The following is a 115,343-nucleotide window of genomic DNA, read 5'->3' as shown; positions in this document are numbered from 1 at the left end:
GTCGGGGCCGTCCATCGGCTGCAACAGGAAATGCGCGAAATCCAGCTTCTCATAGTCGGCCAGAACCTGCGCCTGCTGCGGAATCACGACCTTCAGTTCACTGCCTTTGAATACCTTCAGCTCGGAGCCCATCTTGGGGCTGACGCAAATCCAGTCAACGCCCGGCGGCACCGGAATCGTGCCGTTGGTTTCGATGGCGATCTCGAAGCCGACCGCATGCATGCTGGCGATCAGCGCTTCGTCGAGTTGCAGCAGCGGTTCGCCGCCGGTGAACACCACATACTTGCTGGCGGCATAAGTCTCTGGCCAGAGATTGTTGATGGCCTGCGCCAGCGCGTCGCTGGTCTTGAACTTGCCGCCGCCCTCGCCGTCGGTGCCGACGAAATCGGTATCGCAAAACTGGCAAATCGCCTTGCTGCGGTCTTCTTCGCGGCCGGTCCACAGGTTGCAGCCGCTGAAACGGCAAAACACCGCCGGACGACCGGCGTGCGTGCCCTCGCCTTGCAAGGTATAGAAAATTTCTTTGATGCTGTAAGTCACGATGATAGGAAGCTGGCGGCGTGTGCGCCGCGGGTTTCGGAGCTGTGCGAGCAGGCTTGCGCCGTGCGTTGTCCGTAAGCCGGCATTATAGCGTGTCTGCCCGTGACGACCGCGTGCAGCGGTGAAAGTGGCGAATCTCGCCAGGCGGCCGAGCTCAGCCGCCAAGCGGCCATACGCGCAATACTTCATGCCGCGACAGTCCGATGTGGCTTTTGACGAGCGCGAATTCGGCAATCCGAAAGCCGATGGGATCAATGGCAATGCGTTCCACACGGTGACGCGGATCGTAGCCAAGGGTCATGTGCGGTTCATAGGAACGCTGCGGCGTAAAACCATGCTCGGCCATCGCACAACCCAGCACCGTGCGCAGCTCGCGCACGCCATCGAGCCCCTTGCCGCCAAGCAGCACGAACGGCCCGCTGGGCGCAGAGAAAGTCATGGCGGCGTCGAAACGCGCATCAATGGCCGCAAACCGAACCGCATCGGCCGCACGGCATGCCGCCTCCACCACACGCTCGTCGCTGTCGTGCCCAACCAGTTCCAGCGTGATGTGGAGCCGCTCCGGTCCGACACGTTTGCCGGTGACGCCATGCAATGCCAGCAGTTTTTCAGCGAATGCATCCAGACGCACGGCATCCGCGACCGCAGGACGTAACGCGAAGAACCAGGTGTGCTGCGGCGGTGCTACCGATGGGCGTGGGCGGGACTGGCGCGGTCGCGCGGCCGGTGCGGGTACCTCTCCAAACAGATCCTGTTCAGCCATGGCCCCGCTACCTTAGCTTGCTGCAGCCGCGGCGTTGGCGCGCGCCTTGTGCAGCTTCTTGTAGCTGTCGATCAGGCGCTGGTGCCTGTCAAGGCCTTCCAGCTTCATGCTCGTCGGCGTCAAGCCGAAGAAGCGCACACTGCCGTCCACCGAGCCCATGACCGCGTCCATGCGGACGTCGCCGAACATGCGGCGGAAGTTGACCACGTAATCGTCCAGTTCCAGGTCGTCATCAAGCTGCACTTCCAGCACCACCTTCAAGGCCTGGTAAAACAAGCCGCGCTCAACCGTGTTGTCGTTGTATTGCAGGAAGGCGCCGACCAGATCCTGCGCCTCCTCGAATTGCTGCAGGGCAAGCTGGATCAGCAGCTTCAGTTCGAGCACCGTCAGTTGCCCCCAGACTGTGTTCTCGTCGAATTCGATGCCGATCAGCGTGGCGATATCGGAGTATTCATCGAGCTCGCTGTTTTCCAGACGCTCAAGCAGCGCTTCCAGCGCGGCATCATCCAGGCGATGCAGGTTCAGCACATCGGCGCGGAACAACAGCGCCTTGTTGGTGTTGTCCCAGATCAGATCTTCCACCGGATAGACTTCTGAATATCCTGGCACCAGAATCCGGCAGGCCATGGCGCCCAGTTGGTCGTACACGGCCACGTATGCTTCCTTGCCCATCTCTTTCAGAATGCCGAACAAGGTCGCGGCTTCTTCGGCATTTGAATTTTCACCCTGGCCGGAAAAATCCCACTCGACAAATTCGTAGTTCGCTTTCGAACTGAAAAAGCGCCACGACACGATGCCGCTGGAATCGATGAAGTGCTCAACGAAGTTGTTCGGCTCGGTCACCGCGTTGCTCTCGAAGGTCGGCGCAGGCAAATCGTTCAGGCCTTCAAAGCTGCGACCTTGCAACAACTCCGTGAGACTGCGTTCCAGCGCGACTTCAAAGCTCGGGTGTGCACCGAACGAGGCAAAGACGCCGCCCGTGCGCGGGTTCATCAGGGTGACGCACATCACCGGGTAAATCCCGCCCAGCGATGCATCCTTCACCAGCACCGGAAAGCCCTGCTCTTCCAGGCCTTTGATGCCGGCCAGGATGCCGGGATATTTCGCCACCACTTCCTGCGGCACGTCCGGCAAGGTGATTTCGCCTTCCAGGATTTCGCGCTTGACCGCACGCTCGAAAATTTCGGACAGACATTGCACCTGTGCTTCGGCCAGCGTGTTGCCGGCGCTCATGCCATTGCTGACGAACAGGTTTTCAATCAGGTTGGACGGAAAATACACCGTCTCGCCGTCCGACTGCCGCACGTACGGCAGCGAACAGATGCCCCGCTTTACGTTGCCGGAGTTGGTATCGACCAGATGCGAAGCACGCAGCTCGCCGTCGGGATTGTAGATTTCCAGGCAGTACGCATCCAGGATTTCTTTCGGCAGCGCATCCTTGCGGCCGGGCTGGAACCAGCGCTCGTTCGGGTAATGGACAAACGCCGCTTCGGCGATGTCTTCGCCCCAGAATGCACCGGCGTAGAAATGATTGTTGTTGAGCCGCTCGATGTATTCACCCAGCGCCGAAGCCAACGCGCTCTCCTTGGTCGCGCCCTTGCCGTTGGTGAAGCACATCGGCGAATGCGCATCGCGGATATGCAGCGACCACACGTTGGGAATGATATTGCGCCACGAAGCGATTTCAATCTTGATGCCCAGGCCGGCCAGAATGCCGGACATGTTGGCGATGGTCTGCTCCAGCGGCAAATCCTTGCCCAGGATAAAGGTGCTGGCGTCCGAATCCGGCTTCAGGGTCAGCAAGGACTGTGCATCGGCATCCAGGCTCTCAACCTCTTCGATGATGAATTCGGGGCCGGCCTGCACCACTTTTTTCACCGTACAGCGCTCGATGGAGCGCAGGATGCCGCGACGATCGGTTTCCTCGATATCCGCCGGCAACTCGACCTGGATTTTGAAAATCTGCTGATAGCGGTTTTCCGGATCGACGATATTGTTCTGCGACAGACGGATATTTTCGGTGGAGATGTTGCGCGTGTTGCAATACAACTTCACGAAATAAGCTGCACACAAGGCCGACGATGCCAGGAAATAATCGAAGGGTCCGGGCGCCGAGCCATCGCCCTTGTAGCGGATAGGCTGGTCGGCGATGACCGTGAAATCATCGAATTTGGCTTCGAGACGCAGCTTGTCGAGGAAGTTGACTTTAATTTCCATGGGGGAATTCCAAAAATGATGCCTAAAAGATGTGGCCGCTATTATCCGTCATCCTGGATCGGACCGGTGCCAGGAGCGCATCCGAAAGCGAACGCGATGGAAGAATAAGTCCGCGCGGGTCTCTCGGAGTACTCCCATGCGTCGTCGCTCACCCGGTCCGGCCCAAGTCGCGAGTTGCAATGTTTTAGGCAATCACCTTCCCTTTTCAGAGCCGCATCAGTCCACCGTCAACCACCAGCGTCTGCCCCGTCACGAAACGCGCGTCCTCACTGGTGAGGAAGGCGACCGGTCCGGCGATGTCGGCCGGCGTGCCGAGACGCTTGATCGCCTGCATCATGTAGACCTGCGCCTTCTGCTCGTTCGGCATGCCGCTCGCGCCTTCCGTGTCGGTGATGCCAGGATGGACGGCGTTGACGATGATGTTGTCGGCCGCAAGCTCATTGGCGAGAGCGCGGACGAGACCGACCACGCCCATCTTCGACGTGATGTAATGGGAGAAGCCCATTCCGGGCGGTGTCACCATGCCGACGGCGTCGGAACCCACGGCGACGATCGCCCCGCCACCGGCCTTGCGCATCAGCGGCACGATCGCCCGGGCACCGATCACATGCGCATCGAGGTTCACAGCCATGACGCGGCGCCATTCGTCCTGCGTCATCTGGTCGAGTCCGGTGATCGGGTAAATACCGGCCGCATGCACGAGGATGTCGGCACGACCGAATTTCTGCTCCACCTCGGCGGCGACCCGCGCCCAGTCGGCCTCACTCGTCACGTCAGCGGCGATGGCAATCGCGCCGTCGCCGATCCGGGCAGCTTCCTCCACCGCATCCTGGCGATTGACGAGGACGACTTTCGCCCCACGCCGGGCCAAAAGTTTGGCGATGCCGTGCCCGATTCCCTGCTTGCCGCCAGTGATGATGGCGACCTTGTTTTCATGTGTCTTCATGGATTTGCTCCTTGGTTGAATTAATTATGGTTTGCGAGCGCACGCAGCCGTGGCTCGCCCACCTGTGACAGAAAATCGAATTGGGTAGGCTGCCAGCCCAGATCGGATCGTGTCCGCGGATCGCGCGAGCGGCTGCATGCCGACAGCAGTAGCGCCCCGAATGGGCCGAATACCCCGGAGGCCTCGTCCATCGTCAGGCTGCGCGTTTTGACGCCTAAGTCGCGCGCCACGGCCTCGGCAATCCAACGGTATGGGATTTCCCCGGCAGCGGCGTGGTACAGCGCGCCAGCCCGCCCGCGTTCGACGCCGAGAGAAAATAGCTGCGCCAGATCGGCGCTGTGCACGTTGGAATAGGCGGCAAGTCCGGAGCCGATGTAGCAGGCGGCGCCGGTGACCGCAACGGAGCGGTACACGCTCGCTAAAGGTCCTTTGTCGCCCGGTCCCCAAATCACCGGGGGCCGGATCACCATGCTTCGCAAGCCATGCTCGGCAGCAGCGCCGCGGACGATGGCCTCTGCCTCCACCCGGGGAAGTGCCAGTGGCTCCGGCACAAAGGGGTCGTCTTCGGCAAAGCTGTCCGGACTCCACGCGCCGCCCGTGCGCTGCATGAAAACGCCGCTGCCCGAAAGGAAGATGAACGTCTTGCCGCTTCCCGCAAGTGCTTCGCACAGCGTCCGGATAATGGTCGGCTCGCGCTCGAAGGCAACTTGGGCGGCGTAGATTGTCACATCCGCTGAACGTGCCGCAGCGAGCACGGGTGCGACGTTGGCGTCAAGATCGCCGCGAATTACCGAGGTACCAGCGGTCCTCAGGACAGCTTCGGCGGCATCAGTTCGGGCGAGTCCCGACACTCGTTGCCCATCCGCCAGGAAGTGCTTTGCCAACATGCTTCCGACAAATCCCGACGCGCCAATGATGAAGATATTTTGTGACATGAATGGCTCCTTTGTTGCTCCTTTGTTTGTAGCGTAGGGCCTATCCATGTCTCTGAAAAGCCTATATTATTAGATACCATCCATACAAGGAGTAGATACTTTGCTGAACGGTATTTCCCTGGATTACCTGCGGACTTTCGTCGCTGCCGCAGACCACGGCAGCTTTTCGGCTGCTGGCCGCGCAATCGGGCGGGCGCAGTCGGTGGTCAGCCAAACCATCGCCAGCCTGGAGGGGCAGCTCGGCGTAGCATTGTTTGAGAGGGTCGGCCGCTACCCGAAATTGACGCCTCAAGGGACGAACCTGCTGGCCGATGCGCGCCGCGTCGTGATGGGTGCTGATGCGTTGACAGCCAAGGCACGCAGCTTCTCCGCCGGTCTGGAGTCCGAACTGTCCATCGTCGTCGATGTCATGTTTCCGCACCCGTGCCTTACCGACGCCCTCGGCAGCTTCAAGGAACGGTTCCGTTCCACTCCGCTCAGGCTCCATGTCGAGGCTCTGGGCCGCGTTGCGGAGCTTGTACTCAATGGTCAGTGCAGCCTCGGCATCACCGGGACGCTGCCGTTCCTGCCACCGGGGCTTGCAGCTGAACGACTATTCAGCGAGGAGATGGTGACGGTGGTGGCTCCGGGATCGCCCTTGGCCGGCAGACAAGGCCCCATTGCATTTCGGGAGCTGTTGGACGAAACACAACTGGTGCTGACCGATCGCTCCTCCCTGACCAGCGGGGTGGACTACGGCGTGCAAGGCAAGAACATCTGGCGGCTTGCTGATCTTGGTGCAAAGCATGCTTTCTTGCGTGCAGGCCTCGGATGGGGTCACATGCCACGGTGGCTGATCAATGAAGATGTAAAGGAAGGTCGTCTTGTACGCATCGAGTTGGAAGGGCCGTCGGCAGGCTTGTTGCCTTTCCAGGCTACCTATCTGAGTGATCGGCTGCCCGGTCCCGCTGGCAGGTGGTTATTAGAGCGATTCCAATCGACTTAGCGTTGCAAGGGCTTTTATTGACTCACTGACCGGGTTGGCTCTTTGTTTCCCGACTTCCCAGGAAACGCCACCGCTGCGCGCTGTCGCAGCGAGCTGCTGACCCAACTGCCGTTCGCTTTTTATTGTCCGTTATCGCCAGCTCAAAAAGAAAAAAGCCCCGTAAATACGGGGCTTTCTGAGGTATTAGCGCCTGTCATTGCGCCTGCTTGCCTGATGTAAAATCATTCCCACTCGATCGTCGCAGGCGGCTTGCCCGAGATGTCGTAGACCACGCGGTTGATGCCGCGCACTTCGTTGATGATGCGGTTGGAGACGTGACCCAGCAGCTCGTGCGGCAGATGCGCCCAGTGTGCGGTCATGAAGTCCTGCGTCTGCACGGCGCGCAGCGCCACCACGTATTCGTAGGTGCGGCCGTCGCCCATCACGCCTACCGATTTGACCGGCAGGAACACGGCGAATGCCTGGCTGGTCTTTTCGTACCAGCTTTGACCGTCGGCATCCTTGGTATTGCGCAGTTCCTCGATGAAGATCGCATCGGCGCGGCGCAGCAGGTCGGCGAATTCCTTTTTCACTTCGCCGAGGATGCGCACGCCCAAGCCCGGGCCGGGGAACGGATGGCGGTAGACCATTTCGTGCGGCAGGCCGAGCGCCACGCCCAGTTCGCGCACTTCATCCTTGAACAGTTCGCGCAGCGGCTCGAGCAGCTTCAGGTTCAGCGTCTCCGGCAGGCCGCCGACGTTGTGGTGACTCTTGATGGTATGCGCGCCCTTCTTGCCCTTGCCGGCGCTTTCGATGACGTCCGGATAGATCGTGCCTTGCGCCAGCCATTTGGCGTTCTTCAGCTTGCCCGATTCGGCCTGGAAGACTTCGACGAATTCGCGGCCGATGATCTTGCGCTTGGCTTCCGGATCGGTCACGCCGGCCAGGTGGCCCATGAACTGATCGGTCGCATCGACGTGGATGACCTTGACGCCGAGATTCTTGCCGAACATTTCCATGACCATCTTGCCTTCGTCCAGACGCAGCAGGCCGTGGTCGACGAACACACAGGTCAGCTGGTCGCCGATGGCGCGATGGATCAGCGCTGCGGCAACGCTGCTGTCGACGCCGCCGGACAGGCCGAGGATGACTTCATCGGTGCCGACCTGCTGGCGGATCGATGCGACCGCTTCGGCGATGTAGTCGGGCATGTTCCAGTCCGACTTGCAGCCGCAGATGTCGATTACGAAGCGGCTCAGGAGGGCCTTGCCTTGCAGCGTGTGCGTGACTTCCGGATGGAATTGCACCGCATAGAAGCGACGTTCTTCGTCAGCCATGCCTGCCACCGGACAGTTGCCGGTCGAGGCCATCAGCTTGAAGCCGTGCGGCATTTCGTTGACCTTGTCGCCGTGGCTCATCCATACCTTCAGCATGCCGTGGCCTTCGGCCGTGGTGAAGTCGGCGATGTCCTTCAGCAGTGCGGTGTGGCCATGGGCGCGCACTTCGGCGTAACCGAATTCGCGCAGCGTACCGTTTTCCACCTTGCCGCCAAGCTGCTCGGCCATGGTTTGCATGCCGTAGCAAATGCCCAGCACCGGCACGCCCAGTTCAAACACTGCGAACGGCGCGCGCGGCGTATCGCCTTCGGTCACGCTGTTCGGGCCGCCTGACAGGATCACGCCGGAGGCACCGTAGTTGCGGACGAATTCGTCACTCACGTCGTGGGGGAAAACTTCGGAAAACACGCCGGCTTCGCGCACGCGACGAGCGATCAGCTGAGTGACCTGGGAACCGAAATCGATGATCAGAATTTTTGAGTGCATGGCTGTGATGGTAGGCAAGTTTGAAATTATTTCAGCGGCAAAAATAAGTCAAAAGGCCGCAGCTCGAAAAGGAGCGCGGCCTTTTTTCACTATCGTCACCTTGCTCAGAACCTGTTTGCGCTCTGTAGCGAGAGGCCATCAGCCGGTGGCGGACGGAGCGGACGAACCGGAATGTACTTAAGTACATGAGGATTCGGAGCACCGCCCGACGCCGGATCATGGCCTCGCAGTAAGAGCGCGAACAGGTTCTTAGTCGGCGCGGTAGTTAGGAGCTTCCTTGGTGATCTGCACATCGTGGACATGCGACTCGCGCATACCCGCCGAAGTAATCTCGACGAACTCGGCTTTTTCGCGGAATTCGTCGATGGTGGCGCAACCGCAATACCCCATCGAAGAACGCACGCCGCCGACCAGTTGATACAGGATCGCCAGCACGCTGCCCTTGTAGGCGACGCGGCCTTCGATGCCTTCCGGCACCAGTTTTTCCGCGTTGTTTTCGCCGTCCTGGAAATAACGGTCAGCCGAACCGTCGGTCATGGCGCCGACGCTGCCCATGCCGCGATAGGATTTGTAGCTGCGGCCCTGGAACAGGATCACTTCGCCCGGCGCTTCTTCGGTGCCGGCGAACATGCTGCCCATCATGACGGTGGAAGCACCCGCCGCCAATGCCTTGGAAACGTCGCCCGAGAAGCGGATGCCGCCGTCGGCAATGACCGGTACGCCGGTGCCTTCGAGTGCTTTGGCGACGTTGGCGATGGCCGAGATCTGCGGCACGCCGACGCCTGCAACGATGCGGGTGGTGCAGATCGAGCCTGGGCCGATGCCGACCTTGACCGCATCCGCGCCATGTTCGACCAGCGCCTTGGCGGCTGCGCCGGTGGCAATGTTGCCGCCGATCACGTCAACATGCGGGTAACGGGTCTTGACCCATTTGACGCGGTTCAGCACGCCGGCCGAGTGGCCGTGGGCGGTATCGACCACCAGCACGTCAACGCCCGCAGCAACCAGCAATTCGATGCGTTCGTCATTGTCGGGACCGACGCCTACGGCGGCGCCGACGCGCAGCTTGCCCTGGTCGTCCTTGCTGGCGAACGGGTGAGCCGTGGATTTCTGGATGTCCTTGACGGTGATCAGGCCGCGCAATTCGAAGTTGTCGTTGATGACCATCACACGCTCGAGGCGGTGCTTGTTCATCAGGCGCTTGGCTTCTTCCAGGCCGGCGCCGTCCTTGACGTAGACCAGCTTGTCGCGCGGCGTCATCTTGGCGCGCACTTCGGCGTCCAGATCTTCTTCAAAGCGCAGGTCGCGGTTGGTGATCACACCGACCAGGGCGCTGCCCTCGACGACCGGGAAGCCGCTGATGCCGTGCAATTCGGACAAGGCGATGACTTCGCGGATCTTCATCGTCGGCGGGATCGTGATCGGATCGCGCACTACGCCGGATTCAAAACGCTTGACCTTGGAAACTTCGCGCGCCTGCTCCTTCGGCGTGAGGTTCTTGTGGACAATACCGATGCCGCCCTCTTGTGCGATGGCAATTGCCAGGCGCGCTTCAGTCACGGTGTCCATGGCCGCGGAGATAAGCGGAATGTTCAGGCGAATGTTGCGTGTCAGACGCGTGGCAAGGGAAGTATCTTTAGGGAGGATGTCCGAATAAGCCGGGACGAGGAGCACGTCATCGAATGTGAGTGCTTTTTGGAGAAGACGCATAGCATTTCCTATAGGCGCAAAAGCGAATTATACAGAAAAAACCCGAAAACTCTTGCACTCGTCGCGCCGACCTTGATTTTTGCGTGAAATGTGCAGCTTATTGGCTGCACATCCTGTCTCCCCCGCTGCCGGCAGCGTGGCGCCGCAGCGCCTCAGCCCTTCTTGGCCACCCGGCGGCGGCGCGAATCCATGGGGTCGGCGATCAGTGGACGGTAGATCTCGATCCGGTCCCGGTCGCGCAGCACGGTCTCGAGCGTTTTGAGTTTGCCGTAGATGCCGACGCGGCAGACCGTCAGGTCGATTGCTGTACACTCGCGCATTACCCCGCTTTGCATGATGGCCTGCTGCACGGTGGCGCCGGCGTCGACGCGCACCGGCTTGCGGATCTGGAAGTCCGGCGCGGCGTAGCAGATCTCGACTTGCAATTGCACCGTTTCAGCCATATATCTGTTCTGCACGCTTGCAGAAAGAGTCGACGAAACTGTTGGCGATCATGCTGAACACCGGCCCGATCACCGACTCCAGGATGCGGCTCGAGAATTCGTACTGCATGTCGAATTCGATCTTGCAGGCATCTTCGCGCAAGGCCTTGAAGTTCCAGCGCGCTTCGAAATGCTTGAACGGACCTTCCACCAGATGCATGGTCATGCTGGCCGGCGGCGTGTTGGTGTTTTCGGTGGTGAAGGATTGCTTGAGGCCGTGATAGTTGATCTTCAGCTTGGCCTTGAGCTTGTCGCCCTGACGTTCTTCAACGTCGACGCCGCCGCACCACGGCAGGAATTCGGGATAGTCTTCGACGCGGTCGACCAGCTTGAACATCTGCTCGGCGCTGTAATTGATCAGGACTGTTTTATGTACGACTGCCATGAAAGGTGGTCCGTTTGATAAAATCGCAAAGTTGAAATTTTAACCGAGACCACGGATTTTCCGACCAGATGAGTATTGTTGATAATAAAAAAGCATTTTTCGATTACTTCGTCGAGGAGCGCTTCGAAGCCGGGATCGTCCTGGAAGGCTGGGAAGTCAAGGCCATCCGCGCCGGCAAGGCGCAGATCAAGGAAGCCTACGTGACGATCCGCAACGGCGAGATCTTTTTGTTCGGCGCGCACATCAGCGCCCTGACCAGCACATCCACGCACGTCCATCCGGAAACCACGCGCACCCGCAAGCTGCTGCTCAATGCGTCCGAAATCGACAAACTGATCGGCAAAGTGGAACGCTCGGGTTACACACTGATGCCGCTGAACCTGCATTTCAGCAAAGGCCGCATCAAATGCGAAATCGGCCTGGCCAAGGGCAAGAAGCAGCACGACAAGCGCGAGACCGAGAAGCAACGCGACAGCCAGCGTGAAATCCAGGCTGCGATGAAAACCCACCGCCGTTAAACAACATCAACGCCGCGCCATCAGCGCGGCGTTTCCTTATCCGCCTGCCGCCAGCCGCAGACACTCCGCCACCTCTTCCACCACGCCCGACCAGTCGCCGCGATGTTGCTGGCGGAACACTTTCACCGTCGGATACCAGCGCGAGCTGCCGGTCTGCCAGCCCCAGCGCCATTCACTTTCATAGCGCAGCAGCAACCAGGCCGGCTTGCCCAGCGCGCCGGCCAGATGGATCACCGCCGTATCCGCACTGATCACCAGATCCAGGTTGTCAATCAGCGCCGCTGTCTCGGCCATGTCCGTCATGGCCGCCTCCAGCCGGTGCATGCGCCCCCACTGCGCCAGTTCGGCGAGATCGCCGGCGGGAATCTGCTGCTGCAGGCTGACCAGTTCCACCTCGATCTCCGCCAGCGGGCGCAGATGACTCAGTGGAATATCGCGTGTGTGATTGCGTTCGCCATACTGTCGTCCGGCCCAGGCCAGGCCGACGCGCAGTCGCGGCGATGCCGGCCCGAGCACGGCCGACCACTGCTGTTTTAGTTCGATGTCGGCATGCAGATACGGCACCGCCGCCGGAATCGTCGCCAGCGTCCAGCTCAGCGCCAGCGGCAAGCTCATCAACGGGCAATGGAAATCGTGCGGCGTCAGCGCCTTGTCGTTGCTGACCAGCGTGACATTGGGCAAGGCCGTCAGTGAAGCCAGCAGCCGTCGCAAGCTCTCCGGTACGCAGACCGTCACCTGCGCGGCCAAGTCGGCTACCAGAGGAATGTAGCGCGCGAACTGGATCGTGTCGCCCAGCCCCTGCTCGGCCCACAACAGGATGCTGCGCCCTGCCAGCGACGGCTCGCCCAGCCAGGCCGGCTCATGCGGGAACAGGCCCTGGTCGCGCAGCTGCGACGTCCGCCAGCGCGCTTCGTGATGCTGCCAGCCGCCGGCGAAGTCGCCTTGCAGCAGGAGGCAATGACTCTGCGCCATCTCCGCCTCGGGGAAATTCGGTTGCAAGGTGAGCGCCTGCTCGTAGCACCACAGCGCCTGGTTGATGCAGTTCATCTTTTGCAGCACGTTGCCGCGATTGAAAATCGCCGCCGCGTTGACCGCCGATTGCGCCAGGATACGGTCGTAGCACAGCACCGCTTCTTCATGGCGGTTCAGATGCAGCAGCACGTTGCCGCGTTGATTCAACGCCTGCTGATGCGTCGGCGCATATTCCAGCGCCCGGTCCAGGCTCGCCAGCGCTTCGTCGAAACGCCCGAGCCGCTCCAGCAATGCCGCCTGCCCGCACAGCAGACCCGCGTCTTGCGGCCGCTCCTCCAGCATGATCTGGCAATGATCCAGCGCCAGGATCACGGCGCGATGGCGCGACTGCGCGGCTTCTTCCAGAGCGGGAAAGCGCTGCAGGCAATCGTCGTAGGCAACGATCGCCTCTGCATAGCGCTCCTGCGCCATCAACAGATAGGCGCGACGCATCAGCGCCGGTACGAAAGCGGGGTCGAGCACGATGGCCTGTCCGATGACGTCGAGCGCTTCATCCGGCCGGCCCTCAAGGTCGGCCGCAATGCTCTGCGTCAACAACGTCATCAGTTGCTGCAGGTGACCCGGGTCGTGCAAAAGTTTTTCATGCAACATGGTTCAAGTCAGTCTCATCTATGTCGTGCACATTATTTCCTCACGCGCCGCGGCCTCTCTTTTACCGTCATTTGCATCGGCAACCAAAACCGCGAAGGTGTTGGCGGCATGTATCAACAAGGCCGCAGTATCGGCCATAGCCTGATACAAAGGCCACCTCTTTGTGTAAAACCGGGTAAATTCCGGCGGCGCGGGTTTTGCTGCGGGGCGGCGGTAAACGACCATGCGTTTCAAAAGGGCAATCTTCCCCGCCGCTCCGATATTTACGCCCGGCAAAAGCGCGGTAAAAGATTGTAAAGATGCAGCCACCAATCGTTACCGCAGTACCGTGCGGCGGTCTTTTGCGCATATGATTGCGCAATCCGAAGCACCGCAAATCAGAGAAAGTGAAACAAGCGACGATGTCCAAAGTATTGCTGATAGACGACGACATTGAACTCGTTGACATGCTCAAGGAATACCTCGAGCAGGAGAAGTTTGAAGTACGCGTCGCCTACGACGGCGAAAGCGGCGTGGTCGAGGCCCTCTCCGGCCAGTACGCCATCGTCGTCCTCGACGTCATGATGCCGCGCCTGAACGGACTGGAAACCCTGCGCCGCATCCGCGCCAAGAGCAATCTTCCGGTGCTCATGCTGACCGCCAAGGGCGACGACACCGACCGCATCATCGGCCTCGAGCTGGGCGCCGACGATTACGTTCCCAAGCCGTGCACGCCGCGCGAACTGACCGCCCGCGTGCGCGCCATCCTGCGCCGCACCGTGATCGACAATCCCGACCACAGCCCCTACTCGCCGCTGGCCGTGGGCGCGCTGTCGATGTGGCCCGAGCAACGCCGCGCCACCTGGTCCGGCCGCCCGCTGGAATTGACCAGCAGCGAATTCAACCTGCTTGAAGTGCTGGCCCGCAACGCCGGCAAACCGGTCAGCAAGCAGCATCTTTCGGAGCAAGGCCTGGGCCGTCCGCTGGCGCGCTTCGACCGCAATATCGATGTTCACCTGAGCAGCATCCGCCAGAAAATCGCTACGCTCGGCAGCGACAAATCCTGCATCCAGACTGTTTACCGCCTGGGGTATCAGTTCATCAAGGAATAGCGGTGGGTCGGCTGTTCTGGAAGTTCTTCTTCTTCATCATGGTGGCGCAACTGACGGCGACGATCGGTGTCGGCATCATGTTCTCGCTGGAGAATCGCGAACGAGACCGCCGCACCAGCGATCTCGACCAGAGCCCTCCGGCCGCTTTCATGATCCGCTCCGCCGCCGCCACGCTGCAATACGGCGGCACGGAAGCCTTGCGTAAACTAGTGCTCAATTCCGAACGCCATCACGTCTACGCCGTGGATGAACAACAGCATGAACTGCTCGGCCGCGAAGTCCATCCGCGCCTGATCGAAGAAGCACGCACCCTGCTCGGCGCCGAAAAGCAGGAGACGCGTCGCCGCGTGGTCGAAGAAGTCAAAGCCGCCGACGGCCATACCTATCTGCTGTTCCTGCCCTCTCCCGTCAATCCGGAATTCGGCGGACCGCCGCCGCACGAAGAGCGCGGACCGCGCCGCATGCCACCGCCGCCGTTCTTTTTCCCGATGATGCCGATGCTGGTGGCAACCGTCGCCAGCCTGTTTTTCGCGATGCTGCTGGCCTGGTATTTTTCGCAACCGATCCGTCTGCTCAAGTCGGCCTTCGCGCGCGCCTCGTCCGGCAATCTGAACGATCGCCTGGCGCCGCAGATGGGCAAGCGCAACGACGAACTGACCGACCTCGGCCGCGACTTCGACGGCATGACCGACAAGCTGCGCGCCTTGATGGATAGCCAGCGCCGCCTGCTGCACGACGTCTCGCATGAACTGCGCTCGCCGATCGCACGCCTGCAGGCCTCGATCGGACTGGCGCGCCTGCAACCGGAAAAAACCGCCGCCACGCTGGAACGCATCGAGCGCGAAGGCGTCCGCATGGACAAGCTGGTGGGGGAACTGCTGACCTTGTCGCGGCTGGAAACAGGTGTCACCGGCGCCATGGAAGATCACATCCGCATGGAAGACCTGTTGACCGAAATCATCGACGACGCCCGCTTCGAAGCGGAAGCGGTTGATCGCCATATCGAAGGCATGGTCCGCTGCGACGTCGTGATCAAGGGCGGCGCCGAGCTGCTCTACCGCGCCATCGAAAACGTCGTGCGCAACGCCATCAAGCAAACCGCCGTTGACACCACGATCGCCATCAATACCCAGGTCGACAAGGACCGGCAGTCGCTGCTGGTGTCGGTCATCGACCACGGCCCGGGCGTGCCGGAAGAAGAGTTGCAACTGATCTTCGAGCCCTTCTTCCGCAGCAGCCGCACCCGGGAAAACAGCAACGGCTACGGCCTCGGCCTGACCATCGCGCGCCGCATCGTCGAAGCACACGGCGGCCGCATCCGTGCCTTCAACCGCGTCGACGGCGGACTGTGCGTGGATATCCTCCTGCCGTATGACGCCATCGAGAGCTCATCCGAAATACCGCCAACACTATCCGGCGACGATGCATAAAAAAGCGCCTGATGGATTTCCTCAGGCGCTTTTTTCTTGACTGCATCCATCCGCTTGCTACATCGCCTTGGTCAGGCCGATGGTCCGTTCGATCAACACCAGCGCCAGCACCGCCAGCACGATGAAGATCGCTGACACCGCATTGACCACCGGATCGAAGGTCTGATCGATGTAGGTGAAGATGCGCACCGGCATCGTGACGGTTCCCGGTGCGGTCAGGAACAGGCTGACCGACACTTCGCCGAACGAGGTCACTGCCGCAAACACCGCGCCGGCGACGATGCCCGGCTTGATCAGCGGCAAGGTCACGTGACGGAAGGTGTAGGCCGGCGTCGCGCCAAGATTCATCGACGCCGTCTCCAGCCGGCGGTCCATGCTGGCCAGGCTCACGCTCACGGTGCGCACGGCGTACGGCAGCGCCACCAGGATGTGGCCGATCGCCAGTCCCGTCAGCGAACCCGACAAGCCCATCCCGGTCAGCACGTACAGCAAGGCGATACCGAGCACCACTTGCGGAATGATCAGCGGCGACAGCACGAACGCCTGCAGCACGTCGCGCCCGCGAAACTGCAGCCGCGCCAACGCATACGCCGCCGTGGTGCCAAGCAAGGTCGTCAGCGGCGTCACCACCAGCAACAGCCAGGCGCTCACCTGCAAGGCCTTGAGCCACGCACGGTTGTCGAAGAAGGCCTGGAACCAGCGCAGCGACACCGACTCAGGCGGAAATTGCGGATACGCCCCGGGACTGAAGGCCGACAGGAAAATTACCAGCACCGGCAGGATCAGGAACAGGTACACCAGCCCGCCTGCCGCCCTGCCGAGCCAACGCCATCCGATGGAAGAAACCGGCGCCGTGAAATCGCGATCAGTGGCCATAGACGCGCCGCTCCCAACGTTTTTGAACGTAGCTCATCAGCCCGGCAATCGCCGCTGTCACCACCAACAGCGTAAGCGACAGCGCCGCCGCCAGCGGCAGGTTGGCGATCTGCAAGGCCTGCTGGTAAATCCCGATCGGCAGCAACGGCTGCAGGCGTCCGCCAATCAACAACGGCGTCACGTAGCTGCCTGCCGCCAGTGCGAACACGATGATGGCGCCGCTCATCATGCCCGGAATCGTCAACGGCAACACTACATGCAGGAAGGTATGACGCGCGCCCGCCCCGAGGCTTTGCGAAGCGCGCGGCAAGGCGGCGGGAATCTCGCCCAGCGACGTCGCCAGCGGCAACACCGCGAACGGCAGCATGACCTGCACGTAGGCGACGATGACCGCCTTCATGTTCCACAGCAACGCCAGCGGCGCATCGATCAGACCAAGACGGCGCAGGACGTCGTTGATCAGGCCGTTTTGCGCCAGCAGCACGATCCACGCGAACGTACGGATCACCACGCTGGTCAGCAAAGGTGAAATCAGGATCACGTACAGCACGGTGCGCCAGGCGCGGCTGCGCGTACTCACCAGCAGCCAGGCGGCCGGATACGCCAGCAGCACGCACAGCACCGCCGTCAGCGCCGCCACCCATAGCGTGGTGCCCAGCGCACGGATATATCCGGCCGAAGTGAAGGCTTCGATGTAGTGGGAAAAGCTGTATGTCGGCAATACCATGAGCATGCCGTCGACGTCATGCAAACTGAGCACGATCAGCAGGATGCCCGGCACCACCAGGAACGCCGCCAGGAACAGCATGCCCGGCGCCAGCAGCAGCCAGGAGAAAAGAGAGTTGCCTGAAGTGGAGACGCGGCTCAAGGTCAGGCTCACGGGGAAGCGCATAGGTAATCTCATATTCGCGCACCGTTGCTTTCGGCAGGCAGCACCGCCAGATCGTCGGCATTCCAGGCAAGCTGTACAGGCGCGCCGACTCGCGGCACCTCGGCGAAGTTGGCCTCGGGCGCTTCCACCACCAGCTCGCCGCCGCCCGGCAACGTGACGGTCACGTGAAGTTCGGCACCGGTATAGCTGGCGTCGCGCACCACGCCGGCGACGCTGTTGGCCGGGTTGGCCGGGTTGGTCTGTTGCGCATCGGTCGACGATGCCGACAAACGAATCCGCTCCGGTCGCAACAGGAACAAGGCATCGCCGCCAGCCGCATGCGAACTTGCAAGTTGCAGCGGCACGCCTTTGCGGGAAAAATGTGCGGCTGCTTCAAAAATACCTGATCCATTGGCGCGCGCCTGAATCAGATTGGCATGCCCGACAAATTCGCCGACGAAGCGATTGACCGGACGGCGGTACAACTCCAGCGGCGTACCGACCTGTTGCAAGCGGCCCGCGCCGAGGATGCCGATGCGGTCCGATAGACCCAGCGCCTCTTCCTGATCGTGCGTCACCATGACCGTGGTCACGCCGACGTTGCCGAGCAGGCGGCGCAATTCGGTCTGCATTTCCTTGCGCAGCTTGGCATCGAGATTCGATAGCGGCTCGTCCAACAAGAGCACCTGCGGCCGGATCGCCAGCGCGCGCGCAATCGCCACGCGTTGTTGCTGGCCGCCCGACAACTGGTGCGGCATGCGCTGCGCCAGTTCCGACAAGCGCACCAGCTCCAGCATCTCGGCGACGCGGGCGCGGACGTCTTCGCCCTTGGCCTTGCGCACGCGCAGGCCGTAGGCGACGTTGTCGAACACGTTCAGGTGCGGGAACAAGGCGTAGCTCTGGAACACCATGCCGATGTCGCGCCGGTGCGGCGGCAAGCTGGTGACGTCGCGCCCGCCCACCACCACCGTACCCGCGCTCGGCGCCAGGAAACCGGCGATGATGTTGAGCAGGGTCGTCTTGCCGCAGCCGCTCGGCCCCAGCAGGGAAAAGAATTCTCCCTGCGCGATCGACAGATCGACGCCAGCGAGCGCCTGCAGATCACCGAAGCGATGCGCTACGCCGTGGATGTCGATCGCACTCATTTACCGTTGCCCAGCGCTTGCGACCAGCGGTTGGTCCAGTCCGTGACTTTCGGCGTGGCGGTTGCGTAGTCGATCCAGATCAGTTTCTTGTACGCCTCTTCGCCGACCTGCACCTTGGTCTTGAGCTCGTCGTTGTACTGCACGTCCTGGTTGGTCATGCCGTACAGCGAGCCGTCGGAAAACGCCTTCTGGACCTTGTCGCTGGAGAGGAAATCCAGCAGCTTGTAAGCATTGGCCAGGTTCGGCGCGCCCTTGGCGATCACCCAGTTGGCGGCGCCCACGACCGGACCATCAGTCGGATACGCAAAGCCGACCTTCAGGCCGCTCTTCTGCAAGGCGAACACGCGGCCGTCCCAGTACGGCACCACCCACGCGTCGCCGCGCTCGAGCAAAGTCTGGATGGCGCCCGGGCTGTCCGGGAAGGCGACCGCGTTGCCCTTGAGTTCAGCCAGCTTGGCGAACGTGCGTTCGACATCGGCGTCGTTCTTGAGCTCGCCGCCCAGCGCATGGGTCAGGCCGGCGAAGAATTGCAGCCCGGCCGCATAGCTCGGCGAGGAGATCGCGACGTGGCCCTTGTACTCAGGATTCCACAGGTCGAGCCAGCTCTTGGGCGGCGTCTTCACGAGGTCGGTGCGATACGCCAATCCGAGCTGGCCGAGGCTGAAGGCGGCGGCATAGGTCTTGCCGTCCTTGGTGAATTTTTCCTGCACGGTCGGATACAGCTTGGCCAGGTTCGGGATGTTCTTCGCTTCCAGCGGCTCCAGCAATCCTGCCGCGGCGGCGCGCTGCACCGAGTCGGGCTGGAACACGACGATGTCGTAGGCCGGATTGTTGCCGTTGGCGGCGCGCAGTTTGGCCAGCCACTCGGCGTCGGCGCCCGGCACGATTTCCACGTTCAGCTTGTTGTCCTTGGCGTATTGCTCAAGGCCGGCGGCGCGGATGTTCTTTTCCCAGTCGCCGCCGTAGACGCCGATGACGACTTTGTCGGTCGCGGCAGGCGCGGCTGCAGCGGCCGGCGCCTCGGGTTTCTTGTCGCCGCAGGCGGCCAGGATGGCTGCTGCGGCCAGCGCCACGGCAAGAGTCGGGAGGATGCGGATGGCGTGGATGCTACGTATCGATTTCATTTTTTCTCCAGTATGTTTTTCATCGGAATGCGATCAGGTTGCAGCAGGTATGGTGTTGGCAAATCGCGTGGCGGCAGCGGCAATGGACTGGTCGCTCGCCGCCGTCTGCGGAAATCCTTCGGGCAACTCCGCCAGTGCCGCGGCGAAGGCCTGCCGCCGGTGCCGTGCGCGCGCAGCGGCAGGCATGGCGAACAAGGCGGCGCTCAGGCGATCCAGCAAGGCTTCGGGGAAGACGCGATCCCAGGCTTCGCGCTCGGGACCGAAGCGGCTGACGGCATGACTAACGGCATGACTGCCGGCACGCAACGCTGAAGTCGCCGCTGCATCCACACTCAGAGTTGCATTTGCCAATGTCAACGCCACGCCATAATCATCGCGCGCCGCATCGATTGACAGCAGGCCGCGCAATACATCGGTCAGTACTGCTGCAGGCTCGCGTTGGAATGGATCGCCCCAACCGCCGCCGCCCGGTGTCTGGATCGAGATTTCATCGCCTGCCGCCACTGGCAGCAGATCTATTTTTCCGAGCTCATGCGCCGCTTCGCCGGCGCGCTGCAATATCAGCCTGGCAGGCGCACCCGGGCCGCCGCCGTGTGCGCCCCAGGGACGGAAACGCAAACGTTCCATCCCGCGCGCAAGCACGAAGCTGTCGTCCTGCAAAATGCGGAAACGGATTTCCTGGCCATTGCCGCCGCGCCATTGACCGGCGCCGGCGGAGTCGCGGCGCAGGCCGTAGCGGACGATCTCCACGCCGGTCTCGGCTTCCACCGTCTCGACCGGATTGTTGGAGAGATTGGAAATGCTGCTGTCGCGACCATCCGCGCCGTCGTAGCCGCGCCGGCCGCCGGTGCCGCCCACCATCGGTTCGACCACCTGCACGTTCTGGCCGAAACCGTGACGCGCCGGCTCGGCCACCACCACCGGAATGATGGTGCCGCCGCTGGCGGCCGGCATGTAGTCGGGCAAGGCCTGGCCGAGCACGCCGTTGAGCGCGTCGTTGACGCGCACGGCGGCGGCATGGCGCACACCCACCGCCGCGCCCGGCAGCGGATTGACCACGCTGCCCTTGGGCGCGATGACCGACACCGGCGCCAGCAGGCCTGCATTGATCGGCACGCCCTTGTCGAGCGTCGCCACCAGCGCCAGGATGCGCAGCGTCAGCCAGGCATGCGGCAAGCCGTGGCTGGGAATATTGATGGCCGCAGCCACCTGCGGATCGCTGCCGGTGAAGTCGAGCAGGATGGCGCCGTCGCCGACCGTGACCGCCAGCGCGATGCGCACCGGCAAGCCGGAGCCGGCTTCGTCGTCAAGGTAATCGGTGAAACGGTAAGTGCCGGCAGGCACCTTCCTCAGTACCGCACGCGCACGCAATGCCGCATATTCGACCAGATCCAGCTGGGCATCCAGCAAGGCCTGTGCGCCGTGCTGCTGCACGGTCTGCGCAACGCGTTCGCGGCCGGTGGCGAGTGCGCCCAGCATGGCCTTGAGGTCGCCCATGTTGGCGTCGGGGGTGCGGCTGTTGGCGCGGAACAGCAAGGCCACGTCTTCGTTCAGCTGCCCTGCCCGCATGATCTTCACAGGTGGAATCTGCAAACCTTCCTGGAAGATTTCATGATTGGTCGGCGAGATGCTGCTCGGCACTTTGCCGCCGACGTCGGACGCATGCAAAAAGCCCCAGCCGTAGGCGACGATCTTGCCGTCATGGAAATATGGCTCGATCACCTGCAAGTCCGGCAAGTGCGTCGCCAGGCCGCCCGAACGATACGGGTCGTTGGTCAGGATCACGTCGCCCGGGGCCAGTTCGCCGACGGCGGCGATGGCGACCGAACAGTCGAGACCGACAAAACCGGAGACCCCGAGCGCGCGCGGATAGGCGAAGAATTTTCCGTCCAGACCGGCCAGCGCGCAGCAGAAATCGGCGGTTTCCTTGACGTACAAGGTGCGGCCGGTGCGCTGCAGCGTGAGACACATTTCTTCGGCGATCGAAGTCAGTTTGTTGCCGAGGATTTCAAGGCTGATCGGATCGAGTTTCATGATTGACCTTCCTGGTTTACTGTATCGAGATGCAGATTGCCGAGCGCATCGGTGCGCCCTCGCCATCCCGGCAACACCAGGATGGTGGTGTCTTCCTGTTCGATCACCGCCGGTCCGTCGAGCACATCGCCCGCGCCCAATGCATCGCGCTTGTAGATTTGCGCCTCATGCCAGCCGCCGCGCAGGAATACCTGGCGCCGGCTGTGCGCAACCGCCGTCCCGGTGCCGGCAAAGCGCGGCGCGCCGGCGGCCGTTACCAGGTGGCCGACGATGGCCAGGCGAATGGTTGAGATGTCGACCGGCGCCTGTTCGTCACGGAACCCGTACAGGCGTTCATGCTCGCGATGGAAAGCTTCGATCAGGTAATCCGCCTGCAGCGGCGACGGCAAGGGATGCGGCAAGGCGACATTGAGTTCATACGCCTGCCCGGCGTAGCGCATGTCGAGTGCGGGACGCAGCGACGGCTGGCCGGTGCCGCCCACGCCCTGCTGCTGCAACCATTCGCGTGCGCTGGTTTCGAGTTCGTTCCAGATGGCGTCGACGTCGTTGGCCGCGCGGTCGTCAAGCGTGACGCGCAGGCTGCGCACGAAATCGCGGCGCAGGTCGGCGGTCGCCGCACCCAGCGCGCAGAATGTGCCCGGCTTGAGCGGAATCACGACATGCGCCAGGCCTGCTTCTTCGGCCAGCCAGTTGGCGTGCGTGGGACCGGCGCCGCCGAACGGCACCAGTGCGAATTCAGCCGGATCGAGACCGCGCTGCGCCAGGCTCTTGCGCAGTTCGGAAGCCATCTGTGCCGTGGCAATCGCCAACGCACCGGACGCGGCGCGTACTGCCGCATCGGGGGCGGTGTCGCCCAGCGCCGCGGCGACGGCGTCAAGCGCCGCGTGCGCGCGCTCGGGATACAGCTTCATGGCGCCGCCGACGAAGGCGTCCGCATCGAGCACGCCGGTGGCGAGATAGCAATCGGTGACGGTGGCGCTGCTGCCGCCGCGTCCATAAGCTGCCGGACCGGGATCGGCGCCGGCGCTTTCCGGGCCGACTTTCAGCACGCCGTGTTCGTCGACGCGGATCTTGGAGCCGCCGCCGGCGCCGATGGCGGATACGCCGACCACCGGCAATACCAGCGGCAGGCCGCCGATTTCCGTGCGGGTGACCATCTCCGCCTGGCCGTGCTGCGAGACCGCAATGTCGCTGCTGGTGCCGCCCATGTCGAAGGTGACGATGCGCGGCGTCGCCGACTCGACCGCCAATCGCGCGGCTGCGACCACGCCTGAGGCGGGGCCGGACAAGACGGTGTCGATCGGACGCCCGAGCGCGGCGTTGAGCGACAGCGAGCCGCCGTTGGACGCCGTCACCAGGATCGGTGCAGTAACGCCCAGTTCGGCCGCCAGTTGCGCCAGACGCTCGAAGTAACGGCGCATCAGCGGTTGTATGTAAGCATTCAGCGACGCCACGACGGTGCGTTCGTATTCGCGGATCTCGGGCCAGGTCTGCGCCGCCGACAAGACCGCTATCTGCATTGCGGGCGTCGTCGCTGGCCGCGCTGGCAGCGCCGGCAACGCCTGCTGCAAGGCGGCGGCCAGTTCGGCCTCGCGCTCCGGTTGCAGGTAACCATTGATCAGCATGACCACCACGGCGTCGACGTCGAGTGTCGCAATCTGCTGCGCCGTCGATGCAATCTGCCCGGCGTCGGGCCAGCGCGTGACGTTGCCGTCGCGATTGAAACGCGCCCCGATTTCCAGCACGCGTTCGCGCGGCAGGAACGGTTCTTCGCGGGTCGCATGGAAATCGAACGAAGACGGCATGCGCGCACGGCCGATCTCCAGCACGTCGCGGAAACCTTCCGTGACGACCAGGCCGACGCGGGCGCCGCGACGCTGGATGATGGCGTTGAGGCCGATGGTGGTGCCGTGCAGCAGCACGCCGATGTCGGACGGCGCCAATCCGTTTTGCGCAATCAGCGCGGCCAGACCGTTACGGACCGCGAGGGCCGGATCGGCTGGAGTGCTGGGTTCTTTGTGGTAGGCAAGTTGCCTGCGTTGGGTGTCGTACAGGACGAAGTCGGTGAAGGTGCCTCCGACGTCGATACCTATGCGCGCGCCGGTCGAAGAGACGGAATTCACTACGGATGCTCCAGGAAAACTGCCTGCTGCGTTTGCATGATGACAAGACAATGAGCCGATGCACTCACCGATGACCGACCGCAAGATTTGCAGGCAAAGACGTCGATTGTAGGATCTCGTACTACTCAGCGAAAATAACTATTCCGAGTTAGCTTATGCGACATGCGACTTTGCAGTTTCGTTCCTCGATCTGCTAGCGTCAATGCCTGAGTCGTCGTTTTAATCTTCGCTCCACGCGTTTTTATTATCAGGAAAGCATCGAATGCGCATCGCCATCGGCGGTTTCCAACACGAAACCAATACGTTCTCCCGCACGCCGACGACATGGACCGATTTTGCCACCGCCGACACCTGGCCCGGTCTGCTGGAGGGCGATGCATTGTTGCCCGAAATGAGCGCGGCGCCAGGTTCGGCACCGTCCAATATCCCCATGGCAGGCTTCATTGCGGCCGCCCGGCAAACGCCGCACACTTTGGTTCCAACTGTGTGGTGCGCAGCCGGGCCATCCGGTCGCGTCACGCGTGACGCCTTCGAACGCATCGCGGCCATGCTGGTCGACGGCATCGCACACGCCCGCCCGGATGCGGTCTACCTGGACTTGCATGGCGCCATGGCGGCCGAACATATCGACGATGCCGACGGAGAAATCCTGCAGCGCGTGCGCGCGATGATCGGTGAAGATGTTCCGATAGTCGCCAGCCTCGACCTGCATGCCAACGTCTCGCAAAAGATGATCGGCCACGCCGACGTGCTGGTCGCCTATCGCACTTACCCGCATGTGGACATGGCCGCTACCGGCGCGCGTGCCTTCAACTGGATCGAACGCCGACTGGCCGGAGCGCCGCGAGCGCATGTCGCCTGGCTGCGTGCGCCCTATCTGATTCCGATGTGCTGGCAATGCACCGACGATGCGCCCGCACGCGACTTGTATGCGTTGCTCGACCATGTCACTGCGGCAGGGGCGGACAGCGCCTCGTTCACGATGGGCTTTCCTGCGGCCGATGTCGAAAAATGCGGCCCTGCCGTCTGGGCCTACGGCGCATCGGCACAGTCGGCACGGGACGCAGCGCAAAGCTTGCTAGACGCCGTCAATGCAGCCGAATCACAATTCAACGGCGAGATATTCTCTGCGCAGGATGCGGTGACGCGCGCCATCACGATTGCCCGTCACAACGACGGCCCGGTGGTCATCGCCGACGCGCAGGACAATCCCGGCGCCGGCGGCAGCGCCGACACCACTTCGCTGCTCAAGGCCCTGATCGCCGCGCGCGCGAACAATGCCGTGCTCGGCTTGCTGGTCGATCCGCAAGCGGCACAACTCGTCCATGCGGCCGGTACGGGCGCGCGCCTGAATCTGTCGCTGGGAGGAAAATCGGGAATAGCGGGAGACTCGCCGCTGGAGGCGGAATTCCTGGTGGAGCGCTTGCACGGCGGCGACGTCGCCGCCACCGGCAGCGTCTTCAGCGGCTACCGGCTGACACTCGGTCCGAGCGCTCTGCTGGCGGTCGGCGGCGTGCGCGTGGTGGTCGTATCGAAACCGGTGCAACTGCTCGACCTGGAGCTGCTGCGATTCATCGGCATTGAGCCGTCAGAACAAGCGATCATCGCGGTCAAAAGTACAGTCCACTTCCGCGCCGACTTCGCACCCATTGCGAGCGACATTCTGATCTGCGCCGCGCCGGGGGCTTTCCCCCTCGATCCACGCCAACTGGCATGGACCAGACTGCCGGACTGGATGCGCAAGATGCCGGCAGCGCGGTAAATCACCTTCCGGAGAAGAACCTGTGCGCCGGCCGCGGCAAGCCGAGATTTTCACCCAGCGTCTTGCGCGCGTGTCCGTGACGGAAAATTCCACGCCGCGGCAGTTCCGGCACCACTTTGTCGACGAATGCATCGAGCCCGCCCGCACCGCATATGGATATGCAAAATGATTCGTTCGCTGCGCATCGGCGGCTGGTTAGAGTCATTTTTCCCTCTCACGTTATTCTTGACCTGCAGGAAGATCCGATGACACAAGCACCGCAATGGAAATTCGAAACCCTCTCCGTGCATGCCGGCTACACGCCTGACCCGACCACCAAGGCGGTGGCGGTGCCGATCTACCAGACGGTGGCGTTTGCCTTCGACGACACGCAGCATGGCGCCGACCTGTTCGACCTGAAGGTGCAAGGCAATATTTATTCACGCATCATGAATCCGACGCAGGACGTGCTGGAAAAACGCGTCGCGGCGCTGGAAGGCGGCATTGCTGCGCTGGCGGTGGCGTCGGGCCAGGCGGCGGTCACCTATGCCATCCAGACCATCGCCGAAGCCGGCGACAATATCGTCTCGGCCTCCACGCTGTACGGCGGCACCTACAACCTGTTCGCGCATACGCTGCCGCAGTTCGGCATCGAGACGCGCTTCGCCGATCCGCGCACGCCAGCCTCCTTCGAGCAGCACATCGATGCGCGCACCAAGGCGGTGTTCATCGAATCCATCGGCAATCCTCTCGGCAACATCACCGACATTGCCGCCATCGCCGAGATCGCCCATCGCCACGGCATCCCGCTGATCGTCGACAATACCGTCGCCACGCCCTATCTGCTCAGGCCGATCGAACATGGCGCCGACATCGTGGTGCACTCCTTGACGAAGTATCTGGGCGGCCACGGCACCAGCCTGGGCGGTGCGATTGTCGACTCCGGCAAGTTCCCGTGGGCAAAGCACAAGGAGCGCTTCAAGCGCCTCAACGAGCCCGACGTCAGCTACCACGGCGTGGTCTATACCGAAGCGCTGGGTGAAGCGGCTTACATCGGCCGCGCCCGCGTGGTCCCCTTGCGCAATACCGGAGCCGCGCTGTCGCCGTTCAACAGTTTCCAGATCCTGCAGGGCATTGAAACGTTGGCCTTGCGGCTCGACCGCATCACCTCCAACGCACTGACGGTGGCGCAGCACCTGAAAAAACATCCGAAGGTGAACTGGGTCAACTATGCCGGGCTTGAACATCATCCCGACCACGCCCTGGCGCAAAAATACTTCAAGGGCAAGCCGTCGGGCATCCTGACTTTTGGCGTCAAGGGCGGCCTCGCCGGCGGCGCAAAGTTCCAGGATGCGCTGCAACTGTTCACACGCCTGGTCAATATCGGCGACGCCAAATCGCTGGCCACGCATCCGGCCTCGACCACGCATCGCCAGCTCTCGCCGGCCGAACTGGTCAAAGCCGGCGTCACCGAAGACACCGTGCGCCTGTCGATTGGCATTGAGCATATCGACGATCTGATTGCAGATCTGGATCAGGCGCTTGCTGCGGTTTGATTGCATGATTGCTTTGCGATAGCCGTTAAAAAAGCCTGAAGATTTCTCTTCAGGCTTTTTTGATTCGACGTCGCCGTATCGGCTGAAGCCTTCGCTTATTTCCCCTGCGCCTTCACGACTTGCAGCGCGCTGGCAATCAGCGTGCTCATGTCGCTCAGGTTGGCTGGCACGATGATGGAATTGTTGGTCTTGGCCAGTTGCGAAAACGCCGCGACATATTGTTCCGCGACTTTCAGGTTGACCGCTTCTTCCCCGCCCGGCGACTGGATCGCCGCAGCCGTCTTGCGCAGCGCTTCGGCGCTGGCGTTGGCAATGGCGATGATGGCTGCGGCCTGGCCTTCGGCGCGGTTGATCGACGCCTGCTTTTCGCCTTCCGACTTGGCGATCGAGGCTTCGCGTTCGCCGGTGGCGATGTTGATCTGCTCCTGCTTGCGGCCTTCGGAAGCGGCGATCAGCGCGCGCTTTTCACGTTCGGCGGTGATCTGCGCCTGCATGGCATGAAGGATCTCCTTGGGCGGCGTCAGGTCCTTGATTTCGTAACGCAGCACCTTCACGCCCCAGTTCGCGGCCGACTCGTCAATGGCGCTGACGATGGCGGTGTTGATGTGATCACGCTCTTCGAAAGTCTTGTCGAGTTCCATCTTGCCGATCACGGAACGCAAGGTGGTTTGCGCCAACTGCGTGATCGCCGCGATGTAGTTCGACGAACCATAGGATGCACGCATCGGATCGGTGATCTGAAAGTACAGGATGCCGTCGACCTGCAGCTGCGTGTTGTCGCGCGTGATGCAGACTTGCGGCGGTACGTCGAGAGGAATTTCCTTGAGGACGTGCTTGTAGGCGACACGATCGATGAAAGGCACCACGATGTTCAGGCCCGGCCCGAGCGTCGCGTGGTATTTACCGAGGCGCTCGACCACCCAGGCATGCTGTTGAGGCACGACTTTGACGGTCTTGATGACAAAGATGATGGCAATGAAAAAAATGACCAGCGTCACGCTTCCGAACATGAATATTCTCCTAGTGTTGAGAGGCTTGGTGAGAGACGATCAGGCGGCTGCCCCGTACTTCCCGGATGATGAATTGTCCTGCTTGCACAGGGCTGCCCGCTGCGAGTTCGACGTCCCATTCCGCGCCGCGATAGCGGATGCGCGCAGTGTGGGTGCCGTCGAGGTCGTTCCAGTGATCGACGCTCACGCTTTGGCCGATGTCGAGGTTCACGTTGGGATCGTGCCCGGCGTCATTTTCATGCCTGCGACCGAAGCGGCTGCGCCGCAATGCGCCGATGGCGGCAAAGCCGATCGCCGCCGCCAGCAGCAACTGCCACTCCAATTTTCCACCCAACAGCGCGGCGACGCCGCCGGCGCCGAGACCGATCGCAATCATCAGCAAATAGAACGTGCCGGTAAAGAGTTCCACGCCGATTGCCACGCCGGCCGCTACGAACCATATCGCCCAGTCCATCATGTCCTTGTTCCTTTTCTGAATGCTGCAAAAACTGCTGCAGACCTGCTTATCGGCAAGACTGTAACAGCCTATTCGCAAAAAGCAAAAACGCGGGCCCGAAGCCCGCGTTTTTGTTGAAGCAAATAAGCCGAAATAACGAAGCTTGCTTATTTTCCAGCGTGGCTGGCGGCCAGTTTTTGCCAGGTGTCGATCACCGAATCAGGATTCAGCGAGATCGATTCGATACCTTGCTTCATCAGCCATTCCGCGAAATCCGGATGGTCCGAAGGACCCTGGCCGCAGATGCCGACGTATTTGCCCTTGGCGAGGCAAGTCGAGATGACCTTGGTCAGCAAGGCTTGCAAGGCCGGATCGCGCTCGTCGAAATCAGCTGCCAGCAACTCCATGCCGGAGTCGCGGTCCAGGCCCAATGTCAGCTGCGTCAGATCGTTGGAGCCGATCGAGAAGCCGTCGAAGTGTTCGAGGAACTCTTCCGCCAGAATCGCGTTGGAAGGCACTTCGCACATCATGATGACGCGCAGGCCGTTTTCGCCGCGCTTGAGGCCGTTCTTGCCGAGCAGGCCGATGACCTTCTCCGCCTGGCCCAGGGTACGGACGAACGGCACCATGATCTCGACGTTGGTCAGGCCCATGTCGTTGCGCACGCGCTTCATGGCCTGGCATTCCATTTCGAATGCTTCAGCAAAATCGGCCGACAGGTAACGTGCAGCGCCGCGGAAGCCCAGCATCGGATTTTCTTCGTCCGGCTCATAGCGCGAACCGCCGATCAGCTTCTTGTACTCATTCGACTTGAAGTCGGACAGGCGCACGATGACCGGCTTGGGCCAGAATGCCGCCGCGATGGTGGCGATGCCTTCGGCCAGCTTGTCGACATAGAAGGCCTTCGGCGACGCATGGCCGCGGGCGACCGACTCGACGGCCTTCTTCAGGTCGGCGTCGATGTTCGGGTATTCCAGGATCGCGCGTGGATGCACGCCGATATTGTTGTTGATGATGAATTCCAGACGCGCCAGACCGACGCCGCCGTTCGGGATCGACTGGAAGTCGAACGCCAGTTGGGGGTTGCCGACGTTCATCATGATCTTCAACGGAATCGACGGCAATTCGCCGCGTGCGACTTCGGTGATTTCGGTTTCCAGCAGGCCGTCGTAGATCTTGCCTTCATCGCCTTCGGCGCAGGAAACGGTGACCAGCGTGCCGTCCTTGAGCACGTCGGTGGCGTCGCCGCAACCGACCACTGCCGGCACGCCCAGTTCACGCGCGATGATCGCTGCGTGACAGGTGCGGCCGCCGCGATTGGTGACGATCGCTGCAGCGCGCTTCATGACCGGTTCCCAGTTCGGATCGGTCATGTCGGCCACCAGCACGTCGCCTGGCTGGACGCGTTCCATTTCGGCGGCATCGCGAATCACGCGCACCGGACCGGCGCCGATCTTCTGGCCGATGGCGCGCCCGGTTGCCAGCACTGTGCTGGAACCCTTGAGTTTGAAACGCTGCTGCGCGTCGGTCGCCTTTTGCTGCGACTTCACGGTTTCCGGACGCGCTTGCAGGATGTACAGCTTGCCGTCGCGGCCATCCTTGCCCCATTCGATGTCCATCGGACGCTCGTAGTGCTTCTCGATGATGGTGGCGTATTTGGCCAGTTCGACGATTTCGGCGTCGTTGAGCGAATAGCGATTGCGCATTTCGACCGGCACGTCGACGGTCTTGACCGAGCGGCCGGCTTTGGCTTCACCGGTGAATTCCATCTTGATCAGCTTGGAGCCGATGTTGCGGCGGATGATTGGCAGCTTGCCTTGTTCCAGCATCGGCTTGTGGACGTAGAACTCGTCCGGATTGACCGCGCCCTGCACCACTGTTTCGCCCAGGCCGTAGCTGGAAGTGATGAAGACCACGTCCTTGAAGCCCGATTCGGTGTCGATGGTGAACATGACGCCGGCGGCGCCGACGTCGGAACGGACCATGCGCTGCACGCCGGCAGACAATGCGACTTCGGCGTGGGTGAAGCCCTTGTGGACGCGGTACGAGATCGCACGGTCGTTGTACAGCGACGCGAACACATGCTTCATCGCTTCGAGCACGTTGTCGATGCCGACCACATTGAGGAAGGTTTCCTGCTGGCCGGCAAAGGAGGCGTCAGGCAAATCCTCGGCAGTCGCGGACGAACGCACGGCGAACGACATCTCCGCAGTGGAGTCAGCAACCAGTTTGTCGTAGAAGGATTTGATCTGCTGTTCCAGCGCAGGCTGGAAAGGCGTGTCGATAATCCATTGACGAATCTCCGCACCGGCTTGCGCCAATGCACGCACATCTTCGATGTCCAGCGTAACGAGACGATCCGCAATGCGTTGGGCCAGCGTTGCGCCGCCATTTGCACTGTGTTCCAGAAAGTCGCGGAAAGCCTGTGCGGTCGTGGCAAAGCCACCTGGCACGCGGACTCCGGCACCGGCCAGCTGGCTGATCATTTCACCCAGCGACGCGTTCTTGCCGCCGACGGACTCGACATCCGTCATGCGAAGATTTTCAAAGGAGACTACGTATGCGGCCCCCTGGGCAGAACCCATGTTTACTGCGTTGGACATAACAACCTCTAGTTTGATGATGGGAAATCTTCGCGGCGCCGGCGATCGTCATTTGTTCTTTGTTATTTTGGGACGAAGGCGACATAATTGGTGCAAGTGCTGAAGCAAGTGCCGGACCAACTGCAGGTACTGCGGCACGGCTCATGAGGTGCATGACGTGATGCAAACGGCGCGCGGCAGTTCCGAAGGTGTTTGCAAAGGCAAACATCCAGATGGTTTCGGTCAACTTGCGCAGCACGTTCAGGGTCATTTTGAGCTAGCTTCTCAATCTGTTGCATGGCATTTTACAGGGTAGCCGGCTTTTTTTTCATCCCCCCTCTTATTTTTTATTGTTTTCTCTTTAACAACACTATGCTCGATCTTGCCCCGTCTTCCCACCCGGTCCCCTTGCCGCCCGCCAACCGCACGGTGTTCTTCGTTTCCGACGGCACCGGCATTACGGCGGAAACGCTGGGCCACTCCGTCCTCAGCCAGTTCGAGCTGCGCTTCAAGCAAGTGCGGCTGCCGTTCGTCGATACGCTGGACAAGGCCTACGACGCCACGCGCCGCATCAATGAAGTGGCCGAAGTCGACGGCAAGGCGCCGATCGTGTTTTCAACGCTGGTGAAAGCCGATCTGTCGGCGGTCATCCGCCAGTCGCGGGCGATGCACATGGACTTGTTCCAGACGTTCGTCGAACCGCTGGAGCAGGAACTCGGCGTCAAGTCGACCCACACCATCGGCCGCAGCCACAACACGGCCGATTCGGAAGAGTACAAGAACCGCATCGAGGCGATCAATTTCTCGCTGGCGCATGACGACGGCCAGTCCAACAAGAATCTGGCCAGCGCCGACGTCATCCTGGTCGGCGTGTCGCGTTCAGGCAAGACCCCGACCAGCCTGTATCTGGCGATGCAATACGGCATCAAGGCGGCCAACTACCCGCTGATTCCGGAAGACTTTGAACGCGACAAGCTGCCGAGCGGGCTGGTGAATTTCAAGAAGAAGATCTTCGGCCTGACCATCGCCGCCGAACGCTTGTCCGAAGTGCGCAATGAGCGCCGCCCCGGCAGCAAATACGCCGCCATCGAAAACTGCCGTTATGAAATCAATGAAGCAGAAAAGATGATGCGCCGCGAAGGCATCCGCTGGATGTCGTCGACAGCCAAGTCGATCGAAGAAATCGCCGCCACCATCCTGCAGGAAATCAAGCCGGAGACGCGCTGATCTTCACATCAGCATGCCATATGCAAACTAGCCGGGCTGTCTGGTGAAACGCGTGTGTACCAGATAATCCTTGTGCGGGCCGTCTATGCGCGTGCGCAATTCGAACTGTTCATCGTCAATCAACTGATAGCTGCCGTCGTAGCGGTCGAGAATGCAGAGATGCGTCTCGACCGGCAGCAAAGCCTGTTTCACCGCGTCATAGCGATAGCTCTGGTAAGCCTGTCCGGCCTGCATGCCGTCGGCAAACACCACGTGCACAACATCGCTTGCAACCTCGTAGTCGAAGCGCCGCGAAAAGGCGACCACGCGCTGATCGGCGGCCAGCCGCAATTGTCCCGATTCCTTGTAATGCAACAGAGACGTGCCGGCTCCCGGCAAGAACTCGGCCGCGCCTTCGGCTTCGCCGATCAGAACGTCGTCGGCGCCGAACATTGCTCGCAGGAAATTCCAGCGTCCGCTGAAATAGGCATAGAGATCCGGCGACGGGAAGTTCATCGCCAACTCAGGAAGCGTTGCCCTGCTTTTGCCGGACCTGCTCAAAGAAACATACCGCTGCGGCGGCAGCGACGTTGAGCGACTCCATCTCGCCGAGATGCGGAATCACGACCTTATCGCTGGCTGCGTCGAGCAAGTCGTCGGCGACACCCTGCCCTTCATGGCCGAACAGCCAGGCGACAGCCTGCGTGAGGTCGGTTTGATAGATGTTCTTTTGCGCGTAGGAACTGGTCGCCAATACGGGAATTGCACTGCCCTTGCACAGGCTCAGCAGATCGGCATTCTCGAATATCTCCAGTTGGAAATGCGCTCCCATACCGGCGCGCAAGACTTTGGGAGACCACGCTGCGGCGGTGCCTGCCGAGCAGAACACCTGGCCGATACCTGCCGCCGCGGCGCTGCGCAGGATGGAGCCCAGATTGCCGGGATCCTGCAGGCCGTCGAGCAACACGGCAGACGTTGTCAGCGCCGTGGGCGCGGACGGCTGCGGCGTGGCAATCACCAGCAATAATCCAACACCGTTTTCGACCTGGCTGGCCGCCTGGTACAGCGCATCGGTCAGGCAAATGCACTGACTGCCTGCGGCTTCGCACTGCGCCAGCAGCGGCGCCACCTCAGCGTGATGCAGCGCGCTCTCGGCGACGATGCAGAACGCGGGCTTGCCTGCTCCCTGCAAATAAGCTTGCGCCAGGTGCACGCCGTCGAGCAGGCTGCGACCGGCCTTGCGTCGCGCCTGTGCGCTGGTGGCGAGCTGCTTGAGTTCCTTGTACAGCGGGTTGTCGCGCGAGGAAATCGTTTTCATCGTGACGCCCTTCAGCCGGCGTTCAACAAGGCGCGCACCGGCGCGTACGACTTGCGATGCACCGGCGAGACGCCGTGCAGCTGCAAGCGCTCCAGATGCAATGCAGTTGGATAGCCCTTGTGTTGATCGAAGGCGTAATTCGGATACTGTGCGTGCAGCACCAGCAAGGCGGCGTCGCGTGCGGTCTTCGCAAGGATGGATGCCGCCGAGATCGCCGGCACCTTGTCGTCACCCTTGATGATGGCTTCCGAACGTATCGCCATCACCGGACAGCGATTGCCGTCGATCAGCGCCAGCGTGGGGATGGTCTTGAGCGCCTCGACCGCGCGGCGCATGGCCAGCATGCTGGCGTGGAGGATATTGAGCTGGTCGATTTCATTTTCCGAGCATTCTGCAATTGCCCAGGCGATGGCGCGATCCTTGATTTCAAGCGCAAGCGCATCGCGGCTGGCCTCGGACAACTTCTTGGAGTCACGCAGACCGACTATCGGCCGCGCCGGATCGAGAATGACTGCGGCGGCGAATACCGGTCCCGCCAACGGTCCACGCCCTGCTTCGTCAACGCCGCAAATGATCTCGCCGACATAGTTGTCGAACGCAAACAGGGACAGATTCAGATCTTGTTTCTTCGCCATGACTTTCAGCTTCCTGGTGCAAATCGCGCACGCTGCCGATCCAGCAAGGCGCATACCGCCTGAGCGCTGGCGTTGGCGGTATCGCGCAGCAAGGTGTGGTGCATGTCGGTAAAACGCTGGCGCAGGTTGCGGCAATGCACAGGATCGTCAAGCTGCTTCCACAACGCATCGGCCAGCGCCTGTGGCGTGGCGGCATCCTGCAGCAATTCCGGCACGACGAATTCTCGCGCCAGGATATTCGGCAAGCCAACCCAGGGTTGGTAGTTCATGTGGCGCATGATCGCATAGGAAGCGCGCATCATCTTGTAGGCGATGACCATCGGTTTCTTGTATAAGGCCACTTCCAGCGATGCCGTACCGGAAGCGACCAGTACTGCGTCGGCTGCTTCCATGGCCGCATGCGATTGGCCGCTGACGACGTGGATGCCAAGATCAACAGCGCCGGTCTCGGTAATCAATTGTTCGAAATACGCGCGCTGCTTGTCACCCGCCATCGGCGCCACGAACTGCAATTGCGGCTCGCGCTGGCGCAACAATCTGGCCGCGCCAAGGAAACTGACGGTGTTGTACTTGAGTTCGGACATGCGGCTGCCCGGCAGGATCGCCACGATGCGACGGCCTTGCTGCAAGCCGAGCGCGGCACGCGCACCGGCCTGATCGGGTTCCATCGGGATGATTTCCGCCAACGGATGGCCGACGTAGGTCACCGGCACGCCGGCCTTGCGGTAAATCTCTTCCTCGAACGGGAAGATCACCAGCATGTGCGACACCGCGCGCGCGATTTTCTTGATGCGTCCCCCGCGCCAGGCCCAGATCTGCGGACCGATGAAATGCATGGTGGGGATGCCTGCATCGCGCAGTTGCTGCTCGAGGCCGAGGTTGAAACCGGGATAGTCGATGCCGATGAATACGGACGGCCGTTCGGCCAGCAACTGGTCGCGCAGCGTATTTTGTATGCCCTTGAGTTCGCGATAACGCGGCACCACTTCGAACAGGCCGCGCACGGTCAATTTGTCCATCGGCCAGTCGCTCACGAAGCCATGCTCCGCCATATGCGGTCCGCCGATGCCATGCAGGCGTGCATCCGGTAGGCGCGGACGCAAGCCGGACAGCAAACGGCTCGCCAACAGGTCGCCCGAACTTTCGCCGGCGACCATGGCGATGGAGATGTTATCGGATGATGCCACGAGAGGACGAGGCAATGAATTCGCGCATCAGGCGGATGTGAGCGGCGGACTCGGGGGAATTTTCTTCTTGCTGCTGCAACGCTTGCCTGGCCTCTTCCAGCGGCAGGCCGGAACGATAGACCGCTTTGTACGCGCGCTTGATCGCAGCGATCTGTTCGGGCGTGAAACCTCGGCGTTTCAGGCCTTCGCTGTTGATGCCGGCCGGCACGGCACGGTTACCGGCAGCCGTCACGAATGGTGGAACGTCCTGGCTCACGGCAGCGGTAAACGCCGTCATGGCGTGTGCGCCGATCTTGCAGAACTGGTGCACCGACGTAAAACCGCCGAGGAACACCCAGTCGCCCAGATGGACGTGTCCGGCCAGGGTGGCATTGTTGGCCAGGATGATGTCGTTGCCCAACTGGCAATCATGCGCAATGTGCACGTACGCCATGATCCAGTTGTCATCGCCAAGGCGGGTGACACCGGCATCCTGGGTGGTGCCCAGGTTGAAGGTGACGAATTCACGGATGGTGTTGCGGTCGCCGATCTCAAGGCGGGTCGGTTCGCCGGCGTATTTCTTGTCCTGCGGCGCAGCGCCGAGGGAGCCGAACTGGAAGATCTGATTGTCGCGGCCAATGGTCGTATGGCCTTCGATCACCACGTGCGGGCCGACTTTGGTGCCGGCGCCGATGCGCACATTGGCGCCGATGACCGAGTAGGCGCCAACCTCAACCGACGAGTCGAGCTGCGCGCCCGACTCGATGACAGCGGTAGGATGAATACGCGACATGAATCAGCCTGCCTGGCTGGCGTCGTTGGCGTTACGCATGGTGCACATCAGGTCGCCTTCGACCGCTACCTGGCCGTCGACGGTCGCAACCGCTTTGTATTTCCAGATGCCGCGGGCGCGACGGGTGATTTCCACGTGCATCTTCAACTGGTCGCCCGGCTCCACCGGACGCTTGAAACGCGCATTGTCGATACCGACGAAATACACCACGGTGCTGGCGTCCGGCTTGCGGCCTTCGGTCAGGAACGACAGCAGCGCGGCAGTCTGCGCCAGCGCTTCGATCATCAGCACGCCCGGCATCACCGGCTTGTGCGGGAAGTGGCCGTTGAAGAACTCTTCATTCACGGTCACGTTCTTGATGGCGGTAATGTCCTTGCCGCTTTCCCATTCGAGGACGCGGTCCACCAGCAACATCGGATAACGGTGCGGGAGATATTCTTTGATTTGATTGATGTCGAGGCTAGTCATTTTTTTGCTCAGTATTTTGCGCAGTAAGCTGCTCTGTAAGCGATTTGATCGTTTTTTCCAACGCACGGATTTTCTCACGCATTGTGCCCAGATTGCGCACAAATGCTGCTGATTTTTCCCATTCTCCGTGCTTGGCGATGGGATAGAAGCCGGTATATTGTCCCGGCTCCTGAATGGAACGCAATGCCAGCGTGCCGGCCGACACATGCACCCTGTCAGCAATGGTGATGTGACCGTGGATCATGGCTGCGCCGCCGATCGAGCAATATTTGCCGATTTTGGCGCTGCCGGCGATGCCTGCGCAAGCCGCGATCGCTGTATGCGCGCCGATATGGCAGTTATGTGCAATCTGGATCTGGTTGTCGAGCTTGACGCCGTCTTCCAGTACCGTGTCGGACAAGGCGCCGCGGTCGATGGTGGTATTGGCGCCGATTTCGACGTCGTTGCCGATCACCACTCTGCCCACTTGCGGAATCTTGACCCAGATGCCGCTCTCGTTGGCGAAGCCGAAACCGTCCGCGCCAATGACGACGCCGGAATGGACAATGCCGCGTTCGCCGATTTCACACCCGGAGTGGAAAGTCACGCGCGCGTAGAAATGCGTATCCGCGCCGATGTGCGCATTGCGTCCGATATAGCTGCCCGCGTCGATAACCGCGCGCTCACCGATGACGGCGCCGGCTTCAATGACGACCTGCGGACCGATGGTGGCGCTCGCCGCCACTTGGGCGCTGGGGTCGACACAGGCGCTGGCGTGGATGCCGGCCGCAACCGGAATCGCTGCCTGCGCGGCAAACAGCTGAGCGGCCTTGGCGAAATAGGCATACGGGTTTTTGGTGACGATGCGCGCGCCCTGATAGGCGGCAACGGCTTCATCATCCGCTTCGGACAAAATCAGCGCCGCAGCTTGCGTCTGTTCTGCCTGTGAACGAAACCTGGGATTGGAGAGGAACGTCATGTGCGACGATGTCGCGGCGTCCAGAGGAGCAATACCGCCGACCTCGATCTGCGCATTGCCTTTGAGCTGGCCACCCAAGCGTTCGACCAACTGTCCTAGCCGAATACTCATGCTGGCCTTCGTAGATTATTCCGTTACCTGCTCAGGCAACGCAGATTGAATATTTCTTCTCGGAACAATCTGCGCGCCTGGGGTGAACATGTGATGAATGGTATTGCTTGCGACAGGATTACTTCGACAGTTCTTTCAGCACCTTGTCGGTGATGTCGATGCGCTTGCTGGCATAGACCGCTTCCTGGAACACGATGTCGTATTTTTCTGCTTCAGCGATCTGACGGATCACCTTGTTCGTGCGCTCCAGAACCACCGACAATTCTTCGTTGCGGCGCTGGTTCAGGTCTTCGCGGAATTCACGTTGCTTGCGCTGGAATTCCTTGTCGAGATCGCTCAGGTCGCGCTGGCGTTTTGCACGGTCCGACTCCGACAGCACTGCAGCGTCCTTGTCGAGCTTGTCGGACTGTGCCTTCAGGCGTGCAGCCATGTCTGCGATGTCTTTTTCGCGTTTGGCGAATTCGGCTTCGAGTTTCGTTTGCGCAGCCTTGGCAGGCGTCGCTTCGCGGAAAATGCGCTCGGTGCTGACAAACGCGATTTTCGATTCCTGAGCATGGACGTTTGCAAACGACAGCATGCCGACGGCCAGTGTCGCGGCCTGCATCGACAACAATGATTTAGTAATAAACTTCAAGGTCATTCTCCGTAATACAGATTTCAATTATGCCACCGACTGATCTTGCGATCAGAAACCGGTGCCGAGCTGGAACTGGAAGTTCTGGGACTTGTCGCCCTGCTTCAAGTTCAACGGTTTGCCGTAGCTCAACTTCAAGGGACCGATCGGCGAGATCCAGCTGATGCCGAGACCGGTCGAATAGCGCAAGTCGTTGATCTTGATGCGTTCGCCGTCCGCGAACACGTTACCGCCGTCAAGGAAAGTGAACCAGCGCAAGCTGCGATCCTGTCCCGAGCCCGGGAACGGGAATTGCAATTCTACGCTACCAAGGAGGCGCGAGGCGCCGCCCATCGAATCACCGTACTGATCTTTCAGGTTACCCAGCGACGATGCCTCGTAACCGCGCACGGTGCCGATACCGCCGGCATAGTAATTCTTGAAGATAGGATAAGGTTTGCCGCCAATGCCCTTGCCGTAGTCGACTTCGCCATTGAATGCGATCGTTGCGGCATTCGCCCAGAACGGCTGGAAGTATTGATGCTGGTAAGTTGCGCGATAGTACTTCAAGGTGCCGACGGCGGACAACTCCAGATTGGCGCGCTGGTAACGACCCTTGGTCGGCACCAATGCACTGTCGCGGCTATCGCGCTGCCATGCTGCAGTCAGCGGGAAGCTGGTGGTCGAGGCGGTGCCGACACCGCAGGAGGCATTGTTTACGACATCGCAGCCTGCTACGCCGCCGGCGCCGAAGTCGCGCACATATTGTCGATACAGACTCGGGCTGGTGCTGTCGGTATCGACCTTGGTGTTTTCAATACCAATGCCGAAGAAAATACGGTCCAGCTCGGAGAACGGCACGCCGAACTTGACGCTGCCGCCGATCGTTTTCACGCGGTAATCACCGGTAGTGTACGCGGACGGACGAATCGTCCGCAGGAACACTTCGTACGTGCGGCTGACGCCGTCATCGGTGAAGTAAGGATTAGTCTGCGACACGGCGATCGTACGATAGCGCGAGCTGGTGTTGACTTCAACGCCGATGGTGTTGCCGCTGCCGAAGGCATTTTCCTGCGAAATCGAACCGGTCAGGCTCAGCTTGTCGGTTTGCGAGAAGCCGGCGCCGATCATGATGTTGCCGGTCGGCTTTTCTTCGACCTTCAGGTTGACGTCGATCTGGTCGTTGCTGTTGGGCACTTCCGGCGTCTCGACGGTAACTTCCTTGAAATAACCCAAGCGGTCGACGCGGTCGCGCGACAGCTTGATCTTCTCGCCGTCATACCACGAGTCTTCGAACTGGCGGAATTCGCGGCGGATGACCTCATCGCGCGTCTTGGTATTGCCGGCGATGTTGATGTGGCGCACGTAGACGCGCTTGCCGGGGTCAACCATGATCGTGAAGGCGACTTCTTTCTTTTCGCGATCGACGTTCGGATTTGCGTTGACGTTGGCGAACGCATAACCGAAGTTTCCGAGACGTTCGCTGATCTTCTTGGTACTGTCGGTCAGTTTGGAGCCGGAGTAGATTTCCCCCTTCTTCAACTGCACCAGCGCGGCAAGATCGCCTTCCATGCCGAACATTTCACCATCGAGCTTGATGTCGGAGACGGTGTACTTCTCGCCTTCGTTGATATTGATGGTGACGTAGATGTCTTTCTTGTCGGGCGTGATCGAGACCTGGGTCGAGTCGATCTGCATTTCCAAATAACCGCGGTCCAGGTAGTAAGAGCGCAACGACTCGATATCGCCGGCAAGCTTCTGCTTGGAATACTGATCGGCCTTGGTATACCAGGTGAACCAGCCCGGCGTGGTCAGCTTGAGCTGGTCGCGCAGCGTACCGTCCGAAAATGCCTTGTTGCCAATAATGTTGATTTGCTTGATGCGCGACGTATCGCCTTCGTCCACGGCGAACGTGACGGCGACGCGATTGCGCTCGACTGGCGTGATCGTGGTCGTGACCTTGGCGCCGTACAGGCCGCGCGACAGATATTGACGCTTCAGTTCCTGTTCGGCGCGGTCGACTTGCGACTTGTCGAAAATACGCGACTCGGCGACGCCGATTTCTTTAAGCGCCTTGGTCAGCTGTTCCTTGTCGAATTCCTTGATGCCGGTGAAGTCGACGCTGGCGATGGCCGGACGTTCTTCAACCTGCACCACCAGCACGTCGCCTTCGGCTTCGACGCGCACGTCCTTGAAGAATCCGGTGGCGTACAGCGCCTTGATCGCGGCAGTACCCTTTTCATCCGTGAATGTGTCGCCCACGCGCACCGGCAGATAGCTGAAGACGGTACCGGCTTCGGTACGCTGAATGCCTTCGACACGGATGTCTTTGACCACGAACGGCTCGACGGCGAATGCCTGGCCTGTACAAAGGGTCAACGCTGCGGCGGCGATCAGGCTACGGGAAAAGATCGGGGCAGGGAAATGCGCGGAATGTAATTTCATTAGCTATCTTATGAACTATGGAACTATGTTTTTTGCCGGTCGCTTCATGAAGCGCTGAAATGACCGAACATATGTAAAGTCAAAAGCCATCCGGGCGACCCGGACGGCTTGGAACGAATCCTTAAAACATCAGACGCACGATGTCGTTGAATGCGGCCACGAGCATCAGCATCATCAGAATACCCATACCGGCGCGTTGAGCAATTTCCCCAAAACGCTCAGAAACAGGACGGCCGGTCAAAATCTCCAGCGAATAATACAGCAAATGCCCGCCATCTAAAACCGGGATGGGCAGCAGGTTCATCACTCCCAGACTGATGCTGATGAACGCAATGAAGCTCAGGTAGCTGACCAGGCCGACTTTGGCGGTCTGACCGGCGTAATCCGCTATGGTAATCGGGCCGGTGATATTTTTCCATGAAACTTGTCCGACGATCATTTTTCCGATCATCTTGAGCGTCATGGCGCTGGTGTCCCAGGTTTTTTCCGCCCCCTTGGCAATGGCCGTCCAGGGGGGATCGCTGACCACGGTCATCTCAGGGGCCAGCGGCACTTCAACCTTGATGCGGCCGATAGTCTGGCCATTGTCGGTCAACGTATCGGGAGTCACTGCAATATCGAACTCGCTCTGGCCGCGCAGGCCATGCAGTGTCAGCGGTTTTCCCGGGGAGGCGCGCACCAGCTCGACCAGCGCCAGGCCGTCTTTGATCGGCGCGCCGTTGACGGCCAGGATCAGATCGCCTTTTTGCAGCCCTGCCTGCATGGCCGGACCTTCCATGATCTTGCCCAGGATCGCCTGCGGGCGTGCCAACGATATGCCCAGTTTGGCCAGGAAGTCGCCTTCCAGATCCTCGGTCGATACGCCGTCAAGCGACAACTTGACGGTATTGAGCAGTTTGCCGCCGTTTGGACCCGCGCTTTCAACGTCGAGACGCGCCGGTGTCTTTTCCAGCACGTGCTGCATCAGTTGCCAGCGCACCTCCGTCCACGCATGCACCGGTTCGCCATTGATCGCGGTAATGGTTTCACCGCCGCGCAAGCCGGCCTGGTAGGCCGCGCTCTGCTCCGTCATGGCGCGCAATTTGGGAACAGGTTCCGGAATGCCGTGCATGAACAAGCCGGCGAACAGCAGGATGGCAAGAATGAAATTGGCCAGCGGCCCGGCGGCAACGATCGCGATGCGGCGCCAGACCGATTGCCGCGTGAATTCGCGCTTGAGGTCTTCCGGCGCCATCTCGCTGACGTCCTGCTCGCGCGCGTCGAGCATCTTGACGTAGCCGCCCAGCGGCAGGATGGACAGCGCCCACTCGGTCTGGTCCGGACCAAAACGTCGCGACCAGACGATACGTCCCATGCCGACCGAAAAACGCAGGACCTTGACGCCGCACAGGCGCGCCACCCAGTAGTGTCCGAGCTCATGGACGACCACCAATGTGCCGAGTGCAACGGCGAAAGCCAGCAATGTGTGCAACAGGTTCATGACGGAGAAATCATAAGGTCAGGCAGGATTGCGCAACGGAACGCGCGATCTTGTCCTGCTCGATCAACGCATCGATATCGGTGACCGTACCGTGGGGCAGCTTGTCCATGACGCGGGCGATCACTTGGTCGATCATGCGGAATCCGATTTCTTGATTCAGGAATGCCTCCACGGCAACTTCGTTGGCGGCGTTGAGGATTGCCGCCGAGCTGCCACCGGCGTGCAGTGCATCATACGCCAGTTTGAGACACGGAAAACGCGCCAGGTCGGGACGCTCGAAAAATAGTTGACCGATCTGCGTCAGATCCAGCTGGGCCACGCCGGAAGCGATCCGTTCGGGGTAAGCCATGGCGTTGGCGATGGGTGTGCGCATGTCGGGATTGCCCAGTTGCGCCAGCACCGAACCGTCGATGTAGGACACCATCGAATGGATCACGCTTTGCGGATGGATCATGACTTCGATCCGATCGGCCGGCGCACCGAACAGCCAGTGCGCTTCGATGACTTCCAGGCCCTTGTTCATCATGGTCGCGGAGTCGACCGAAATCTTGCGCCCCATGACCCACTTCGGATGCGCCACCGCCTCGTCCGGCGTCACGCTGTCGAGCGTGTCGACGGCGCGCTTGAGAAAAGGTCCGCCGGAGGCCGTCAACAGTATTTTGGCGATGCCGCCATCGTCCAGCGAACGTCGAAAATCGTGCGGCAAGCATTGGAAAATCGCGTTGTGTTCGCTGTCGATCGGCAGCAATGTCGCCTTGTGTTCGGCCACGGCGTCGATCAGTAACTGGCCGGACATCACCAGCGCTTCCTTGTTGGCGAGAAGAATTTTCTTGCCGGCGCGTGCAGCAGCCAGCGTCGACGCCAGGCCGGCGGCGCCGACGATCGCCGCCATGACCATGTCGCATGCCGCCGCACTGGCGACGTCGCAGAGCGCCTGCGGGCCGTAAGCAACTTCGGTCCGCAATCCCTGCGCGCGCAGTTTTTGCTGCAGCACGCCCGCAGCTTCCGCGGTGCCGACCACGGCGACCTGAGGATGGAAACGCACGCATTGCGCCGCGAGTTCGTCAACGCGCGAATGCGCGGTCAATGCATACACCCGGTAACGCTCCGGATGACGCCCCACCACGTCCAGTGTCGAAACGCCGATGGAACCGGTGGAACCGAGAACGGAAATTGCCTGCATGAAACTCCTACAACCAGAGATCGATCAACGCCGCCAGCGGCAGCACCGGAATCAGTGCATCAATCCGGTCCAGCACGCCGCCGTGTCCAGGCAGCAGATTGCTGCTGTCCTTGAAGCCGGCACGACGCTTGAGCTGTGACTCGAACAGGTCGCCGACGACGCTGGCAGCCACCAGCAAACTCATGACGACGAGGAAACCGACCCAGCCGAAGCGCTCGTACAGACGCCCAGAGAAGGTATCGCCATCCAGGTACATGACCGTCGCCGCAGCGGCGACCAGGACAGCCAACCAGCCGCCAATGGCGCCTTCCCAGGATTTGCCCGGCGAAATCGAAGGCGCCAGCTTGTGACGGCCGAAACCTTTGCCGGCGAAGTACGCACCGATGTCGGCAACCCAGACGATCGCCATGACCGACAGCAAATACAGCGGAGAATGTTGAAACAGGGAAACAATCGCAATGAAGCAACCCAGCAGCGCCAGCGTGTAGGTAATGCTGAGCAGGCGATTGGCAGGTGTTTTCAGTTGAGGCAAGCCCAGCTTGAGCGCAGGAACGAAGCGGATTACCCATAGCAGCACGCATACGGCGAACAGGCTGCGCACGCTCGGCAGTCCGCTGACGAAGACAACGACGGCGTAACCGACCGTCCAGAAACCGGCCCACAGCTCGGCGCGCGAGTAGCGGAACAGTCGCAAGCTTTCCCAGACGCCGGCAGCGAAGAACGCCACCGTGACCGTAGCAAAAGCAAAAAAGTTATTCAGGAAAAGTACGGGCAATAAGATTGCCAGGAGAACCAACGCCGTGATGACACGCGTTTTCAGCATCAGGAAGCCTTTTTCTGCTCGACCAATTGCTCGCTGGTCCGACCGAAGCGCCGCTCGCGCTGGCGATACGAATCAATCGCCTTGTCCAGCTCGGCCCCGTCGAAATCGGGCCAATAGGTTTCGGTGAAATACAGTTCGCTATAGGCCAGTTGCCAAAGTAGGAAATTGGAAATGCGCTCTTCGCCGCCGGTACGGACAAACAGGTCCGGTTCAGGGGCGTAAGCCATCGCCAGATGGGGGGTCAACTGCTCTTCGGAAAAATCGGTCGCACCCGGTTGCTCGCGGAGCATCTTGCCGATCGCCTGCATGATGTCCCAGCGGCCGCCATAGTTGGCGCAAATGGTCAGCGTCAGGCCCTTGTTGCCGGCGGTCTGCGCCTCGGCCTTGGTCACCATGTCCTGCAGCTTGGCGTCGAAACGACTGAGGTCGCCGACCACGCGCAGGCGGATGTCATTGGCGTGCATTTTGCTGACTTCACGCTCCAGCGCCGTCATGAACAGGCGCATCAGCAGGGACACTTCATCGGCCGGACGGCGCCAGTTCTCGGAACTGAAGGCGAACAGCGTCAGGTATTCGATGCCGCGCTGGGAACATGCCTCGACGATGTCGCGCACGGCGTCGACGCCTTTGACGTGCCCCGCCACGCGCGGCAGGAAGCGTTTGGTCGCCCAACGTCCATTACCATCCATGATGATGGCGACGTGACGCGGCACCGATGAAACCTGGGGCACCGCCTGGGTTGAGCTTTTATGAGTCATACAGTGTAAAAATCCAGATGCGCGACGATGTCTGTATCAGCTCTGCAAACCACAGCCGACCCCGTCATCATCGCATAAACAACAGCGATAACGCACTTACACCGTCAACACTTCTTTTTCTTTTTCGACCACCAGCTTGTCGACTTCGGCGACGAACTTATCGGTCAGTTTCTGGATGTCTTCCTGGCCGCGGCGCTCGTCGTCTTCGGAACAAACCTTGTCCTTGACCAGCTTCTTCAGGCCTTCGTTGGCATCGCGACGAATGTTGCGGATCGAGATCTTGGTGTCTTCGGCTTCGCCCTTGACCAGCTTGACCATTTCCTTGCGGCGCTCTTCGGTCAACGCAGGCGTCGGCACGCGGATCAGGTCGCCCTGAGTCGCAGGGTTAAGGCCCAGGTCGGCTTCACGGATGGCCTTCTCGATGACGGCCAGCATCTTCTTGTCAAACGGCTGGACACCGATGGTGCGGGCGTCGATCAGCGTCAGGTTGGCGACTTGCGACAGTTGTGTCGGCGAGCCGTAGTAGTCGACCTGGACGTGGTCCAGGATGCCGGTGTGGGCGCGACCGGTACGCACCTTGGCCAGATCGGCGCGCAGCGATTCGATCGACTTGCTCATTTTTTGTTCGGTGCTTTTCTTGACGTCAGCGATGGTCATGCTGCTCTCCTATCTAAAACCAAATAAACGATGTTCGGAAACGTGAATTTATACGCGAATTTATACCCGAGTTTATACGTGCACCAGCGTGCCTTCATCCTCACCCATGACCACACGCTTGAGGGCGCCCGGCTTGATGATGGAAAACACCTTGATCGGAAGTTTCTGGTCACGGCACAACGCAAATGCGGTGGCGTCCATGACCTGCAGGTGCTTGGCAATCGCTTCGTCGAAAGTGATGGTGCTGTAGCGCGTGGCGGCTGGGTCTTTCTTTGGATCGGCGGTGTAGACGCCGTCGACCTTGGTCGCCTTCAGGACGATCTGGGCGCCGATTTCCGAGCCGCGCAACGCCGCTGCGGTATCGGTGGTGAAGAATGGGTTACCGGTGCCGGCGGCGAATACCACGATCTTTCCTTCTTCGAGGTATTGCAGGGCCTTGGGGCGAACGTAGGGTTCGACCACCTGTTCGATGGCGATTGCCGACATGACGCGTGCCGTCAGGCCGGCCTGGCGCATGGCGTCGGCCAGCGCGAGCGAGTTCATCACCGTTGCCAGCATGCCCATGTAGTCGGCCGTGGCGCGATCCATGCCCTGCGCTCCCGGGGCGACGCCGCGAAAGATGTTGCCGCCGCCGATCACGATCGCCAGCTCAACCCCCATTTGGGTTACTTCCGCCACGTCGGCGACCATGCGCTCGATGGTGGCGCGGTTGATGCCGTAGGTATCGTCGCCCATGAGGGCTTCGCCGGAAAGTTTGAGGAGTACGCGCTTGTAAGCTGGTGTCGTCATGTGCTGGGCTCCGTTTGCTATCCGATTGACTTGTAATTCCGTGCGTCCTGCGCTTCTTCGCGCTGCGCAGCTCGCCTGAGGCGTGGCGCTGCAGCGAGGAAAGGACGCCATTGTATGCTGCCGTACTCTGCTGCCGGGATTTGGTTACATGTTGAAATGTCTGGCCGATGACAAGACAGATCTTATCCAAAGTCCCCGAACCTGTCGAAAGGTCCCGACAGGCTTAAAAAAACGGGCCTCTCGGCCCGCTTCCTTGTTGCTTACTGCGCTTGCTTGGCGGCAGCAACCTGGGCTGCCACCTCGGCTGCGAAGTCATCCTGTTTCTTCTCGATGCCTTCACCAACCACAAACATGCTGAACGACTTGACGGAGGTGTTCGCCGCCTTGAGCATTTGTTCAACGGTTTGCTTGTCGTTCTTCACGAACGACTGGTTGAACAGCGACACTTCCTTCAGGTACTTTTGCACCGAACCGTCGACCATCTTGGCGACGATGTCGGCCGGCTTGCCGGATTCGGCAGCCTTCAGCGACGCGACCGAACGCTCTTTCTCGATCAGATCGGCAGGCACTTGATCCGACGACAGCGCAACCGGCTTCATCGCCGCGATGTGCATGGCGACGTCCTTGCCGACTTGTTCGTCAGCACCGTCGAATTCGACGACCACGCCGATGCGCGTGCCGTGCAGGTAGGACACCAGCTTGCCGGTAGTTTCGAAGCGTTGGAAACGACGGATCGACATGTTTTCGCCGATGCGACCGATCAGTTCGGTACGTGTTTCTTCAACTGTCTTGTCGCCCAGCGGCAGTGCAGCCAATGCGACCAGATCGGCAGGATTCTTTTCTGCGATCACTTTGGCGACGGCATTTGCCAGAGCAATGAATTCATCGTTCTTGGTGACGAAGTCGGTTTCACAGTTGATTTCCACCAGCGCGCCAATGCCGCCGGCGATGTAAGTTGCGACAACGCCTTCCGAAGTGATGCGGGAAGAAGCCTTGGATGCCTTGCTGCCCAGTTTCACACGCAGGATTTCTTCAGCGCGGACCATGTCGCCTTCGGCTTCGGTCAGTGCCTTCTTGCATTCCATCATCGGCGCGTCGGTCTTCGCGCGCAGTTCGCCTACCAGTGCTGCGGTAATTGCCGCCATATATTTCTCCTAACTAAGTTGACATGCCGTCATCGGGGACGCCACATCGGGAATTCGATCAATTTACTCAAAAAAAAGGGGCGAACTGCGCTAACTCTCGCTGTTACCCCTTTTCTTGTCGCCCGCGGATGTACCTCCACGGGCGCTGCAGGCAAATTAAGCCTGTTCGTTCACTTCAACGAATTCGTCGCCACCGTTCTTGACGGCTTCGACAACTTCGTTCACCGCATTTTCACGGCCTTCCAGGATCGCGTCAGCAACACCGCGAGCGTACAGAGCGATTGCCTTGGCGGAATCGTCGTTGCCTGGAATGATGTAAGTCACGCCTTCTGGCGAGTGGTTGGTATCAACCACGCCGATAACCGGGATGCCCAGCTTGGCGGCTTCAGTGATGGCGCCCTTGTGGTAACCGACGTCGATCACGAAGATGGCGTCAGGAATGCCGCCCATATCCTTGATGCCGCCGATTGCCTTTTGCAGCTTTTCTTGTTCGCGGCTGAACAGCAGGGCTTCTTTCTTGCTCAGCTTTTCATTGGAACCGTCAGCGATGGAGGCTTCCATGTCCTTCAGACGCTTGATCGATGTCTTGATGGTCTTGAAGTTGGTCAGCATGCCGCCCAACCAGCGTTGGTCGACGTAAGGAACGCCTGCGCGCTGCGCTTCAGCGGCGATGGTGTCGCGTGCTTGACGCTTGGTGCCGACAAACAGGATAGTGCCGCGGTTGGACGACAGTTGGCGCACGTACTTCAGCGCTTCCTGATACATGCCCAGGGTCTTTTCCAGGTTGACGATGTGAATCTTGTTGCGATGACCGAAGATAAACGGGGCCATCTTTGGGTTCCAGAAGCGTGTTTGGTGACCGAAGTGGACACCAGCTTCCAGCATTTCGCGCATAGTTACGGACATAAATTTCTCCAGGGTTAGGTCTGGAATCCATTCGGCCATCCGGGAGGACAGATCAACTGCTGCCCGGACACCCTTTGCGAACGGATTCGCGATTCAAAATTAACAACAACTTGGTTACTTCATCACTTATTTCACCGAAGCAAGATTTACATCAAACGACCAAAAACATTCGTCCGAAGCTGCAAAAACTCGCTTTCCAACCTTAGCGACTCAAGTTAGCCGAGCATTCTACCTCATCCGGAGAATCCATTCAAGCGCCGAAAGCATTGTTTTCATTAGCTTTTGCCCGTTCCGTGCAGCCAATCCGCGCCGACAGAACCGCCGCCCCTCGTCTATAATCTCTACTTAACGATTTTTAGCGAACTGCGACAAACTTTATGGGCTCCATCTCCATCAAAACCGCCGAAGATATCGAAGGCATGCGCGTGGCCGGCAAACTGGCCGCCGAAGTGCTCGACTACATCGCGCCCTTCGTCAAGGCCGGCACCACTACCGGCGAACTTGACCGCCTGTGCCACGAGTACATGACCAACGTGCAGGACACCATCCCGGCGCCGCTGAACTACTGCCCGCCGGGCTATACGCCTTACCCGAAGGCAATCTGCACCTCGCTCAACGACATCATCTGCCACGGCATCCCGGGCGACAAGGTCATGAAGAACGGCGATGTCCTGAACATCGACATCACGGTGATCAAGAACGGCTACCACGGCGACACCAGCCGCATGTTTTTCATCGGCGAACCGTCGATCCTGGCACGCCGCCTGACTGAAATTACCTACGAATGCATGTGGCTCGGCATTTCCAAAATCAAGCCGGGCGCGCATCTGGGCGACATCGGCCATGTCATCCAGCAGCATGCGGAAAAAGCCGGCTACAGCGTGGTGCGCGAGTTTTGCGGCCACGGCATCGGCACGGTCTTCCATGAAGAACCGCAAGTGCTGCACTACGGCCGCCCCGGCACACTGGAAAAGCTCGAAGCCGGCATGATCTTCACGGTCGAACCGATGATCAACGCCGGCCGCCGCGAAATCCGCGAAATGGGCGACGGCTGGACCATCAAGACCAAGGATCGCAGCCTGTCGGCGCAATGGGAACACACCGTGCTGGTGACCGAAACCGGTTTCGAAGTGCTGACGGTATCGCCCGGCATGCCTGCGCCTCCGGCCTTCATCCAGCAAGCGGCCCCTGCTCTCGCCTGATTTGCCCGATCCATCGACCGGATTTCTATGCCCTCCCTTGCCGTCATCCTCAAAAAACAACTCAAAGCATCGCGCCAGGAAGCCATCGAGGCATTCCAGGCTGACGGCAAGACCGACCATCTGTTGACGCAACTGCGCCGCAATGTCGACGCTGCACTTACCGAAGCGTGGAACAAATGCGATCTCCCGCGCGATATCGCGCTGGTCGCGGTCGGCGGCTATGGCCGCGGCGAGCTATTCCCGCATTCCGACGTCGACGTGCTGATCCTGCTCGACGAAACACCCGGCAAGGCCATGCAGGAAAAACTGGAATCGCTGGTGCAGCTGTTCTGGGACATCGGCCTGGAGATCGGCCACAGCATCCGCACCATCGACGAATGCATGAGCGAATCGGCTGCCGACATCACGGTGCAGACCAGCCTGCTGGAAGCGCGGCTGGTGACCGGCAACAAGACGCTGTTCCAGTTGCTCCAGGTGAAATGCCAGGCCGCCATGGATCCGCGCGCCTTTTTCCTTGCAAAAACCCTGGAACTGCGCCAGCGCCACGTCAAATACGAAGACACGCCCTACAGCCTGGAACCGAACTGCAAGGAAAGCCCGGGCGGCCTGCGCGACCTCCAGGTGATCCTGTGGGTGGCCAAGGCGGCCGGCCTGGGAGATTCCTGGAGCAAACTGGCCCAGCGCGGCCTGCTGACCGCGACCGAAGCGCGCCAGCTGACGCAAAAGGAGCGCGCCTTCAAGGACATCCGGATCCGCCTGCACATCTACACCAACCGCCGCGAAGACCGGCTGGTGTTCGATATCCAGACCCCGATCGCCGAGAGTTTCGGCTTCAAGAGCACGGACACGCGCCGCGCCAGCGAATACCTGATGCAGCGCTATTACTGGGCCGCCAAGGCGGTCACGCAGCTCAACACGATCCTGTTGCAAAACATCGAAGCGCAACTGTTCCCGCAGGACGTCATCCCGCAAAAGATCAACGAGCGCTTCAACGAACTCAACGGCTTCCTCGACATCGCCCACGACAACGTTTTCGAAGACACCCCGTCGGCCATGCTGGAAGTCTTCCTGGTGCTGGCCCAGCATCAGGAACTCAAGGACATGTCGGCGCGCACCATGCGGGCGCTGTGGCATGCGCGCTTCAAGATCGATAACGCCTTCCGCGCCGATCCGGTCAACCACGCGCTGTTCATGCAGATCCTGCAAGGCAAGCGCGGCATCATGCACGCGCTGCGCGGGATGAACCAGACCAGCGTGCTGGGCCGCTACCTGCCCAACTTCCGCCGCATCGTCGGCCAGATGCAGCACGACCTGTTCCACGTCTATACGGTCGACCAGCACATCCTGATGGTGGTGCGCAATGTGCGCCGCTTCACGATGAGCGAGCATGCGCATGAATACCCGTTCTGCAGCCAGCTCATGGCCAACTTCGCGCAACCGTGGATCCTGTATGTGGCAGCGCTGTTCCACGACATCGCCAAGGGCCGCGGCGGCGATCATTCCAAACTGGGCATGGCCGATGCACGCCAGTTCTGCGTGCAGCACGGCATCTCGGAAGCGAACACCGAGCTCGTGGTGTTCCTGGTCGAACATCACCTGAGCATGTCGCAAGTGGCGCAAAAACAGGACTTGTCGGACCCCGACGTGATCCAGCAATTCGCCGATTCGGTCAAGGACGAGCGCCACCTGACCGCGCTGTACCTGCTGACCGTGGCCGATATCCGCGGCACCAGCCCGAAGGTCTGGAACGCCTGGAAAGGCAAGCTGCTGGAAGACCTGTACCGCATGACCCTGCGCGTGCTCGGCGGCGAAGCGCCGTCGGCCGACCGCGAACTCAAGAACACCCAGCAGGAAGCGATCAAGACGCTGCGCCTGTACGGCCTGCCTGCCGATGCCCATGAAAACTTCTGGCGCCAGCTCGACGTCGCCTACTTCCTGCGCCTCGATGCATCCGATATCGCCTGGCAGACGCGCTCGTTCTACGACAAGATGGACAGCAAGGTGCCGCTCGTCAAATGCCGCCTGGCGCCGATCGGCGAAGGCGTGCAAGTCGCGGTATATACGCCGGACCAGCCCGATCTGTTCGCACGCATCTGCAGCTATTTCGATGAAAAGAACTTCAGCATTCTCGACGCCAAGATCCACACGACCAAGACCAATTACGCGCTCGACGCCTTCCTGATCAGCGCCCCGGTGTTCGCCAAGAATTACCGCGACATCATCAACCTGATCGAGCATGAGCTGGCGCATTTGCTGCAATCCGACAGTCCGCTGCCGACGCCGGCGAAGGGTCGCTTGTCGCGCCTGTCGCGCACCTTTCCGATCAATCCGTCGGTCGACCTGCGCCCGGATGAACGCGGCCAGTATTACCTGCTGTCGGTGTCGGCCAACGATCGCAACGGCCTGCTTTACACGATCTCCAACATTCTCGCCAAGTACAAGATCAACCTGCACACCGCCAAGGTGATGACGCTCGGTGAGCGTGTCGAAGACGTGTTCCTGGTCGACGGTGCGGCGCTCAACCATCCACGCAACCAGATCATGCTGGAAACCGATTTGCTCAAGGCGCTGCGTATCTGATAGCTGGCATGCGCTGCTGTTATGGCGTTTCCCCCTGTTGGCTTTTTTTCACTTTACTTAACCAGATTTTCACCTAGCTTATCCATCATGACTGAACCCGTACGCCTGTCCAAACGCATGTCCGAACTCGGCCTCTGTTCACGCCGGGAGGCCGACGAATGGATAGAAAAAGGCTGGGTCCGCGTCGACGGCCAGGTGGTCTCGGTACTCGGCAGCAAGGTGTTGCCGCACCAGCGCGTGAGCGTCGAGCGCCAGGCCGCTGCGGAGCAATCCAAGCGCGTCACCATCCTGATCAACAAACCAATGGGCTTCGTCAGCGGCCAGGCTGAAGACGGCTACAAACCTGCGGTCGCTCTGGTGGAAGCCGCCACGCGCTGGAAGGAAGACCAGGTCGACACGCAATTCCATCCGACGCAGTTGCGCAGCCTGGTGCCGGCCGGTCGCCTGGACATCGACTCGGTCGGTTTGCTGGTGCTGACGCAGGACGGCCGCATCGCCAAGCAACTGATCGGCGAAGACACCAGCGTCGACAAAGAATACCTGGTGCGCGTGCAGTACACCAAGCCGGGCAAGCTGCCCGACAGCGACCTCAAACGACTCAACCACGGCCTGTCGCTGGATGGCAAAGCACTTAAACCGGCGAAGGTGCGCTGGCAAAACGAGGATCAGCTCAGCTTCATCCTCAATGAAGGCAAGAAGCGCCAGATCCGTCGCATGTGTGAACTGGTCGGACTGAAAGTCGTCGGCCTCAAGCGCGTACGCATCGGCGGCGTCAAGCTCGGCGACTTGCCAACGGGGGAATGGCGTTACCTGCGCCCTGACGAGCAATTCTGAAAAGCTTTGGGCATAAAAAAACGGCTGCGACCGATACGGAAGCAGCCGTTTTTTATTGCCTGCCGGCTTTACAGGAAGCGGTCCAGAATCTTGCGGCCGTGCTTGTCCAGCGCCTTGATGTCGCGAATCAGGAACTGGATGCCGTGACTGTCGGCGATCAGCAAAGCCGAATTGGGCAGGCGGCGAATATCTTCTTCACCCTTGAGCGTGAACGAGGTATTGCCGCGATTGGTTTCCACTTCCCAGATGCTCGGCGTGGCGAAACTGGAGACACCGACGATGCGGCTGATCTGCGGCATGAATTCGCGCGCGGCCAGTTCTTCTTCGATGATGACCCGCAGTTCCGGCGAGATGTCCGACCATAGTTCGATCCAGGCCAGTTCATGGCCATCGGCGCTGACCAGAGCAATGCCTTCATCAGGCGCACCGATCGGGAAAGCGCGCACGGGAATTGCGCCTTCATGCGTGACGCCTTCCGCGTCGACGAAGACCAGGCGGCCGAAACTGTTCCGATGCAAGGTGAAATTATGGGTGCCGGCGTTCGTAGTCATCATTCGTCGTCCTTCTCTTCGCTACCCGACACCTCGGCTTCGGGATTACGCGCCTGCGCCTGATACAGGCGATAGTAGGCGCCCTGCTTTGCCATCAATTCTTCATGCGGCCCGACCTCGACCACCTGCCCGCGATCCAGCACCACCAGGCGATCAGCCTTGCGCAAGGTCGACAGGCGGTGCGCAATCGCGATCGTGGTGCGGCCTTGCACCAGGTTGTCGAGCGCCTTCTGGATTTCTTTTTCGGTCGTCGTATCGACTGAAGATGTTGCTTCGTCGAGGATCAGGAAACGCGGATCGATCAGCAGCGCGCGCGCAATCGAAATACGCTGGCGCTCGCCGCCCGACAAGGCTTGGCCGCGCTCGCCCACCAGCGAATCGTAGCCATGCGGCAGGCGCAGGATGAATTCATGCGCATGCGCGGCGCGCGCGGCCGCGATGATTTCGGCGCGCGTCGCTTCCGGCTTGCCGTAGGCAATATTCTCGGCGATCGTGCCGAAGAACAGGAACGGCTCCTGCAACACCAGCCCGATATTGCGGCGATATTCGGAAATCGGCAGCGAGCGGATGTCGACGCCGTCGATGCGGATCGAACCTTCGGATACGTCGTAGAAACGGCAGATCAGATTGACCATGGTGCTCTTGCCGGAACCGCTGTGACCGACCAGGCCGATCATTTCACCCGGCGCGATCGACAGATCGACGCCGCGCATGACCGAGCGATTGCCGTAGCGGAAGCCGACGTTGCGCAGCTCGATGGCGCCCTTCACTTTTTCGATGTGCACCGGATTGGCCGGTTCAGGCACGCTCGACACGTGGTCAAGGATGTCGAAGATCCGCTTGGCGCCGGCAGCCGCCTTTTGCGTGACCGATACGATTCGGCTCATCGAATCCAGACGCGTATAGAAACGGCTGATGTACGCCAGGAACGCGGTCAGTACACCGACCGTGATCTGGTTATGCGAAACCTGCCAGATGCCGAAGACCCACACCACCAGCAGGCCGATTTCGGTCAGCATGGTCACCGTCGGCGTGAACAGCGACCAGATCTTGTTGACGCGATCGTTGACCACCAGGTTGTGGCGGTTGGCTTCCTTGAAGCGGGCCGCTTCGCGCTTTTCCTGGGCGAAGGCCTTGACTACCCGGATGCCCGGGATGGTGTCGGCCAGCACGTTGGTGACTTCCGACCAGATGCGGTCGATCTTCTCGAAACCGTGGCGCAGGCGATCGCGCACTACATGGATCATCCAGGCAATGAACGGCAACGGCAGCAAGGTCACCAGCGCCAGCCAGGGATTGATCGAAATCAGGATCACCGCCGTCATGATGATCATCAGGACATCGATGATGAAGTCCAGCAGATGCAGCGACAGGAACACGCAGATGCGATCGGTCTCGGAACCGATGCGCGCCATCAGGTCGCCGGTGCGCTTGCCGCCGAAGTATTCCTGCGACAACCGCAGCAGATGTTCGTAAGTCGTGGTGCGCAGGTCGGCGCCGATGCGCTCGCTCACCAGCGCGAGGATGTAGGTGCGGCCCCAGCCCAGTATCCAGGCGACCATGGCAGAACCGAGCAGACCGCTCAGGTACAGGCCGGCCAGATGGGAATCCAGCGGCGCGCCGTTCTGGAACGGAATCAGCACGTTGTCCATCAGCGGCATCGTCATGTACGGCGGCACCAGCGTCGCGGCGGTGGACGCCAGCGTCAGCAGGAAACCCAGCAGCAAGGATCCCTTGTACGGTTTGGCGAAGCGCGTCAGCCGGAACAGCGCCCAGGTCGACGGCGGCGCCTCTTTGGCTTCCGGACAGATGGCGCAGGTTTCCTGGCCCTGCGGGATCGGCGCCTTGCATTGCGGGCAAACATCCAGTTCTTCTTCCATTGCGGCCTGGCCGGAAGTCCGGGCGTCGCGTTGCTGGTCGAACTGGTTGATCAGGCGCAGCGCCTGCGGATTTTGCGCCAGCGTGTAGCGCCAGAAAGCCAACCGGGACTGCCCGTCTTGCAACTCGAGACTGCCGACGCCGGCGTGGTCATGGTGCTTCAGCGCCAGGCCGACACGGTATTCCCAAGCGGTCCAGCCTTCGTTGTCATTGTCCTTGGCGAGCAGGCGACGGTCGGTGGCGACAATCATGCCGCGGCTGAATTTCAGCGTGGCGTCGAGGTCGAGCTCGAGCCAGGCGACGATCTTTTCTTCGGGCGCCAGCTGGGCTTGCGCTTCCGCGCGCCACGGCGCGGGCAAATTGGAGGAGCTTGGGATGAGGGATTCTCTATTCATCTGAACGGCATGTTTGTCCTGTGCGGACAGTGAGGAATGGTTTTGCTGGCAACTTTTTGCCGACAATCTATGCCGCGCATATTATATCGCAAGGGTTTGCCACCCCGACAACGCGCGGCGCCCCTCCTGCGATGACAAACAAAGCGCCGGTTTGACTGCGAACCCTGACGATTTCCTGATTTTTTTGCATGCAAGACCGCAAACAGTCTGAGACAATATCGTTACATATTGTGTATACCGGCAACTTATGGGAAGGGGCTGGGACAAATGTGGAACGAAGTATAAGAAAATCCTGCAAAAACAGTCGCAGGCCGATGGTAGCGCTCGCATTTTGTTGATACGGAAGTAAACCAATCGGCGCTTAATGCGTTATTCATTCTTGAATCATGCCTGGATCGACAGAACGCACAACGCTTAGCGGCACAACTGCTTACTCATGAAAAATATAGAATTTCTCCGTATCCTCCCGTTGCACGGCCCCAATATCTGGACCTATCGCCCTGCGCTGGAGGTCTGGATCGACATCGGAGAACTGGAAGATTTTCCGTCGAACATCATTCCCGGCTTCAATGAACGCCTGACCGGCTGGCTGCCTTCGCTGGTCGAACACCGCTGCAGCTACGGCGAGCGCGGCGGTTTCCTGCAGCGCCTGAAAGAAGGCACCTGGCCCGGCCACATCATGGAACACGTCACGCTCGAGCTGCAAAATCTGGCCGGCCTGCCCGGCGGTTTCGGCAAGGCACGTGAAACATCCACGCGCGGCGTCTACAAAGTCGTCGTCCGCGCTCGTCACGAACAAGTCACACGCGCCGCCCTCTACGCCGGTCGCGACCTGGTCATGGCCGCGATCGAAGACAAGCCTTTCGACGTCGATGCGACCATCGAAAAACTGCGCGACATGGTCGATTCTCTGTGTCTCGGCCCCAGCACCGCCTGTATCGTGGACGCCGCCGACGAGCGCCGCATCCCGTCGATCCGCCTGTCGGAAGGCAACCTGGTCCAGCTCGGCCACGGCTGCAAGCAGCGCCGCATCTGGACCGCAGAGACCGACCAGACCAGCGCCATCGCCGAAAGCATCTCGCGCGACAAGGACCTGACCAAGACACTGCTGCAATCCTGCGGCGTCGCCATTCCGGAAGGCCGCATCGTCGACAGCCCGGCCGATGCCTGGGAAGCCGCCGAAGACATCGGCCTGCCGGTGGTCGTCAAGCCGTCCGACGCCAACCACGGCCGCGGCGTCTTCATCGACCTGAACACCCAAGCTGAAGTTGAAACCGCCTATAAAGCCGCGCTCGAAGAAGGCAGCAGCGTGCTGGTCGAACGCTTCATCCGCGGCAACGAACATCGCCTGCTGATCGTCGGCGGCAAGCTGGCCGCCGCCGCACGCGGCGAACCGATCTTCGTCGTCGGCGACGGCGTCTCGACCATTTCGCAACTGATCGACGTGGTCAACATGGATCCGCGCCGCGGCGACCTGGAAGAACACCCCCTGAATCCGGTCATTCTCGACCGCGAGCCGGCAGCCCGGCTTGAACTGGAACGCCAGGGCCTGAGCGCAGATTCCGTACCGCCAAACGGCAAAAAGGTTTTGTTGCTCCGCAATGGCAACGTTGCCATCGACGTCACCGACCAGGTTCACCCCAGCGTCGCCGCGACGGCAGCGCTGGCGGCGCGCGTGGTCGGGCTCGACATCGCCGGCGTCGACCTGGTGGCCGAAGACATTTCCCGTCCGCTCGACGAGCAGCGCGCCGCCATCGTTGAGGTCAACGCCGGCCCCGGCCTGCTGATGCACCTGAAACCCTCCGAAGGAAAGCCGCGCCCGGTCGGCCAGGCCATCGTCGAACACCTGTTCAAGCCGGAAGACACAGGCCGCATCCCTATCGTCGGCATCACCGGCACCCACGGCAAGACCACCATCGCCCGCCTGGTCGCACGCATCATCGACCTCAGCGGCAAGCATGTCGGCCTGGCTTGCGGCGACGGCCTGTACCTCGGCCAGCGCCTTGTCGAAAAAGGCAATCGCGCCAACTGGGGCGCCGCACATCGCGTGTTGCTCAACCGCGCCGTCGAAGCCGCCGTGTTTGAAAACGGCAGCGTCTCGATTCTCTCCGAAGGCCTCGCCTACGACCGCTGCCAGGTCGGCGTGGTCACCAACATCGATCCGGCCGACAGCCTGCCCGAGTACTACATCGACAACGCCGAGCAACTGGCCACCAAGGTCAAGCGCACCCAGGTCGACGTCGTGCTGCCGAACGGCGTCGCCGTGCTCAATGCCGAAGATCCGCTGGTCGCCGACATGGCCGGCCTGTGCGACGGCGAAGTGATTTTCTTTGCAGTCGACAGCCAGGCGCCGGTCATGACCGAACACCTGAAGCAAGGCAAGCGCGGCGTCTTCGTCCGCAACGGCGACGTCATCCAGGCCACCGGCGACAAGGAAGTCCGCGTCAGCACCGTGACCGCAATCCCGATTACCGGCGGCGGCGCCGTCGGCTTCCAGATCGAGAACGTGCTGGCTGCAGTCGCTGCAACCTGGGCTCTGGGCATCACGGCCGACCTGATCCGCGCGGGCATCGAATTGTTCGGCACCGAGCAGGCGGAAGAGCAAGGCAAGAAACGCAAGGCGCAGACGGCCTGAGGCGCAGCTTTTCAAAGCAGACCAAAGCAAGGCCGGACTCCGGTCAAGAAACTTAAAACAGATACATTCAGGAAGACTTGTTGATGGACGTTTCACGTATTCGCGTACTGCGCGGCCCTAACCTCTGGAGCAGGCACACTGCGATCGAAGCCATCGTCTCGTGCCCCGAGGTCGAGCGCGCCATCGAAGGCATGCCCGGTTTTGAAGTGCGCCTGCGCGCGCGCTTCCCGCACATCGGCTTCCTGCAACCGGCCGGCGAAGTCAAGGCCGTCTCCATGGCGCATGCGCTGCAAGCCGCCGCGCTGGGCCTGCAATCCCAGGCAGGTTGCCCGGTTACCTTCAGCCGCACCGTACCCACCGTTGAAGCGGGCGTGTATCAGGTCATCGTGGAATACAGCGAAGAAGCCGTCGGCCGCCTCGCCTTCGAGCTGGCTCAGGAACTGTGCAACGCCGCCCTCGACGACAAGCCCTTCGATCTGGCCGATGCCTTGGCGCGCCTGCGCGAACTGGACGAAGACGTGCGTCTCGGCCCCAGCACCGGCTCCATCGTCGCCGCTGCAGTCAAGCGCGGCATCCCTTTCCGTCGCCTGACCGACGGCAGCATGGTGCAATTCGGCTGGGGCAGCCGCCAGAAACGCATCCAGGCCGCCGAGACCAGCAATACCAGCGCCATCGCCGAATCGATCGCGCAGGACAAGGAACTGACCAAGATGCTGCTCAACGCCGCCGGCGTGCCGGTGCCGAACGGGCGCGTGGTGGAAACAGTCGAGGACGCCTGGGCCGCGGCACAGGAAATCGCCGCGCCGGTCGTCATCAAGCCGCGTGACGGCAATCAGGGCAAAGGCGTCGCCGTCAACATCAGCAGCCGCGAACAAATCGTCGCCGCCTTCAACGCCGCCGTCAAAATCAGCGATGAAATCATCGTCGAACGCTACCTGCCCGGCCACGACTACCGCCTGCTGGTGATCGGCAAGACGTTGGTCGCTGCGGCCCGTCGCGATCCGCCGCAAGTCATCGGCGATGGCGTACACACCATTCGCCAACTGGTCGACACGGTCAACAGCGATCCGCTGCGCGGCGACGGTCACGCGACTTCTCTGACCAAGATCCGTTTCGACGACATCGCGCTGGCGACGCTGTCCAAGCAAAACTACGACGCCGAATCAATCCCGCCGCAAGGCGCCCGCATCGTCCTGCGCAACAACGCCAACCTGTCCACCGGCGGCACCGCCACCGACGTCACTGACGACGTCCATCCGGAACTGGCCGCGCGCGCAGTGGCTGCGGCGCAGATGGTCGGTCTTGACATCTGCGGCGTCGACATCGTCTGCAACAGCGTGCACGCGCCGCTGGAAGAGCAGGAAGGCGGTATCGTCGAAGTCAACGCCGCTCCCGGTCTGCGTATGCACCTTAGCCCTTCTTACGGCAAGGGCCGCGCAGTCGGCGACGCCATCATCTCGACCATGTTCGCCGATGGCGACGATGCGCGCATCCCGCTCGTTGCAGTGGCAGGCACCAACGGCAAAACCACGACCGTGCGCCTGATCACGCACCTGCTGGCGCAAAAGGGCCTGCGCGTCGGCATGACCAACACCGATGGCGTCTACATCGACAATCAACGCACCGACACCGGCGACTGCAGCGGTCCGCGCAGCGCCCGCAACGTGCTGTTCCACCCCGACGTCGATGCTGCCGTGCTGGAAACCGCACGTGGCGGCGTGCTGCGCGAAGGCCTCGGCTTCGACCGCTGCAACGTTGCCGTGGTGACCAACATCGGCATGGGCGACCATCTCGGCCTCAGCTACATCAGCACGGTCGAAGACCTGGCCGTGGTCAAACGCGTGATTGTTGAGAACGTCGCGCCGACCGGCTACGCAGTGCTCAACGCCGCCGACGCCATGGTGTCGAGCATGGCGCCATCCTGCCCCGGCGCAGTGATCTTCTTTGCGCTTGATCCGACCCATCCGATCATGGCGACGCATCGCGCCCAAGGCCATCGCGTGGTCTTCCGCGACGGCGACGACATCGTGGCGGCGCAAGGCGATCGGGAAATCCACCTGGCGCTCAAGGATATTCCGCTGACCCGCAATGGCGGCATCGGCTTCCAGGTGGAAAACACCATGGCCTCAGTCGGTGCAGCATGGGCCCTGAGTCTTGACTGGGACATCGTGCGCGCAGGCTTGCGCACCTTCATCAGCGACGTCGGCACCGCGCCGGGCCGCTTCAACCTGTTCGACTATCGCGGCGCCACCGTGATCGCCGACTACGGTCACAATCCGGACGCCATCAACGCGCTGGTCAAGGCCGTGGAAAGCATTCCCGCCAAGCGTCGCTCGGTGGTCATCAGCGGCGCCGGCGACCGCCGCGACATCGACATCCGCCAGCAAACCGAAATCCTCGGCGACGCCTTCGACGAAGTCGTGCTGTACCAGGATCAATGCCAGCGCGGACGCGCCGACGGCGAAGTGCTGGCGCTGTTGCGCCAGGGCCTGACCAATGCGCGCCGCACGACGGTGACGAAGGAAGTCTTTGGTGAATTTCTTGCCATCGATACGGCGCTGGCGTCGCTCAAGGACGGCGATCTGTGCCTGATCCTGATCGACCAGATCGAAGAAGCGCTGGCGCATATCGGCAAGCGCGTCGCGGAAGGCTGAACCGCTCCTCCCAGCTTGCGGTAACCCGCCATGAAAAATCGCGTATGAAGTCAGGCTTCATACGCGATTTTCTTTTGGTCCGGCTTGATCGATTTGATCGATTTGGTCGAGTCAATCGTCGTCGTTCGGATCCAGTTCGGGAAACAGGATTTCGGTGAAGCCGAAGCGCGTGAAATCCTTGATCCGCATCGGATACAGCACGCCGATCAGGTGATCGCATTCATGCTGCACCACGCGCGCGTGAAAACCGTCGACAGTGCGATCAATGCGATTGCCCTTTTCGTCCATGCCTTCATAGCGCAAGCGACTCCAGCGCGGCACCACCCCGCGCAGACCCGGCACCGACAAGCATCCCTCCCAACCCTCCTCCTGTTCGTCGCTCAACGGCGTCAGGGTCGGATTGATCAGCACGGTTTCCGGTACTTCGGGTGCATCGGGGTAGCGCTGGTTCTTCTTGAAACCGAAAATCACCAGTTGCAGGTTGACCCCGATTTGCGGCGCCGCCAGGCCTGCGCCGTTGACGGCGCGCATGGTTTCGAACATGTCGGCGATCAGCGTATCCATCTCCGGCGTGCCGAATTGCTGCACCGGCTCAGCCTGGCGCAGCAGGCGCGGATCGCCCATTTTCAGAATTTCACGAATAGCCATGTCGGTCCTCTTGCCCTGTCCTGGCTCAGGCGTTCACGCCAAGTTGCTTCAGGTACTCGGTAAATGCCGCACCGGTCTCCGGATGCTTCATGCCCATCGCGACCGTCGCCTTGAGATAACCGAGCTTGGAGCCGCAATCGTAGCGCTGGCCTTCGTAGCGATACGCCAGCACGGTTTGCGCGTGCATCAGCGCGGCGATGCCGTCGGTCAGCTGGATCTCGCCCCCGGCGCCCTTGCCGATGGTTTCGAGGTACTCGAAAATACGGTTATTCAGCACGTAGCGACCGACCACCGCCAGCGTCGACGGCGCCACATCCGGCGCCGGCTTTTCGACGATGCCGTTGACCCGCTCCAGGTTGGGCTGGTACGCGGTGGCGCTGACGATGCCGTATTGCTTGGTGTCGCTGCGCGGCACGTCCTGCACGGCCAGCAGGCTCAGTCCCTCGCGCTCGTAGACTTCGGTCATCTGCGCCATGACCGGCTTCTGGCCCGGACCGACGTCCATGAAATCGTCCGCCAGCAGCACGGCGAAAGGCTCGTCGCCGACCACCGGACGTGCACACAGCACCGCGTGTCCCAGGCCGAGCGGCGCGGATTGACGGATGAAGATGCAGGTGACGTTTTTTGGAATCACGTTCTGGACGATGTCCAGCAATTGCTGCTTGCCGGCGGCTTCCAGTTCTGCTTCGAGTTCGTAGGCCTTGTCGAAATGGTCTTCGATGGCGCGCTTGTTGCGGCCGGTGATGAACACCATCTCGGTGATGCCCGCCGCGACCGCTTCTTCCACCGCGTAATGGATCAGCGGCTTGTCGACGATGGGCAGCATTTCCTTCGGCTGCGCCTTGGTGGCAGGCAGGAAGCGGCTGCCCAGGCCGGCGACAGGAAATACGGCTTTCTTGATTCTCTTGCTCATTGCAACTCCCGATAACATATTGAGTGTATTCACGTGGCGCCGGACGCCGGACCCATGATGCATGGCGTCATTATCGTCCAGTATCGCCGATTATTCTGCGGCGGGCGTTTCCGGAACGTTTGCCGTACTGTCTTCCGGACCGGTTTTGATCAGCGCCTGCAAGCCTTCTTCGTCGAGGATGGCGATGCCGAGTTCTTCGGCCTTGGTCAGTTTGCTGCCGGCGTCGGCGCCGGCCACCACGTAACCGGTCTTTTTGGACACTGAGCCGCTGACCTTGCCGCCGGCCGCTTCGATCATCTGCGCCGCCTCGTCGCGCGTGAGCGTGGGCAAGGTGCCGGTCAGGACGAAGGTCTTGCCGGCCAGCGTCTTGGCCTGGATCTCGATGCCTGCACCTTCGCTCCAATGGATGCCGGCTGCGCGCAGCTGATTCACCAGTTCGACGTTCAGACCGTCGGAGAAAAAACTGACGATGGAGCGCGCCACCACCGGACCGACATCGGCCACTTCCAGCAGTTGTTCCTCGTTCGCCGCCAGCACCGCATCCATGTTGCCGAAGTGGCGCGCCAGTTCCTTCGCAGTCGCTTCACCGACGTGACGGATGCCGAGGCTGTAGATAAAACGCGCCAGCGTGGTCGACTTGGATTTTTCCAATGCATCGAGCACGTTCTGCGCCGACTTCTCGGCCATGCGATCGAGTTCGGCCAGCGCCGTCAGGCCAAGCCGATACAAATCAGCCGCCGTGGTGATGATGTTCTTGTCGACCAGTTGCTCGATCAGTTGATCGCCCAGGCCTTCGACATCCATCGCGCGGCGCGAGGCGAAATGCTGCAGGCCGCCCTTGCGTTGCGCCGAGCATTTGACCCAGCCGCCGGAACAGCGTGCAATCGCTTCGTCCTCAAGACGGATGATTTCGGAGCCGCATACCGGACAAGTCTTCGGCATGTCGAATGGTTTTGCATCGGCCGGCCGCGACTCAGGCACGTAAGCGACTACCTCCGGGATCACGTCGCCGGCGCGGCGCACGATCACGGTGTCGCCGATCTGGATATCCTTGCGGCGCACTTCATCTTCGTTGTGCAATGTCGCGTTGGTAACGGTCACGCCGCCGACGAACACCGGCGCCAGTCGCGCAACGGGTGTGATGGCGCCGGTGCGGCCGACCTGCACTTCGATGCCTTGCACCACGGTCAGCGCTTCCTGCGCCGGGAATTTATGCGCCAGCGCAAAACGCGGCGCACGCGACACGAAACCGAGTTGCTGCTGCTGGTCGAGACGATCCACCTTGTAGACCACGCCGTCGATTTCGTAGGGCAGCTCGGCGCGCTTGGCGCCGATGCCGTGGTAGAACTTCAGCAAACCTTCGGCGCCCTGCACCACCGCGCGTTCCTTGCAGACCGGCAGGCCCAGTTCGGAATACCAGTCGAGCAGCGCCGAGTGCGACGGCGGCATGGAGACGCCTTCCAGCACGCCGATGCCGTAGGCAAAGAAGCGCAAGGTGCGCTGCGCGGTGATCTTCGAGTCGAGCTGGCGCAGGCTGCCGGCTGCGGCATTGCGCGGGTTGGCGAACTCCTTCTGGCCGGCGTCGCGCTGGCGCTGGTTGAGGCGGGCGAAATCGTTCTTGTACATCAGCACTTCGCCGCGTACTTCCAGAACCTGTGGCGCCGTGTCGCCATGCAGGCGCAAGGGAATCGCGCGCACGGTGCGGATATTGGCCGTGACGTTTTCACCGGTAGTACCGTCGCCGCGCGTGGCGGCGCCGACCAGCACACCGTTTTCATAGCGCAGGCTGATGGCCAGACCATCGAACTTCAGTTCGGTGGCGTAAGCAATCTCGGTCTCGGAAGACAGGCCGTCCTTGACGCGCTTGTCGAAGGCAACGATGTCTTCATCGTCGAAGCCGTTGCCCAGCGACAGCATCGGGATCGCGTGACGCACCTGCTCGAATTGCGGCAACGGTGCACCGCCGACCCGCCGGGTGGGCGAGTCGCTGGTAGCCAGTTCGGGATGTTCGAGCTCCAACCCCTGCAGCTCGTGGAACAGCTTGTCGTATTCGGCGTCGGGGATGCTGGGATTGTCGAGGACGTAGTAGGCGTGGTTGTGACGGTTCAACGCCGCCTTGAGCCAAGCCGCCCGCGTACGCCAGTCGCCTGGCGCTGCGGGTGCTGAATGTGAATCTGGGTGCATGGTAGGAGCGCTCAAAAAGTAGCGCGCAAGCTTAACTGAAGAGGCGCATCGCGCGCTTGGAGCCGGCCGGGATTTCTGCCGATTCCATGGCGCTGTAGAACGCGCCGACCTGCTCGGCGATATCGCTCAGCGCAGCATCCGACAGCAACTGGTCGCTGTCGTCAACCACGGTGCCGCCCAGACGCATGGCCAGCGAGCGCGCGCAGGCGATCATGGCGCCGTAGCCGTCGCGAGCCGGGCCGACGCGCGGCACGTCCAGCAACAGCGTGAGTCGATCGGTGGTTTCCGCCGCGCCGGTGACGTTGGTCGACATCGAGAACAACACTTCGCCCTCGCCGTCCTGCATCACCAGATGACCGTCGGTGCGACGATCGAAACCCTGGCGGGTCAATGCCGCAAGCAAGGTGGTGACGTTCCACGGCGCGCCATTGGAGCGCACGTTGACGCCCAGCTGGACGTCGTGATCCATGACGAATTGGTGCAGCGCTTGCGCCGTTTTCATCACATCGATCATGTCGGGGATTTCGGGCTCGGCGCCGATCGCGTCGGTGAACTCGCGCAGACGCACGATCAGTTCGGAATATTCAAGTTCGTTGAGCCCGTTATTGCGATTGGCCAGTTGCACACCGGCCAGCAAGGCATTGTAGGAACTGCCGTGGCCAATCGGCTCCCATTCGCCTTCTGTCGTGCGACCGACGAAATTCACGGTCTTGTTGCCGACGTGGCGCAGGTTCTGCACGCCGGGCAACAGCTTTTCGCCACGCACGGCAACTTCCAGCGCGATCGGGATGATGCAGTCCACCAGCTCGTCGACCGGCAATTCGCGCTGCGGCGCTGCGAGCGATTGTCCCGCTTGTCCCGCTTGCTCGCCGGCAAACATCTCGGTGTCGTTGAGCGTGGCTTCGACGTGGCTCAGGTCGGTGTTGAGGTTATCTACGTTCAGCGGATCGGCCAGATAGTCGTCATGGCTGTCGAGCGGCGTATCGATCGACAGGTAGGGTTCGACCGGCGTATCGAGATCGGCTTCGGTCACCGGCGGCGTGATCGGCTGCTGCTCAGGCGCCGGCATTTGCGGCCGACGTTCCGGCATCTGGTAAAGCTCGGGCTCGACGCGGTCATCGTCGTCGTACATCGACAGCGGCGACTTGGCAGCGGGCGCAGACTGGACAGGAGCAGTCTGGAACGACTGCCGCGCGGCTGCGGCCGGCGTACTCTCGGCAGTCGGTTTGGTCGGGGAAAGCGGTGGCGTCGTGCTGTCGGCGTTCATCAGCACATCGTCGTGATCCGACGAAAACGCGCGCTCGACGGTCTTGCGCGTCTTGTGCTCCTGCCATTTATTGTAGGAAATCACGCCCACGACGATCACGCCGCCGATGACGATCAGGCTGGTCTGGAGGTCTGTCATGCCGAATGCACCCTGGAATTTTTCTTGGAAGCGAGGCGCGCTGCGGCATAACCGGCGCCGGCCTTCACTACGGTGGTTGAGAGAGTCGCAGCTGCTGCAGCCGCTGCGACCTTGCCCTGGCGGGCGGCGCGACGGACATCAACTGTGTTCAGTTCGATAAAACGGGTCATAACTGGTCTTTGTGGATTCCTGAGAGTCGGCGGAACACGTCGTTCAATTGCTTCCTGAAACCATTCGTACAGCAGCAAAAGTACGCCGGGTCCGCCATTACCGTCTTGTTATTCTTTGTCTGGATCGCTTTGCAGCAGCAGCGCTGAAGTCCCGCTAAAGCCCTTGTATGACAAGCTGTTCAGGGTAGTGTTCCCCCTTTGGCTTGTCAAGCTGTCCGGCCGCTGAAAAACGGCGCATCAGCGCCGAAATTCGCAGCTAGCGCGCGGCATGCAAAAACCAGACGGCCTAAGCCGCCTGCACCTCCGACGTGAAGTTGGCCGCCGCTTCCATGTCGACCGCCACGATGCGCGACACGCCCTGCTCCTGCATGGTCACGCCGATCAGTTGGTTGGCCATTTCCATCGCGATCTTGTTATGCGAAATGAACAGGAATTGGGTGTTCGACGACATGCGCTTGACCATATTGCAGAAGCGCTCGGTGTTGGCATCGTCGAGCGGCGCATCCACTTCGTCCAGCAGGCAGAACGGCGCCGGATTCAGCTGGAACATCGAGAACACCAGCGCAGTCGCGGTCAGCGCCTTCTCACCGCCGGACAACAGGTGAATCGTGGCGTTCTTCTTGCCGGGCGGTTGCGCCATGACTTGCACGCCGGAATCGAGGATCTCGTCGCCGGTCATGGTCAGCTTGGCCTGGCCGCCGCCGAACAGGATCGGGAACAGTTCGGCAAAGTGGCCGTTGACCTTGTCGAAAGTGTCCTGCAGCAAGCCGCGGGTTTCGATATCGATCTTGTGGATGGCGTCTTGCAACGTGGTGATCGCTTCGTTGAGATCGACGTATTGCGCATCGAGGAAATTCTTGCGCTCGGAGGCGGTCGCCAGCTCGTCCAACGCCGCCAGATTGACCGCGCCCAAGGCGGCAATCGCGTTGGTCAGGCGAGTCACTTCGCCTTGCAGGTAGGGAGGACGCATGTCGTCGGTAAGCTTTTCAGCCAGCGCCGCTTCGTCGGCCTGGGTGTTGGCCAGCGCTTCGGTGAACTGCTCCTGGTTCAGGCGCGCAGCCTGTTCCTTCAGCTGCAGCTCGGTGATGCGGTCGCGCTGCGGCTGCAAGCTGCGTTCGGCTTGCAAGCGCGCTTCTTCGTGATGGCGCAGCTGTTGCGACAACTGATCGAGTTCGTGACGAGCGTCGGCCAGCGCGCGCTCCTGGTCGGTGCGCTTGTCCAGCAACGATTGCAAGCCGGCTTGCGCGGCCTGATCGTCGAGGCTTTCCAGTTCCAGGCTGCCCTGTTGCATGCTGGCAAACAATTGCGCGGCTTGTTCCAGCGCGGTGGCGATGCTGCGCTTGAGCTCGTCGATCTTGTTGCGTTGCGACTTCTCGGAGAACTCGGCCTCCTGGGCGGCGCGCTCCAGTTCACGCAAGCGCAGGCGTGCGTCGTTGAGCTGCTGTTCCTTGCTCAGGTAATCGGTCTGGCCGTTTTCATGCGACTCTTGCAGTTCGGCCAGCTCGATGTCGAGCTGCTCGAACTTGGCTTCGGATTCGGCCTTGATCTGCTGCTGTTCGACTTCCTGCATTTCGATTTCGGCGAGGTCGGCGACGATCTGGGTGCTGCGCTGGTTGAAGCGCTCCTGCACTTCCGACAGCTTCATCACTTCGATCTGCAGGCTGTGCACCGCCTGGGTCAGGCCGGCCACGCGCTGGCGCAGCTCCTGCAGGCGTTGGGTGGCGCCGGTCATGGCGGCATCGGCGCGTACCGCACGCGACTTGGCTTCTTCTGCCAGCATGTATTGGGCGCGCTGCTGCTTGGTCAGGTTTTCGATTTCCTGCTGGCGCGCCAGCATGCCGTCCTGCTCCGAATCAGAGGCATAGAAACGCACGCTCGACTGGCTCACCACGTGGCCTTGCTTGGTCACGAAGAAGGCGCCGGCGGGCAGCTTGCTGCGATCGACGAACGCGCTGGCGGTGTCGTCGGCGATAAAGACGTTATGCAACCAGTCCTGCATCAGCGTGCGCAAACCCGGATCGTTGAGTTGCAGCAGGTTGATGAAAGGCTTCAGGCCGTTCGGCGCCGGTTCGGCGGGAGCAGCCGTCGGATTCGGCGCGAACAGCGCCAGCTTGGCCGGCGGCGCGTCGTTGAAGAAGGCCTTGGCCCAGTCCAGGTTCGACACTTCCAGCGCCGACATGCGCTCACGCAGCACCGATTCCAGCGAGGTTTCCCAACCGGCGTCGATATGCAGTTTCTGCCACAGGCGCGGCAGGTTGGCCAGTTCATGTTTTTCCAGCCACGGCTGCACCTTGCCTTGGGTCTGCACGCTTTCCTGCAATTGCTTGAGCGCCGACTGGCGCGCTTCCAGTTGCGCCAGCTCGGAGGTTTCCTTGCTGACCAGTTCCTGCGCGGTGCGGCGCTCTTCTTCCAGCTTCGGCTGCTGTTCCTGCGCCTCTTCGAGGTACATGGAAGCTTCTTCCAGCGAGGCCTGTTTTTCTTCCAGCTGCAACTTGAGGTTGGACAAGTGCGCGTCGTCAGGCATGTTCAGGCCGCTCTTTTCCTGCGCCAGGCGTTCACGGCGCACGGCCAGGCCGGCCAGGATGTTGGAGGCGTTGCGCTGATGCGCGGACTCCAGTTCGATCTGCTGCTGGATCTGCATGATCTTGCCGCGCGACTCGGTGGTCTTGAGTTGCGCTTCGCGCCATGCCTGCTCCAGCGTCGGCACCTTGTCGTTGCCGTCTTGCACGGCTTGCTGCGCCTGCTCGACGCGCATGCCTTGCTCTTCAAGCTGGATCTCGGCTTCGGCCAGGTCGTCCTGGTGCTGCGTGCCCTGGCGCTGCCATTGGTCGCGTTGCGCAGTGAGCGAATTGAGTTGCGATTGCAGGCGGTTGCGCGATTCGATGACGAACTTGATCTGCGCTTCCAGGCTGCCGATTTCGGAATTGGTCTGGTACAGATGGCCTTGCGCCGTATGCAAGCGATCGCCGGCGCCGTAATGGGCCTGGCGCATGTGTTCCAGCTCGGTTTCGACGTGGCGCAGCTTGGCGGTCTGTTCTTCCAGATCGATTTGCGCGCGTTCGATTTCGCGGAAGAATTTTTCCTGCTCGGCCTTGGCTTCGTTCTTGCGCAGCAGCCAGAGCAGCTTTTGCTTCTCTTCCTGATCGCCGGTGAGTTCGTTGAACTTCTTGGCCACCGCAGCCTGCGCTTCCAGCTTTTCGAGATTGGTGTTGAGCTCGCGCAGGATGTCTTCCAGGCGGGTCAGGTTTTCGCGCGTGTCGTGCAGACGATTTTCGGTTTCGCGCCGACGTTCCTTGTACTTCGATACGCCGGCGGCTTCTTCGAGGAAGATGCGCAGCTCTTCGGGACGCGCTTCGATGATGCGCGAAATCATGCCCTGGCCGATGATCGCGTAAGCACGCGGGCCGAGGCCGGTGCCGAGGAAGATGTCCTGGATGTCGCGGCGGCGCACCGCCTGGTTGTTGATGTAGTACGACGAGGTGCCGTCGCGCGTGAGCGTGCGCTTGACGGCGATTTCGGCGTATTGGCCCCATTGGCCGGCAGCCTTGCCCATCGCGTTGTCGAACACCAGTTCGACGGAAGCGCGCCCGGCCGGCTTGCGGTTGGTGGAACCGTTGAAAATGACGTCCTGCATGGACTCGCCGCGCAGCTCAGAAGCTTTCGATTCGCCCAGCACCCAGCGCACGGCGTCAATGATGTTGGATTTGCCGCAACCGTTGGGGCCCACCACGCCCACCAGCTGTCCCGGCACCTGGAAATTCATCGGATCGACGAAAGACTTGAATCCTGACAATTTAATGGAATTTAAGCGCACGTTATCTACAATTTCACAGAGTTTGACGGAGGCAGGCAAATTTGCCCGCAATAGCCCGGTATCATAACATTCCGAGAGGGAAAACCGCTCATTTCGCGGCCTGCAAGACGAATCGCCGCTGCTGCATCCAAGCTCTTAAAAACAAACGGCCTGTCCGATTGCCCGGACAAACCGTTTGTTGCGGCGACCTGAAGCCAGGCATCAAGCGCGCGACGTCTTAAAACGTCTCCCAATCGCCGTCATCCGTCGGGGAAGAACCGGGCGACGACTTGGCTGGCGCGGACTTCGGCGCGGACTTCGGCGCGGCCGGCAGACGAGCGGCCGCAGCCGCAGGTTTGCGCGCCGATGCTGCAGATGCGGTCTTCGGCACTACCCTGTTGGCAACGGCAGGTCCAGGTGCAGTTGTAGCAGCAGCCCGGCGAACAACCGGCGCCGCCGCCACAGCAGCAGTCCCTTCCGCCTGGAAGAACGCGACCGCATCCTTCAGGCGGCGCGCCTGCTCTTCCAGCGAACCGGCCGCAGCAGCCGCCTGCTCCACCAGAGCCGCGTTCTGCTGCGTGGCCTGATCCATTTGCGTAATCGCCAGATTGACCTGGCCGATGCCGCTGCTTTGCTCTTCGGTCGCAGAAGAAATTTCGCCCATGATGTCGGTCACGCGCTGCACCGCAGTGACCACTTCACCCATGGTCTGGCCGGCGCGCTGGACCAGTTCCGAACCGCTGTCGACGCGTGTGACGGAATCGTCGATCAACTGTTTGATTTCCTTGGCGGCCTGCGCGCTGCGCTGCGCCAGGCTGCGCACTTCGGAAGCCACCACCGCGAAGCCGCGGCCCTGTTCGCCGGCGCGCGCGGCTTCCACCGCGGCATTCAAGGCGAGGATGTTGGTCTGGAAAGCGATACCGTCGATCACGCCGATGATGTCCGCGATCTTGCGCGAGCTTTCCGTGATGCCTTGCATGGTGTCGACCACTTGCCCCACCACGTCGCCGCCGCGGCGCGCGATGTCGGACGCCGTGCTGGCCAGCTGGCCGGCCTGGCGCGCATTGTCGGCGTTCTGTTTCACGGTCGAGGTGAGCTCTTCCATGCTGGATGCGGTCTCTTCCAGCGACGCCGCTTGTTGCTCGGTGCGCGACGACAGATCCATGTTGCCGGCGGCGATTTCCTTGGCGCCGGTGTCGATGGAGTCGGTGCCGGCGCGAATGCCGCCGATCACCGACGACAATCGCTCGCGCATCACGCTCATTTCATACAGCAGGCTGGTCTTGTCTCCCGCCCGCGTTTTGATTGCCATGGTCAGGTCGCCGGAGGCAATGCGCGACGCCACGCCGACTGCATACGCCGGCTCACCGCCGAGGCTGCGCGTGATGTTGCGGATGATCGCCAGCATCATCGCCGACACCGCAACGCCGATCACGACCAGGATGCCGGCCAGCTTCAGCAAGTTCTTGTAGAAATCGCTTTCGACGTCATTGAGGAATACGCCCGACACCAGCAGCCAGTCCCAGGGTTGGTAATAGATCAGATAGCTGACCTTCTGCGTGCGATTGGTATCGTCGGCGCCCGGCAGGCGTCCCATGTAATTGACGTAGCCGCGCTGCTGCGCCTTGCCGACCTTGACCATTTCGACGTAATACAGCTTGCCGTCGCTGTCCTTGCGGTCGCCGACGTTCTTGCCGACCACGCTCTTGTTGGTCGGGTGCATCAGCACCACCGGTTTGGAATCGAAGACGAAGATGTAGTTGTCGTTGTCGTAACGCATCGCGGCGATGCGTTCCAGCGCCTGCTTCTGGGCGTCTGCCAGCGAGGTCTTGCCGGCGGCCACTTCGGCCGCGTAACTCTTGAGAATGCCTTCAGCAGTTTCGACGACGCGCTTGAGTCCCGCCTCGCGTTCGTTGATCATGTTTTGCCGAGTATTGAGCGCCGACCACGCCGCCAGCACCAGCAGGCCAATCCACATGACGACCAGCGCCAGCAGGAGTTTCGCCTTCAATGTTTTCATACTTGCAACTCCGTTCGTTCCAGATTTGGGGGAGATTTATTCTTGGACTGCGAACGATAACTTACTTTGCAGCAAGCACATCTTGCGAACAGCGTGGTTTCCCGGCTGCGATTGTTCAATTTGCTGCATTGCGGCGACGCTGCTTCCCCTGCCCATCTTCCCCGCAACAATCAGTATAATGTCGGCCTACCCCACCCTCGCTACGCGCCGCCGTGAATCCATTGTGAATCCATTACTCGACAAGCTGCAGCCTTACCCCTTCGAAAAACTGAAGAACCTGTTTTCCGACGTCACGCCCAATCCCGACTATCGCCACATCAGCCTGGGCATCGGCGAACCCAAGCATCCGACGCCGGCGTTCATCAAGCAAGCCTTGACCGACAACCTGGCCGGACTGGCGACCTATCCCACCACGGTCGGCTCCGAAGCGCTGCGCAGCGCCATCGCCGGCTGGCTGGAACGCCGCTACGGTTTGCCGAAAATCGATCCGGCCACCCAGGTGCTGCCAGTCAACGGATCGCGCGAAGCGCTGTTCTCGCTGACGCAAACGGTGGTCGACCCATCGCAAAAAGATGCGCTGGTGATTTGCCCCAATCCGTTCTATCAAATCTACGAAGGCTCGGCCTACTTGTCAGGCGCGCAACCTTATTTCGTCAATTCCGATCCGGCGCGCAATTTCGCGCCCGATTTCAGCCAGGTGCCGGACGATATCTGGCCGCGCGTCAAGCTGCTGTTCCTGTGCTCTCCGGGCAATCCGACCGGCGCCGTGCTGTCGCTGGATGACTGGAAGAAACTGTTCGAACTCTCCGACCGCTACGGCTTCGTGATCGCCTCCGATGAATGCTATTCGGAAATCTATTTCAAGGAAGAAGCCCCGTTGGGCGGCCTCGAAGCGGCGCACAAGCTGGGCCGCGGCTACGATCGCCTGATCGCCTTCTCGAGCCTGTCGAAGCGCTCCAACGTGCCCGGCATGCGTTCGGGCTTCGTGGCCGGCGATGCCGCGATCCTGAAGAAATTCCTGCTGTACCGCACCTATCATGGCGGCGCCATGAGTCCATCCATCCAGAACGCCTCGATTGCCGCCTGGAACGATGAGACCCACGTGCAGGAAAACCGCGCCAAATACATCAAGAAATTCGGCCAGGTGACGCCGCTGTTGCAGGAAGTGCTGGACGTATCCCTGCCGGATGCCGGCTTTTACCTATGGGCCAAGGTCGATAAACTGACCTCGATCAGCGACACCGAATACGCCAAGCGCCTCTATGCCGAATATAATGTCACGGTATTGCCCGGCAGTTACCTGGCGCGCGAAGCCAACGGCGTCAATCCGGGCCAGCAGCGCATCCGCATGGCGCTGGTCGCCGAAGTGGAAGAATGCCTGGAAGCGGCGCAACGCATTGTCGCTTTCACACGCAAACTGGCGGCCGCATAAGATTTTCCAGCACCTCTGCCATCCCGGGCGCGGTTCCCATTGAGCACCTCAGCATCAAGGAAACCACCGCCCGGTTTTTATTCATTTTCAACCTAGATAAAACAAGATGACTCAATCCATCCAGCAAATCATCGATCAGGCGTGGGAAGACCGCGCCAGCCTGTCGCCGAAGACCGCACCGGCCGATATCCGCAACGCCGTGGCGGAAGTCATCGCCGGCCTGAACGCAGGCACATTGCGCGTGGCGGATCGCCAAAGCGTCGGCCAATGGCAAGTCAACCAATGGGTCAAGAAAGCCATCCTGCTGTCGTTCCGCCTGGAAGACAACGTCCCGGTCGGCTCCGGCATTCCCGGTTATCCGCAGTTCTACGACAAGGTCCCGACCAAGTTCGCCAACTACACCGCTGAAGATTTCGCCAAGGGCGGTTTCCGCGTGGTGCCGCCGGCAGTTGCCCGCCACGGCTCCTTCATCGGCAAGAACGTCGTGCTGATGCCGTCCTACGTCAACATCGGCGCTTACGTCGATGAAGGCGCGATGGTCGACACATGGGCCACCGTCGGTTCCGCCGCGCAAATCGGCAAGAACGTCCACCTGTCCGGCGGCGTCGGCATCGGCGGCGTGCTCGAGCCGGTGCAAGCCGGTCCGGTCATCATCGAAGACAACTGCTTCATCGGCGCCCGTTCGGAAGTCGTTGAAGGCGTGATCATCGAAGAAAACTCGGTGCTGTCGATGGGCGTGTATATCGGCCAGTCGACCAAGATCTACGATCGTGAAACCGGCGAAGTGCATTACGGCCGCGTCCCGGCCGGCTCCGTCGTGGTCCCGGGCAACCTGCCGTCGAAGGATGGCAAGTACAGCCTGTACGCCGCCATCATCGTCAAGAAGGTCGATGCACAAACCCGTTCGAAGACCTCGATCAACGAACTGCTGCGCGGCGCCTGATCAGCATCACGGCGCCACGAATTGCCGGCGCGTGCCGGCAATGTCGTTTGCAGCAAACCAAGAGATATGGCCGGCATGCATGACGCCGGCCTTCACTTTTTGTAAAACAGGATGTTGATTTCATGAGCAAGCAAGTCACTCTCTACGGTATCCCCAACTGCGACACGGTCAAGAAGGCGCGCACCTGGCTCGACGCCAACGGCATCGCGTACACCTTCCACGATTTCAAGAAGGCAGGCCTGGATGCCGGTCTGGTGAAAACCTGGCTCAAGGATATTCCCTGGGACACGCTGGTCAATCGCAAAGGCACGACCTGGCGCGGCCTGTCCGACGAACGCAAGGCGAGCATCACCGACAACGCCAGCGCCACGGCACTGATCGTCGAGCTGCCGTCCATCGTCAAGCGTCCGGTGCTGCAAACCGGTGAAGCGCCCACGCACGTCGGTTTTACCGCAGACCTTTATCAACAGATTTTCAAGAACTGATTTCAAGAATTCACCATGAGCAAAACCCTTGCCCTGACCCAGGAACTGATCGCCCTCTCCTCCGTAACACCGGAAGACAAAGGCTGCCAGGCACGCCTGGCTGAACTGCTGGCGCCGCTCGGCTTCGTTTGCGAAACGATCCAGTCCGGCGACGTCACCAATCTATGGGCGCGCAAGGGCACCGCGCAGCCGCTGCTGGCATTTGCGGGGCACACCGACGTGGTGCCGACCGGCCCGGTCGACAAGTGGCAATCGCCGCCGTTCGTGCCGACACAACGCGACGGCAAGCTGTTCGGGCGCGGCGCGTCCGACATGAAGACCTCGATTGCAGCGATGGTTGTCGCCGTGGAAGAATTCGTCGCCGCGCACCCCGACCACAAGGGCTCGATCGGCTTCCTGATCACCAGCGATGAAGAAGGACCGGCCACCGACGGCACCGTGATCGTCTGCAACCAACTGAAGGCGCGCGGCGAACAGCTCGATTACTGCATCGTCGGCGAACCGACGTCGGCCAAACAGCTGGGCGACATGATCAAGAACGGCCGCCGCGGCACCATGTCCGGCAAGCTTACGGTCAAGGGCATCCAGGGCCACATCGCCTATCCGCAACTGGCGAAGAATCCTATCCACCTGGCGGCGCCGGCACTGGCCGAACTCGTCGCCGAGAAATGGGACGACGGCAACGAATACTACCTGCCGACCTCGTGGCAGATGTCGAACATCCACGGCGGTACCGGCGCGTCGAACGTGATTCCGGGCGATGTCGTGATCGACTTCAACTTCCGTTTCTCAACAGCCAGCACGGTCGATGGCCTGCAACAACGCGTGCATGCGATCCTCGACAAGCACGGCTTTGACTACGACCTGAAATGGACCGTTGGCGGCCTGCCGTTCCTGACGCCGCGCGGCAACCTGAGCGACGCGTTGGCCTCGGCAATCAAGGCCGAGACCGGCCTCGACACCGAACTGTCGACCACCGGCGGCACCTCCGACGGACGCTTCATCGCGCAGATCTGTCCGCAGGTGATCGAGTTCGGACCGCCCAACGACAGCATTCACAAGATCGACGAATACATCGAAGTGCGCTACATCGATCCGCTGAAGAACATCTATCGCCGCACCATGGAAAACCTGTTGCTGTAGTCCCGCAGCGGACTCAACCAGCCGGACCCCATTCATTATGTACAGACCGAGAATATCGATCATGACGCCAAACAATTTTGCCACCGTGCGCGACATCCTGCGCTACGCCATCACCAGCTTCAATACCGAGAAGCTGTTCTTCGGCCACGGCACCAACAACGCCTTCGATGAAGCCGCCTACCTGATCCTGCATACGCTGAAACTACCGCTGGACCAGCTTGAGCCCTTCCTCGACGCGCGCCTGCTGCAAGGCGAGATCGACAATCTGCTGCGCGTGATCATGCGCCGCACCGAAGATCGCGTGCCGGCCGCCTACATCACCAATGAAGCCTGGCTGGGCGGCTATCGCTTTTTCGTCGATGAACGCGTGATCGTGCCGCGTTCGTTCATTGCCGAACTGATTCCTGAGCATTTCTCGCCGTGGGTGCAGGATCCTGCCCAAGTCGAAAACATCCTCGACCTGTGCACCGGTTCCGGCTGCCTGCCGATCCTGCTGGCCGATGCCTTCCCGCAGGCGCGCGTGGAAGCTGTCGACATTTCGCCGGAAGCGCTGCAAGTGGCGCGCCGCAACGTCGACGACTACGAGCTGGGCGATCGCATCAACCTGGTCGAGTCCGATCTTTACACCAAACTGCCGGCGCGCAAGTACGACCTGATCATCAGCAATCCGCCGTACGTCAATGCCGACTCGATGAGCAAGTTGCCGCAGGAATACCTGCAGGAGCCGCAAATCGCGCTGGCAGGCGGCAAGGACGGCATGGATCTGGTGCGCAAGATCGTCAAGGGCGCCGCACAACGCCTGACGCCGAACGGCGTACTGATCGTCGAGATCGGCAACGAACGCGCCTACGCCGAAGCCGCCTTCCCCGACCTGGAACTGACCTGGGTGACGACCAGCGCCGGCGACGACATGGTGTTCCTGGTGACGGCTGATCAATTGCAGCACCTCGCCTGATTTCTTGCGTCGCTTCAAGTTTTGTTTCTCCGCTTCGTTTTAACCTGATTTTTTCTTCTTTGATTGCAGTTTTCCGATGATTCGTTTTCAGCAAGTTACCCTGGCCCGCGGCGTTAAACCCTTGCTGGAGAATGTCGATGTCACCCTCAACCCGGGCGACAAGATCGGCCTCATCGGCGCCAACGGCGCCGGCAAATCCAGCCTGTTCGCCATGCTGCGCGGCGAACTGCATGCCGACCAGGGCAACATCGACTATCCGACCAAATGGCGCGTCGCCTACGTCGCCCAGGAAACCCCTGCGCTCGATCGCGCTGCAGTTGAATACGCGATCGACGGCGACGTCACCCTGCGTCGACTGGAGGCCCAACTGGCTGCCGCAGAAGCCGAACCGGAAAGCGCCGAAAACGGTATCCGCATCGGTGAACTGTACGGTGCCTTGGCCGATGCCGATGTCTACACGGTGCGTTCGCGCGCCGAGCAACTGCTGCTCGGCCTGGGCTTCACGCTGGAGCAGATGGAGCGCCCGGTCGCGAGTTTCTCCGGCGGCTGGCGCATGCGCCTGAATCTGGCGCAGGCGCTGATGTGTCCCTCCGATTTGCTGCTGCTCGATGAACCGACCAATCACCTGGATCTGGATGCCATCATCTGGCTGGAAGACTGGCTCAAGCGCTATGCCGGGACGCTGATCATCATTTCCCATGATCGCGACTTCCTCGACGGCGTGGTCAACGTGATCGTGCATATCGACGAGCGCAAGCTGAAGCGCTACTCCGGCAATTACTCCGCCTTCGAACGCCAACGCGCCGCCCAACTCGAACTGGCGGCCGGCATGATCGAGAAACAGATGCGTCAGCGCGCGCATTTGCATTCCTTCATCGATCGCTTCAAGGCGAAAGCAAGCAAGGCAAGGCAAGCCCAAAGCCGCATGAAGGCCCTGGCGAAGATGGAAGAACTGGCGCCCTTGCGCGCCGCAGCCGAGTTTTCATTTGAGTTCCGCGAACCGCTGTCGGCGCCGAATCCATTGCTGGTCATGGAAAAGGTCAACGCCGGCTATCGCAGCGAAGATCCGGAAACCTACAAAATCTCCGAAAAAGTCATCGTCGGCGGCATCGACTTTTCGCTGCAGACCGGCCAGCGCATCGGCCTGCTCGGCGTCAACGGCGCCGGTAAGTCGACGCTGATCAAAACCATCGCCAACGAACTCGACCCTATCGCCGGCACCGCCCAGTTCGGCAAGGGTCTGGTGATCGGCTACTTCGCCCAGCATCAGGTCGAAATGCTGCGCCACGACGAATCGCCGCTGTGGCATCTGGCGCGCATCGCGCCGGACGTGCGCGAACAGGAGCTGCGCAACTTCCTCGGCAGCTTCAACTTCAACGGCGTCATGGCATCGTCGAGCATCGCGCCGTTCTCGGGCGGCGAAAAGGCGCGCCTGGCGCTGGCGTTGATCGTCTGGCAACGCCCCAACCTGCTGCTGCTGGATGAACCCACCAACCATCTGGATCTGGAAACCCGCGAAGCCCTGACCATGGCGCTGGCGCAGTTCGAGGGCACGCTCGTTCTGGTGTCCCATGATCGCCATCTGCTGCGCGCCACCACCGACCAGTTCCTGATCGTCGCCGACGGCAAATTGCAGCCCTTCGACGGCGATCTCGACGATTACCGCGACTGGCTTTTCAAGACCAAGCTGGCCGCCAAAAACAGCGCAACGGAAGCAGCGCAAGCTGCCGCCGCCAAGCCGAAAGCCGAACCCAAGATCGAGCAAAAAGCGCCGAAACCGGTGGCTGCCGTGTCTGCTGTACCTGTCGGCGACCGTCGCGAACAAAAGCGTCTGGACGCCGGCGAACGCCAGCGTCTGGCCGGTCTGAAAAAGCCGATCGAATCACGCATCAAGCGCCTGGAAGAACAGATCGCCAAATGCAATGAAAAGAAAGCCGTCATCGACGCCCGCCTGGCCGCACCGGATATCTACGACGCCGCCAACAAGGAAGAACTGAAGAAGCTGATCGCCGACCAGGCCTATTGCACCAAGGAACTGGAGCAACTGGAAGAAGACTGGCTGGGGCAGCAGGAAGCGCTGGAGCAACTGGTCGCCTGATCTTGAAGAAAAGGCTGGCCGGGAGAACCTCGCCATATAAACTTCTTACGTAGATGTCTTTGGTCTAAGATTGAAAAACGATTAAGCTGCTCGCATATCGGGTTTCCACCGATCAATACAGAACATCAAAAGGAACAGACATGGCATTCACTTCATTCCGCAAATTGTCCCCCTTGCTGGCCGGCCTGCTGCTTGCCGCTTCAGTCAGCGCCACTGTCGGCGCGCATGCAGCCGACCTGCTCGATACCGTCAAGGCGCGCGGCACACTGAAGGTAGCGCTGGAAGGCAACTATCCACCGTTCAACTTCAAGGATCCGAAGACCAGCGAACTGACCGGCTTTGAAGTCGACGTCGCCAAGCTGCTGGCCGCCAGGCTGGGGCTCAAGCCTGAATTCACCACCACCGAGTGGAGCGGTATCCTTGCTGGCCTGGGCGCCGGCAAGTATGACGTCATTATCAACCAGGTCGGCATCACCGATGAACGCCAAAAGGCCTTCGATTTCTCCGATCCGTACACCCTGTCGAGCGCGCAGTTGATCGTGCGCAAGGACGAGAAGCGCGAATTCAAGAGCCTGGAAGACCTGAAGGGCAAGAAACTCGGCCTGGGTCAGGGCACCAACTTCGAACAAAAAGCCAAGTCCGTTCCGGGCATCGACGTCAAGACTTATCCTGGCTCGCCTGAATACCTGTCCGACCTGGCCAGCGGCCGTATCGATGCGGCGCTGAACGACAGCCTGCTGGTCGGCTACCTGCTGAAGTCGTCGAACCTGCCGCTCAAGGGCGGCTCGCCGATCGGCGCCGTGGACAAGATCGGCATCCCGTTCCAAAAGGGCAATCCGCAATTCAAGGCAGCGCTGAACAAGGCCTTGGCAGAGATCCTGAAAGACGGCAGCTTCAAGCAGGCGTCGATCAAATGGTTCGGCATTGACGTGAGCAAGCCGCCGACCGCACAATAAGCTTCGGATTCATTTTCAAACCGATATCCCCGCACTGTTGCGGGGATATTTTTATTTGCCGACAAAAAATGGAAATTTGGGATTTGCTGCGTCAGGCGGCGCCGGTCATGCTCAGAGGCGTCGGCTATACACTGCTGTTCGCCCTGTCCTCGATGCTGGGCGGACTGGTGCTCGGCTTCGTATTGGCGGTAGCGCGCATCGTGCCGTGGAAGTTCGTGCACTGGCCGGCTGCGGTGTACGTCAGCCTGATGCGCGGCACGCCGCTGCTGGTGCAGATTTTCGTGGTCTATTACGGACTGCCCAGCGTCGGCATCGAATTCTCGCCGCTCATGGCAGGCGTACTGACGCTAAGCCTGAATGCCGGTGCGTATTTGTCGGAGAGCCTGCGCGGCGCCATCCTCGGCGTCACCCGCGGCCAGTGGAGCGCCAGCTACAGCCTCGGCCTGACCTATCCGCAAACGCTGCGCTACGTGGTGGTGCCGCAGGCGATCCGCATTGCGGTGCCGTCCATGAGCAATACGCTGATCAGCCTGATCAAGGACACTTCGCTGGTGTCGGTCATCACCGTCACCGAACTGATGCTCTCGACCAAGGAAATCATCGCCGTGACCTTCCGGCCGCTGCCTTTGTACATTGCGGCGGCGATGGTGTACTGGTTCCTGAGTATCTGCTTTGAAGCCTTGCAGCACCGGCTGGAGAAAAAACTGGGACGCGCGCATCAAACTTGATTGCACGTCCAGAATGCTTTGCCCACGAAAAAGCCCGGACTGAACAGCCCGGGCTTTTTGTGTCATTCCTGTCGCATCATCAGCGCTTGACGCGATAGATATCCTGGCCGGCTTCGTCAATCTGGCGCCGCAATTCACGCCGTTCGTCGGGACTCAATTTTCCGCGGCGCTGGTTGGCTTCCTGCTCTTGCTGCTGTTGCGGTCGATTGCCGCCGTTGCCGAAATTATTGCCGCCCTGATGACGCAGATCGGTCGGCTGCCCCGGCCCGCCGCGCGAGCCTTCAGGAGGTCGCGCAAGCGCGCCGGCAGCGCTCAGCGCAAGCACGACTGCAGCAATACCTATCCTTTTAATTACAGCAATGTTCATAGCGGCATTTTTCCAGATTTCCAAGCCATCGACAAAGTGCTTTATCAATGTAGCCAGTGTAGGTTGCCCGGCCGGATGGTATAAGATGATTAAGGTAAGGTATGTAACAGTTTGTAATCTTTAGGCTGTTACATATTGCCGATCGCCGCGAAGACGCTACCATAACGCCATGAATACGACCAACACAAGCACGACAGCTACTCCGGCCCACCAATCTAAAATCCTGGTGGTGGATGACGATATCCGTTTGCGCGACTTGCTGCGCCGTTACCTGACCGAGCAAGGCTTCAACGTCGTCACGGCGGAAAACGCCCAGGCGATGAACAAGCTGTGGATCCGCGAGCGCTACGACCTGCTCGTGCTGGACCTGATGCTGCCCGGTGAAGACGGTCTTGCCATTTGCCGCCGCCTGCGCGGCGCCGGCGACCAGACGCCGATCATCATGCTGACCGCCAAGGGCGAAGACGTGGATCGCATCATCGGTCTCGAAATGGGCGCCGACGATTACCTGCCCAAACCATTCAATCCACGCGAACTGGTCGCGCGCATCAATGCGGTCCTGCGCCGCAAGGGTCCGGACGAATTGCCGGGCGCGCCTTCCGAATCCCCGGAGTCGTTCGAGTTCGGTGAATTCGTGCTCGATCTCGGCACCCGCACCTTGAAGAAAAAAGGCGAGACCGTGCCGCTGACCACAGGCGAATTCTCGGTGCTGAAAGTGTTCGCACGCAATGCACGCCAGCCGTTGTCGCGCGAAAAATTGATGGAAATGGCGCGCGGCCGTGAATACGAAGTCTTCGACCGCAGCCTCGACGTGCAGATCTCGCGTCTGCGCAAACTGATCGAGCCGGATCCGGCCAATCCGCTTTACATCCAGACCGTGTGGGGCCTCGGCTACGTCTTCATCCCCGAGGGCAAACCGCGCTGATGCGCCTACCCAATCCGGCCACCGGCATTCACAACATGAGCTATCAAGCGCGCCAACGATGGTTCAGCAACGGCCTGTTCTGGCGCACCTTCTTTTTGCTGACCTTCCTGATCACCGCCAGCATGGTGGCGTGGGTAGCCAGCTTCCGCATGGTCGAGCGCGGCCCGCGCGCAGAGCAACTTGCCGCCCAGATCGTGTCCGTGGTCACCATCACGCGTGCCGCCCTCACCCACTCGGCGCCGGAAATGCGGCGCGAATTGCTGTTCGATCTGGCCAGCAACGAAGGCATTCGCATTTATCCGCTTGAGAAAACCGACAAGATCACGCCGCCCGACGACTCGCCGGTGTTGCCGGAGCTGGAGTTTTACGTCAAGCAGGCGATGGGCGACGACACCAAGTTCGCTTCCGGCGTCAATGACGTCGACGGTTTCTGGATCAGCTTCAAGATCGACGAAGATGAATACTGGCTGATGCTCGACCGCGGCCGACTGGATCGCACCTCGAGCCTGCAATGGCTGGGCTGGGGCTCGATTGCGCTGGTGCTGTCGCTGATCGGCGCGGTGTTCATCTCGACCCTGATCAACCAGCCGCTGGCGCGCCTCACCGCTGCCGCGCGCGCCATCGCCAAGGGCAAGCAACCCGATCCGCTGCCGGAATCGGGCCCGACCGAAATCCGCGAAGCCAACCTCAGCTTCAACCAGATGGTGGCCGACCTGGACCGTATCGAATCCGACCGCGCCGTCATTCTGGCCGGCATTTCGCACGATCTGCGCACGCCGCTGGCGCGCATGCAGCTGGAAGTCGAAATGGCGAAGCTGTCCGACGAAGCGCGCGACGGCATGCATTCCGACCTGGCGCAAATGGACGCCATCATCGGCCAGTTCCTCGACTATGCCAAACCATTCGACAGCAGCAGTTTCACGCCGGTGGATTTGTCCGGCCTGCTGGAAGATGCCGCCAACAATTCCAAGCGCCTGAACGATGTCATGGTCAGCACGGCAATCTCGCCCGACATCGAGGTGATGGGCAACACGGTCGAGCTCGAACGCATCATCAGCAATCTCATCGAAAACGCGCGCCGCTACGGCAAGACCGCCGGCACCGACGTCGCCAACATCGACATCCTCTGCAAGATCGAAGACCGTCACGTCAAGGTGGAAATTTCCGACCACGGTCCGGGCGCGCCGGACAGCGAACTGGAACATTTGCTGCGCCCGTTCACGCGACTCGATACGGCACGCGGCCAGGCCAATGGGTCAGGACTCGGACTGGCGATCGTCAATCGCATCGTGATCCGCCACAACGGCAAGCTGGCCTTGCGCAATCGCGACGGCGGCGGTCTCGTGGTGCAGATGATGTTCCCGACGGTCCCGGTTCGCGGCGGCAATCCGCGCAAGCAGGCGATTTAATCGTGACGCTGCTGCATGTATTGCATGTATTGCGTGTGTTGCGTGGGCTGCCGATAATGACGCTCGCTCTTGCCGCCACTGTCTCCGCACAAACCCGCGTCGATCGTACGCTCAGCGTTCCGGCTACCGGCGCCCCTGCCGTTGTCTCGCCGCATGCCGCCGTCGTGGCGCCGCCACCGCAAGGCACAGCGTCTCCACCTACGGCTCCACGCGGACCGAGCGGGTCTTACGCCGCCGACGCAATGGGCGCCACGATAGTGGCCAAGAATGCGGATTACGAGACCACCTTTTCCATCGGTACGCCGGTGCCTCCAGGCGCGTCGATCAGCAATGTGTCATGGAAATACGGCTTGTCGGAAAAGCCCGTGGGATTTGAAGCAGTCTTGTGCTGGAACAACCGCCAACGCTGCTGGAACGTGACCAACAATGCCAGCGGCAGCACCGGCGCCTTCAACGGCAAGGACGCCGCGCGGCCGTTTACGCTGCACTACCGCGTCAGAGGCGGCGGCCAGTTGGGGCCGCCGGCGCGCGGCGAAATGAATCAGGTGATCGTCACCTACGATCTGCCGGGCTGATCGGGAGCCAGGCCTCAGACGGCCTCTCCAGCCATCATTCGTCGATGTCGCGGATCTTCTGCAATGCCTCGTCGATGCGCTCGACGGCGACCACTTTCAATCCTTCGATGTCCTGCTTCGGCGCATTGGCCTTCGGGATCATGGCGATGGAGAATCCCAGCTTGGCCGCTTCACGCAGACGTTCCTGACCACGCGGCGCGGGACGGATCTCGCCGGCCAGGCCGACTTCACCAAACACCACCAGCCCGCGCGGCAACGGCTTGTTGCGCATCGAGGAATTGATCGCCAGCAGCACCGCGAGGTCGGCGGCCGGTTCGGTGATCTTGACGCCGCCGACGGCGTTGATGAAGACGTCCTGATCGAAGGCGGCGATGCCCGCATGCCGATGCAAGACCGCCAGCAGCATCGCCAGACGATTTTGCTCAAGACCGACCGACAAGCGGCGTGCGTTGGGCACGTGCGAGCTGTCGACCAGCGCCTGGATTTCCACCAGCAAGGGACGTGTGCCTTCCTGCGTGACCATCACGCAGGACCCCGGCACCTGGCTGTCGTGCTGCGACAGGAACAGCGCGGACGGATTCGACACACCCTTGAGGCCCTTCTCGGTCATGGCGAACACGCCCAGTTCATTGACCGCGCCGAAGCGATTCTTGAACGCGCGCACCAGCCGGAAGCTGGAATGCGTGTCGCCTTCGAAATACAGCACCGTGTCGACGATATGCTCGAGCACGCGCGGACCGGCCAACGCGCCTTCCTTGGTGACGTGGCCGACCATGATGATGGTCGTATCCGAAGTCTTGGCAAAACGCGTCAGTTGCGCCGCGCATTCCCGTACCTGCGCCACCGAGCCGGGCGCTGAGGACAGTGCATCCGAATAGATGGTCTGGATCGAGTCGATCACGGCGACATCGGGCTTGTGTTCCGCCAGCGTCGAAAGGATTTTTTCCAGCTGGATCTCAGCCTGCAACTTGAGGTCTTTGGCATCCACCGCCAACCGTTTCGCGCGCAGAGCGATCTGCGAACCCGACTCTTCGCCGCTGACGTACAGGACCTGCTTGAGTTTGGAAATATTACCCAAGGCCTGCAGCAGCAAGGTCGATTTGCCGATGCCCGGATCGCCGCCGATCAGCACCACGCCGCCCGGCACCAATCCACCGCCGAGCACACGATCGAACTCTTCGATGCCGGTGCCGAAACGCGGCACGTCGATCGCTTCGATATCGACCAGCGACAACACCGGCGCAGTCTGCGCCAGACCCTGGGGCTGGTTGGAGTAGCGATTGACGCCGGCCGTTTCGACCAGGGTTTCCACCAGCGTATTCCACTGCCCGCAAGCCGGACATTGCCCCGCCCATTTGTTGCTGACGCCGCCGCATTCGGTGCATGTGTAATTCGTTTTGGCCTTTGCCATATCGGTTCTTCTCAGTTCTTTTCCAGCACGCTTACGCGCGGCGCCAATGCGCACATCAATTCATAACCGATCGTGCCCGCTGCAGACGCAACCTCGTCGATCGGAAGTTCTTCGCCCCACAACACCACGCGGCTGCCCACGCCGGCGCCCGGAATATGACTGAGATCGACCGTCAGCATGTCCATCGATACGCGTCCGACGGTGCCGGTGCGCACGCCGTCGACGATCACCGCCGTGTTGTTGGGCGCATGGCGCGGATAGCCGTCGGCGTAACCGCAGGCGACGATGCCGATCTTCATGGCGTTGTCGGCGACGAAACGGCTGCCGTAGCCGACCGCGTCGCCGGGAACGATGTCCTGCACGCCGATGATCTTGCTTTCCAGCGTCATCGCCGCGCGCAAGCCGAATTCTTTGGCGGTGCCGCCGCCCGGTGTGCCGCCGTACAGCATCACGCCGGCGCGCACCCATTCGTAGGCCAGGTCGGCATGCATCAGATCGGCCGCCGAATTGGCCGCGCTGTGCGCTCCTGCCAGCCCTGCGGTGGCGGCATTGAAGCGCCTCACCTGCTCGGCCAGCGGCAGGTCGGGATTGGCGGGGTCGTCGGCATTGGCGAAATGGGTGATCATGGTGATGCTGCGCACGCAGGCCAGCTTCTGCAGACGCTCGTACGCGGCGCGATAGGCCTCCGGCTTGAAGCCGAGGCGATTCATGCCGCTGTTCATCTTGAGATGGACGTCGAATTGGGCTGCCCGTGCGTCGAGCCCGGCCACTTCCAGCAAGGCGATCTGTTCGTCGCAATGCACGGCGAACTGCAGGCCGTGCCGAGCCAGCACCGGTATGTCGTCGGCGTCGAAGAAACCTTCCAGCAGCAGGATGGGCTTGCTCCACCCGAGCTCGCGCAGCTGCACCGCATAGTTGACCTCGATCAGCGCCAGGCCATCGGCGTCGGCAAAGGCGCGCACTGCGCGTCCCAGACCGTGCCCATATGCCTGCGCCTTGACCACGGCCCACACCTTGGCATCCGGCGCGCGCGATCTGGCGACCGCGAGATTGTGTTGTAATGCGGAAATGTCAATAGTGGCAACGAGTGGTCTGGGCATAGGTGCGAATTGGATATTCAACTGAAAGCCGGGAAAGCGACAAAAATGGTGAGAAAACATCGGGAACCGAGCCAAATCCCCCGCTTCGGGAACAAGCTGCTATTTTACCGGACCAACTTGTTTCGAAGAAGCGGGAAGAGGCCGCGCAAAACACGCCGGCTGCGCATTTTCACTCATCATACTTATCACTGGCATGTCATCTTTTCATGGTATAAAGCAAGCCGGAGATAATTTGTCACATCTTGGATACGGATGAATCGCGGCTTTTACACCATCATGGCGGCGCAGTTTTTTTCGTCGCTTGCCGATAACGCACTGCTTATCGCAGCTATTGCACTCCTCTCGGAGATGCACTCTCCGGCATGGATGACGCCGCTGTTGAAATTGTTCTTCGTGCTCTCGTACGTGCTGCTTGCGGCGTTCGTCGGCGCCTTCGCGGATGCGTTCCCCAAGGGCAAGGTGATGTTCATCACCAACCTGATCAAAGTGGTCGGTTGCGCGCTCATGTTTTTCACCGTACATCCCTTGATCGCCTATGCCGTGGTCGGCTTCGGCGCGGCGGCGTATTCCCCGGCCAAATACGGCATCCTGACCGAATTGCTGCCGCCCGAAAAGCTCGTGGCGGCCAACGGCTGGATCGAAGGACTGACGGTCGGCTCCATCATCTTCGGCACGGTCCTTGGCGGTGCGCTGGTCAATCCGCATATTGCCTCAGCCCTGCTGAACTTCGATTTCCCCGTGTTCGACTTTGGCATCAACACCCCTACCGAAGCTGCACTCTGCATCATCACCGTCATCTATGTCGCCGCGGCCATCTTCAACCTCAACATCCCCGACACCGGCGCCCGTTACGCCCACCAGCAGCGCAATCCCGTCAAACTGATCGCCGACTTCGGCAACTGCTTTTCCACCTTGTGGAAAGACAAGCTCGGCCAGATTTCGCTGGCCGTCACGACGCTGTTCTGGGGAGCCGGCGCCACGCTGCAATTCATCGTGCTGAAATGGGCCGAAAAGTCCTTGCATATGCCGCTCGACAAAGCCGCCATCCTCCAAGGCGTGGTTGCACTCGGCGTCGCACTGGGGGCAGTCGGCGCAGCGCGTTTCGTGCCGCTCAAGAAATCGCTGTCGGTCATGCCGCTGGGCATTGTCATGGGCCTGGTCGTGATGGCCATGACCATGGTGACCTCCGTCTGGGTTGCTTACCCGCTGCTGATCATCATCGGCGCATTGTCCGGTTACTTCGTCGTGCCGATGAACGCGCTGCTGCAACACCGGGGTCACGTGCTGATGAGCGCCGGCCATTCGATCGCCGTGCAGAACTTCAATGAAAACCTCTCGGTGCTGACCATGCTGGTGCTGTACGCCGTCATGGTGCGCCTCAACCTCGACGTCAACATCGTCATCCTGATCTTCGGCGTCTTCGTCGCCAGCATCATGTACCTGATCATGCGCCGTCACGCGGCCAATCAGCGCGAGCATGATTCACTGGCGCTGATCGGCGAACACAAGCACGACGAATAAAAAAAGCGTACGGCAAACCCGTACGCTTTTTCATTGTGCAACGCTATCCAGTCCGCTAAATCCGCACCACGGCATGTTGCACGCGTTGCGCCGCCTTGCTGCGCCAGTCGTCCGGCACCAGGAAACCGCGCCGGCGCTCCAATGCCACATCACCTTCCATGTCGCACACGGCGATCATGACCGGCGCCAGCGTCTCCTTGAACAGCAATTGCACCGCTTCACGCAACTGCGCGCCGGACAAGGTCTTGCCTGCCAAGGCCCGCGCCGGCGCCAGCCACTCCAGGCGCGGCAACACCAGATAACGATCGCCGTCGCTCACGTCCAGCGCCGACAGCTCGCACCAGAATCCGCGGCAATGTTGCGCTGAAATACCCAACGCCGCCGGCAGAGATGCCGCCTCAGTCGTCTCCCCATAGAACAACCAGCCCTTGACCAGGGCCAGTGCGCGCGTGACCGGTTGCGGAAGGTATTGCGCTGCCGCCGGATGGGCTGACAGCATCAATTGCTGCTGCATGATCTTGTCCATCTTGGCGCCGAGAGAATCAGCCAGGTTCGGCCCGACGAACGCGTCGGCCTGCATCTGGTCGTGATGCGATTCGAGCAGGTAAAACTTGGTCGCGAACTCCCAATGCACCGCGCCGGATCGAGCGTCATCACTCGCCTCGTCATGCACCAGAAAATCGAATTCGCCGATGGTGTCGTTGGGACCGTTGCGCACCTGAACGTTGTGCGCAATCAACCGGCCGGTCTGCTGCAGGTAAAACGTCAGCAGCTTTTCGGCATAGCGCCCGAGGCGCGCCGACGGTTGTGCGTTGATCAGCAGATAGAGCTCGCGCGGATTCTTGTCCAGCGCCTGCAGCCAGGTGATGTCCATTTCGCTGAGTGCTCCGAGTGCAGCGATGCGCCCGTTCCAGCGCGATGCCTGGGCGTCGAGCAGGCCGGGAGCATCCAGCAGCCACGCCAGCGCACGCACGTGCGGGTCACGCAGCGACGACCAGCGCCGATGGAATTGCTGCTGAAAGGACGAGGTTGGTACAGTCGGCAGATCAGTCAGTGGTGTCGGCATAGGTTGTCATCGCAAGGCAGAGATCGGCCCAGGCCTTGCTCTTGTCGCCAAGCTGCCGCAACAGGTAAGCCGGGTGGTAGGTCACAACCAGCGGCAGGCCCTGATAGCGATGGACGGTGCCGCGCAGTTTGGAAACAGGAGTGGCCGGATCCAGGCCGAGCAGCGACAGCGCGGCGGTCTTGCCGAGCGCCACCAGCACGGTCGGCTGGATCAGCGCGATCTGACGTTGCAGGTAAGGCAGGCAAGACGCCACTTCTTGCGCCGACGGCGGACGATCCTTGCCGGCTTCGTCGGTGGGACGGCATTTGACGATGTTGGCAATATAGGCGTTCTCGCCGCGCTTGAGGCCCATGGCGACCAGCATGTTGTCGAGCAGCTTGCCGGCCGGGCCGACGAACGGTTCGCCCTGCATGTCCTCGTTGCGCCCCGGGCCTTCGCCGATGAACAGCCACTTGGCTTTTTCATCGCCGACGCCGAAGACGGTCTTCTTGCGGCCGTTGCACAAGCCGCACTGGCGGCACTCTGCAACGGTTTCCTTGAGTTTGGCCCAATCCATGGTGGCGATGGCCGAATTGATCCTGATGACGGGTTCGTCGTCTTCATCGTCGTAGGGCATGAAGCCGGGCGGCGCCATGTCGGCGTCACTCATTTCATTCAGCCATGGCGGCAGGCCATCGTCTTGTGCGGGAGCGGGAGCGGGAGCGGGAGCGGGAGCGGGAGCGGGAGCCGGCGCTGGCGCTGGTCGTGCCGCCGGTTGCGCAGCTCTCTGCGGAGCCGGTGCGGGCGCTGCAGCCACCGGCGTTGCGGCGGCTTCGGCCTCGGCTGTTTCAACGGCAAGATGGCGTCGGACCCAGACCGGGCCGACGCCGATTTCTTCCAGGACCCTGGCCGAAGCGGCAAATGTATTTTGACTCATAGCGGTAGGCTCATCACGATCGCGTCTTCGCGCGTATGTTGATTGGCGGGATAGTAATTCTTGCGACGTCCGATTTCCACGAAACCGTAACGCCGGTACACATGCAGCGCACGCAAGTTCGACACGCGCACTTCCAGCAGCATGACAGCCATCCGGTGCTTGCGCGCCAGGTCGACGGCATGTTCCAGCAACAAATGGCCGAAACCTTCTCCCTGCGCATCCGCGGCGACGCTGATATTGAGCAAGTGCGCTTCATCCACCGCTTCCATCACCAGGAAATAACCGAGCAGGCGCCCCGAACGGTCGCGCATGGTCAGTGTCTGGTAACCGCTGTACAGCGAATCGAGGAAATTGCCGCGCGTCCACGGATGCGGATAAACGCTGTCCTCGAGTTGCACCACCTCGTCGATATCGTCGACCTTCATGGCGGCGAACGTCAGCGCGCCGAACTTGCTCTCCAGCGTATGCAGCAAGGCGTCGTTGCTCACGCCGCGCCTTTGGCGAGATCGCGCACCTGACGCTCGGCCGTGGTCAGCGCGACCTTGTTGCGCAGGTACAGCGGTTGCGCTTCCTCCAGCGAGACGGTCTTGCCTTGGGCGACCATGCGTCGGCCCAGCGTTGCCACCTGCGCCGCGTGCGGCATCAGTTGCGCCAACGCCGCGGCTGCAAACGGCTGCGATGCAAAATCCTGCGCATACGCGGCCAGGCCGTTGCCGCAGGCCTGCACATGCCCTTGCGACATAACAGCAGCAGCCGACGACAGACTCGGCGCGATCACACTTTCCCAGCCATCCGCGCCATGGCGATACTGCGCCCAGTAGACCTCGCCCATGCGCGCGTCAAGCACCGCCAGCACGTCGTTGGCGGCGCCTTGGGTCGCTTCCAGGCAAGCTTGCGCCATGGCTTCCAGCGTTACCACCGGCGCCACCGGCAAGTCGCAGCCGAACGCCAGTCCCTGCACCACGCCGCATGCCGTACGCACGCCGGTGAACGAACCCGGTCCGACGCCGAAGGCAATGGCGTCGCAGCGCGACAGCGCGATGCCGGCTTGCACCAGCAGTTGCTGGACCATCGGCAAAATGGTTTCGGAATGGGTCTGTACGCCCAGCGATTCGCGGAAGATCAGTTCGTCGCCGTGCAGCAAGGCCGCTGAGGCGAGTTCGGTGGAAGTTTCGATGGCAAGAATGATGGACATCCCGCTATTTTACCGCGCCGCGCACTCCCCGGCCCTGTCGGAAAACGACTATTCGGGGACGCCGGAGTTGCAGGTCGCTTGCGCCGGCTTTGCGCTACCGGAGTAGAATAGGCCGCCTTATGTCCTATCAGATCTTCTCCGCCAGCAACCGCGATGAACTCGCTGCCGCCCTCGCCGGCGACAAATGGGTCGTGGCCTGCCTGTGCGCCGGCTGGTGCGGCAGTTGCCGCGACTATGCAGTCAATTTTGCAGCCTGGGCAGAGCGCCGCCCCGAACATCATTTCGTCTGGATCGACATCGAAGACCAGGCCGACCTGGTGGGCGACCTCGACGTTGACAATTTCCCGACGCTGCTGATGCAGCGCGGCTCCACCGTGGCCTTCTTCGGCCCCATGGAACCCGACACGCGCCAGGCCGAAAGGCTGTTGCAAGCGCTGTCCGAAACCAGTCCGCAGGAACTCGAACGGGAAGCCGGCAGTACCGCGCAGCGCCGGACCTGGCAGGAATGCGATCTCAAAAAACGACTCGGCAGCCTGTCCGACGCCGCGTAAGCCGGCCTTCTCATCTCTTCGCGATCATAGCCACGGATCGGTTTCCGGATGCGGGAAACGATCAGAGATGAAATCCACAAAACTGCGCACCTTGGCCGACAGCAGACGCCGGCTCGGATACGCCATCATCACGGACACCTGCCCCATATCAAAATCGGCCAGCACGCGTTGCAGCTTGCCGCAGCGCAGATCGTCGCCAAGGCTGAATGAGGGGCGCATCGTAATGCCCATGCCGGCCAGCGCGAAATCGCGCAACAGCAAGGCGCTGTTGGACACCACCTGGCTGGTGATCGGGATGTCGCGAATGCCTGCTTCGGTCTTCACATGCCAATAATGGCGCAAATGTTCGTGCGAAAAATTGAGGCAGGCGTGCCGGCTCAGTTCGTCCGGTGTCTGCGGCGCGCCATGCTTTTCCAGATAGGACGGCGAAGCGCACAGCACCACTTCGGCCACGCCGATCTTGCGCACCACCATGCTGGCGTCGAATTTTTGCAGGCTGCTGAAAAACCCGATATCCATTCCCTCTTCCACCAGATCCATGGTGCGTTCCGACACCGACACATCAAGCACCACATCCGGATAGGCGACGGAATATTCCGCCAGCAACTTGCCGAGCTGGCCCTGGCCGAAGCCGACGTGCGAATACAGGGACAAGGTGCCGCCCGGCTTCTTGGTGGCCATGGCAACGATGGCTTCGGCTTCTTCGATCTCAGGCAGGATGTGCCGGACCCGCTCCAGGAAAGCCTGGCCGGACTCCGTCAGCGACAAGCGGCGCGTGGAGCGATTCAGCAAGCGCGTACCCAGATGGTTCTCCAGATCGACGATGTAGCGCGTCACCACGGCGTTCGACAGCGACATGATTTCCGCTGCACGCACGAAACTGCCCTGCTCCACCACCTTCGCAAACACCTTCATTGAGTGCAAACGATCCATTTTCAAGCCCTTGATTGTTTCCGTAAACGAAATAGTGCATTGCCATTAGACCTATTTTTCTCGCATGAGGCAATGACTACACTGTGCTTCATCGATGGCGAAGCAAGCAGCCACAAGCCAACCGCCCGTGCATCGACAAGTACTTTCACTGACTATCCTTTTGGGAGAATTACCATGAACACCAAGCAAATCACTGCCGCTATCGTCCTGTTTGCCGCTGCCGGCGCCGCCATGGCTGAATCGCCATTTCCACCGGAAACCAAGTTCGTGTCGACCAAGACCCGCGCCGAAGTCGTTGCCGAGCTGCAACAAGCACAAGCACAAGGCCTGATCACCAACGGCAACAATTACCCTATCGTGATTCAAGCGCGCAGCCCGCTGTCCCGCAGTGAAGTCGTCAGCCAATCGAAGTCGGCCGTCGACAGCAGCGTCTATACCGGTGCTTAAGTTTTACTAAGCGCATTGTCCGAGCGCTTACGCATTACAAGCAACAAGCATCATTGCGGCCCTGCCCGCAACCACCGTCTACCTTGGTCGGCCTGCCGTTCGGCAGCACCATGGTGGATGGCGTGTCACCTCCTCCTGCACATTTCCCTTCTGCATCGAATCATGCAAAACCAGCCAGAAATGGACTGAAAAACGCATGAAAAACCCGCTTTTTACCCGTTTTTTCTTGTGATTTTGGCCTGCTCCCTGTAAAGTCGAGGGTTTGTTTCCTCCGGCCTTTTACGCAGTTTCTTCGCAATCCGGCAACAAATAGCAGCACCCAAGAGCAGCACTCAGTCACGCAATTCAGACCTACTTCCTATGGCTTTATACGTTCACAAATACGGCGGCACTTCGATGGGCTCGACAGAGCGCATCAAGAATGTCGCCAAGCGCGTTGCCAAGTGGCACGACGCCGGCCACCAGATCGTTGTCGTTCCTTCCGCAATGTCTGGTGAAACCAACCGTTTGCTGGGTCTGGCCAAGGAAATCATGGCCCAACCCGACTCCCGCGAACTGGACATGCTGGCATCGACCGGCGAACAAGTTTCCGTCGCCTTGCTGGCCATGGCGCTGAAGGCGATCGGCAAAGAAGCCGTCTCCTACGCCGGCTGGCAAGTACCGATCAAGACCGATTCGGCCTTCACCAAGGCGCGCATTCGTTCGATCGACGATGCCAAGGTGCGCAAGGACCTGAACGCCGGCCGCATCGTGATCATTACCGGCTTCCAGGGCGTTGACGCCGACGGCAACATCACCACGCTGGGACGCGGCGGTTCCGATACGTCCGCCGTGGCCGTGGCTGCCGCGATCAAGGCCGCCGAATGCCTGATCTACACCGACGTGGACGGCGTCTACACGACCGACCCGCGCGTGGTCAGCGAAGCACGCCGCCTGAACACCGTGACGTTTGAAGAAATGCTCGAAATGGCGTCGCTGGGCTCCAAGGTCCTGCAGATCCGCTCGGTGGAATTCGCCGGCAACTACAAGATGCCGACGCGCGTACTGTCGTCGCTGACCGACCCACTAATGTCGCTGGAAGAAGAAACCAAGTCCGGCACACTGATTTCGTTTGAGGAAGACACCAAGATGGAACAAGCAACCATTACCGGCATCGCATTCAGCCGCGATGAAGCCAAGATTACCGTGCTCGGCGTGCCAGATCGCCCAGGCATTGCCTATCAGATCCTCGGCCCGATTGCCGACGCCAACATCGAAGTGGACATGATCATCCAGAATCAGTCCGTCGAAGGCAAGACCGACTTCACCTTCACCGTGCCGCGCGCCGAATACGCCAAGGCCATCGAAGTCCTGAACGCCAGCGTCAAGGCCCACATCGGCGCCGCCAGCATCGTCGGCGACACCAAGGTGTCGAAGGTCTCCGTGGTCGGCGTCGGCATGCGCAGCCATGTCGGCATCGCTTCGCAGATGTTCCGCACGCTGTCGGAAGAAGGCGTCAACATCCAGATGATTTCCACGTCCGAAATCAAGATCTCGGTCCTGATCGACGAAAAATACATGGAATTGGCCGTGCGCGCATTGCACAAGGCCTTCGACCTGGAAAACGGCAAGTAATCCGACGCGTCAGTGAAGCTCGCCGAATGGAAAATAATCCATTCAAAACAGCAGAGTTTCATTGACCAAATCCGCATGAAAAGATATTATGCGGGCTTCTTTGCTGAGGCAGCGCAACATCTGTCTACAGCGTGGAGACGTGGCCGAGTGGTCGAAGGCACTTCCCTGCTAAGGAAGCATATGGGCTTAAACCTGTATCGAGGGTTCGAATCCCTCCGTCTCCGCCAGAATTGAGTAGTACAACGTTCAAAGACGTTCAAAAAGCCGCGCAAAACATAGTGTTTGCGCGGCTTTTTTTTTTGTTGGTGTTTTTTCGGTGTTCATTACATCCGAAACACTTGTTGGTAGATTTGTTGGTACATCTATCAGACAAAACAACCGATACCTGTTGATTTCACGCATGCACCGTCGGACGTTAAAGCAACTCCAACAGGACGGTGATCAACACCGGCGTAAAGGCCGTCGCGCGGCGCTTCTGCGCGACCTCTGCATGAATATTCAAGCGGCTCTCCTTCCTCCGGATCGCCCGAACAGCTCACGCCTGAAATATTTTCTCCCCGGCTTTCCTAACTGTTTTGCAGGAATCTCCTGACGATGCCGGCGATCTCATCCGGCGCATCCTCAAAGCAATAATGCCCTGCTTCAGGCAGGCGATGCACGTCCGCAACGGGGAACAGCGAAGTGAATAGCGGCAGGAAAATCGGCGGGTGCAGCGTCTTGTCGGCATCGCCCCAGATTGCCAGCGCCGGCTTGCTCCGGATCGTCGCGATCGCCGCTGCGTCAGGTACTTCGAACTGATGGGCGCCGGTCGCGAAACCCTTTGCCCAACCTATGGCCCCCAGGCAATCGCCTGGCGTCGCGAAGTGCGCACCATAGGCGGAAATCCACGTGTCGCTGATCACACCGTGGTTTTCGAAGCCGTTGATTTTCATGGTGCTGAGGATATTGAAGCCAAGCTGCCCCAATACCTGCTCCAGGCTACCGTCTTCATTGGCCTTCACGATCCATTGGAACCAGGGAGCGATGGCGGCATTCTCCATCAGCCGTTCCATGCCGTCGGGATGCCCGAACGGCGTCGGCCCGTTGGTTGAAATGATGCGCTTGATGCGCCCGGGATGCCGCGCGGCCAGGCCCATGCCGACGGGACCGCCGAAATCATGCATGACCAGGGTAATTTCTTTCAGGTCCAGCTGAAGAACCAACTTCTCAAGATTGTCGATGTGATCCTGCAGCCAATAGCTGCGGTCTTGCGGCGTCTCGCTCTTGCCGAAGCCCATGTGATCGGGAACGACAACCCGGTAATCGCTACGAAGGGCCGTAATCAATGAGCGGAACAAATAGCCCCAGGTCGGCTCGCCGTGAAGACACAACACGACTTCCCGCGAGCGGTCTCCTTCGTCCACGTAATGCATCTGAAACCCATTGACCTCCTGAAAGTGCGGAGCGAATGGAAAAGTTTTATCAAAATCTGCGTATGCCGAAATCAAGATTTTCTCCTGAAAATTGAAGACGAGGATCAAGAACAATAATGAAAAAAGAAGGCCGATGCCATCGCCGCCTGCTCAACCGGGCGCCAATGAACTTCCGCCAATCTAGTTTCAAATAGAAACTAGTTAGCTTTATACGCTTAAGGATTTCATAATGCAAGTTACAATTTCTCGCCATCGACAAAGGAAACTGTTGCGTTGCCGCTGCGCCATTGATCCCGTACGATGCAGTGATTCACTCAGGCCTTGCTCTCTTCCGTTGAGAAGAAATCGATCACCGGACTTGCTGCAATTTTTACCTTCCATGCAAATTTGACACCCTATGAATTCAGAACTTCGCGTCGCATTGGTCACGGGATCCACGTCGGGAATCGGCCTGGCGCTTGCACACGGTTTCGCGGAGGCAGGCTACACCGTCGTCGTCCACTCCAGATCGTCTGTTGAGACAGGTGAAAAACTGGCGGCCGCTTTGCCTGCGGCGCTCTACATCCAGGCCGATCTCGCCGTTGAAGCAGACCGTGCCCGTCTGATTGCACAAATCCTTGCGCATTACGGACGATTGGATGTCCTCGTCAACAACGCCGGAATCAGTCGCGTGATTCCTCACGGCGATCTGTCGGCGGCGTCGCCCGATATCTGGCATGAACTCTATGAAGTCAATGTGGTTGCGCCATTTCGTCTCATCGCGCTGGCGCAAGAGGCGCTGAAAAATTCTGCGAAGTCCGGTACGCCAGGATGCGTCATCAACATCAGCTCACACGCCGGTGTTCGCCCCAAGGGCGCCTCGATCCCTTATGCGGCGACCAAGGCGGCGCTGAATCACATGACAAAATTGCTCGCCCTATCCCTGGCTCCCGACATCAGGGTCAATGCCATCGCGCCCGGCCTGGTCGACACGCCGCTGACCGCCGACTGGGCGGATGCGCACACGCTTTGGCAGACCCGCTCTCCCATGCGCCGCGCCGCCAAGCCGGCGGATATCGCGCAACTGGCGACCATGCTGGCAGCCAATCAATACGTGACCGGGGAAATCTTGACGGCGGATGGCGGCTTGAATCTGACCTAGATTCTCGCTGTGGATCTGTCGAAGAAAAGATCAGCCGCTGACGCAAAGATGCCGCCCTTCTTGCGAAAGGCGGCGTTCTGGGATTGCCGGAAATGACTGAACGGCGGTCGCCGACTTAAAAACCCAGACGACGCAAATCTTCTTCGACAAAGGCTTGCCCGCTGCGATTTTTCACCGCCGGCAACTCCGCCACTTTCACACGCCATGACTGCAATGCGCTCAACTCGGCAGCGATCGGAATCCCCGCTGCGTCCGCAAACGCCAGGCCGGCAAACACCGTGATATCGGCCATTGAGAATTGCTCGCCCGCGACGTAGCTGTTATTGCGCAAGATGCCGTCGAAATACACCATGCCCTGCAGCGCCTTGGCACGTTCGCGTTCACCCCACTCCTTGCGATGCGCCCATTCCGGGCTCTTGTACTTTTGCAGATCGTCGCCCAAGCCAGGCGTCGCATGGTGGAAATAAATGCCGACCGCGTCAATCAAACCACTTTCGGCGCGACGTTGCATCATGTGGATGATCGCCTTTTCCTTCGGTGTGCGGCCTGTCAGCACGGGATTGCCGTCGAGGTTGTCGAGGTACTCGGTGATCGCTGTGCTTTCCGAGATCAGCGTGCCGTCGTCGAGCTCCAGCAGCGGCAGCACGCCTGAGGGATTCTTCGAGAGGAACGCCGCCTGCTTGTGCTCGGCGCCGATCAGGTCGACCGATTCGAACGTCACTTGTGAATCGAGATTCTTCTGCGCCAGCACGATGCGGATGCGGGCTGGATTGGGGAAACCGGGGCGGTCATAAATCTTCATTGTTACTTTCCTTTGACTGTTTGTCGTTGTATCAATCTGCGCTCCAGTTGCTGAACGAGATAATTCGGATATTGCCGATCAATTAATCTATCTATCGGTAGATAGACAATAAGATAGTATAATCGCGCTGTCAATAACTATCTACCGATAGAGAGGTTTGTTTCATCATGAGCGCAATCGATACTCGCGAAAAAATCATGGCCGCCGCCCGCAAGACCGTGCAGGCGCACGGCTATAACGCGCTGAGTTTTCGCGACCTGGCGGCGGAAGTCGGGATCAAGAGCGCCAGCGTGCACTATCACTTCCCGACCAAGGGCGATCTCGGTGCAGCGCTCGCCCGCCGCTATACCGAAGACGGTATCGCCTATCTGGGCAATCTGATGGAAGTCCACAAGGATGCGCGCACCCGCATAAAGAAATATGCGGAGATCTTCCGGGCAGCGCTGGCCGATGATAATCGCATGTGCCTGTGCGGCATCATGTCGGCGGAGCACAACGACTTGCCGCCGGAAGTACGCGCCGAGGTCAATCGTTTCAACGACGTCAACGTCGACTGGCTGACCGAAGTACTCATGCAAGGCACGGCGGAGACCAAACCGAAGAAAGCCCTGCGGCGCCAGGCGATGAGCATTTTCGCCGCGATCGGCGGCGCGCAACTGATGGCGCGCGGGCATGGCGACATCGCCGTCTACGATGAAATCGTCGACAGCTATCGCAACGCGGGCTTCATTCCCTGAACTTCACTCGCAGGGCAAGGGTGCGAAAAAAATGACCCGGTGAGGACCTGATCCGATGCATTCGCCTTACTGCAGCTTCGACAATTCCGGATGCACCGCCAGCAGCAACCACGGCTTGATTTCAGACCGTACGAACACGCCGGCCAGAGCATATGGATCTTGGTCGCGCAGGGATTCGGCCTCTTCTTTTGATGCGACTTCATACACCAGCAGACCTCCGCTGCCGTCCGGGAACGGCCCGCCGAACGCCAGCTTGCCGGCGTCGAGCAGGCTCTTGACGTAGTGCTTGTGGGCCGGTGCATGTTCGTCCAGCAATTGCCGGTTGTCGGTGTAGGCGAGGTAGTTGACGAATTTCATGGCATCTCTTTCTTGGCAAGCAAGGGGTTGGCTTTCATGTTTTATATTTCATATCTTATGCGGCTGTCGAGCGACCAGGCGCCGCCGCCGCGCAGCATCATGTACAACGCCGCCAGTCCCAGCAGTACCGGATACTCAATGCCGCGATCGATCCACGGCCAGGTCGGCCCCATCGCATAACTGATGGCGATCATTTCAACAAACATCAACAAGGCCAGCGGCCGCGTCAGCAGGCCCAGCGCCAGCATGGCTGCGCCCACCGTCTCCAGCAGCATCACCAGGAAAGCCAGTTGCGGCGCGAACGGCAACCCCATGACTTCGCCTATCAGACGTATCGAACCGGCCATCGGATCGGCCATTGAGCCATGCGACACGCCCAGCGCTTTGGGCAGGCCGTGCGTGAAAATAATGGCGCCGTAGCCGAAGCGCAGCAGCGCATAAGTGAGCCCCTCGCCGCGCGCATACCAGCGCATCAGCGCGGGAAAGATGAAGCGGCCGGCACCCGGCGCGATTGTGATCGGGGGAGTTTTTTGCACGAAGCACCTGTATCCGGTTGATGAGAGCAAGACGCCATCATCGCGGCGACGGTGTCGGAGATAAATGGCCTGCGGACGAATTGACTATTCGGCACGCGCCAATAGTGCCGGCGTCGCACGCGCAGATGGCAAACTGTCTACAATCATCCTCAATCTCCGACGACTGTACCCAGGTTCATGAGCACGACTTCAATTCCCCTTTCTGCGGCGCAGGCGCGCGCCATCTGGCTGCGCGCCCAGCGCCTCGACACGACCGCGCCGTTCGGCGACGGCGCGACTGCGGTGCAGTTGGCCGCGGAGCATCTCGGCTATGTTCAGATCGACACCATCAACGTGATCGAGCGCAGCCACCACCACATCCTGTATACGCGTATCCCTGGATACAAACTGAGCGACCTGGAGCGGGCGCAGTCGGTGGACAAGTCAGTGTTCGAATACTGGACGCATGCGCTGGCCTATGTGCCGACTGTCGAGTTCCGTCATTTCCTGCCGGAGATGGAACGGCGCCGCCTCAATCCGCACGCCTCTTTTGCCGGCGTCGACGAAGCCGACTACGCCGCGCTGCTCAAGCGCATCCGCAAGGAAGGCGGCCTCTCGATCCGCGACATTGACGACGACGTGCTGGAAGAAAAGACCCATCCCTGGGGCAGCCGCAAACCATCGAAACGCGCACTGCGCTGGGGCTTCTTCATCGGCGACCTGGTGATCAGCAAGCGCACCGGCATGCTCAAGACCTACGACCTCGCCGCTCGTCATTTCGACTGGCCGCGACGTCCCGCCCCAGTGAAGGAAAAACAGTTCGCGCAATACCTGCTGCGCCGCGCGCTCAAGGCGCAGGGCATGGTCAGCCTCGATTCGATTTGTTACGGCAGCGTGCAGGCCAAGCCGCTGGTGAAGGAACTGATCGCCGCTGCAATCAAGCGCAAGCAATTGGTCGCGGTGCACATTGAAGGCGCGCCGAAGCAGCCGCACTGGATCGCCCCGGCGCTGCTCGACGCCTTGTCCGACGGCGGCATCAACCCGGCATCGAGCGAACGCGTGCATATCCTCTCGCCCTTCGATCCGCTGGTGATCCAGCGCAAGCGGCTGGCGTTGTTCTTCGATTACGAACACCGCTTCGAAGCCTATGTGCCGGCGGACAAGCGTGTGCTCGGCTACTTTGCTTTACCGGTGCTGATGGGCGACCGCATCGTCGCCGCGCTCGATCTCAAGATGGATCGCAAGAACGGCAAGCTGCTGGTGCAGCAATGGACGTGGATGGAGAAGAAATCGACGGCGCTCAAGAGCGCGATCGAACAGGAACTGCATCGCTTCGAGCAATTCCAGAAGCAGTCGATGCGCATCGTGCTACCGGCTGATGGAAATTAAACTCCCGTGAATGACCTGAGGCCATGGTGAGAGCCAGGCCACCGGCGGCGGCAGACCAACGCTGCCGGAGGATTGCCTGATCCTCCAAAGCACCGGATTTTATTGCACAAAAGCAAGTCCACGCCCGATTGCGGATGCGGCCCAAAACGCCCGATGCACCGCACCATTTGCGAGCAGCCTGCACCGCGACACATCACAACATGACATATATCGTTGCATGCCATGCTGCGGCGAGCCACGCTCCGGCACGTCCGAATCGCCCCCAAAGCCCTTTCCCATCAAGAATTCCGGTGCTCTGGCACAGCCTTTGCATATGTCCGTGCATGGATCAACGACGATCCAGCAGCTTTCACTATTTTTAATGCCGATCTAAAGACGGATCTGCAGGACAACGGCGTCCGCTTAGCTTGGCATTCATGCCTTGCCGAGCGGGCGCCTTTTTGTTTTTAACGGGATAAAAATGGCCGCAACTCCTGACAGCAGAGACCTCCATAGCAACAGCTCCAGCAAGGCGAGCAAGATCCGGCTCTTTTCCATCGATACGCCGCAGATGCGCGCCTTCCACCTGACCTGGATGGCCTTTTTCGTCTGCTTCTTCGCCTGGTTCGCCTGCGCGCCGCTGATGCCGGTGATCAAGGGCCAGCTCGGCCTGACCGTGGAACAGATCGCCAACATCAACATCGCCGCCGTCGCCGTGACCATCCTGGTGCGCCTGATCATCGGCCCGCTGTGCGACCGTTACGGCCCCCGCAAGGCATACACCGGCCTGCTGCTGATCGGTGCATTGCCGGTGATCGGCGTCGGCTTCGCCCAGACTTATGAAACATTCTTGTTCTTCCGCCTGTGCATCGGCGCGGTCGGCGCAAGTTTCGTGATCACGCAATATCACACCTCGGTGATGTTCGCGCCCAATGTAGTCGGCACCGCCAACGCGGCAACCGCCGGCTGGGGCAATGCCGGCGGCGGCGTGGCGCAGGGCCTGATGCCGCTGCTGCTGGCCGCGATGCTGATGCTGGGCGTGGGCGACAACCTCGGCTGGCGCGTCGCGCTGCTGGTGCCGGGCCTGATGATGCTGGCGATGGCGGCGCTCTACTGGCACTTCACGCAGGATTGCCCGCAAGGCAACTTCGACGAACTGCGCGCCGCCGGCATCGCCATCGAAAGCGGTAAAAAAGGCGGCTGGGCCAGCTTCCGCGCCGCCAGCGCCAACTACCGCGTGTGGATGCTGTTCATCACCTACGGCGCCTGCTTCGGCGTGGAAATTTTCATCCACAACATCGCCGCCATCTATTACGTCGATCACTTCGGCCTGTCGTTGAAGAGCGCCGGCATCGCCGCCGCCAGCTTCGGTTTGCTGGCGCTGTTTGCCCGCGCGCTGGGCGGCATCATCTCCGACAAGGTGGCACTGCGGGGCGGCCTCAATCGCCGCGCCACCCTGCTGTTCATCATGATGCTGGGTGAAGGCCTCGGACTGCTGTGGTTTGCCCATGCCGGCAGCGTCACGCTGGCGGTCATCGCGATGCTGTGCTTCGGCCTGTTCACCCACATGGCGTGCGGCGCGACCTATGCGCTGGTGCCGTTCATCGATCGCAAGGCGCTGGGCGGCGTGGCCGGCATCATCGGCGCGGGCGGCAACGTCGGCGCGGTGCTGGCCGGCTTCCTGATGAAGGGCCTGGGCGACACCCAACAGACACTGAGCATGCTCGGCGTGCTCGTGACGGTCTCGGCGCTGTGCGCGGTCGCCGTACGCTTCACCACCAGCGACAAGAACGACGAGCCGACACCGGCCGTTGCAGCCAATAACATCCCCGCCTGAGGAGAACCTGATCATGAACATCATCGTCATTGGCCACGGCATGGTCGGTCACAAATTCCTGGAGTCGCTGGCTGAAAGCGGCGCGTCCAACCTCAAGGTCACCGTGCTGTGCGAAGAGCCTCGTCCGGCCTACGATCGCGTGCATCTGTCCGAATTCTTCGCTGGCAAGTCCGCCGACGACTTGTCTCTTGTGGCGCCGGGCTTCTTCGACGCCGGCAAGAGCCCGGTGGACTTCGACCTGAAGCTCAACGCCAAGGCGCAGAACATCGACATCGTCGGCAAGACCGTTACCGTCAACATCAACGGCGCCGTCGAAACGCTGGCCTACGACAAGCTGGTCATGGCCACGGGCTCTTACCCTTTTGTCCCGACCGTCGCGGGTAACCAGCGCAAGGATTGTTTCGTCTACCGCACCATCGAAGACCTCGAAGCCATGCTCGAGTGCGGCAAGCGCTCCAAGACCGGCGTGGTGATCGGCGGCGGTCTGCTCGGCCTGGAATGCGCCAAGGCGCTGCGCGACATGAACCTGGAAACCCACGTGGTGGAATTCGCCCCGCGCCTCATGGCGGTGCAGGTCGATGAGAGCGGCGGCCGCATCCTGCGCCAGAAGATCCAGGACCTCGGCGTCACCGCCCACACGCAAAAGAACACACTGGAAATCGTCGACGGAAAAACCGGCACGCACCGCATGAACTTCGAGGACGGCACCCACCTCGACACCGACATGATCGTCTTCTCGGCCGGCATCCGTCCGCGCGACGAACTGGCGCGCGAGTCGGGCCTGAAGGTCGGCGACCGCGGCGGCATCGTGATCGACAACAGCTGCATCACCTCCGATCCCGACGTCTACGCCATCGGCGAATGCGCGCTGTGGAACGGCAAGATCTTCGGCCTGGTGGCGCCCGGCTACGACATGGCGCGCACCGCCGCCAAACACATGCTGGCGCACCTGAACGATGCCGCCGAAGTGCAGCAATTCAACGGCGCCGACATGAGCACCAAACTCAAGCTCATGGGCGTGGACGTCGCCAGCATCGGCGACCCGCACGGCAAGGAAGCCGGCGCACGCTCCTATCAATTCACCGACGAACGCAAGCAGATCTACAAGAAGATCGTGGTCTCCGAGTCGGGCAAGCACCTGCTCGGCGCGGTCATGGTCGGCGACGCCGCCGAATACGGCACGCTGCTGCAGATGATGCTCAACCGCATCGAACTGCCGGAGTCGCCGGAGTTCCTGATCCTGCCGCAAGCCGACGGCAAGGCCAAGGTCGGCCTCGGCGTCGACGCCCTGCCAGACTCCGCGCAAATCTGCTCCTGCAATAACGTCTCGAAGGGCCAGTTGTGTGCGGCAGTGGCGTCCGGCGTGACCAACATCGGCGACCTCAAGAGCTGCACCAAAGCGGGCACCGCCTGCGGCGGCTGCGTGCCGCTGGTGACGCAGGTGATGAAGGCCGAGATGAAAAAGCAAGGTCTCGCCGTCAACAACCACGTCTGCGAACACTTCCCCTACTCTCGCCAGGAGCTGCATCACCTGGTGCGCGTGAACAAGATCAAGAGCTTCGGCGACCTGTTGGCGCAACACGGCAAGGGTCTCGGCTGCGACGTCTGCAAGCCGGTCGCGGCCAACATCCTGGCCTCGTGCTGGAATGACTTCGTGCTCAAGAAGGAACACGCCAGCCTGCAGGATTCGAATGACTACTTCCTCGGCAACATCCAGAAGGACGGCACCTATTCGGTCGTGCCGCGCATGGCCGGGGGCGAAGTCACGCCGGACGGCCTGATCGCGGTCGGCCAGGTCGCCAAGAAGTACGGCCTCTATACCAAGATCACCGGCGGCCAGCGCGTCGACCTGTTCGGCGCCCGCGTCGAGCAACTGCCGGACATCTGGGAAGAACTGATCGCCGCCGGCTTTGAAACCGGCCACGCCTACGGCAAGTCGCTGCGCACGGTCAAATCCTGTGTCGGTTCGACCTGGTGCCGCTACGGCGTGGACGATAGCGTCGGCCTGGCGATCGAACTGGAGAACCGCTACAAGGGCCTGCGCTCGCCGCACAAGATCAAGTTCGGCGTGTCCGGCTGCACCCGCGAATGCGCCGAAGCGCAAGGCAAGGACGTCGGCATCATCGCCACCGAAAAAGGCTGGAACCTGTACGTCTGCGGCAACGGCGGCATGAAGCCGCGCCATGCCGAACTGATCGCCTCCGATCTCGACAAAGCAACCATGATCCGCTACATCGACCGTTTCCTGATGTTCTACGTACGCACCGCCGATCGCCTGCAACGCACCAGCACCTGGCGCGACAACCTCGAAGGCGGCCTCGACTATCTGAAGAGCGTGGTCATCGACGACAAGCTGGCCATCGCCGCCGAACTGGAAGCCGACATGCAGCACGTGGTCGATACCTATGAATGCGAATGGAAGAAGGCCGTCACCGATCCCGAGACGCGCAAGCGCTTCCGCCACTTCGTCAACAGCAAGGAAGCCGACGCGAACGTCAAGTTCGTTGACGAACGCGGCCAGATTCGCCCGGCGACGGTGGCCGAGCGCAAGCTGATCGATATTCCTGTGGTCGCAGAAGCGATCTGATTCCTGAGAGAGGAAATGAACATGCACAGCGACCGACAAATTGAACACTGGATTGAAGTCTGCGATATCGCCGACATCGTGCCGAACACCGGCGTCTGCGCCCTGATCGGCGGCGAACAGGTGGCGGTGTTCCACGTCATCGAAGGCGGCAATAGCGAGACCCGTGTCTTCGCCATCGGCAACTACGACCCGAATGCGGACGCCTCGGTGCTGTCGCGCGGCCTGGTCGGCAGCATCGGCGAACGCATCGTGGTGGCCTCGCCGATTTATAAACAACATTTTGACCTGCAGACCGGCGAATGCATCGAAGCGCCCGAACATTCGGTGAGCGCCTACCCTGCGCGCCTCGAACACGGCAAGGTGTGGGTGGGCGCATGACTATCGTTCCGGCACCTGTAGCTTCCGCAAAAAAACCGTCGCTGGTCGTGATCGGCAACGGCATGGCCGGCATGCGCACAGTCGAAGAATTGCTGAAGCTGGCGCCGGACCTGTACGACATCACCGTGTTCGGCGCCGAGCCGCACGGCAATTACAACCGTATCCTGCTGTCGCCGGTGCTGGCGGGAGACAAGAGCATCGACGACATCATGCTCAACACGCGCGACTGGTACGTGCAAAACAATATCACGCTGCACGCCGGCGATCCGGTCGAGAAAATCGACCGCCGCCGCCGCACCGTGCGCTCCCAGGCTGGCGTCGAGATCAAGTATGACCGCCTGCTGCTGGCGACCGGTTCCAAGCCGTTCATCATCCCGGTGCCGGGCCATGAACTGCCGGGCGTGATCGCCTTTCGCGACATCCAGGACGTTCACATCATGCTCGACGCCGCGCGCAACCATCGTCACGCCGTGGTGATCGGCGGCGGCCTGCTCGGGCTGGAAGCGGCCAACGGCCTGCTGCGCCAAGGCATGGACGTGACCGTGGTGCATGTCACCGACAGCCTCATGAACCAGCAACTCGACAAGCCGGCCGCCGCGCTGCTCAAGAAGGCGCTGGAGATGAAGGGCCTGCGCTTCCTTCTCAATGCGCAGACCGAAGCCATCGTCGGGCCGGATCGCGTCACCGCGGTGCGCTTCAAGGACGGTTCGGAAATCCCGGCGGACCTCGTCGTGATGACCGCCGGCGTACGCCCCAACATCGGCCTGGCCAAGGAGGCCGGGCTGCATTGCGACCGCGCCATCGTGGTCGACGATACGCTGCAGACTTACGATCCGCGCATCTATGCCGTCGGCGAATGCGTGCAGCACCGCCAGGCCACCTTCGGCCTGGTCGCGCCGATCTGGGACCAGGCGCGCGTGTGCGGCGCCCATCTGGCCGGCGCCGGCCATCGCCGCTACGTGCAGCAAGCGACCGCCACCAAGCTCAAGGTCACCGGCGTCGACCTGTATTCCGCCGGCGACTTCATCGGCGCCGACGACACCGAAGACCTGGTGCTGCGCGATCCGCGCCGCGGCATCTACAAGCGGCTGGTGCTGCAAGGCAGCCGGCTGATCGGCGCAGTGCTGTACGGCGACGTCAAGGACGGTCCGTGGTACTTCGACCTGATCCGGGAAGGCGGCGACATTTCCGCCATCCGTCATCAACTGTTGTTCGGCCAGACCATCTCCAGCCAATCGCAAAGCCAGACCCCGAGCCCTCAGGCAGCCTGACCAGGAAACCATCGTGAACCTCTCCCAAGCTCCGCTCTCGACCGTCGGCACCAAGACCACCTGCCCGTATTGCGGCGTCGGCTGCGGCGTGCGCGCCGCCATGCAGGCCGACGGCGTGATCGCCGTCACGGGCGACGAGCTGCATCCGGCCAACAAGGGCCGCCTGTGCGTCAAGGGTTCGGCGCTGGGCGAGACGGTCGACCTCAGCGGCCGCCTGCTGCATCCGAAAGTGCGCGACGCCGACGGCACGTTGCAGCGCGTGAGCTGGGACGCTGCGCTCGACAAGGTCGCCGGCGGCCTGCGCGGCATCATCGACCGGCACGGTGCGGATGCGGTGGCGTTGTATGTCTCCGGCCAGTTGCTGACCGAAGACTATTACATCGCCAACAAACTCATGAAGGGTTACATCGGCAGCGCCAACATCGACACCAATTCGCGCCTGTGCATGTCGTCGGCCGTGGCCGGCCACAAGCGCGCGTTCGGCGAAGACCTGGTGCCGATCTGCTACGAGGATCTGGAGTTGGCCGACATGGTGGTGCTGGTCGGCTCCAACACGGCGTGGTGTCATCCCATCCTGTTCCAGCGCATCGCCAAGGCCAAGGAAAACCGGCCGGAGATGAAACTGATCGTCATCGATCCGCGCCGCACCGCCACCTGCGAACTGGCCGACATGCATTTGCCGGTCAAGGCCGGCACCGACGTCTGGCTGTTCAACGGCCTGATGAGCTTCCTTGCGCATCGCGGCGCGCGCGACAACGCTTTCGTCGACGCCCACACCAGCGGCCTCGGCGAAGCGCTGGCAATCGCCGACGCCGACTGCGCCGACCCGAATGAAATCGCGCGGATCTGCAAGGTCGACGTCAACGACCTGCTGGCCTTCTATCAAATGTTCGCCGATACCGAGAAGGTCATCACCGCCTTCTCGATGGGCGTGAATCAATCCAGCGCCGGCACCGACAAGGTCAACAGCATCATCAACGTCCACCTGATCAGCGGCCGCATCGGCAAGCCCGGCATGGGCCCGTTCTCGATCACCGGCCAGCCCAACGCCATGGGCGGGCGCGAAGTCGGCGGCCTCGCCAACATGCTGGCGGCGCACATGGATCTCGACAATGCGCTGCATCGCGACACGGTGCAAACCTTCTGGGGCTCGCCGCACATGGCCGACAAGCCGGGCCTGAAAGCGGTCGACCTGTTCAATGCAATCGAAGCCGGCCGCATCAAGGCGGTCTGGATCATGGCGACCAATCCCATGGTCAGCATGCCCGACGCCAACGTGGTCCAGCGCGCGCTGTCGAAGTGCGAACTGGTGGTCGCCTCCGACATCATCGAAGGCACCGACACCAATGCCTTCGCGCATGTGCTGCTGCCCGCGCTTGGCTGGGGCGAGAAGGACGGCACCGTCACCAATTCGGAGCGCCGCATCTCGCGCCAGCGCGCCTTCCTGACCGCGCCGGGCGAAGCGCGTCCGGACTGGAAGATCATCTGCGACGTCGCCATCCGCATGGGGTATCGCGGCTTCGACTTCGCCGGCGTGCATGCGATCTTCGACGAACACGCGCGCCTGAGCAGCTACCGCAACGGCCCGCCGCAAATTGCCGGCAACAACATGCGCGTGTTCAATCTCGACGGCTTGACCGGCATGAACAAGCAACAGTTCGACCAGTTGCAGCCGATCCAGTGGCCCGTCACGCGCGACAAACACAACGGCGACGCGGTCGGCGCCGCGCGCCTGTTCGGCAACCGGCGCTATGCACATGCCGACGGCAAGGCGCGCTTCGTGCCGACGCCGCCGCGCGGTCCGGCGCATCTGCCGGATGAAGAATTCCCGCTGACGCTCAACACCGGCCGCGTGCGCGACCAATGGCACACCATGACGCGCACCGGCAAATCGGCGCGCCTGGCAGATCACGTGCCGGAGTCCTTCGTCGACATGCATCCGCAGGATGCGTTGCGTTACGGCGTGCGCGAAGGCAGCCTGGCGCGCATCAGCTCGCGCTGGGGCGCGATGGTGGCGCGCGTGCAGCACAGCGGCGGCATTGCGCGCGGCAGCGTGTTCGTACCGATCCACTGGAGCAACCAGACCGCCTCCGATGCGCGCGTGGGTGCGCTGGTCAATCCGGTGGTCGATCCGGTATCGGGTGAACCGGAGTTCAAACACACGCCCGTCAACATTGAAGAATTCGGCGTGTCCTGGCATGGCTTCATCCTGAGCCGCAAAGCATTGGCATTGGATGAAATCACGCATTGGACGCGCATCCAGGGCCGCGATTTTGCGCGCTACGAACTGGCCGGCCGCAACGCCATCGGCGACCACAGCGCGTGGGCGCGCAAGCTGCTCGGCGTACACGACATCGACGCCGACTGGCTCGAATACGAAGACCGCACCGCCGGCGTCTATCGCGCGGTGCACGTCGACAACGACCGTATCGACATGTGCATCTTCCTGTCCAAACGCCCCGACCTGCCCTCGCGCGCCTGGCTGGCGAGTCTGTTCGACAAGGAGCAACTGGAGGAAGCCGACCGCGTCGGCCTGCTGATCGGCCAGCCGATCGAAAAAGGCGCCGACACCGGCCCTACGGTATGTTCATGCTTCGGCGTGGGCCGCAACACGATCTGCAATGCAGTGCGCGAGCAGGGATTGAAGACGGTGGCGGAAGTCACCGCCTGCCTCAAGGCCGGCGGCAACTGCGGCTCTTGCGTGCCGGAGATCAGGAAGTTGATGGTGGAGACGATGGCTGCGGAGACTGCCTGAGCTTGACGAAAGGAAGCGCTACGGCGTCGATCCTGATGAGGAAAATACGGTCGCTCAGTCCGCCGGCCGCGAAGTGATGATGATCGGCGCCGGGCTTTCGCCGTCGGCCTGCTCCAGCGATTGACGATAGCGTGCGGAACGTTCCATGTTGATCTGGTACTGCTCTTCGGCATGGCGATAAGCCAGCTGCTCGGCGGGCGAACGGCTGCAGCCGGTGATGGCGAGGGCGCACAGGGTCAAAAGCAGGAACTGCTGCATGGGTGTCTCCGAGGGGGATGATGTTATTTCTTTGCGGCAATCATATACTCAATATATCCGACGGGCAATTTTTTCACCTTCAATTACCGCTGAAAGCGCCGCCGGCATTGACGTTCCGACAACTGTGGCTAATTTCCGGATTCTTCGGCATCCTCTGGTCTGCCTGCATTTCTCGAAGACGTCGTCTTCCACCAAAGGAATATCCTTGCCCGCTCCCCTCTCCTCCCTGTTGAACAAGCTTTCCTGCGCGCTGCTGGCGCTTGTCGCCTTATTCATCTCAACCACCGCTCACGCCGAACAGAAACGCTGCCTGAGCGAGTGCAAACCGCGCATCGGCATCGTCTCCGCATTCGGCGCCGAGGCCGACATCCTGCTTGAGCAGACCCAAAGAAAACACGACTGGCGCATCAACGGCAATCGCTTCACGACCGGCGTATTGCGCGGTAATCCGGTCGTGATCGTACTCAGCGGCGTGAGCATGGTCAACGCCACGATGGTCACGCAACTGATGCTGGATCATTTCCACATTGAACGCCTGCTGATGAGCGGCATCGCCGGCGGCGTCAATCCGGCCAATCATGTCGGCGACGTGGTTGTGCCGGAAAGCTGGGCGATGCCGATGGAAGTCTATTGGAATGGCGACGGCAGCCTGCCGGCCGCTTGCGGCGAAGCCGGCGATGTCAGTTGTCTGGGATTGAAGCTGGCGACGGAAAATGGCAAGGCGCGTTCCGACTTCCAGTTCGATGCGCCTGGCGGCAAGGTCAGCAGCGGTCTGTTCATGCGCGACAGTTTCGTGATGAATGCCGCCAACGCACCGCAGGGTGAGTTCCGCTTCGAGTTCCAAGCCGATGCGCAGATGCTTGCGGTAGCGCGCGACCTGAAACCCATGCTGGCGACATGCGGCCCTAAAAACCCGGCGCTGTGCGTTGCCGCTCAACCGGCGTTGATAGTCGGTGGACGCGGCATTTCCGGTTCGGCCTTTTTGGCCAACGCCGGCTACCGCAGCTATCTGTACGATACGCTGCAAGCGCAGCTGGTGGATATGGAAACGGCTGCCTTCGCACAGGTTGCGTATGCCAACGGCGTGCCGTTCATCGCCTTTCGCAGCGTCTCTGATCTGGCGGGCGGCAACGACTTCAAGGATGTCGGCGCGTTCTTCGGCAGCGGCTTGGCGGAGACCAACGAGGCAAGCGTGACGCTGGCATTCCTGGAGGCATGGGGACGAGCGCGCCCCAAGAAAAAATAGAAATTATGCGAGATTTGTCGCACAACAATTTCAACTCGCACCATTATTTTCATGAAGGTCCGCGATTGGCGAACTCGGCTTTTCATTGACGCGTCTCATGTCCGGCCCACCTTCAAGGAAACCGCACATGATTTCTGCATTCAAATTCATCAAACCTGCAATCCTCGCCACACCGATGCTGGCGGCCGCCTGCCTCACGTTGGCAGGACAGATCCCGGCGCAAGCGTCCACGGTCGTTCAGAGACTTGTTCAAGCCGATATCCCATCCGCTATTCAAGCAAGGGATCACGCTCTTGCCGCTCCTCCGTATGTCCATGCCGTGCCGGCGGACATGATGCGCGGGTCGGACAAATGGATAGGCAATCTTTCTCTCAAAGACCTTGCCGCCGATACGGCTCCGGTAAAAAAAGCTGCAGCCCCTGCATCGCTTTACTTCAAGCCTGCCACGCCTGGATGGATAGATGCGCTCGATGCCGCAAGCTACATGATGACCCTGACTGTCCCGGTCACGTTCGACATCCTTCCTTCCGCCAATCGACCTCCGCCACCGAATATCCAATCCCCCCTCAAGTAAGCGCAAGCGACCTCAAAAACGCGGCTTCACCGTTTTCCAGTCCGGCTTGTACTTGCGCATCTGGCGCACGTCGTCGCGCGAGCGGATGCCGCAGCTCAAGTAGAGGTCGTGCAGCTTGGCCAATTGATCGCGATCGAGCTCCACACCCAGGCCGGGCGCCCGCGTGATGCTGACGCAACCGTTGCGGATGGGCAGCTTGCCGCCCTTGATGACTTCTTCGTCGGCTTCCTGCCACGGGTAATGGGTGTCGCAGGCATAGGACAAGTTGGGTACCGCCGCCGCCACATGCGACATCGCCATCAGGCTGATGCCCAGATGTGAATTGGAGTGCATCGAGACACCAAGGCCGAAGGTATCGCACATCAGCGCCAGCATCTGCGTGTCGCGCAAGCCGCCCCAGTAGTGATGATCAGCCAGCACGATCTGCACGCTGTTCAAGGCGACGCTGCGGCGGAACTCATCGAAATCGGTCACCACCATGTTGGTCGCCAGCGGCAATCCGGTGCGGCGATGCAGCTCCGCCATGCCCTCCAGCCCCGGCGTGGGGTCTTCGTAATATTGCAGGTCGTCGCCCAGCAATTCGGCCATGCGCACGGCGGTGTCGAGCGACCAATTGGCGTTCGGGTCGATGCGCAGCGGCGTGTCGGGGAAGGCTTTTTTCAGGGCCTTGATGCAGGCGACTTCATGCTCCGGCTCCAGGGCGCCGGCCTTGAGCTTGATGCTCTGGAAACCGTTCTCGGCTATCATGCGGCGCGCCTGGGCGACGATCTGTTCTTCGCTCAGCGCCTCGCCCCAGGCGTCTGGCTTGTACGGGCTGTCGATGTGCTCCGCATACTTGAAAAACAGATAGGCGCTGAATGGAATGTCGGTGCGAACGGCGCCGCCCAGCAAGTCCACCAGCGGCACGTTCAGATAGCGCGCCTGCACGTCGAGCAAGGCGACTTCGAACGCCGAATATGTATTGCTGACGGCTTTGCTGGCGTGCGAACCCGGGGCCAATTCGGCACCTGCATTATTGGCCGGCGACATGCCCGCCACTGTGGCCTTGACGATCGCGCGCAGGCGGTTGAGGTTGAACGGATCGAGGCCGATCAGTTGCGTTTTTACCTTGTCCAGCACGGCCAGCGCGGCGGCGTCGCCGTAGCTTTCACCGAGGCCGAAGTGGCCGTTGTCGGTTTCCACCTCGATGATGGAACGCAAGGCATATGGCTCATGGATGCCGCTGGCGTTGAGCAGGGGCGCATCCTTGAATGCGATCGGTGTGACGGCGACGCGGGTGATCTTCATGTCTTTTTCCGGTATGAATAATGAATTAGTTTTTGCCTGCAATCGCTGCCGGGTGCGCCGAGGTGCGGGCGAAGAACACCACGACCGCCGCCACCACGGAGGTCGCCGCCAGGGCATACAGGCCGCCCTGGATCGAACCGGTCCTTTGTTCAAGGAAGCCGAAAGTGGTCGGTGCGACGAAACCGCCGAGGTTGCCGAGCGAGTTGATCAGCGCGATCACTGCTGCTGCGATGCGCGCATCGAGATACGACTGCGGGATCGGCCAGAACAGCGAAGACGCCGCCTTGAATCCCACCGCAGCGAAACAGATCGAGACGAACGCGAATACCGGTCCGCCGAAGGTCGACACGTACATGCCGATGGCGGCGATGATCAGCGCCGCCGCAGCCCAGGCCTGCTGGAACTTGAAGCGCGCCGCCAGGCTGGCGAACAGGTACATGGCGATGATGGAGATGATCCATGGGATCGAATTGAACAGGCCGACCTGGAAGTCGGAATATGCACCCATCTTGCGAATGATGCTAGGCAGCCAGAATGTGGCGCCGTAGATCGTCAGCGAGATCGAAAAATAGATGAAGCAGAAGATGACGATCTGGCTGTCGCGCAGCAGCGCCCAGGTCGAGATATGGGCCGGCTTGATCTTTTCACGCTCGGCCTGTTCGGCGGCGATGGTGTTGCCGATGAGATCGCGTTCGCTCTGTGTCAGCCACTTCGCATCAGCCGGCCGCGAGTCGAGCCAGAACCAGACGAAGCCGCACAGCACCACTGAGGCGAGGCCTTCGATGATGAACATCCATTGCCAGCCGTGCAAGCCGCCGCCTTCGATCTGCAGCAGCGCGCCGGAAATCGGCCCCGACAGGATTGACGCCAGTGCGGAGCCGCTCAGGAAGATCGCCATCGCCTTGCCGCGCTCGCCGTTGGGCAGCCATTGCGTGAAGTAATAGATCACGCCGGGAAAGAAGCCCGCCTCCGCCACGCCAAGCAGGAAGCGCAGCACGTAGAACGACGTCTCGCCTTGCACGAACGCCATCGCAGTGGCGGCGATGCCCCAGGTCAGCATGATGCGCGTGAGCCAGGCTTTGGCGCCGTACTTTTGCAACAGCATGTTGGACGGCACTTCAAAGATCGCGTAACCGACGAAGAACAAGCCCGCGCCCAATCCATACGCTGCCGTGCCGATGCCGATGTCGGCGGCCAGGTGCGTGCGCACGAAGCCGATGTTGACGCGATCGATGTAATTGACGATGAACATGATCACGAACAGCGGCAAGACGCGCTGCTTGATCTTCGATACCGCCCTGTCGAGCGGCGACAATGCCCGCCCTGCTGCCTGCGCTGTAGTCACTGCTTGTCTCCTGCGTTTTTTTATCGAAGAAAGAGTGAGTTATCTTTCCAGTTTAAAACATTAAAACACTAATATATTAGTGTGTCAATGCGATTCAATTGCTTTATCATGCTTATAACAAAGCGGATTTCACAGCTAACTTGCCTTATCTTTTAAGCACTTGTCGTCAAAGATTGAGATATCCGCTGCGTTGATCGACGCGCACGCCGCTGCCCTTTCTTTCGATTTATGTTTTTTGACGTCCCCGGATTCCGATTGCCATGAACAGCCCCTCGCCCCTGCCGCAACATCAGCTCGACCGCTCGCGCCATGCCGCGCCGCAGGTATTCGAACGGCTGCGTGAAGCCATCATCACGATGCAGCTCACGCCCGGCACCGTCCTTTCGCGCGCCGAGCTGGCCTTGCAGTTCGGCCTGAGCCAGACGCCGATCCGCGACGCGCTGATGAAGCTGGGTGAAGAAG

Annotated in this window: 100 protein-coding genes, 1 tRNA gene, 1 other RNA gene and 1 pseudogene (2 of these 103 only partly in view); 39 read left to right on the top strand and 64 right to left on the bottom strand. The window is 60.9% G+C overall.

Annotated elements, in window-relative coordinates:
• The 5 genes from queE to DXT88_RS11055 form a co-directional block, all read right to left on the bottom strand.
• Positions 1-540, bottom strand: partial view of a 7-carboxy-7-deazaguanine synthase gene (gene queE, locus DXT88_RS11075; RefSeq protein WP_265213383.1) — the 5' portion only. 96 nt of this gene lie to the left of the window's left edge; 540 of the gene's 636 nt are visible here — the first part of the coding sequence; its start codon is at positions 538-540; the stop codon falls past the left edge of the window.
• A 154-nt stretch (positions 541-694) separates the two neighbouring features.
• A complete protein-coding gene (locus DXT88_RS11070) occupies positions 695-1,303 on the bottom strand; it encodes a 2'-5' RNA ligase family protein (RefSeq protein ID WP_265213381.1) in 609 nt (202 codons plus the stop codon).
• 12 nt (positions 1,304-1,315) lie between these two features.
• The gene (locus DXT88_RS11065) at positions 1,316-3,520 is read right to left on the bottom strand and encodes an OsmC domain/YcaO domain-containing protein (protein ID WP_265213379.1); all 2,205 of its coding nucleotides are present in this window, start codon (positions 3,518-3,520) and stop codon (positions 1,316-1,318) included.
• Between the two features lie 205 nt (positions 3,521-3,725).
• On the bottom strand, positions 3,726-4,466 hold the full coding sequence (locus DXT88_RS11060) for an SDR family NAD(P)-dependent oxidoreductase (RefSeq protein WP_265213377.1): 741 nt from the start codon (positions 4,464-4,466) through the stop codon (positions 3,726-3,728).
• Between the two features lie 20 nt (positions 4,467-4,486).
• The gene (locus tag DXT88_RS11055) at positions 4,487-5,401 is read right to left on the bottom strand and encodes an NAD-dependent epimerase/dehydratase family protein (RefSeq protein WP_265213375.1); all 915 of its coding nucleotides are present in this window, start codon (positions 5,399-5,401) and stop codon (positions 4,487-4,489) included.
• Positions 5,402-5,501: 100 nt separating this feature from the next.
• On the opposite strand from DXT88_RS11055, the gene DXT88_RS11050 reads away from it, so the two are divergent.
• Positions 5,502-6,386, top strand: coding sequence for a LysR family transcriptional regulator (locus DXT88_RS11050; protein WP_265213374.1), 885 nt, complete (start codon positions 5,502-5,504; stop codon positions 6,384-6,386).
• A 221-nt stretch (positions 6,387-6,607) separates the two neighbouring features.
• Here the strand turns inward: DXT88_RS11050 and guaA are convergent, their stop codons facing one another.
• From guaA to DXT88_RS11025, 5 genes are all read right to left on the bottom strand, one after another.
• Positions 6,608-8,188: a glutamine-hydrolyzing GMP synthase gene (gene guaA, locus DXT88_RS11045; protein ID WP_265213371.1), complete on the bottom strand. Its 1,581-nt coding sequence runs from the start codon at positions 8,186-8,188 to the stop codon at positions 6,608-6,610.
• A 101-nt stretch (positions 8,189-8,289) separates the two neighbouring features.
• A non-coding RNA gene (locus DXT88_RS11040) (sX9 sRNA) lies at positions 8,290-8,375 on the bottom strand.
• Positions 8,376-8,437: 62 nt separating this feature from the next.
• On the bottom strand, positions 8,438-9,898 hold the full coding sequence (gene guaB, locus DXT88_RS11035) for an IMP dehydrogenase (protein WP_016835451.1): 1,461 nt from the start codon (positions 9,896-9,898) through the stop codon (positions 8,438-8,440).
• Positions 9,899-10,050: 152 nt separating this feature from the next.
• Positions 10,051-10,341: an RnfH family protein gene (locus tag DXT88_RS11030; protein WP_265213369.1), complete on the bottom strand. Its 291-nt coding sequence runs from the start codon at positions 10,339-10,341 to the stop codon at positions 10,051-10,053.
• On the bottom strand, positions 10,334-10,765 hold the full coding sequence (locus DXT88_RS11025) for a type II toxin-antitoxin system RatA family toxin (protein WP_265213367.1): 432 nt from the start codon (positions 10,763-10,765) through the stop codon (positions 10,334-10,336). Before DXT88_RS11025 ends, DXT88_RS11030 begins: the two co-directional genes overlap by 8 nt.
• Before the next feature lie 68 nt (positions 10,766-10,833).
• On the opposite strand from DXT88_RS11025, the gene smpB reads away from it, so the two are divergent.
• The gene (gene smpB / locus DXT88_RS11020; RefSeq protein ID WP_016835449.1) at positions 10,834-11,283 is read left to right on the top strand and encodes an SsrA-binding protein SmpB; all 450 of its coding nucleotides are present in this window, start codon (positions 10,834-10,836) and stop codon (positions 11,281-11,283) included.
• 36 nt (positions 11,284-11,319) lie between these two features.
• Here smpB and DXT88_RS11015 read toward each other — a convergent pair whose 3' ends face one another.
• The gene (locus DXT88_RS11015; protein ID WP_265213365.1) at positions 11,320-12,906 is read right to left on the bottom strand and encodes a tetratricopeptide repeat-containing glycosyltransferase family protein; all 1,587 of its coding nucleotides are present in this window, start codon (positions 12,904-12,906) and stop codon (positions 11,320-11,322) included.
• An 18-nt stretch (positions 12,907-12,924) separates the two neighbouring features.
• Positions 12,925-13,215 carry a hypothetical protein gene (locus tag DXT88_RS11010; protein ID WP_265213363.1) on the bottom strand — a complete coding sequence of 97 codons (291 nt, stop codon included), beginning with the start codon at positions 13,213-13,215 and terminating at the stop codon, positions 12,925-12,927.
• 92 nt (positions 13,216-13,307) lie between these two features.
• Between DXT88_RS11010 and DXT88_RS11005 the strand changes: the two genes are divergently transcribed.
• Positions 13,308-13,997 (top strand): response regulator transcription factor, encoded by a 690-nt coding sequence (locus tag DXT88_RS11005; RefSeq protein WP_029363764.1) that lies wholly within the window; start codon positions 13,308-13,310, stop codon positions 13,995-13,997.
• 2 nt (positions 13,998-13,999) lie between these two features.
• Positions 14,000-15,427: an ATP-binding protein gene (locus DXT88_RS11000; RefSeq protein ID WP_265213361.1), complete on the top strand. Its 1,428-nt coding sequence runs from the start codon at positions 14,000-14,002 to the stop codon at positions 15,425-15,427.
• 57 nt (positions 15,428-15,484) lie between these two features.
• Here DXT88_RS11000 and DXT88_RS10995 read toward each other — a convergent pair whose 3' ends face one another.
• From DXT88_RS10995 to DXT88_RS10970, 6 genes are read right to left on the bottom strand one after another with little or no spacing between them, the layout of a single operon-like run.
• Positions 15,485-16,303 carry an ABC transporter permease gene (locus DXT88_RS10995; protein WP_016835444.1) on the bottom strand — a complete coding sequence of 273 codons (819 nt, stop codon included), beginning with the start codon at positions 16,301-16,303 and terminating at the stop codon, positions 15,485-15,487.
• Positions 16,293-17,207: an ABC transporter permease gene (locus DXT88_RS10990; RefSeq protein WP_265213358.1), complete on the bottom strand. Its 915-nt coding sequence runs from the start codon at positions 17,205-17,207 to the stop codon at positions 16,293-16,295. The genes DXT88_RS10995 and DXT88_RS10990 overlap by 11 nt, the downstream gene beginning before the upstream one ends.
• Complete coding sequence (locus tag DXT88_RS10985; protein WP_265213356.1) at positions 17,204-18,319, bottom strand: ABC transporter ATP-binding protein; 1,116 nt, start codon at positions 18,317-18,319, stop codon at positions 17,204-17,206. The genes DXT88_RS10990 and DXT88_RS10985 overlap by 4 nt, the downstream gene beginning before the upstream one ends.
• A complete protein-coding gene (locus DXT88_RS10980; RefSeq protein ID WP_265213354.1) occupies positions 18,316-19,443 on the bottom strand; it encodes an ABC transporter substrate-binding protein in 1,128 nt (375 codons plus the stop codon). Before DXT88_RS10980 ends, DXT88_RS10985 begins: the two co-directional genes overlap by 4 nt.
• A gap of 33 nt (positions 19,444-19,476) precedes the next feature.
• On the bottom strand, positions 19,477-21,477 hold the full coding sequence (locus DXT88_RS10975; protein WP_265213352.1) for a hydantoinase B/oxoprolinase family protein: 2,001 nt from the start codon (positions 21,475-21,477) through the stop codon (positions 19,477-19,479).
• Entirely contained in the window at positions 21,474-23,600 is a 2,127-nt protein-coding gene (locus DXT88_RS10970) for a hydantoinase/oxoprolinase family protein (protein WP_265213350.1), read from the bottom strand. Before DXT88_RS10970 ends, DXT88_RS10975 begins: the two co-directional genes overlap by 4 nt.
• Positions 23,601-23,862: 262 nt before the next feature.
• Between DXT88_RS10970 and DXT88_RS10965 the strand changes: the two genes are divergently transcribed.
• Positions 23,863-25,362 (top strand): M81 family metallopeptidase, encoded by a 1,500-nt coding sequence (locus DXT88_RS10965; RefSeq protein ID WP_265213348.1) that lies wholly within the window; start codon positions 23,863-23,865, stop codon positions 25,360-25,362.
• A 1-nt stretch (position 25,363) separates the two neighbouring features.
• Here the strand turns inward: DXT88_RS10965 and DXT88_RS10960 are convergent.
• A pseudogene (locus tag DXT88_RS10960) lies at positions 25,364-25,501 on the bottom strand (LLM class flavin-dependent oxidoreductase); the annotation flags it as partial.
• 106 nt (positions 25,502-25,607) lie between these two features.
• On the opposite strand from DXT88_RS10960, the gene DXT88_RS10955 reads away from it, so the two are divergent.
• Positions 25,608-26,897, top strand: a complete 1,290-nt coding sequence (locus DXT88_RS10955; protein WP_265213346.1) for an O-acetylhomoserine aminocarboxypropyltransferase/cysteine synthase family protein — start codon at positions 25,608-25,610, stop codon at positions 26,895-26,897.
• A gap of 95 nt (positions 26,898-26,992) precedes the next feature.
• Here the strand turns inward: DXT88_RS10955 and DXT88_RS10950 are convergent, their stop codons facing one another.
• The 4 genes from DXT88_RS10950 to DXT88_RS10935 form a co-directional block, all read right to left on the bottom strand.
• Positions 26,993-27,907: an SPFH domain-containing protein gene (locus DXT88_RS10950; protein ID WP_265213344.1), complete on the bottom strand. Its 915-nt coding sequence runs from the start codon at positions 27,905-27,907 to the stop codon at positions 26,993-26,995.
• 10 nt (positions 27,908-27,917) lie between these two features.
• Positions 27,918-28,364 carry an NfeD family protein gene (locus DXT88_RS10945; RefSeq protein WP_265213342.1) on the bottom strand — a complete coding sequence of 149 codons (447 nt, stop codon included), beginning with the start codon at positions 28,362-28,364 and terminating at the stop codon, positions 27,918-27,920.
• Between the two features lie 146 nt (positions 28,365-28,510).
• Positions 28,511-30,877 (bottom strand): phosphoenolpyruvate synthase, encoded by a 2,367-nt coding sequence (ppsA, locus tag DXT88_RS10940; protein WP_016835434.1) that lies wholly within the window; start codon positions 30,875-30,877, stop codon positions 28,511-28,513.
• Positions 30,878-30,887: 10 nt separating this feature from the next.
• Positions 30,888-31,196 (bottom strand): hypothetical protein, encoded by a 309-nt coding sequence (locus DXT88_RS10935; protein WP_083830994.1) that lies wholly within the window; start codon positions 31,194-31,196, stop codon positions 30,888-30,890.
• A 101-nt stretch (positions 31,197-31,297) separates the two neighbouring features.
• On the opposite strand from DXT88_RS10935, the gene ppsR reads away from it, so the two are divergent.
• A complete protein-coding gene (gene ppsR / locus DXT88_RS10930; RefSeq protein WP_029363761.1) occupies positions 31,298-32,152 on the top strand; it encodes a posphoenolpyruvate synthetase regulatory kinase/phosphorylase PpsR in 855 nt (284 codons plus the stop codon).
• 27 nt (positions 32,153-32,179) lie between these two features.
• Here ppsR and DXT88_RS10925 read toward each other — a convergent pair whose 3' ends face one another.
• From DXT88_RS10925 to rpsB, 17 genes are all read right to left on the bottom strand, one after another.
• Entirely contained in the window at positions 32,180-32,647 is a 468-nt protein-coding gene (locus DXT88_RS10925) for a DUF6314 family protein (protein WP_265213337.1), read from the bottom strand.
• Between the two features lie 7 nt (positions 32,648-32,654).
• On the bottom strand, positions 32,655-33,449 hold the full coding sequence (locus DXT88_RS10920) for a TrmH family RNA methyltransferase (protein WP_265213335.1): 795 nt from the start codon (positions 33,447-33,449) through the stop codon (positions 32,655-32,657).
• 11 nt (positions 33,450-33,460) lie between these two features.
• On the bottom strand, positions 33,461-34,084 hold the full coding sequence (rnhB, locus tag DXT88_RS10915) for a ribonuclease HII (protein WP_265213333.1): 624 nt from the start codon (positions 34,082-34,084) through the stop codon (positions 33,461-33,463).
• A 5-nt stretch (positions 34,085-34,089) separates the two neighbouring features.
• Complete coding sequence (gene lpxB / locus DXT88_RS10910) at positions 34,090-35,271, bottom strand: lipid-A-disaccharide synthase (RefSeq protein WP_265213331.1); 1,182 nt, start codon at positions 35,269-35,271, stop codon at positions 34,090-34,092.
• On the bottom strand, positions 35,255-36,043 hold the full coding sequence (gene lpxA, locus DXT88_RS10905) for an acyl-ACP--UDP-N-acetylglucosamine O-acyltransferase (RefSeq protein ID WP_265213329.1): 789 nt from the start codon (positions 36,041-36,043) through the stop codon (positions 35,255-35,257). Before lpxA ends, lpxB begins: the two co-directional genes overlap by 17 nt.
• 3 nt (positions 36,044-36,046) lie before the next feature.
• Complete coding sequence (gene fabZ / locus DXT88_RS10900; protein WP_016835427.1) at positions 36,047-36,511, bottom strand: 3-hydroxyacyl-ACP dehydratase FabZ; 465 nt, start codon at positions 36,509-36,511, stop codon at positions 36,047-36,049.
• Positions 36,504-37,580: a UDP-3-O-(3-hydroxymyristoyl)glucosamine N-acyltransferase gene (gene lpxD, locus DXT88_RS10895; RefSeq protein ID WP_265213328.1), complete on the bottom strand. Its 1,077-nt coding sequence runs from the start codon at positions 37,578-37,580 to the stop codon at positions 36,504-36,506. The genes fabZ and lpxD overlap by 8 nt, the downstream gene beginning before the upstream one ends.
• Positions 37,581-37,698: 118 nt before the next feature.
• Positions 37,699-38,220, bottom strand: a complete 522-nt coding sequence (locus DXT88_RS10890; protein WP_265213325.1) for an OmpH family outer membrane protein — start codon at positions 38,218-38,220, stop codon at positions 37,699-37,701.
• A gap of 45 nt (positions 38,221-38,265) precedes the next feature.
• Positions 38,266-40,638: an outer membrane protein assembly factor BamA gene (gene bamA, locus DXT88_RS10885; protein WP_265213323.1), complete on the bottom strand. Its 2,373-nt coding sequence runs from the start codon at positions 40,636-40,638 to the stop codon at positions 38,266-38,268.
• A 121-nt stretch (positions 40,639-40,759) separates the two neighbouring features.
• Positions 40,760-42,118 carry an RIP metalloprotease RseP gene (gene rseP, locus DXT88_RS10880; protein WP_265213321.1) on the bottom strand — a complete coding sequence of 453 codons (1,359 nt, stop codon included), beginning with the start codon at positions 42,116-42,118 and terminating at the stop codon, positions 40,760-40,762.
• A gap of 10 nt (positions 42,119-42,128) precedes the next feature.
• Entirely contained in the window at positions 42,129-43,301 is a 1,173-nt protein-coding gene (gene ispC / locus DXT88_RS10875) for a 1-deoxy-D-xylulose-5-phosphate reductoisomerase (RefSeq protein ID WP_016835414.1), read from the bottom strand.
• Positions 43,302-43,308: 7 nt separating this feature from the next.
• Positions 43,309-44,124, bottom strand: a complete 816-nt coding sequence (locus DXT88_RS10870; RefSeq protein WP_016835413.1) for a phosphatidate cytidylyltransferase — start codon at positions 44,122-44,124, stop codon at positions 43,309-43,311.
• Entirely contained in the window at positions 44,124-44,882 is a 759-nt protein-coding gene (uppS, locus tag DXT88_RS10865) for a polyprenyl diphosphate synthase (protein WP_265213319.1), read from the bottom strand. Before uppS ends, DXT88_RS10870 begins: the two co-directional genes overlap by 1 nt.
• 96 nt (positions 44,883-44,978) lie before the next feature.
• Positions 44,979-45,539 carry a ribosome recycling factor gene (gene frr / locus DXT88_RS10860; protein ID WP_016832594.1) on the bottom strand — a complete coding sequence of 187 codons (561 nt, stop codon included), beginning with the start codon at positions 45,537-45,539 and terminating at the stop codon, positions 44,979-44,981.
• 72 nt (positions 45,540-45,611) lie between these two features.
• Positions 45,612-46,328 (bottom strand): UMP kinase, encoded by a 717-nt coding sequence (gene pyrH, locus DXT88_RS10855; RefSeq protein ID WP_016832595.1) that lies wholly within the window; start codon positions 46,326-46,328, stop codon positions 45,612-45,614.
• Between the two features lie 260 nt (positions 46,329-46,588).
• A complete protein-coding gene (gene tsf / locus DXT88_RS10850) occupies positions 46,589-47,473 on the bottom strand; it encodes a translation elongation factor Ts (RefSeq protein ID WP_265213316.1) in 885 nt (294 codons plus the stop codon).
• 156 nt (positions 47,474-47,629) lie between these two features.
• The gene (gene rpsB / locus DXT88_RS10845; protein WP_016832597.1) at positions 47,630-48,379 is read right to left on the bottom strand and encodes a 30S ribosomal protein S2; all 750 of its coding nucleotides are present in this window, start codon (positions 48,377-48,379) and stop codon (positions 47,630-47,632) included.
• A 377-nt stretch (positions 48,380-48,756) separates the two neighbouring features.
• Here rpsB and map point away from each other — a divergent pair, with 377 nt between their 5' ends.
• The 3 genes from map (at position 48,757) to DXT88_RS10830 (ending at position 52,995) form a co-directional block, all read left to right on the top strand.
• Positions 48,757-49,581: a type I methionyl aminopeptidase gene (map, locus tag DXT88_RS10840; protein WP_265213314.1), complete on the top strand. Its 825-nt coding sequence runs from the start codon at positions 48,757-48,759 to the stop codon at positions 49,579-49,581.
• A 27-nt stretch (positions 49,582-49,608) separates the two neighbouring features.
• Complete coding sequence (locus DXT88_RS10835) at positions 49,609-52,161, top strand: [protein-PII] uridylyltransferase (RefSeq protein ID WP_016832599.1); 2,553 nt, start codon at positions 49,609-49,611, stop codon at positions 52,159-52,161.
• Between the two features lie 87 nt (positions 52,162-52,248).
• Positions 52,249-52,995 carry a pseudouridine synthase gene (locus DXT88_RS10830; RefSeq protein WP_265213311.1) on the top strand — a complete coding sequence of 249 codons (747 nt, stop codon included), beginning with the start codon at positions 52,249-52,251 and terminating at the stop codon, positions 52,993-52,995.
• A gap of 68 nt (positions 52,996-53,063) precedes the next feature.
• Here the strand turns inward: DXT88_RS10830 and DXT88_RS10825 are convergent, their stop codons facing one another.
• On the bottom strand, positions 53,064-53,549 hold the full coding sequence (locus DXT88_RS10825) for a cyanophycin metabolism-associated DUF1854 family protein (protein WP_265213309.1): 486 nt from the start codon (positions 53,547-53,549) through the stop codon (positions 53,064-53,066).
• Positions 53,546-55,819: a cyanophycin metabolism-associated ABC transporter gene (locus tag DXT88_RS10820; protein ID WP_265213308.1), complete on the bottom strand. Its 2,274-nt coding sequence runs from the start codon at positions 55,817-55,819 to the stop codon at positions 53,546-53,548. Before DXT88_RS10820 ends, DXT88_RS10825 begins: the two co-directional genes overlap by 4 nt.
• Before the next feature lie 436 nt (positions 55,820-56,255).
• On the opposite strand from DXT88_RS10820, the gene DXT88_RS10815 reads away from it, so the two are divergent.
• Both DXT88_RS10815 and cphA read left to right on the top strand, forming a co-directional pair.
• Positions 56,256-58,454 carry a cyanophycin synthetase gene (locus DXT88_RS10815; protein WP_265213307.1) on the top strand — a complete coding sequence of 733 codons (2,199 nt, stop codon included), beginning with the start codon at positions 56,256-56,258 and terminating at the stop codon, positions 58,452-58,454.
• Positions 58,455-58,537: 83 nt separating this feature from the next.
• Positions 58,538-61,108 carry a cyanophycin synthetase gene (gene cphA / locus DXT88_RS10810; protein ID WP_265213306.1) on the top strand — a complete coding sequence of 857 codons (2,571 nt, stop codon included), beginning with the start codon at positions 58,538-58,540 and terminating at the stop codon, positions 61,106-61,108.
• Positions 61,109-61,219: 111 nt separating this feature from the next.
• On the opposite strand, the gene def is transcribed toward cphA, so the two are convergent.
• The 7 genes from def to DXT88_RS10775 all read right to left on the bottom strand — a co-directional run bounded on the left by def (position 61,220) and on the right by DXT88_RS10775 (position 72,241).
• Complete coding sequence (gene def / locus DXT88_RS10805) at positions 61,220-61,756, bottom strand: peptide deformylase (RefSeq protein ID WP_265213305.1); 537 nt, start codon at positions 61,754-61,756, stop codon at positions 61,220-61,222.
• 25 nt (positions 61,757-61,781) lie between these two features.
• Entirely contained in the window at positions 61,782-62,669 is an 888-nt protein-coding gene (gene galU, locus DXT88_RS10800; RefSeq protein ID WP_265213304.1) for a UTP--glucose-1-phosphate uridylyltransferase GalU, read from the bottom strand.
• Positions 62,670-62,759: 90 nt separating this feature from the next.
• The gene (gene ligA, locus DXT88_RS10795) at positions 62,760-64,853 is read right to left on the bottom strand and encodes an NAD-dependent DNA ligase LigA (protein ID WP_265213303.1); all 2,094 of its coding nucleotides are present in this window, start codon (positions 64,851-64,853) and stop codon (positions 62,760-62,762) included.
• Between the two features lie 31 nt (positions 64,854-64,884).
• Positions 64,885-66,258: a cell division protein ZipA C-terminal FtsZ-binding domain-containing protein gene (locus tag DXT88_RS10790; protein ID WP_265213302.1), complete on the bottom strand. Its 1,374-nt coding sequence runs from the start codon at positions 66,256-66,258 to the stop codon at positions 64,885-64,887.
• Positions 66,255-66,428: a hypothetical protein gene (locus DXT88_RS10785; protein WP_265213301.1), complete on the bottom strand. Its 174-nt coding sequence runs from the start codon at positions 66,426-66,428 to the stop codon at positions 66,255-66,257. Before DXT88_RS10785 ends, DXT88_RS10790 begins: the two co-directional genes overlap by 4 nt.
• Positions 66,429-66,714: 286 nt before the next feature.
• Positions 66,715-70,242, bottom strand: coding sequence for a chromosome segregation protein SMC (gene smc / locus DXT88_RS10780; protein WP_265213299.1), 3,528 nt, complete (start codon positions 70,240-70,242; stop codon positions 66,715-66,717).
• A 217-nt stretch (positions 70,243-70,459) separates the two neighbouring features.
• Positions 70,460-72,241, bottom strand: a complete 1,782-nt coding sequence (locus DXT88_RS10775) for a methyl-accepting chemotaxis protein (protein WP_265213297.1) — start codon at positions 72,239-72,241, stop codon at positions 70,460-70,462.
• 223 nt (positions 72,242-72,464) lie between these two features.
• Between DXT88_RS10775 and dapC the strand changes: the two genes are divergently transcribed.
• The 8 genes from dapC (at position 72,465) to DXT88_RS10735 (ending at position 80,981) form a co-directional block, all read left to right on the top strand.
• A complete protein-coding gene (dapC, locus tag DXT88_RS10770) occupies positions 72,465-73,673 on the top strand; it encodes a succinyldiaminopimelate transaminase (RefSeq protein WP_265213296.1) in 1,209 nt (402 codons plus the stop codon).
• 106 nt (positions 73,674-73,779) lie between these two features.
• The gene (dapD, locus tag DXT88_RS10765; RefSeq protein ID WP_016832612.1) at positions 73,780-74,616 is read left to right on the top strand and encodes a 2,3,4,5-tetrahydropyridine-2,6-dicarboxylate N-succinyltransferase; all 837 of its coding nucleotides are present in this window, start codon (positions 73,780-73,782) and stop codon (positions 74,614-74,616) included.
• Between the two features lie 122 nt (positions 74,617-74,738).
• Positions 74,739-75,101, top strand: a complete 363-nt coding sequence (locus tag DXT88_RS10760) for an ArsC family reductase (RefSeq protein ID WP_016832613.1) — start codon at positions 74,739-74,741, stop codon at positions 75,099-75,101.
• Positions 75,102-75,116: 15 nt separating this feature from the next.
• The gene (gene dapE / locus DXT88_RS10755) at positions 75,117-76,244 is read left to right on the top strand and encodes a succinyl-diaminopimelate desuccinylase (protein ID WP_265213294.1); all 1,128 of its coding nucleotides are present in this window, start codon (positions 75,117-75,119) and stop codon (positions 76,242-76,244) included.
• 61 nt (positions 76,245-76,305) lie between these two features.
• Positions 76,306-77,199 carry a 50S ribosomal protein L3 N(5)-glutamine methyltransferase gene (gene prmB, locus DXT88_RS10750; RefSeq protein WP_016832615.1) on the top strand — a complete coding sequence of 298 codons (894 nt, stop codon included), beginning with the start codon at positions 76,306-76,308 and terminating at the stop codon, positions 77,197-77,199.
• 76 nt (positions 77,200-77,275) lie between these two features.
• Positions 77,276-79,297 (top strand): ATP-binding cassette domain-containing protein, encoded by a 2,022-nt coding sequence (locus DXT88_RS10745; RefSeq protein ID WP_265213291.1) that lies wholly within the window; start codon positions 77,276-77,278, stop codon positions 79,295-79,297.
• Positions 79,298-79,437: 140 nt separating this feature from the next.
• Positions 79,438-80,253 carry a cystine ABC transporter substrate-binding protein gene (locus DXT88_RS10740; protein WP_265213289.1) on the top strand — a complete coding sequence of 272 codons (816 nt, stop codon included), beginning with the start codon at positions 79,438-79,440 and terminating at the stop codon, positions 80,251-80,253.
• A gap of 68 nt (positions 80,254-80,321) precedes the next feature.
• Positions 80,322-80,981, top strand: coding sequence for an amino acid ABC transporter permease (locus tag DXT88_RS10735; protein WP_016832620.1), 660 nt, complete (start codon positions 80,322-80,324; stop codon positions 80,979-80,981).
• Positions 80,982-81,060: 79 nt separating this feature from the next.
• Here the strand turns inward: DXT88_RS10735 and DXT88_RS10730 are convergent, their stop codons facing one another.
• Positions 81,061-81,348, bottom strand: a complete 288-nt coding sequence (locus DXT88_RS10730; RefSeq protein WP_029363065.1) for a hypothetical protein — start codon at positions 81,346-81,348, stop codon at positions 81,061-81,063.
• Positions 81,349-81,517: 169 nt separating this feature from the next.
• Here DXT88_RS10730 and ompR point away from each other — a divergent pair, with 169 nt between their 5' ends.
• Genes ompR through DXT88_RS10715 form a run of 3 tightly spaced genes read left to right on the top strand, consistent with a single transcriptional unit; the run spans position 81,518 to position 84,257 of the window.
• Positions 81,518-82,273, top strand: coding sequence for an osmolarity response regulator transcription factor OmpR (gene ompR, locus DXT88_RS10725; RefSeq protein ID WP_029363066.1), 756 nt, complete (start codon positions 81,518-81,520; stop codon positions 82,271-82,273).
• The gene (locus tag DXT88_RS10720; RefSeq protein ID WP_407649310.1) at positions 82,273-83,682 is read left to right on the top strand and encodes a sensor histidine kinase; all 1,410 of its coding nucleotides are present in this window, start codon (positions 82,273-82,275) and stop codon (positions 83,680-83,682) included. The genes ompR and DXT88_RS10720 overlap by 1 nt, the downstream gene beginning before the upstream one ends.
• A 56-nt stretch (positions 83,683-83,738) precedes the next feature.
• The gene (locus tag DXT88_RS10715) at positions 83,739-84,257 is read left to right on the top strand and encodes a flagellar protein FlhE (protein ID WP_265213285.1); all 519 of its coding nucleotides are present in this window, start codon (positions 83,739-83,741) and stop codon (positions 84,255-84,257) included.
• Positions 84,258-84,291: 34 nt separating this feature from the next.
• On the opposite strand, the gene radA is transcribed toward DXT88_RS10715, so the two are convergent.
• On the bottom strand, positions 84,292-85,668 hold the full coding sequence (radA, locus tag DXT88_RS10710; RefSeq protein WP_016832626.1) for a DNA repair protein RadA: 1,377 nt from the start codon (positions 85,666-85,668) through the stop codon (positions 84,292-84,294).
• An 11-nt stretch (positions 85,669-85,679) separates the two neighbouring features.
• Positions 85,680-86,768 (bottom strand): alanine racemase, encoded by a 1,089-nt coding sequence (gene alr / locus DXT88_RS10705; protein ID WP_265213284.1) that lies wholly within the window; start codon positions 86,766-86,768, stop codon positions 85,680-85,682.
• A 252-nt stretch (positions 86,769-87,020) separates the two neighbouring features.
• Here alr and lplT point away from each other — a divergent pair, with 252 nt between their 5' ends.
• Entirely contained in the window at positions 87,021-88,289 is a 1,269-nt protein-coding gene (gene lplT / locus DXT88_RS10700; protein WP_265213283.1) for a lysophospholipid transporter LplT, read from the top strand.
• Positions 88,290-88,344: 55 nt separating this feature from the next.
• On the opposite strand, the gene DXT88_RS10695 is transcribed toward lplT, so the two are convergent.
• From DXT88_RS10695 to tsaB, 4 genes are read right to left on the bottom strand one after another with little or no spacing between them, the layout of a single operon-like run.
• Positions 88,345-89,355, bottom strand: a complete 1,011-nt coding sequence (locus tag DXT88_RS10695; RefSeq protein WP_265213282.1) for a DUF1853 family protein — start codon at positions 89,353-89,355, stop codon at positions 88,345-88,347.
• Entirely contained in the window at positions 89,336-90,271 is a 936-nt protein-coding gene (locus tag DXT88_RS10690; protein WP_265213281.1) for a uracil-DNA glycosylase, read from the bottom strand. Before DXT88_RS10690 ends, DXT88_RS10695 begins: the two co-directional genes overlap by 20 nt.
• A complete protein-coding gene (gene rimI / locus DXT88_RS10685; RefSeq protein ID WP_407649309.1) occupies positions 90,268-90,759 on the bottom strand; it encodes a ribosomal protein S18-alanine N-acetyltransferase in 492 nt (163 codons plus the stop codon). The genes DXT88_RS10690 and rimI overlap by 4 nt, the downstream gene beginning before the upstream one ends.
• A complete protein-coding gene (gene tsaB / locus DXT88_RS10680) occupies positions 90,756-91,466 on the bottom strand; it encodes a tRNA (adenosine(37)-N6)-threonylcarbamoyltransferase complex dimerization subunit type 1 TsaB (RefSeq protein ID WP_265213279.1) in 711 nt (236 codons plus the stop codon). The genes rimI and tsaB overlap by 4 nt, the downstream gene beginning before the upstream one ends.
• Before the next feature lie 119 nt (positions 91,467-91,585).
• Between tsaB and DXT88_RS10675 the strand changes: the two genes are divergently transcribed.
• Positions 91,586-92,017 (top strand): thioredoxin family protein, encoded by a 432-nt coding sequence (locus DXT88_RS10675; RefSeq protein WP_265213278.1) that lies wholly within the window; start codon positions 91,586-91,588, stop codon positions 92,015-92,017.
• Between the two features lie 24 nt (positions 92,018-92,041).
• Here the strand turns inward: DXT88_RS10675 and DXT88_RS10670 are convergent, their stop codons facing one another.
• Entirely contained in the window at positions 92,042-92,950 is a 909-nt protein-coding gene (locus tag DXT88_RS10670) for a LysR family transcriptional regulator (RefSeq protein WP_029363072.1), read from the bottom strand.
• Positions 92,951-93,124: 174 nt separating this feature from the next.
• On the opposite strand from DXT88_RS10670, the gene DXT88_RS10665 reads away from it, so the two are divergent.
• From DXT88_RS10665 to DXT88_RS10655, 3 genes are all read left to right on the top strand, one after another.
• Positions 93,125-93,397, top strand: a complete 273-nt coding sequence (locus DXT88_RS10665) for a DUF4148 domain-containing protein (RefSeq protein ID WP_016832636.1) — start codon at positions 93,125-93,127, stop codon at positions 93,395-93,397.
• A gap of 360 nt (positions 93,398-93,757) precedes the next feature.
• Positions 93,758-95,011 (top strand): aspartate kinase, encoded by a 1,254-nt coding sequence (locus DXT88_RS10660; protein ID WP_016832637.1) that lies wholly within the window; start codon positions 93,758-93,760, stop codon positions 95,009-95,011.
• Between the two features lie 133 nt (positions 95,012-95,144).
• A tRNA-Ser gene (locus tag DXT88_RS10655) sits at positions 95,145-95,238 on the top strand.
• 339 nt (positions 95,239-95,577) lie between these two features.
• On the opposite strand, the gene DXT88_RS10650 is transcribed toward DXT88_RS10655, so the two are convergent.
• Positions 95,578-96,537, bottom strand: coding sequence for an alpha/beta fold hydrolase (locus tag DXT88_RS10650; RefSeq protein ID WP_407649308.1), 960 nt, complete (start codon positions 96,535-96,537; stop codon positions 95,578-95,580).
• A gap of 283 nt (positions 96,538-96,820) precedes the next feature.
• Here DXT88_RS10650 and DXT88_RS10645 point away from each other — a divergent pair, with 283 nt between their 5' ends.
• On the top strand, positions 96,821-97,564 hold the full coding sequence (locus tag DXT88_RS10645; protein WP_265213277.1) for an SDR family NAD(P)-dependent oxidoreductase: 744 nt from the start codon (positions 96,821-96,823) through the stop codon (positions 97,562-97,564).
• A gap of 115 nt (positions 97,565-97,679) precedes the next feature.
• On the opposite strand, the gene DXT88_RS10640 is transcribed toward DXT88_RS10645, so the two are convergent.
• Positions 97,680-98,366, bottom strand: a complete 687-nt coding sequence (locus DXT88_RS10640) for a glutathione S-transferase (protein WP_016835135.1) — start codon at positions 98,364-98,366, stop codon at positions 97,680-97,682.
• Between the two features lie 167 nt (positions 98,367-98,533).
• On the opposite strand from DXT88_RS10640, the gene DXT88_RS10635 reads away from it, so the two are divergent.
• Complete coding sequence (locus DXT88_RS10635) at positions 98,534-99,103, top strand: TetR/AcrR family transcriptional regulator (RefSeq protein WP_016835134.1); 570 nt, start codon at positions 98,534-98,536, stop codon at positions 99,101-99,103.
• Between the two features lie 66 nt (positions 99,104-99,169).
• On the opposite strand, the gene DXT88_RS10630 is transcribed toward DXT88_RS10635, so the two are convergent.
• Together DXT88_RS10630 and DXT88_RS10625 are read right to left on the bottom strand one after the other, a co-directional pair.
• Positions 99,170-99,460, bottom strand: coding sequence for a YciI family protein (locus DXT88_RS10630; RefSeq protein WP_265213274.1), 291 nt, complete (start codon positions 99,458-99,460; stop codon positions 99,170-99,172).
• Positions 99,461-99,501: 41 nt separating this feature from the next.
• Positions 99,502-99,996: a DoxX family protein gene (locus tag DXT88_RS10625; protein WP_016835123.1), complete on the bottom strand. Its 495-nt coding sequence runs from the start codon at positions 99,994-99,996 to the stop codon at positions 99,502-99,504.
• A gap of 177 nt (positions 99,997-100,173) precedes the next feature.
• Between DXT88_RS10625 and DXT88_RS10620 the strand changes: the two genes are divergently transcribed.
• The 6 genes from DXT88_RS10620 to DXT88_RS10595 all read left to right on the top strand — a co-directional run bounded on the left by DXT88_RS10620 (position 100,174) and on the right by DXT88_RS10595 (position 110,171).
• Positions 100,174-101,364 carry a winged helix-turn-helix domain-containing protein gene (locus DXT88_RS10620; RefSeq protein WP_265213272.1) on the top strand — a complete coding sequence of 397 codons (1,191 nt, stop codon included), beginning with the start codon at positions 100,174-100,176 and terminating at the stop codon, positions 101,362-101,364.
• Between the two features lie 460 nt (positions 101,365-101,824).
• On the top strand, positions 101,825-103,180 hold the full coding sequence (locus DXT88_RS10615) for an MFS transporter (protein ID WP_265213271.1): 1,356 nt from the start codon (positions 101,825-101,827) through the stop codon (positions 103,178-103,180).
• A gap of 13 nt (positions 103,181-103,193) precedes the next feature.
• On the top strand, positions 103,194-105,767 hold the full coding sequence (nirB, locus tag DXT88_RS10610; RefSeq protein ID WP_265213269.1) for a nitrite reductase large subunit NirB: 2,574 nt from the start codon (positions 103,194-103,196) through the stop codon (positions 105,765-105,767).
• Positions 105,768-105,788: 21 nt separating this feature from the next.
• Positions 105,789-106,145: a nitrite reductase small subunit NirD gene (gene nirD / locus DXT88_RS10605; RefSeq protein ID WP_029363646.1), complete on the top strand. Its 357-nt coding sequence runs from the start codon at positions 105,789-105,791 to the stop codon at positions 106,143-106,145.
• A complete protein-coding gene (locus tag DXT88_RS10600) occupies positions 106,142-107,416 on the top strand; it encodes an NAD(P)/FAD-dependent oxidoreductase (protein WP_265213267.1) in 1,275 nt (424 codons plus the stop codon). The genes nirD and DXT88_RS10600 overlap by 4 nt, the downstream gene beginning before the upstream one ends.
• A gap of 13 nt (positions 107,417-107,429) precedes the next feature.
• Positions 107,430-110,171: a nitrate reductase gene (locus DXT88_RS10595; RefSeq protein ID WP_265213265.1), complete on the top strand. Its 2,742-nt coding sequence runs from the start codon at positions 107,430-107,432 to the stop codon at positions 110,169-110,171.
• Between the two features lie 54 nt (positions 110,172-110,225).
• Here DXT88_RS10595 and DXT88_RS10590 read toward each other — a convergent pair whose 3' ends face one another.
• Positions 110,226-110,429 (bottom strand): hypothetical protein, encoded by a 204-nt coding sequence (locus DXT88_RS10590; protein ID WP_265213263.1) that lies wholly within the window; start codon positions 110,427-110,429, stop codon positions 110,226-110,228.
• 205 nt (positions 110,430-110,634) lie between these two features.
• Here DXT88_RS10590 and DXT88_RS10585 point away from each other — a divergent pair, with 205 nt between their 5' ends.
• Together DXT88_RS10585 and DXT88_RS10580 are read left to right on the top strand one after the other, a co-directional pair.
• The gene (locus DXT88_RS10585) at positions 110,635-111,675 is read left to right on the top strand and encodes a 5'-methylthioadenosine/S-adenosylhomocysteine nucleosidase (protein WP_265213261.1); all 1,041 of its coding nucleotides are present in this window, start codon (positions 110,635-110,637) and stop codon (positions 111,673-111,675) included.
• A gap of 127 nt (positions 111,676-111,802) precedes the next feature.
• A complete protein-coding gene (locus DXT88_RS10580; protein ID WP_265213259.1) occupies positions 111,803-112,249 on the top strand; it encodes a hypothetical protein in 447 nt (148 codons plus the stop codon).
• A gap of 12 nt (positions 112,250-112,261) precedes the next feature.
• On the opposite strand, the gene DXT88_RS10575 is transcribed toward DXT88_RS10580, so the two are convergent.
• A complete protein-coding gene (locus tag DXT88_RS10575) occupies positions 112,262-113,536 on the bottom strand; it encodes a glucarate dehydratase family protein (protein WP_265213257.1) in 1,275 nt (424 codons plus the stop codon).
• 25 nt (positions 113,537-113,561) lie between these two features.
• Positions 113,562-114,881 (bottom strand): MFS transporter, encoded by a 1,320-nt coding sequence (locus DXT88_RS10570; RefSeq protein WP_265213256.1) that lies wholly within the window; start codon positions 114,879-114,881, stop codon positions 113,562-113,564.
• Positions 114,882-115,141: 260 nt separating this feature from the next.
• Between DXT88_RS10570 and DXT88_RS10565 the strand changes: the two genes are divergently transcribed.
• Positions 115,142-115,343 carry the 5' portion of a GntR family transcriptional regulator gene (locus DXT88_RS10565; protein WP_265213254.1) on the top strand. Its footprint extends 497 nt past the window's final position, so only the first 202 of its 699 coding nucleotides appear in the window; the start codon lies at positions 115,142-115,144; the stop codon falls past the right edge of the window.

The sequence above is a fragment of the Herbaspirillum lusitanum genome (genome assembly GCF_026127345.1).
GTDB lineage: Bacteria > Pseudomonadota > Gammaproteobacteria > Burkholderiales > Burkholderiaceae_D > Herbaspirillum > Herbaspirillum lusitanum.
Note: the sequence above shows the minus strand (reverse complement) of the source record. Positions and strands in the feature narration are given on the sequence as shown.

What these genes read in the sequence shown, in the direction of transcription:
- DXT88_RS11070 (WP_265213381.1), bottom strand. Translation starts at nt 1,303, where the DNA reads ATGGCTGAACAGGATCTGTTTGGAGAGGTACCCGCACCGGCCGCGCGA.
- DXT88_RS11065 (WP_265213379.1), bottom strand. Translation starts at nt 3,520, where the DNA reads ATGGAAATTAAAGTCAACTTCCTCGACAAGCTGCGTCTCGAAGCCAAA.
- DXT88_RS11060 (WP_265213377.1), bottom strand. Translation starts at nt 4,466, where the DNA reads ATGAAGACACATGAAAACAAGGTCGCCATCATCACTGGCGGCAAGCAG.
- DXT88_RS11055 (WP_265213375.1), bottom strand. Translation starts at nt 5,401, where the DNA reads ATGTCACAAAATATCTTCATCATTGGCGCGTCGGGATTTGTCGGAAGC.
- guaA (WP_265213371.1), bottom strand. Translation starts at nt 8,188, where the DNA reads ATGCACTCAAAAATTCTGATCATCGATTTCGGTTCCCAGGTCACTCAG.
- guaB (WP_016835451.1), bottom strand. Translation starts at nt 9,898, where the DNA reads ATGCGTCTTCTCCAAAAAGCACTCACATTCGATGACGTGCTCCTCGTC.
- DXT88_RS11030 (WP_265213369.1), bottom strand. Translation starts at nt 10,341, where the DNA reads ATGGCTGAAACGGTGCAATTGCAAGTCGAGATCTGCTACGCCGCGCCG.
- DXT88_RS11025 (WP_265213367.1), bottom strand. Translation starts at nt 10,765, where the DNA reads ATGGCAGTCGTACATAAAACAGTCCTGATCAATTACAGCGCCGAGCAG.
- smpB (WP_016835449.1), top strand. Translation starts at nt 10,834, where the DNA reads ATGAGTATTGTTGATAATAAAAAAGCATTTTTCGATTACTTCGTCGAG.
- DXT88_RS11015 (WP_265213365.1), bottom strand. Translation starts at nt 12,906, where the DNA reads ATGTTGCATGAAAAACTTTTGCACGACCCGGGTCACCTGCAGCAACTG.
- DXT88_RS11005 (WP_029363764.1), top strand. Translation starts at nt 13,308, where the DNA reads ATGTCCAAAGTATTGCTGATAGACGACGACATTGAACTCGTTGACATG.
- DXT88_RS10995 (WP_016835444.1), bottom strand. Translation starts at nt 16,303, where the DNA reads ATGGCCACTGATCGCGATTTCACGGCGCCGGTTTCTTCCATCGGATGG.
- DXT88_RS10990 (WP_265213358.1), bottom strand. Translation starts at nt 17,207, where the DNA reads ATGAGATTACCTATGCGCTTCCCCGTGAGCCTGACCTTGAGCCGCGTC.
- DXT88_RS10985 (WP_265213356.1), bottom strand. Translation starts at nt 18,319, where the DNA reads ATGAGTGCGATCGACATCCACGGCGTAGCGCATCGCTTCGGTGATCTG.
- DXT88_RS10980 (WP_265213354.1), bottom strand. Translation starts at nt 19,443, where the DNA reads ATGAAATCGATACGTAGCATCCACGCCATCCGCATCCTCCCGACTCTT.
- DXT88_RS10975 (WP_265213352.1), bottom strand. Translation starts at nt 21,477, where the DNA reads ATGAAACTCGATCCGATCAGCCTTGAAATCCTCGGCAACAAACTGACT.
- DXT88_RS10965 (WP_265213348.1), top strand. Translation starts at nt 23,863, where the DNA reads ATGCGCATCGCCATCGGCGGTTTCCAACACGAAACCAATACGTTCTCC.
- DXT88_RS10955 (WP_265213346.1), top strand. Translation starts at nt 25,608, where the DNA reads ATGACACAAGCACCGCAATGGAAATTCGAAACCCTCTCCGTGCATGCC.
- DXT88_RS10950 (WP_265213344.1), bottom strand. Translation starts at nt 27,907, where the DNA reads ATGTTCGGAAGCGTGACGCTGGTCATTTTTTTCATTGCCATCATCTTT.
- DXT88_RS10945 (WP_265213342.1), bottom strand. Translation starts at nt 28,364, where the DNA reads ATGATGGACTGGGCGATATGGTTCGTAGCGGCCGGCGTGGCAATCGGC.
- ppsA (WP_016835434.1), bottom strand. Translation starts at nt 30,877, where the DNA reads ATGACGGATGTCGAGTCCGTCGGCGGCAAGAACGCGTCGCTGGGTGAA.
- DXT88_RS10935 (WP_083830994.1), bottom strand. Translation starts at nt 31,196, where the DNA reads ATGACCCTGAACGTGCTGCGCAAGTTGACCGAAACCATCTGGATGTTT.
- ppsR (WP_029363761.1), top strand. Translation starts at nt 31,298, where the DNA reads ATGCTCGATCTTGCCCCGTCTTCCCACCCGGTCCCCTTGCCGCCCGCC.
- DXT88_RS10925 (WP_265213337.1), bottom strand. Translation starts at nt 32,647, where the DNA reads ATGAACTTCCCGTCGCCGGATCTCTATGCCTATTTCAGCGGACGCTGG.
- DXT88_RS10920 (WP_265213335.1), bottom strand. Translation starts at nt 33,449, where the DNA reads ATGAAAACGATTTCCTCGCGCGACAACCCGCTGTACAAGGAACTCAAG.
- rnhB (WP_265213333.1), bottom strand. Translation starts at nt 34,084, where the DNA reads ATGGCGAAGAAACAAGATCTGAATCTGTCCCTGTTTGCGTTCGACAAC.
- lpxA (WP_265213329.1), bottom strand. Translation starts at nt 36,043, where the DNA reads ATGTCGCGTATTCATCCTACCGCTGTCATCGAGTCGGGCGCGCAGCTC.
- fabZ (WP_016835427.1), bottom strand. Translation starts at nt 36,511, where the DNA reads ATGACTAGCCTCGACATCAATCAAATCAAAGAATATCTCCCGCACCGT.
- lpxD (WP_265213328.1), bottom strand. Translation starts at nt 37,580, where the DNA reads ATGAGTATTCGGCTAGGACAGTTGGTCGAACGCTTGGGTGGCCAGCTC.
- DXT88_RS10890 (WP_265213325.1), bottom strand. Translation starts at nt 38,220, where the DNA reads ATGACCTTGAAGTTTATTACTAAATCATTGTTGTCGATGCAGGCCGCG.
- bamA (WP_265213323.1), bottom strand. Translation starts at nt 40,638, where the DNA reads ATGAAATTACATTCCGCGCATTTCCCTGCCCCGATCTTTTCCCGTAGC.
- rseP (WP_265213321.1), bottom strand. Translation starts at nt 42,118, where the DNA reads ATGAACCTGTTGCACACATTGCTGGCTTTCGCCGTTGCACTCGGCACA.
- ispC (WP_016835414.1), bottom strand. Translation starts at nt 43,301, where the DNA reads ATGCAGGCAATTTCCGTTCTCGGTTCCACCGGTTCCATCGGCGTTTCG.
- DXT88_RS10870 (WP_016835413.1), bottom strand. Translation starts at nt 44,124, where the DNA reads ATGCTGAAAACGCGTGTCATCACGGCGTTGGTTCTCCTGGCAATCTTA.
- uppS (WP_265213319.1), bottom strand. Translation starts at nt 44,882, where the DNA reads ATGACTCATAAAAGCTCAACCCAGGCGGTGCCCCAGGTTTCATCGGTG.
- frr (WP_016832594.1), bottom strand. Translation starts at nt 45,539, where the DNA reads ATGACCATCGCTGACGTCAAGAAAAGCACCGAACAAAAAATGAGCAAG.
- pyrH (WP_016832595.1), bottom strand. Translation starts at nt 46,328, where the DNA reads ATGACGACACCAGCTTACAAGCGCGTACTCCTCAAACTTTCCGGCGAA.
- tsf (WP_265213316.1), bottom strand. Translation starts at nt 47,473, where the DNA reads ATGGCGGCAATTACCGCAGCACTGGTAGGCGAACTGCGCGCGAAGACC.
- rpsB (WP_016832597.1), bottom strand. Translation starts at nt 48,379, where the DNA reads ATGTCCGTAACTATGCGCGAAATGCTGGAAGCTGGTGTCCACTTCGGT.
- map (WP_265213314.1), top strand. Translation starts at nt 48,757, where the DNA reads ATGGGCTCCATCTCCATCAAAACCGCCGAAGATATCGAAGGCATGCGC.
- DXT88_RS10835 (WP_016832599.1), top strand. Translation starts at nt 49,609, where the DNA reads ATGCCCTCCCTTGCCGTCATCCTCAAAAAACAACTCAAAGCATCGCGC.
- DXT88_RS10830 (WP_265213311.1), top strand. Translation starts at nt 52,249, where the DNA reads ATGACTGAACCCGTACGCCTGTCCAAACGCATGTCCGAACTCGGCCTC.
- DXT88_RS10825 (WP_265213309.1), bottom strand. Translation starts at nt 53,549, where the DNA reads ATGATGACTACGAACGCCGGCACCCATAATTTCACCTTGCATCGGAAC.
- DXT88_RS10820 (WP_265213308.1), bottom strand. Translation starts at nt 55,819, where the DNA reads ATGAATAGAGAATCCCTCATCCCAAGCTCCTCCAATTTGCCCGCGCCG.
- DXT88_RS10815 (WP_265213307.1), top strand. Translation starts at nt 56,256, where the DNA reads ATGAAAAATATAGAATTTCTCCGTATCCTCCCGTTGCACGGCCCCAAT.
- cphA (WP_265213306.1), top strand. Translation starts at nt 58,538, where the DNA reads ATGGACGTTTCACGTATTCGCGTACTGCGCGGCCCTAACCTCTGGAGC.
- def (WP_265213305.1), bottom strand. Translation starts at nt 61,756, where the DNA reads ATGGCTATTCGTGAAATTCTGAAAATGGGCGATCCGCGCCTGCTGCGC.
- galU (WP_265213304.1), bottom strand. Translation starts at nt 62,669, where the DNA reads ATGAGCAAGAGAATCAAGAAAGCCGTATTTCCTGTCGCCGGCCTGGGC.
- ligA (WP_265213303.1), bottom strand. Translation starts at nt 64,853, where the DNA reads ATGCACCCAGATTCACATTCAGCACCCGCAGCGCCAGGCGACTGGCGT.
- DXT88_RS10790 (WP_265213302.1), bottom strand. Translation starts at nt 66,258, where the DNA reads ATGACAGACCTCCAGACCAGCCTGATCGTCATCGGCGGCGTGATCGTC.
- DXT88_RS10785 (WP_265213301.1), bottom strand. Translation starts at nt 66,428, where the DNA reads ATGACCCGTTTTATCGAACTGAACACAGTTGATGTCCGTCGCGCCGCC.
- DXT88_RS10775 (WP_265213297.1), bottom strand. Translation starts at nt 72,241, where the DNA reads ATGAAAACATTGAAGGCGAAACTCCTGCTGGCGCTGGTCGTCATGTGG.
- dapD (WP_016832612.1), top strand. Translation starts at nt 73,780, where the DNA reads ATGACTCAATCCATCCAGCAAATCATCGATCAGGCGTGGGAAGACCGC.
- DXT88_RS10760 (WP_016832613.1), top strand. Translation starts at nt 74,739, where the DNA reads ATGAGCAAGCAAGTCACTCTCTACGGTATCCCCAACTGCGACACGGTC.
- dapE (WP_265213294.1), top strand. Translation starts at nt 75,117, where the DNA reads ATGAGCAAAACCCTTGCCCTGACCCAGGAACTGATCGCCCTCTCCTCC.
- prmB (WP_016832615.1), top strand. Translation starts at nt 76,306, where the DNA reads ATGACGCCAAACAATTTTGCCACCGTGCGCGACATCCTGCGCTACGCC.
- DXT88_RS10745 (WP_265213291.1), top strand. Translation starts at nt 77,276, where the DNA reads ATGATTCGTTTTCAGCAAGTTACCCTGGCCCGCGGCGTTAAACCCTTG.
- DXT88_RS10740 (WP_265213289.1), top strand. Translation starts at nt 79,438, where the DNA reads ATGGCATTCACTTCATTCCGCAAATTGTCCCCCTTGCTGGCCGGCCTG.
- DXT88_RS10735 (WP_016832620.1), top strand. Translation starts at nt 80,322, where the DNA reads ATGGAAATTTGGGATTTGCTGCGTCAGGCGGCGCCGGTCATGCTCAGA.
- DXT88_RS10730 (WP_029363065.1), bottom strand. Translation starts at nt 81,348, where the DNA reads ATGAACATTGCTGTAATTAAAAGGATAGGTATTGCTGCAGTCGTGCTT.
- ompR (WP_029363066.1), top strand. Translation starts at nt 81,518, where the DNA reads ATGAATACGACCAACACAAGCACGACAGCTACTCCGGCCCACCAATCT.
- DXT88_RS10720 (WP_407649310.1), top strand. Translation starts at nt 82,273, where the DNA reads ATGCGCCTACCCAATCCGGCCACCGGCATTCACAACATGAGCTATCAA.
- DXT88_RS10715 (WP_265213285.1), top strand. Translation starts at nt 83,739, where the DNA reads ATGACGCTCGCTCTTGCCGCCACTGTCTCCGCACAAACCCGCGTCGAT.
- radA (WP_016832626.1), bottom strand. Translation starts at nt 85,668, where the DNA reads ATGGCAAAGGCCAAAACGAATTACACATGCACCGAATGCGGCGGCGTC.
- alr (WP_265213284.1), bottom strand. Translation starts at nt 86,768, where the DNA reads ATGCCCAGACCACTCGTTGCCACTATTGACATTTCCGCATTACAACAC.
- lplT (WP_265213283.1), top strand. Translation starts at nt 87,021, where the DNA reads ATGAATCGCGGCTTTTACACCATCATGGCGGCGCAGTTTTTTTCGTCG.
- DXT88_RS10695 (WP_265213282.1), bottom strand. Translation starts at nt 89,355, where the DNA reads ATGCCGACACCACTGACTGATCTGCCGACTGTACCAACCTCGTCCTTT.
- DXT88_RS10690 (WP_265213281.1), bottom strand. Translation starts at nt 90,271, where the DNA reads ATGAGTCAAAATACATTTGCCGCTTCGGCCAGGGTCCTGGAAGAAATC.
- tsaB (WP_265213279.1), bottom strand. Translation starts at nt 91,466, where the DNA reads ATGTCCATCATTCTTGCCATCGAAACTTCCACCGAACTCGCCTCAGCG.
- DXT88_RS10675 (WP_265213278.1), top strand. Translation starts at nt 91,586, where the DNA reads ATGTCCTATCAGATCTTCTCCGCCAGCAACCGCGATGAACTCGCTGCC.
- DXT88_RS10670 (WP_029363072.1), bottom strand. Translation starts at nt 92,950, where the DNA reads ATGGATCGTTTGCACTCAATGAAGGTGTTTGCGAAGGTGGTGGAGCAG.
- DXT88_RS10665 (WP_016832636.1), top strand. Translation starts at nt 93,125, where the DNA reads ATGAACACCAAGCAAATCACTGCCGCTATCGTCCTGTTTGCCGCTGCC.
- DXT88_RS10660 (WP_016832637.1), top strand. Translation starts at nt 93,758, where the DNA reads ATGGCTTTATACGTTCACAAATACGGCGGCACTTCGATGGGCTCGACA.
- DXT88_RS10645 (WP_265213277.1), top strand. Translation starts at nt 96,821, where the DNA reads ATGAATTCAGAACTTCGCGTCGCATTGGTCACGGGATCCACGTCGGGA.
- DXT88_RS10640 (WP_016835135.1), bottom strand. Translation starts at nt 98,366, where the DNA reads ATGAAGATTTATGACCGCCCCGGTTTCCCCAATCCAGCCCGCATCCGC.
- DXT88_RS10635 (WP_016835134.1), top strand. Translation starts at nt 98,534, where the DNA reads ATGAGCGCAATCGATACTCGCGAAAAAATCATGGCCGCCGCCCGCAAG.
- DXT88_RS10630 (WP_265213274.1), bottom strand. Translation starts at nt 99,460, where the DNA reads ATGAAATTCGTCAACTACCTCGCCTACACCGACAACCGGCAATTGCTG.
- DXT88_RS10620 (WP_265213272.1), top strand. Translation starts at nt 100,174, where the DNA reads ATGAGCACGACTTCAATTCCCCTTTCTGCGGCGCAGGCGCGCGCCATC.
- DXT88_RS10615 (WP_265213271.1), top strand. Translation starts at nt 101,825, where the DNA reads ATGGCCGCAACTCCTGACAGCAGAGACCTCCATAGCAACAGCTCCAGC.
- nirB (WP_265213269.1), top strand. Translation starts at nt 103,194, where the DNA reads ATGAACATCATCGTCATTGGCCACGGCATGGTCGGTCACAAATTCCTG.
- nirD (WP_029363646.1), top strand. Translation starts at nt 105,789, where the DNA reads ATGCACAGCGACCGACAAATTGAACACTGGATTGAAGTCTGCGATATC.
- DXT88_RS10600 (WP_265213267.1), top strand. Translation starts at nt 106,142, where the DNA reads ATGACTATCGTTCCGGCACCTGTAGCTTCCGCAAAAAAACCGTCGCTG.
- DXT88_RS10590 (WP_265213263.1), bottom strand. Translation starts at nt 110,429, where the DNA reads ATGCAGCAGTTCCTGCTTTTGACCCTGTGCGCCCTCGCCATCACCGGC.
- DXT88_RS10580 (WP_265213259.1), top strand. Translation starts at nt 111,803, where the DNA reads ATGATTTCTGCATTCAAATTCATCAAACCTGCAATCCTCGCCACACCG.
- DXT88_RS10575 (WP_265213257.1), bottom strand. Translation starts at nt 113,536, where the DNA reads ATGAAGATCACCCGCGTCGCCGTCACACCGATCGCATTCAAGGATGCG.